The sequence below is a fragment of the Teredinibacter franksiae genome, assembly GCF_014218805.1.
Lineage (GTDB): Bacteria > Pseudomonadota > Gammaproteobacteria > Pseudomonadales > Cellvibrionaceae > Teredinibacter > Teredinibacter franksiae.
The window spans coordinates 1,352,170-1,467,512 of sequence record NZ_JACJUV010000001.1 but is presented as its reverse complement, the minus strand read 5'-3'; the positions used below and the strand labels follow the sequence as shown (position 1 = coordinate 1,467,512).

Here is a 115,343-nt window from a genome sequence, read left to right as displayed (position 1 = left end):
CGCCGAGTACACCGTAGCCAAGCCAGATAACATAGAGGTTTTCCATGCTGGCGCCGAGGCCTGCAATCAGTAATCCGCCGCCAAAGAAGCTGGCCGCGAGCATGCCGGATTTCCGTGGGCCGTGCTTTTCAACAAAGTGCCCCATAATGGCGGCCGACAAGCCCAGGAAGAAGATTGCCAAGCTGAATGTCATGGCAATTTCGTTGTTCGAGGCAGTTTCAATTAGGTTGCCTAGGGGCTTTTTGAATACACTGAAAGCGTAAACAGAGCCAATGGAGGCGTGAACGCCTACTGCGGAGGCGGCAATCAGCCAACGGTTCTTCATTGTCGTGTTCCTATTAGTGTGTGGAATATTTGATTCAAAAATTGACAGGTGTCACTTTACTCGTGTTGGGTATTCATACCGTTGATAGAGGTCAATGCCCTGCTTAATGGTAGCTTATAAAGCCTATATTACAGGTGGATAGCTTTTTTGAGCCGCAAAAAAACCCGGCTGTTCGCCGGACTTTGATGATTTGGATGTTTGGCGCCGATTGGGTTTAATCGGCTTTGTAAATTCGAACCCCCGAGTAGTCAATATAGTTGCCTGAGTCTAGCTTATTGGGGGCAGTGGGGTCCTGCTCGCTGGTACGAGCAAATAGGCCAATCTTTGCGCCTACCCAGCGGCCTCTTCGTGCTTGAAATAGCTCACCTATGCCTTTGTAGCGACCGGTGCTGTCTAAATAGCTGAAAACGACGCCGCCGCCTTCGAACCAGCTGGCACGCAGCGAAAGTGTTTTTTCTGTAAATGTCTTCTCAACCCTAAAGCCTTCTCCACAACCTGTGCGTGCGTTGTGGCAATAGGCGTAACCCAGCTCATAGGCCTGTAGTTGTTCATTGAATTTAATGCCTGCCCAGGCGTAGTCTTCACCAAAAATCATTAATCCGGTACTGCCTTTGCTAAAGCTTTCGGGTATTTCAATGGTGGTTTCGGCAATAAATTTCGGCCCGGAAATTTTTTGAAAGAGAACGGCGGGGGCCATCCATAAATTATTGTTTTCAGGGTCTACGTCGGTTTGTGCGAACAGGCGCAAATAGCCGGGGCGATCAGTGAGTGAGTACCACTCGTTTTTATAATTGGCAGCCCATTGCCATTGCTTGCCCAAATCGGGTGAATCGAAGGTGTCGGAAGTGGGAATAATTTTAATCGGATAGATAGCGCCAACATTGGGTTTTTTATGTTGGGTAACGGGCTGACCAACACCGTCGCGGTTTTTGTCCTCGCCGATTACCGGCCAGTCATTTACCCACTGCATAGGTTGCAGGTGCACAATACGGCCATGCGCGAGTTTGGACTGAAAGTGGAAGAACCAGTCTTCACCGGTTTGCGTGGTCACCCAGGCGCCTTGATGGGGGCCGTTGGTTAGGCTTGTACCCTGCTCCATAACACTTTTGTGTTCATAGGGGCCGTAGATGTTTTTAGCGCGAAATACGGCTTGCCAGCCGACCGGTACGCCTCCAGCGGGTGCGAAAACGTAGTAATAACCGTTGCGCTTGTAAAATTTTGGCCCTTCGAGCGTGCGGTAGCCTTCAAGTTTATGGCCGTCAATAATGGTTTCACCTTCGGCCTCTACCTGTGTGCCGTCGGCGCTCATTTTGTGTAGCGTAAGAATATTATTTATACCCGAGCGACTTTTCGCCCAGCCGTGTAACAGGTAGCTTTGTCCGTCGTCGTCCCACATCGGGGTAGGGTCGATAATACCCTTGCCCGGCAAAATCAGTTTTGGCTCACTCCAGCCCTTAAATGGGTCTTCGGTTTGTAGCATATAAATGCCGTAGTCGGGGTCGGGGTAGAAAATCCAAACTTTGTTATTGTGGTAACGAATGTTAGGTGCCCATACGCCGTTACCGTGTTGCGGAATAGCAAAATTATTTTCTGGCACCAGTTTGTTGAGTGCGTGACCGATAAGCGTCCAGTTCACCATGTCTTTAGAGTGCAGCACGGGCAGCCCTGGCGCGCTATTAAAGCTGGAGGCGGTCATAAAATAATCGTCGCCAACGCGCACCACATCGGGGTCCGAATAATCGGCATAGAGAATCGGGTTTTGGTAGTTACCGTTTTCCAAATCAGCCTGCCAGATTTCAGTGCTGGTTGCTTTGTTTACCAGGGTATTGCTTACCGGGGTATTGTTCGTCGGAGTATTGTTGGCTAGGGGAATTTGATTGCTATGCTGTTCACCGCAACCGGAGAGTATCACCCAGGACAATACCAATAGCGTATAAAAAGTGTTGTTCATTGTGTTCTCTTGTTTATCGATTTAATTCAAGGCTCGCAAAAATAAAAGGGCCCACACGCTTGGGGTCGATATCACGTAATGGTTCGCAAATGTAATAGTCGAAGGAGCCGTCACGATAAGGTTTGCCGCCCAAGCCCGCAACCGCGCAGTTTTGCGTGAGATGTACTTCTTGGTCGTCCGTGTCGACGCGAATCAAGTGATCGAGAATATCCTGATACTCTTTTTCGGCAAAGGTCCTGTAGGGCTTTGCTAAATATCCCTTGTTTACCGCCTTTGCCAGCACATACACGAACATCGTGCTCCCTGTTGCTTCCAAGTAGTTACCTTCGCGTCCAGCGGCATCAATTACTTGGTACCACAACCTTGTTTTTTTATCCTGAAAGGGAATGACCGCATCCATAATCTGCTTTAAATGGGCCTGTAGCTGTTGTCTTCCTGGGTGGTTGGGCGGGAAAAATTAAATTGTATCGACTAGCGCCATGGTGAACCAACCAAGGCCTCACGACCAGAAGTGCGGAGACTGGGCGGCAGTCTTGTTGGCCCAGCGTTGCTTCCTGCTCTCGTCCCAGCCGTGGCAGAGCAAGCCTATGTTGGGGTCGCGGGCGTGTTTCATTATGAGGCTGAATTGCAACAGTACATCGTCGAACAGTGGTGAGGTGGGTTCGCAGGTATCCGGGTATTGGGCGTAAAAGGGGGCGCCCATATACAGCCCGTCCAGCCACATTTGCGAGGTGTAGCGTTTTTTATGCCAAAACCCGCCTTCACGGGTGGGGGGGGGTGATCTTCAAATTGACCTCCAAGGGTTTCTATCACGGTTTTATATTTGTTCTCGGCGGTTTCCTCGTGCAGGAAAAACATCACTTTACCGGGGGTTAATTTTGTCGATATTGAATTGCTCGCGTTGGTACCCGTATATATCACCGCCATCGCTTACCATTTTATCGTCAAAGCCTTTGATGTAGTCCAGGTAATCGTTGTTACCGGTTTGTTGGTACAGGCGCGCCAAGGCGCCGAGCATAAGGCTGTGGGTATAGCCCCATTTGGGTGTTGTACGAAAGTCGATTTGCCAGGTCTGGGGGTTCCGATTCATGTCAGAATGGGCCATACGCTCTGCCCACGAGTCACCTAGGGCCCGCTTGATTTTGGCCGATTCGGCACCGCAGGCTAGGCTGAACAGCGGGGACAGCAGAGTAATGGCGAGTATTAATGGCAAATTTTTCAGGTATTTCATTCGCTTAAACCTACAATTGGTATTACCACATAGAACAGTGAATTATGGCTGTGGCACAAGATATAACAGAACGACAAGGGCTTTATTTTTATAAGCAGAGGCGCATTGACAATATCTGGTCTGACCAATTAGCATCGACAAGACAATATCATAAGTAAAAGAGGTAGCAATGTTACACGCCAATAAAATATGGGTCGTCGCGATTATTCTGAGCTTATTTGCTAGCGCTTCCGCTGTAGCGAAAGATGACTGGGCGATGGCTAAAAAAATTGTGAAAGCCATTGATCTCCCTCAGATCCCTGAACAAAACTTCACTATTACCGACTTTGGTGCTGTTGTTGGAGAAAAAAATGATGCTCTGCCTGCTATTAGAGCGGCAATGGATGCCGCCAGTAAAAAAGGCGGTGGGCGCATTGTTATCCCCGAGGGCGTTTGGCTGGTAAAGGGGCCAATTCATTTGGTCAGTAAAATTGATCTACACCTCTCCGAGGGCGCTCGGTTACTGTTTTCGAGTGAGCCTAGCGATTACCTGCCGGTGGTGAAAACTCGCTGGGAGGGTACAGAGCTTATGCACTATTCTCCGCTTGTGTACGCGGCGAATGTAACCGATGTTGCGATAACCGGCACCGGTACGCTGGACGGTAATGCCGACAGTGTTTTTAAAACATGGCATAAACTACAAAATAATGATGTTGAAAAAATTCGAAAAATGGGCTTCACCGGTGTTCCGCTGGAGAAGCGCGTATTTGCCGAAGGTACATATTTGCGACCGGGCTTTGTACAATTTTTTGGTGCCGAGCGAGTGCTGCTTGAGGACTACACCATTGTTAATGCGCCTTTTTGGGTGAACCATTTGGTTTATACCCAATACGCTACTGTACGAAATATTAAGGTCGATAGCCACTTCCCGAATAATGATGGTATCGATATCGAGTCCAGCCAGTATGTATTAGTTGAAAACAGCTTGTTTCGCACAGGCGATGATTCGGTAGTCGTTAAATCGGGTCGTGATTTAGACGGCAGAACAGTCGGGATACCCAGCGAAAATATTGTGGTCCGCAATAATGATATGGGTGGAGAAGATGGTATTGGTTTGGGTAGTGAAATGTCGGGCGGCATTAAAAATGTGTTCTTCGAAGATAATATTTTACGCAAAGGCGACTCGGCTATTCGTTTCAAGGCAAATTTGGATCGCGGTGGCTTGGTAGAGCACATTCGCGTACGTAATTTTAAGGTGGAGTCGTTTAAGAATTTATTCTGGTTCCAGCTAAATTACCCAAGCAATTTGGGTGGTAATTTTCCCTCAACCTATAGGGATATTGTTTTTGAGAATTTTGAAGTTGAGCAGGTCGGTACTTTTTTGGAAGTGCATGCACCGGACGGAGCGCCACTTCAGGGGGTGACCTTCAAAAACATTCATGTGAAAAAAGTGGAGACACCGCTAGTACTGGAGAATGTAATCGATTTACAGTTTGAGGATGTGCAGATAGGCTCGCAAACTGTTGATGGGACGCTTAATTGGCGCGCTACGCCCTAACAAGGGCCGTGCATGGTTATGGTTAAATCAAAGCATTTTAAAATTGGTATTGTTTGATACCCACAGGGTGTTGGCGGAGTACTTAAAGGCCTGCAATTTAGCGGGTCTTTTACGTTCAGGGGGTATAATTGATGCAAAGTGCGTTGCGGAATGAATGATGAAAATTGAGCATATTGCTATTTGGGTAAAGGATATTGAGCGTGTAAAAGCTTTCTATGAAACTTATTTTCAGGCCAGGGCAAACCAAAAATACCATAACCCCAAAAAAGGATTTCAGTCGTATTTTTTAAGCTTTGATACGGGTGCACGACTGGAAATTATGCAGATGGATTCCATTCCAAAATGTGCACACAACCCGGTAGAGCAGCACACCGGGCTTATTCATTTTGCTGTGTCTGTTGGCTGCGAAGCTGAGGTAGACCGGCTGACGAGCCGGCTCTGTAGTGCTGGGTATGCCGTACTTGACGGCCCCAGAACAACCGGTGATGGGTACTATGAAAGCATTGTGCTTGACCCGGAAGGAAATCGAATAGAGCTAACGGTTTAGCCTGTATTAATGACTGTATTTGTGATGTTAAGTAAAAGGCATTTGAATACCAAGAGGTATTACTCCCGCGTCGGCTAATGGCCATACTGCTGGGCAGCATAGATGGCTGTTATTTGTCGCCGCTGTCGCCATATGCTCCTAGCTGTGCCCCTAACAGCAAACTCTGCAATATTCTTCCCCTCCCTCTGTCGATATCCGCGCGCGGAACCTAAAGGCTTGGCTTTAGGGTTTGTGTGGGCGTACGTGCAAGCGTGAATGAGTGGCGCTTCGCATCAAAATAGAAATACTACTTGCACGCCAATCTAAATGGGAACTATAATCGTTTAGATTGGCGTCAAGGGGTGCCATTGCAGGATTATCGATTTATTTTTGGGGGTTTTTATGTGTCAGCGAAGTTATTTGCTGGTTTCAACTGCGTTGCTCATGGCGTTATCTGCAAGTGGCGCGATTGCGGAGGAGAGCAATGAGGAAGGCAATATTGAAGAAACATTAATTTGGGGTACCAGAATTCAAGCGTCGTCCTTGAATTTGGATATGGAGGCGCTGTCTATTAAGCAGGCAGACCATATCAGTGACCTCTTGCGAAGTATTCCAGGCGTCGATGTGGGCGGTGCTCACTCATTGAACCAGCGAATTACCATTCGCAGTATGGACGATAAAGATTTACGCATAACGATTGATGGTGCCAACCAAAATACTTATATGTACCACCATATGGGTAACCTGCAAATTCATGCCGATATTCTTAGCGCGGTTGATGTAGAAGTAGGGTCGAATTCTGTTGTGAATGGAGGTTTGGGTGGTGCTGTGCGTTTTGAAACCAAAAATGCCCGCGACCTGTTAGTCAATAACGGCAATTTTGGTGGTCGCGCGCAATTGCATGCCGGAACTAATTCATCTCAAAACTATTCTCTTACTGGTTATGGCTTGCTGGGTGAGAGTGTGGATGTGTTGGTGTATTACAACGATGTATCGCGTAAAAATTACGATGTGGGCGGCAGTGAAATATTGGATGCCAATGGCGCCGTAATCGATGGCACGGATGGTACCGTGCGGGGTTTGGAGGGCGATCTCTACGATGCTTTGATTAAAGTTGGCTGGGAGGTTGCGCCTGGGCATACATTTAAATTGGGGTACGAAAGCTACAACGATAAGGGCGATTACAGTTATCGCCCCGACATGGGCCTTGCAACAGACTTGGCTATAACTAACTCGCTGGAAATACCACTGCTTTGGCCAACAGAATTTACGCGCGATACCTTAACGCTGAACTATCTGCTGGAATGGGGCGAGCATACAAACCTGCGGGCTTCATTATTTAGCAACGAAAGTGAGTTAACTCGTGATGAAAGCGGTTGGGCCGATAACGAAGCTTTCGCCGCAAGTGCGGCAACGGTTACCGGAATGGCAAAAAATTCTGGCTTGAATATTCTGGCCGAAACTGAACTGGGCAATCATCTGTTGACTTGGGGTGGTGAACAAATACGCTACGAAACAAGCTACTTGTCAGAAGCTATTGGTGGTGGTGAGCAAGCATCCAGTGAACAGGCAAGCAATTTGGGTTTGTTTCTGCAAGACCGTATTTCTCTGGGCGATAAATTTGCCGTCATTCCAGGGGTACGTTACGACAGTTTCGACATCGATTCTGTTGTGGTGAGCGAAACCTTCAGCCAGGTATCTACAGCTTTGGCCGGCGAATACCAAGTTATTGATAGCCTATTACTAAAGCTAAGTGGTACTCAGCTGTTCAAAGGCCCAGAAATTGGTGAAGTGTTTGTGGGGGCGGGTTTGAGTGATACGGCTAACCCCGATATTGAAGCTGAAACAGGCTTGAATACCGAATTGTCTCTGGCTTATTCCGTCGCTGCGTTGGGCGCCGACAGATTCTCTGCAGGCTTTACACTATTTCAAACCGATATTAACGGTTACATTTATGACTATGCGCCGCCTCCAGCAGAAGTCGGTGGTCGTGCGTGGAAAGACAATATTGGTGATATGGCTATCGAAGGTTTTGAAGCCTATGTGGGTTATGAACTAGGTGGTTTGTCGGCGCTTGTTACCTACTCGTCAGCGGAAAGTGAACTATCGTCAAATGAATTTTATAGCGACTTGGATGGTGCGCGTTTGGATCGCCAGCAAGGCGATACGCTTTCAATTAATCTCGACTACAGTATATCGGCGGCGAATGTTGTGCTGCACTGGGATTTGTTGCAAGTGACGGATGTAGATGCTGGATTAGCCTTGGATAGTGCCACCCTCGATACCGCAAAAGATGGATTTACTGTCCACAATATATCTGCGCGCTGGAGACCTGCTGCGGTCGACGGGATAAACCTGATATTTGGTATTGATAACGTGTTTGACGAATTTTACGCATCTCAATCTTCGCGAACAGGTTTATCCGTTCACCCACGTTTTGGTCAACTGTATTTACAGGATTATGAGCCTGGCCGAAACGTCAAAGCCACAATTACATACGCTTTTTAATGTTGGGGGCCAAGTAATTGGCCCTTTTCTGCTATGACATACAATCGAAAGAAGAATACACGTAAAAGTTTTTATTACTATTGCAGGTTACTGCATATTTATAGTTCAACAGCGCTATTTACGTTGTTGATGTTCTTCTGTTTAAGCGGGTTCTTTTTGAATCACCTAGATATTTTTGGTGGTCAGCATACAGATGAACAGATTGAAATAGCATTGACGGAATTTGGTGTTGGGTTCACTCAAGCCGAACTGGACAGTATTGCCCAGGGTAAAGGCAGCAAACCGTTAGAGCAAATACTTGCGGGCCTCCATGGATATGGGCATATGCCCAAGGCGAAGTCAGTGGAGGCCGATGTGGAAATGGGTGAGTTGATAATCGACTTCGACTTACCTGCTGGTTACGCCACAGCTGTAATTTCTGTTGAATCGCAAATGCTAGTGCTGGATTACCGGCAAGGTGATTGGCTGGCCGTCATCAATGACCTGCATAAAGGGCGGCATACCGGCGCTGTTTGGTCTTGGGTGATCGATTTGTCGGCCTTGCTCATGATTCTATTTGCGTTAACGGGTTTGGTTGTTTTGTTTCAAAATCGACGACAACGAGGGACTGCAACCTGGCTCCTGATCGCGGGTTCAGTGACGCCCCTCATTATTTATATTGCAGGAGTTCCTAGAGTCGGATGAAAAGTCGGATGAAAAATGAATTTTTAATTATTGCCATAGTGTTATTCGCTATTGGGCTAACGGCTGTGTCGGTGGCTCACAGTGCGACCATGGAGATATCCATAGAGGTGCCAGCACTGCAGGCCAATCCCTACCATAAACCCTATGTTGCTGTTTGGCTGGAAACCCCGGAACGTAAGGCAATTACCACACTGGCTATTTGGCACGAGCGAGATACTTGGCTTAAGGACCTGCGCCAGTGGTGGAGAAAAGTGGGCCGCAATGCGGGTGCTGAGCTTGATGGTGTTACCGGGGCTACACGAAAACCCGGGCGATATCGAATTCAATGGGATGGTAAATCCAGTGGGGGGCAGCCTGTTCCTGCAGGCGAATACTTCCTGAATATAGAGGCCTCTCGCGAGGAGGGTGGGCGTAGCTATCATCGCGAAAAAATCACACTTGGGCAAATGGCTACGTTAACAATACCCGCTCAAACGGAGTTAGGGGAGATTTCAATTACTATAGAGGGCAAGCAATGAAATTCAGAATTTTAGACCTATTTTTAGTCGCGGGCCTCTCATTATCGCCGCTATTGGCCTCCGCGCACGGCCGCTGGATTGTGCCGAGCCATACGATTTTGTCCGGTGCGCAAGCGGAAGTTGTTACTTTTGATATGAGTGTATCCAATGATTTTTTTCATCCAGATTTCGCCTATGGTGGAACACCGGTTGAAGAGCTGTTTTTACCCGAGAATAAAAAACCTTCGGTGAACAGCAGTGAACCAAGGGCGGCAATAATTACCGAGCTTATGGGCTCTACTCAGTTGGAAGTCACAACCCCAGCCGGGGTGAAAAACCTTGATTCGCCTTTGGTAAATTTTGGGCGAAAAACTGTGGTGAGTGTGCTACTCGATGAATCGGGCACTTATCGTTTTGGGATAAAGCAGAACCCAGTTTATTTTACGTTTTATAAAGACGAAAACGGCAAGCGGGGAAGAGAATTTGGAACACTGGCAATGGTTAAAACTTTTTTACCAAAAAATGCGAGCGAAATCTCCGGCACGAAACTGATCAATCGAGTAGAAACCTATGTGACGCGTAATGATATTAGCCAATCAGCGATTACTCCAACGGGTAAGGGGTTGGAGTTGAAATTTATTTCTCACCCCAATGAGCTCTTTGTGGGTGAACCTGGGAAATTTGTATTGTTACATAATGGTAAGCCGGTAAAGCACAGTGCAGTGGTACTCACCTTTCATAACACGCGTTTTCGCAATGATAGGAACCCAATTAGGCTGATAACGGCGAGTGACGGTGGTGTTAGCGTTGTTTGGCCGCAACCCGGTTTGTACTTACTAGAAGCGGAGCTTGAAATGCCGTCTAAAGAGCAGGGTATTCGCAAGGAAACCTTTGGTCTTTATGTCACCTTAGAGGTAAACCCCGAATAGCAACTATGGTTTCCTATAGGGTTTCCTAGCTTGTCGGACGGCCTTTAATGCCGAGGTATGCGAAAGGTTAGGCTTATCTCATTTTGGGGTTTTAATCGTACTGTTAAGCGCGAAGGCGAAATTAGATCAGGACGCTAGTAGGGTTTATCGAGCTGCGCACAACGATGGAATTAAGCTAGGTCTATTGAAATTACAGGCTAAATTCCAGTGGTGAAGATTCGGGTGTGGATTTACGCCCATTTTCGTTCCACGAGTTGTCTTGCTTTCCTAACTTATAGGCCAATTCTCCCGCAACAAAGTGCGAAATAGGGGCGCTGCCCCCGCCCACTACATTTACAAGCCCCTCGTCCGTCATGCTGGCAATTTCGTAAATTTTTCGAGGAGCCAACCCAGACTCTTCTGCGCAGGCCGCTAGGTCATGCATGTCCTTATAGGGGGGCATGTATTTTACGTGTTTTCCGATTTTGAACATTATCATCCCAATTTTTTGGATACGGCTCAATTCCATTCGTAAAGTTACTATTTCTCTTGTCTTACCGATGTCTGCGCTGCAAAAAACGCAGTTGTGACAATACTAACCGCTATCGAGTTCCAATCGTGAAGGTATGGCGTTGAGTTTATAGGCTATTTGACCTTGATCAATATTCATACAGGTGCGGTGGTGAGGCGAATATATAGCGGTGTCTTTTCTCCCGTTGCAGAGCTTTACAAAACTTTACGAAGCCTTTGCCCAAATTATCTGTCCATTCTTTCACACTTTCTCATTTTGGTTTGTGGGAATCGACACACTGGCGTTAAAGGATAACTCTATGAAAAAAACTCTGTTCGGCTTTTCCATTCTTATTTTTGTGATGCTTCAAGCCTGTAGTGGGGGCGACTCCAATGCTGACGATGCGGACGACACAACACCCACAGCGTTTTATTTCACCGATGCGTATGGCCTAGGCTTGGGTATATGGGTGGAATCCAATACTTTGAAAATTAGTGGTATTGATGCTGACGCCGAGATAAGCATTGAGAATGGGGAGTATTCAATAAATGGTGGCGCATGGACGAATAATAGTGGGGTCATTTCAGCGGGCCAGAATGTTACCGTACGTGTACTATCTTCAGATGATCTTTATACTTCCACGTCGGCTATTCTTTACGTTGGCGGTGTGGAGGATACTTTTTATGTGCGTACCTCTTCGTTGTCACTAACGGCGCGATATAACTTTAAAGGCTTGAGCTTTTCCTGGCAAAAAGTAAATGGTGCCAGTCATTATCGCTTGTGGCATCAAGCAACTGAAGATGCAGGTTTTGCACAGTTTGGTCGTGACTTCGATTCGAATACAACGGGTACTCGGGTAGAGTTACCCATTCATACTTTTAATTGGTTCGATGCGCAATTTAAAATTGAAGCGTGTTTAGATACTGAGTGTTTTACAACGCAAAGTGTAGGTGTGGTAACTGAACGCAGTAATGCGGTGGGCTATTTCAAGTCGGAAAATACGGAAGCCTTTGATGGTTTTAGTGTTGTGGCCCTTAGTGGTGATGGTAATACCCTGGCCATTGCGGCAAAGGCAGAGGACGGTAATTCCGGTATTGAGGGCGACCGAGGTAACAACGAGGCGTCTGCGGCAGGTGCCGTTTATATTTATACCAAAGATGATAAAGATTGGACTTTTCAAGCTTATTTAAAAGCGGCCAATGTGGATGCTGGCGATGAATTTGGTTCTTCCTTGGCTCTCAGTGGTGATGGTAATACCTTGGCGGTTTCCGCTGTCGGCGAGGCCAGCGGCGCAACAGGTGTTAATTCAGCAGGAACCGACAATAGCGCAGCGGGTGCGGGCGCAGTGTACATATTCCAACGTATTGGTGATATCTGGTTGCAACAAAGTTACCTTAAGGCGAGTGAGGTGGCGGTAGGAGATGCGTTTGGTGCTGCGTTAGCGTTAAGCAGCTTTGGCGGCACGCTCGCTGTGGGGGCGCCGGGTACTGCTGGTGAAGCCGGTGCGGTATACCTTTTTAATGAAGTCGCCGAAAGCTGGGAGCAGCAAGCCAAAATAGTAACGCCCAATACTGAGGCTGGTGATTATTTTGGTGCTGCGGTGTCGATCACCGCAGATGGAAATCAGTTATTGGTGGGGGCGCCGCGCGAAGCCTCAAATAGTGTCGGAATGGACGGGGTTATGAGTGACAATAACAGCCCTTACGCGGGTGCGGCCTACTTGTTTGCACGTAGTGATGGTGTCTGGCAGTTCGACCATTATTTTAAGGCGTCGAATACCGCAGAAAACCAATTACTGGGAACCGCGCTAAGTGTCAGTGCTGACGGTAGTTCTATTGCACTTGGTGCACCGGGTGAAGCCAGTAGTGCTTATGGTGTAGGCGGTGACCAGAGTGATACGTCCTACCCCTCGGCGGGAGCGGTATACTTATTTGATCGAATGGATTCAAATAATTGGATGTCTCGGGCCTACGTAAAAGCGTCCGATGGTGATGCCGGAGATTGTTTTGGATCGGCTGTCGCACTTAATGCCAGTGGACACTTGCTGGTGGTGGGTGCCCCGGGTGAAGCCAGTGCAAATGATGCCGTTAACAGTAATGACGCCGATGACTCTGCCGCAGACGCCGGAGCAGCCTATGTATTTAGGGTGACTGACATGGAGTGGAATCAAATTAGCTATGTTAAAGCACCGAACAGTGAGGCAGGGGATGGGTTTTCGACAAGCCTATCGCTTGATGCGTCTGGCAATAGTCTAGCGATAGGCGCGCCGGGGGAAGATAGTTCCGCAATGGGTGTTGCTTCGAATCAGGCCAATAACTTGGCCCAGGATGCCGGTGCGGTATATTTGTTTTAATGTTGCGTTGATAAGAACTCAAGGGTGGGGGGGTTAACCCGCAACCTTGAGTTTGGCTTTTTGTTTCAGCTCGTACATTTTTTTATCGGCGAGGTCGATGAGTGTGTCAGGTTGCATAAACTCAATTGGGCCCGTTTCAACAACACCTATGCTGAGTGTGACAGTATTACCGCGCTGCGCCAATTCTTCGTGTAAGCGAATTGAATATATCTTTTCGGCCGCCTTTTTGGTGCAGTTGGGTAGAATAATACAAAATTCATCGCCTCCGTAACGAAAACAGCTGTCTTCTTCGCGCGAAACAGTTTTTATGGTATTGCTGAGTGAGCGCAGGGTTTCATCACCTTTCTGATGGCCGTGTTGATCGTTGATCTCTTTAAAATCATTGATGTCCAGATAGACAAAGGCAACAGCTTCAGAGCGTCTTTGCGCAGCCCTTAATGTGGATGTGAGAGCCGATCGTAAATGACGAACATTCAGCAGCCCGGTAAGAGGGTCGGTTCTTGAAAGGTGTTCTAGCTGCAAGGTTCTTTCACGTACTTTTTCTTCCATATCTCTCGCATACTGTTCGGACTTGGCTTTCGATATTTCCAGTTCGGTGACCAAGCTGCGGATATAGGTATCGAATACCAGTGTTACGTCGAAGAGCAGAATTTTTTCCAGAGCAGTCAGTGTTTTCTGGCATTCAGTGTCGTCTGAAATTTCTTTTTTTAGTAGTTTGATCAGTAGATTTTTTAAGGTATAAATCGCCGATAAATACAGCTTTGGTTCTACACCAATACGTTTATGAACCATGCCAATGCGTAGTCGATTATTGACATATTCTAGGTCGTAGATGCCGCTGAACAGATCGATCACATATCGTCGTTGCGCACGGGACAGTCGGGTGAGCGTGTCGGAGTCGCCAATTAAAAGCGATATTTCGGGAATGCTGGTTTGCAACGAGTAGAAATCCGACACCAAAGTGTCAATGTTGGCGTCAATAATAGCCTGTGCGGACTGAAGAGCGTCTATATCATCATTGCTGAGGGAAAATAGTTTTTGCCGCTGCTCGACCTCAAACTCACTAATGCGCATTTGCTCAAGCAGGGTTTGTTCTGTTTGCTTCATGGTGTACCACGTTTCTATTTCTGAGTGTCGATTGGACGCTCCTTTCTTCGAGTTTAGTCAATTTTTGGACCAGGGGGGGAGTTGATTGATTGATTGAATTAATTAATGGCCGTGTAGATGTTAGATTGATTATGGTTGTGAGTAAAAGCGGGCTTTATGCCTTTGGTGTAAAAGCTAATAGTAGCTTTCGTTAAAAAAAACGCAGTAACAATAAACGTTACTTTTTATTCATAGAAGCTTATACCGTGAGCATTGCCCACCTTATGATTTGTGGGGATGTTACGTAAACATTCTCACCGCTCGTATTGTCAGCCAGCTTTATTGGTTAGTCTTACTACGCCAGCCATGAGCTTACCGACTATTTACAGTGGAGTATATTTGGTCTTATGTTGCTATAAACTTTGCAGCAGTTTTTTGGTGGATATTTAATGACACCTTTATTTTGTGCGGGTGTGTTTAAGTTTTTTCGGCATACTAGGCATCGGCTTGTTGGCTTATCATAAAAGCAATTAATAGCGCTGTCCTAAAAGCTGTGCTGTTAGAGCATTGCTTAATCACATGGCTTTATGGAAGCTTTCGAAGCGTGCATTAGTCCCTGCGTTGTTGTAAAAAAACTCTTTTTCCCTTTGCTACGACTTTAATGAATGTATTTTATGTTGGTAGGTTATTCTTGGCGTAAGGTGAAAACATTGCGTAATGTCAGTGTTAAAACGAATAATCCAGCTATAAACGAATTATTGGTTGTTTCGTAAATTGGTTATTAAAAACCAGCAACACTAACGTATAAGCGAGCACCTGTAGCCACAAAAAAATTTGTAACCTCTTTCGGCGCCAGTGTTACGGGTAATTTATAATTACACCAATGGTGAAACTCGAACTGTGTTAGGATGAATTTCATCTAACACTATTTCTTAGTGGGGATACCTCGTAAACCTCCGTCTTAGCAAGGCTGGCACGCTTCCGTTGCCCCTTCTGAGCCCGACCCGAGGTTCCATAATGTCCAAACGTAAACCCATTTCCCCCATGGCTCGTCCTTATGCACAACAGGCGCCGCCAATATCATCAGCCATAAAAGCTACTCCAGTCATACTCCCCGCCGCCCCTCTGCCTGCTTCAGCACCGCTCATCGATACACCTTTTGAACAAAAACTTGCCCCTACCGCTGTAGTCTATTGCGAGGCAAACTTCGGTAGCCTCGACGGTAAAACCGCCAACGGACTCGTGCGTTTCTCGGAAAAATACAAGATCCTTTCGGTGATCGATAGTAAGAAAGCAGGGCTTGATGCCGGCGTGGTACTCGACGGTGTGGCCAACGCTATCCCCGTCTGCTGCGACCTGGCCGATTCACTGGCGCAGGCTGACACAATGCCGGACTACTTTATCTTTGGTATGGCGCCTTCGAGTGGCATGTTATCGCCACATGAGCGCGGCGTGGTACTTGAGGCCATGTCTCTTGGTATGAGCGTAGTAAACGGTCTGCATGAGTTCCTTAATGATGACCCGGTGTTTGCAGCCGCAAGCGTCGCAAACAATGTGACGATCCTTGACGTTCGCAGGCCTCGAGCGAAAAAAGACCTGCGCCTGTTTAGTGGTCAAATCGAAGAGGTTAGTTGCCCTCGTATCGCGGTACTCGGCACCGATGGGGCCATAGGCAAACGCACTACTGCCACCGTCCTTGCCCGTGCGCTTAATGATCGAGGTATCAAAGCTGTTATGGTCGGCACTGGTCAAACAGGTCTCATTCAAGGCGCCAAGTATGGCATCGCACTTGATGCCATTCCCTCGCAGTTTTGCTCGGGTGAAATGGAGGCCACCATCGTCGAGGCATTCGAAGGCGAAAACCCAGACGTGATCATTATCGAAGGCCAGGGCGCACTCAGTCACCCCGCCTACTTAAGTTCCACTTTTATTTTGCGCGGTAGTCGCCCCGATGCCATTGTGTTGCAGCATGCACCGGGCCGAATCCACCGCTGTGACTTCGATAAGATGCCGATGCCAACACCTGCTTCCGAAATCCATCTGCTGCAAACCTTTGCGGACACTAAGGTGATCGGTCTCACCATCAATCACGAGAACATGAGCGACAATGACGTTAGCGAGGCGATCACGTTTTATGAAGACGAATTGGGTATCCCTGCCACGGATGCGTTGACCCGCCCAGATGATCATCTAGTAGAAATGGTCTGTACGGCATTCCCGGAAATTAAGGAGAAGCTGAACGCGCGCGAACAATGAGCGCACCGCGATTGGAGATCGACCGCGACAAAATTTACCACAATACCCGCGCTTTAGTCGAACGGCTGGCTGCCCGAGGCATCTCTGTCACCGGAGTTACTAAGGCGGCAATGGGTTCCCCTGAGGTCGCGTGCACCCTGCTTAGTGCGGGTGTAAGTATGATCGGTGATTCGCGTATCGAGAACATTGAGGCGATGCGTCGTGCTGGCGTGGCGTCGATGATGAACCTCATTCGCTCACCGATGATTAGCCAAGTGGAGCGTATAGCCGCCCACGTCGACATCAGTTTTAACTCCGAACTTGAAGTCATTCGCGCACTTTCGGCCGCCGCGCAGAGGCTGAAAAGAAAACACGGTGTTATTCTGATGGTTGAGCTTGGCGACCTGCGTGAAGGGATTATGCCTGGCGATCTGCAGCAGGTGGTGCGAGAACTGCTGCGCTTGCCTAACCTTGTACTCAAGGGCATTGGTACCAACCTCGCTTGTCGCAGCGGTGTTACGCCCGACAATCGCAACATGGCTGAACTCTCTGCGCTGGCTGACGCTATCGAATCGAAATTCAATCTGACCCTCGATATTATCTCCGGTGGAAACTCTGCCAATCTTAACTGGGCGCTGGGCAATCACGATACCGGGCGGATTAACAATCTGCGTCTAGGTGAATCGATTCTACTTGGGTGCGAGCCCTTGCAGCGTCAAGCAATAGAGGGTTTGCATACCGACGCCATAACCCTCGTTGCCGAGGTGATTGAATCGAAGGCTAAGCCAACGCAACCATGGGGGGAGCTAGGGCAAACTGCGTTCGGACAGAGGCCTTCATCGGCTATCGATAACGGCCCCATTACGCAAGCGATTCTCGCCATAGGCGAACAAGATACCGACCCCGGAGGACTGCAACCACCCACTGGAATTCAGGTTTTGGGGGCCAGCAGCGATCACTTGATCGTCAACTCCGGCCAATGCTATCAGCCCGTTGGCTCCGAAATGCGCTTCCAGCTTAATTACAGCGCGATGGTGAGAGCGATGACTTCACCCTTCGTAGGTAAATTATGGTTACCGACGAAGGCAGTACCATTTGTTACCTCTAGCGAGGCGGCAGAAAAATAAATACTTTTCTCAATCATGCTGACTTTTTGCATTCTACGAGATAAAAACAGGCTTCCTTTTTATAATTTCACGGTTTAGTGCACCTCTTTGAATTGCACGCAAAGGCAAGAAAGGTGCGCAGAGATTACAGCCAATGAGTTGAGGCGTTCTTAATAGAGGTGCCCTCTACGTCCTTCAGTCTCTTGCTGCATACTGCGCCAAAGAACCAAGCCAGTATGTCACTAATAATAACGCCAGCTTGTACAAGCGCAATTCACTCCGTCTTTATTCACGTTAATAGTGAAATAGTATTCGCCATTAAATAGTTTTGGTATTAATGGCACTTCTATTAATTGCCTTTGGCTTTGTGTTCGGTTCGTGCGTAAGGCAACATTTACAGGCATGCTGGTGGCGTAGCAAACCTTATGGCGTCGCTGGTCTAGTTGGGAAGGCAGCCAAGCTTCCGCAGCGAAGCCCGCCTTGCCAGGCCTTGCATAGGCTAAAATCAATTAATAGCGGTGCCCTTAAGAATAGAAGAGATCATAATTAGACTAAATTGGCGCTTATGCATGCGCTGTAGTCTGCTTTCTATAAAACAGTGGGTGCCATGTTAAATGAGACGTATTCGCAGACGCCGGGGGATGATTAAACACTGTCATTTGAGGCAGGCTAAGATTATTATCATTACCACTATGCGGTTTGTTCCGCAGCAGACAATAACAAAACCGGAAGAATTAAATGGGCTTGGAAATACCGGGGTATAAAATACTTCGCACTCTGGGACGGGGGGGGATGGCAACCGTCTACCTTGCGCAACAGGATATTTTTGAGCGCGAAGTAGCCCTAAAAGTAATGTCAAAAGCTCTGGCCGAAAACGAATCCTTTGGCAAGCGTTTCTTCCGTGAAGCTAAAATTGTTAGTCAATTGGTGCATCCCAACATTGTAACTGTCTACGATGTTGGTCTTGAGGATGGTAACTATTACCTTTCCATGGAGTATATCGACGGCAAAGATCTAAAAGCCGTTCGACAAACCCTCAGTCTCAAGCAAAAAATAGAAGCTGTTAAGGATATCGCCAAAGCGTTGGATTATGCCGGTATCAAGGGCTACGTGCATCGGGATATTAAGCCGGAAAATATTTTGCTTAATAGCGCCGACGGTCGCGCCGTGTTAACGGATTTTGGTATTGCGCGGGCGGCGGAAACTGACACAGCTATGACGCAGACCGGCATTGCCATTGGTACGCCTCATTACATGAGCCCGGAGCAAGCTAAAGGTAAAACCGTAGATGCCCGCTCGGACATATACGGTTTGGGTGTCGTGTTTTTTTTGCTGCTGACGGGGCGAGTTCCCTACGATGCTGAATCTGCCGTGGCCATTGGCATTAAACATATTACTGAACCGGTGCCTTTGCTGCCGGATGCCTTGGCGTCGCTACAACCTATGATTGATGATCTGCTGGCGAAAAAACCGGAAGATCGCTATCAGCGCGGGGGAGAGCTTTTAGAAGATTTAAATCGAATTGATATCCGGTTACTGGAGCAGTCGATTGTGTACGACCGTGAAATGCAGCCGGTCGATAACTATTTGGATAGTGAGAGCCCGACTCAGCCAGGTTTGGGCGCAGTAACAGGGGAAGTGCCTCTGGTATACGATCAAAAGGAAACATTGATAAATCAGGGCAGCGGTATTGGACAGTGGTTGGTCGCTTTTTTAATTGTGAGCAGCTTGGTTACTTGGGTATTGTATTATCAGCGCCCGGACCTGATTGCACCTCTGTTCGAGCAAGGTAAGCAGTTTGTCGAAGATAAATATGACGACACCAAAAAATGGGTGGAGCCAAAGGCGGGGCAGACGCAAAGCGATAGCAATGTTCCGCGAGCGGTAGATAAGCGGGTGGTTATTAACGAAAAACGTGTAAAACCAGCTAAGCCGCAACCCACCGCTGAAATTCTGCCGCAAAAAAAAAGTGTTGAACCAGAGCTATTGTTAAAGCCTGTTGTGGCTGACGAAGCCATTCCTGTAGATGTGTTGAGGCAGGCTGAAGCTAAAAATAATACCCCAGTGCCCTCTGCGGTCATAGAGGAGTATCACGAACGATTACGCGCGCTCGAATCCCTGTATCAAGACGACTCAACCTATCTTTCTGAATTGGTGGCTCTTTATCGCGCTACGCTCTCAGATTACCCCAGAGATATCGAAAGTGCCGACGCTTTAGATGCCTTACGCGCTTCGGAACTGATGGAGGCGGAAGCACTGTTGGCCCGAGATAAAGCCACCGCGGGACGAAAAAAAGTGGAGCAGTTGAACGCACTCTTCCCCGAAATAGATGTGCCAACAATCGCTGACCTGAGGGATCAGGTTGAGACATTGGAGAAAATTGAAAGGCTATTGGCCGAGGCCAAGCAGTTACGCAAGAAAAATAAGTGGAGCGAGCCGCGTGGCCGCAGTGCATTGGATCGATATGAGCAGGTATTAAAGCTCGATGCAGACAATACTCGGGCATTGAAAGGCAAGCGGGAGCTGGCTGGGTTACATGCTCAAAAAGCCAGCCGAGAGCTGGAGGCGGGTAGCCTGTCGATGGCGAAGTTCGATATTGATCGGGCTTTGGCAATAGATAGCCGATCTGAGTCAGCAAAGCACTGCGGACAAAAATTTCAGGCGTTATTCAGCACAGAGAGAGCCTAGACAAGTGGATGAAGCTTGCCGAGCAGCGCATGAGTGGTCGTCGCTACTTTGTCCCCAATAATGATAATGCTTTTTATTATTATCAAAAAATTCTTGAGCGCGAGCCGAACAATTCGCGGGCGATAACTGGACAGAAGCAGGTGGTAGACGGTTTTGCTCGCAATATATGGAGCCTTGTCGGTAATGAAGAGTTTACCGAGGCGAGAGCAGAGCTAGCGGCAGCGTTACGCTTATTGCCCCGAAATCAGAGGCTACAGTCGCTGTCGGCGGCGGTGGAAGAGGTTGTGGCAGAAAAAATTAGTGGGGGCTAGTGGGTTACTCTAATGGTTGAGGGGTGGTTTATTGAGGCGGAATAGATTACGTGCTCAGGCCACATTATAAAACAGGCCATCACTACCGCTGGCTTTCCCCGCAGACAGTGTGTCTGAAATGATTTCCCGAGCCAGGCAGGCACATTTGCCACACTGAGTGGCAACACCCAGTTCGTCTTGTATTGCACGCAGGCTTTCGGCGCCGTTATCGACGGCCTCGCGAATTTCAGAATCTTTGATACTTTTACAAAAACAAACGTACATTGCAATTAACCCTATTTCGGTATGCAGCGTGCTCTCTGGTTGGTCGGTAAGTAAACAAACTTAAGGTTAATGTGAATAAGAATGATTGTCAATTATCTTTTTGTGGATTGCTTGCTGTGGATCAAGCTCGGTGATAGGGCGAGGGTGATGGATTTTTGCTCAAGCTGATCATGGATACTTCGTTTTTGAATTACCATAGGTATTTTCAGCTAATACCGATATATAAATTTTATCAATAACAGGCCTGTCTACGTGTATCATCACCCATCGCTATTGGCTTAGCCTTGCTGATTGAGTCGTTTTCAATTGCGCTTTTCAATTAGTTTTTTAATTGAAAGTTCTGCTGTCCTGTTCAGAGACAGTTATACATAACCCGTTTACAACATTTTTTATTTTCCAGGGAGAAAATCATGGGCGTACTAGTAGGTAAATCTGCTCCAGACTTCACTGCACCAGCGGTATTGGGCAGCGGAGAAATTGTCGACAGTTTCAGCTTTGCAGAAGCAACCAAAGGTAAGAAGGCGGTTGTATTCTTTTACCCGCTCGACTTCACTTTTGTTTGTCCGTCCGAGTTGCTTGCTTTCGATCACCGTATGGCTGAGTTTCAAAAGCGTGGCGTTGAAGTGATTGGTGTTTCTATCGATTCTCACTTTTCACACAACGCATGGCGCAATACCCCTATTAACGATGGCGGTATTGGCCCGGTTAAATACACGCTGGTTGCTGATATTACTCATGCAATCTGTCAGGCGTACGACGTAGAATCTGAAGGCGGCGTTGCGTTTCGCGGCTCTTTCCTGATTGACGAAGATGGCCTTGTTCGTCACCAAGTTGTTAACGATCTGCCTTTGGGCCGTAACGTTGACGAAATGCTGCGCATGGTTGACGCTCTTGCGTTCCATCAGGAGCACGGTGAAGTATGTCCTGCTGGCTGGCAAGACGGCGACAAAGGCATGGACGCATCTCCAGAGGGTGTTGCTAAGTACCTGACGGAAAACGCCGAAAGCCTGTAATTGCACCTTTAAGGTCATTTGCTCACAGGAAGTAAAAGCCAGCCCAGCGCTGGCTTTTTTTATGCACAGGATGTGCGGTATACCGCGAAGGCCAAGGATGGCCGAGAGCGGAGATGCACAGGATGTGCGGTATACCGCGAAGGCCAAGGATGGCCGAGAGCGGAGATGCACAGGATGTGCGGTATACCGCGAAGGCCAAGGATGGCCGAGAGCGGAGATGCACAGGATGTGCGGACAGAAAATTGCTGCTCGGCAATTGCGTCCTGCATTGCTCTAATTTGCTGCATCCCTGTAGCGATGTATTTTGTTACTTCCGCTGTGTGTTCGCCCTGCGAACGCAGTGAGTGTTTTTGGGTTATGGCGGTCGTAAGCAGGGGGAATTAAGAACGCCCGAGTAAATAGGCCTGGTAAGTGAAGCGCTTTCCAGTGTGAGCAGTTCCCCGCGCACGCCAATATTTAGGTTTGTTCCGGTTTCCGCCGGCGCCCTCAGCGCCAATTCTTCGACCAAGCATGTATCACTTTTCGAGAATAGGTGTAGCGACCATAGCTGCCGTTATAGCGCGCAAGCGCGTCTGCCCAGTGACCCTCTTCTTTATCAAGGTAATGTTTGAGAATGGTACAGCCATATTTGAGGTTGGTTTGAAGGTCGATTAGATTGTCCTCATCCCTGCCTATTTCGTGCTTCCAAAACGGCATAACCTGCATGATACCTTGGGCGCCCACACGAGAGACGGCATAGCGGTTGAAGTGGCTTTCGATTTGAATGACGGCCAGTACGAACTCTGGTGGTAGCTCGGCCCTTTTGGCTGCGCGGTGAACTTCCTTGAGGATATTTAGGCGGTATTCAGGGTCTTTAACGTATTTGGCCAATACGGCTGACTTCTGCACAAGCCATACTTCCGCGTCAAAACGATCGACAAAGCTGTCGGCTTCGGAAATTGTCTGTACAAGTTTTTGTCGGAGTTCGTCATCGGCTTTTTGCGCAACGTTACTGTAGCTTGGGCTACATGAAAGCAGCCCAGCACAAAATAGCACGGATAAAAGTATGGCTTGGGTGCTGATTTTGTCTGGGGCTGTGGCCATGTTATTGCTGGGCCAATTTACGTTGTAGAAACGAGATAATATTGTCGCTGGCAACTTGCTGGTTGTCTGCGTCGCGTCGGCCTTTGTATTCAATATTGCCTTCACCTAGGCCTCTATCACCGATTACGATACGGTGTGGAATACCGACCAGTTCAATGTCCGCGAGCATACCGCCAAGGCGAGCTTTGGGCTCATCCATTAATAAAACATCGTAGCCAGCCGCGGTGAGTTCGCTGTAAAGCTGTTCGCATTTTTGAGCAACCGTTTCCGATTTGTGTATATTGATAGGCACGATGGCGATTTGAAATGGCGCTATGCTCGCCGGCCAAATGATACCGTTTTCGTCGTAATTCTGTTCAATGGCCGCCGCAACAATACGCGAAACGCCAATGCCATAGCAGCCCATGATCATGGCAACATCTTTGCCATTTTCGTTAAGCACGCTGGCTTTCATTGCCTCAGAATATTTGGTTCCAAGTTGGAAAATATGGCCAACCTCAATCCCGCGTTTAATTTCTAAAGTGCCTTTGCCGTCTGGGCTGGGGTCGCCTACAACAACGTTGCGTAAATCGGCGGTGCGGGCAAATTGTGCTTGGCCTTCCTTCCAATTAACGTCGGTAAAGTGGTAATCGGTTTTATTCGCTCCGCACACGAAGTTAGCGGTTGCCGCTGCGCTGCGGTCGGCGACGACGCAAATATTGAGGCCTACGGGGCCAAGGGAGCCAGCTTCTGCACCCAGCTCTTGTTGTATGCGTTCTTCCGGTGCGAAAGTGAGTGGTTCGGCTACTTCGGGTAACTTACAGGCTTTAATCTCGTTTAGGGTGTGGTCGCCTCGCAGTACTAGTGCCACTAACGGTTGTTTGTCCCCTTCCTCTGCGTTACCCAATACGATTAAGGTTTTTACGGTGTTTTCTGGCGCTACCTTGAGAAATACCGATACGTCTTCGATTGATTTCTGGTTGGGGGTGGCGACTTCCTGCATTTGTGCGTCGGTTGCTTTTGTCGTAGCTGGTGCTACAGCCTCGGCTAGTTCGACGTTAGCTGCATAGTGGCTTTCGGTGCTGAAGGCTATGTCATCTTCACCGCTATCGGCGAGTACGTGAAACTCATGGGATGCTGATCCTCCAATTGAGCCTGTGTCTGCCAATACAGGGCGGTATTCGAGCCCTATGCGGTCAAAAATATTACAGTAGGTTTGATGCATTTGATCGTAGGTTTGCTGCAGGCTTTCCTGGGATGTATGGAATGAGTATGCGTCTTTCATTAAAAATTCGCGGGCGCGCATAACGCCAAAGCGAGGGCGAACCTCGTCGCGAAATTTGGTTTGAATCTGGTAGAAGTTTGCGGGGAGTTGTTTGTAGCTTCTAAGCTCGTTGCGAATGAGGTCCGTTATCACCTCTTCGTGAGTCGGCCCTAGGCAAAAGGATCGGTTATGTCGGTCCTGTATGCGCAGCAGCTCTGGCCCATACTGTTGCCAGCGCCCGGATTCTTCCCACAGCTCGGAGGGTTGAACGACCGGCATAAGTACTTCCTGTGCGCCGGACTTGTCCATCTCATCGCGTACAATGGATTCGACTTTTCGCAGAACGCGCAAGCCCGTAGGCAGCCAGCTATATAGGCCCGATGCCATTTTGCGGATCATGCCCGCGCGTAGCATCAATTTATGGCTGATAACTTCCGCATCAGCGGGAATTTCTTTTTGTGTAGCAATCAGGTACTGGCTGGCGCGCATGTGAATCCTTTGAGTGTGGATAGGGTTATACTTAGTACATGTTGAGTCTCTACCCAAGCCTTTGCCCAATGGAGCAGATTTTGCCCAAGCTTAGAGAGGGGGGTATTTTAAGGTGCTGGGGAGACCATGAACAAGTCATCAAACAAAAGGAGTCGTTATGTTTGAACTTCATCCACAGCTAGCCGAAAACACCGTATTGCTGGGCCAGTTTAAGTTATCGCTGGTGATGCTGCATAAAGATGCCAACTATCCTTGGTGTGTATTGGTTCCGAAGCGTTCTGGTATTCGTGAAATTCACCACTTGGGGGAAAGCGATCAGCAGCAGTTGATTCGTGAATCAAGCCATCTTTCTGAGGTTATGACCTCTATGTTTGCGCCGATCACCATGAATATTGCCGCTTTGGGCAATATTGTCCCGCAGTTGCATGTACATCATGTTGCTCGTTTTGAGGGTGATGCGGCTTGGCCGGCGTCTATCTGGGGGGTAAAGCCTCCAATTGAATACGAACCCGAGGCGCTGACCCGTCGAGTGGAGCGCTTGAGAGCTTCGCTTGTAGGGGAGGGGTTTGAAGCGCAGATTACTGTTGATGACAGCGGCAGTAGTCAGGGGTTTACACCTTAAAGAGAATTCTAGGTTCGCTGTGGGGGTGCTTTCAGAGAGAGGAGGTGTTCCACGTTGGCGTTTCAGTTCATTGATAACCATAAAAAAGCCCGCATTTGCGGGCTTTTTTGGGGGCTGGCGGTACGAGAGTTTACTCGGCCATTTCCTTAAGTTTCTTCAATGGTCGCAATTTAACCTGAATGCTGGCTGGTTTGGCCGCAAATGTGGTTTCTTCGCCGGTGAATGGGTTGATGCCTTTACGGGCCTTACGGGCGGGCTTCTTCACCGTTACGATTTTGAACAGGCCTGGCATTACGAATTCTCCGCAAGCACGTTTTTTGATGTGGCCTTCGATGATGTCGGTCAGCTCGTCGAGTACGGAGCTTACATCCTTTCTGGATAGCTCGGTGCTTTCGACAATCTCGTTCAGGATCTGAGACTTAGAGTAACGCTCTTTAACAGCAGTGATTTTTTTTGCTGGAGCGGCTTTAGGTGCGGCCTTTTTAGCAGGTGCTTTTTTAGCTGCTGCTTTTTTTGCGGGTGCTTTTTTTGCGGTTGCTTTACGTGCTGCCATATTTAGACCTCAGGTGTTATTTTGCTTTTGGATGAATGCTTATCGGTATTTACTCTAGCACCTTCCCACTAATGCGGATTATCTTCTCTTTGCAGGTGCTGTGCTTGGGCTTATATATAGTTTATTCGAACCTTTGCAGCAACAAAAAAATACTATATATAAGCACTTTTTTGCTTATTTGTTCGATTTTAAGTCAGACTTGTGGTGAATGGCGTGGTGAGCATTCCGTAAGAGAATCAAATTCATACTTTTGGTGATTTTGAGTTTTGCGATCATTCTAGGGTGGCGTTGCTCTTCTGCTAACAAGATTTGCTTGTAAAAACCCTCTAGCGTGGGCTCGATAGGGGAGCAAAATGGTAGTTCGAGGCGGTTGCATGTCCCCAAAGGTGTTTTGATGCGAGTATTTCTCCGTAGACTCGCGTATGTTGCGACTGTTGATCACGCCTTCATCAATCGCAGGGGCTGGGGTATAATGCCCCGCTTTTTTCGAGGGTGGTGGCTTTAAGCCTGTTTCTCGGTTGTTTATTTAGGTTTGAGGTTACGTTTATGCCATTTTACGAGTACCGCTGCGAGAACTGCGGCCACGAGTTGGAAGAATTACAGAAGTTGAGTGACGCCCCGCTACGGGACTGCCCGGAGTGCGATTCAGCGTCGTTGAACAAAAAGGTATCCGCTGCCGGGTTCCGCTTGAAGGGCAGTGGCTGGTATGAAACAGATTTTAAGTCCGGCAAAAAAAAGAACCTTGCTGGAAGTGATGGCAAAGAAGCACCTAAAAGCGGTGGTTCCAATAGCACCACGGCAGATTCAGCCACAAAAAAAACCGGCTGATAGACAACAAATTTCACTTACGGGATAGACAATCATGCGCAGCGTGTACTGTGGTGTATTAAACGCTTCAAATATCGATGAAGAAGTAACTTTATGTGGTTGGGTAGATCGCCGCCGCGATCACGGCGGGGTGATTTTTATAGATCTTCGCGACCGTGAGGGCATTGTTCAGGTGGTCTTTGACCCGGACGGCAAGGAAAATTTCGCTCTGGCAGATAAGGTGCGCCCTGAGTACGTTTTACAGGTAACCGGTAAGGTGCGTGCGCGTACCGAGTCAACGGTTAACGCCAATATGGCGACCGGTGAGGTTGAGGTTTATGGTACCGCGCTGGAAATTTTAAATTCCGCCGATACGCCGCCCTTCCAGCTGGACTCCCACATTACTGTTGGTGAAGACGTTCGATTGAAATACCGTTATTTGGATCTTCGCCGTAAAGATATGCAGAAAAACCTGTATTTTCGCTCGAAAGTGACAACTGCCATCCGAAACTATATGGATGAAAACGCGTTTTTGGATATCGAAACCCCTATTCTTACGCGTGCAACACCGGAAGGTGCTCGTGATTACTTGGTGCCATCGCGCACCCACGACGGAAAGTTTTTTGCTCTTCCGCAATCGCCACAGCTGTTTAAGCAGCTGTTGATGGTGTCGGGTTTTGATCGCTACTATCAAATTGCAAAATGTTTCCGTGATGAAGATTTGCGCGCAGACCGTCAGCCAGAATTTACGCAGATCGATATCGAGGCATCCTTTATGGATGAAGAGGGTATTATGTCCATTACCGAGGGCATGATTCGGAAGCTATTCAGCGATTTAATGGGTGTCGACCTAGGTGATTTTCCGACCATGCCTTATTACGAGGCCATGGAAAGGTACGGTTCCGATAAGCCCGACCTGCGTATTCCATTAGAAATGGTCGAAATTAAAGACTTAATGAAGGATGTTGAGTTTAAAGTTTTCTCTGGCCCGGCTAATGATCCAAAGGGTCGTGTTACCGCTATGTTGGTGCCCAAAGGTGGCGAGATTGCGCGTAAGAAAATTGACGCCTATACAAAATTTGTGTCTATTTACGGTGCAAAGGGCCTAGCGTACATCAAGGTTAACGATAAAGATGATCTTGAGAATGGTCTGCAGTCACCCATCGTTAAATTTTTACCCGCGGAAGTATGCCGGGCTATTCTCGATCGCCTAGGGGCCGAAAATGGCGACCTGATTTTCTTTGGTGCAGACTCTTACAAAGTGGTCTCTGAAGCGCTGGGTGCTTTACGTTGTAAGTTGGGTGAAGATCTAAATTTATACACCTGTGATTGGGCTCCGCTCTGGGTGGTTGACTTCCCCATGTTCGAGCAACTCGATGGCGGTGGTTTGACGGCGCTCCATCATCCGTTTACGGCTCCTTCATGTGCGCCTGAGGCATTGTCTGAAGACCCTGCGAGCGCATTATCGCGGGCCTACGATATGGTTTTAAATGGTTGTGAATTGGGTGGCGGTTCCATTCGTATTCATGACCAGCAAATGCAGCAGGTGGTATTCCAAATACTGGGTATTGAGGAAGAGGAGCAGCGTGAGAAATTTGGTTTCTTGTTGGACGCGCTAAAATATGGTGCTCCCCCCCACGGTGGCCTTGCCTTTGGTCTTGACCGATTGATTATGCTAATGACAGGTTCGGATTCTATTCGCGATGTTATTGCCTTCCCTAAAACGCAAAGCGCAGCTTGCGTAATGACCGATGCGCCAGGCGCCGTAAATGCCGATCAGTTGAAAGACTTGCATATTCGTCTGCGTGCAAAACCACAGCCTTCTGCGGAAGCGGCTGACAGCAAAGAGTAAGCTTAAATGGCGGGTCACAGTAAGTGGGCGAATACAAAGCATCGTAAAGCGGCTCAAGACGCTAAGCGTGCAAAGGTTTTCACCAAGATTATTCGGGAGCTAACGGTTGCGGCAAAAGCCGGAGGCAACCCCGAGGATAATCCAAAATTGCGTGCGTCCATAGATAAAGCATTGGGTGCAAATATGAAGCGCGATACCATCGAAAAAGCCATAGCCCGTGGCGCCGGTGGTGGTGATGGTGCGAATTACGACGAGATTACCTACGAAGGTTATGGTGTTGGAGGTATAGCCGTTTTGGTTGAGTGCTTAACGGACAACCGCAACCGTACTGTATCCGAAGTTCGCCATGCCTTTGTTAAGCGCGGCGGTAATTTGGGTACAGATGGTTCCGTTGCCTACCTTTTTACGCGCCAAGGGCAAATGAATTTTGCCCCTGGTACGGACGAGGATCTGGTTATGGAGGTTGCGCTTGAGGCTAGCGCAGAAGATGTTGAAGTTAATGGTGATGGCTCCATCGACGTGAGCACAGCTTTTGAAGAATACCTTACCGTTAAAGATGCTATGGCGGCGGCAGGGTTGGAGCCGGAGAATGCCGAGGTGGCCATGGTTGCTTCTACAATGGTTCCCATTGAAACCCAAGAGGATGCCGACAAGGCTATGGCGCTGGTTGATATGCTTGAAGATTTGGATGATGTTCAGAGTGTGTATACCAATGCCGATATCCCGGATCATTTTTTTGGTGAATAAACCTTTCTCCTAAACGTTTTAAGTGAAATTATTCTGCGTTGCGGTCGGCAGTATCTGCTGCTGACGTTCTTTCATCTTCTTTCTTGTGCTTCCCGCTATTGCTCTATGCGTGCAATTTCATGCAGACTGTTAGTGCAAACCCTCTTAACATCGCGGCACAATTGTAATGTTGGGAAAATACTAATTTAACGGCTTCCTGCTATCTCCAATGACGCTTTCTGCAGACCTGACTATTAATTTAAAATCCATCGCCCACAATTGGTTGTTGCTAAAAGCCAAGTTGTCTAGCGGTGTTGACTGCGGTGCGGTTGTTAAGGCTGATGCCTACGGCGTGGGTATGGAGCCGGTTGTTGGGGCGTTGTTGAAAGCTGGGTGCCGCAGCTTTTATGTGTCGAGGCTATCTGAAGCTTTAGCCGTTCGGTCTGTTTTAGTTGGGCTGGAAGATACCCTAGGGGTTAGGGTTTCGGAGAGTCGCATATACGCCTTGGCAGGTTGTGCGCCAGGGGATGAGATGGATTTTATTAGACATCGCCTGATACCTGTATTGATTAGCGCCGAAATGATTAGCCGTTGGAGTGAGGCGCTTAAGAAGGCGGGTATGCGCCCTGGGTCTGTGCCCTCGGTAATGAAGCTTGATACGGGTATGGGGCGGCTTGGTCTTGAGTCGGTAGAGCTTGAGGCAGTGCTGGCGCAGCCTTTGGCGTTAGAGCAGTCGGGAGTGCTTATGATTATGAGTCATCTTGCCTGTGCCGATGAGCCAGAGCATAGGCATAACCACTCGCAGCTGCGGGAATTTAAGGAGGCGTTACGACGCTTCAGGGAAATACTGCCATCCGTGCGGGCCAGCCTTGCCAATTCAGCAGGAATTTTTTTGGGTGAAGATTACCACTTTGATGCGGTGCGTCCAGGTATAGCTTTATACGGAGGAAATCCGCAGCCAGCTTTTGATAATCAGGTCCTCCAAGTCGTTAATCTGCACCTGCCGATTCTTCAACTGAAGAATCTACCGTCTGGGGCTTTCGTTGGTTATGGTGCAAGCTATCAATTCGACTCGCCTGCGAGGGTAGCTGTTATCGCGGGTGGTTACGCCGATGGGCTTATGCGCTCACTTTCGGGGCGAGGTGAGTGTTGGGTGCCCTCTCCGGTGTCTCCAGGCGATGGTTGGCGGGTGCCGGTTGTTGGTCGAATATCGATGGATTCATTTGTTGTGGATGTTACCTTTGTGCCCGAAGGTGTTGTGCAGGTGGGTGCACGCCTAGAGGTCATTGGCGGGCATATTTTGTTGGATGAGGTCGCTACTTGGGCGGGAACATCTAGTTACGAAATACTTACTTCGCTGGGCGCCCGCTATCAGCGTAACTACCTAACTTAGGTTGTGCTGACATGAATTCTAAGCTTTATTCTCTTCTTCATCGTCTTTCGGATGGTGAGTTTCATTCCGGTGAGGTGCTGGGCGAGGTTGCTGGCGTGAGTCGTGCCGCCGTTTGGAAGCAATTGCAGCAGTTGCAGGAGTTGGGTGTTGGGGTAGTAAGCCAGAGGGGGAAGGGGTACGTTATCCCCGGAGGTCTATCGCTGCTTGAAGCGCGCAAAATAAGTGCTCATTTACAGCCCGATGTGTCATCTCGGTTGGTGGGGTTGGACATATTGCCCGAGGTGGACTCTACCAATAAGTTCGTTTTAGAGCGTACTTCTATGGCGACAGGACATGGATTGGTGTGTGTTGCTGAAAGGCAAAAAGCAGGAAGGGGGCGCCGCGGGCGTACTTGGGTAAGCCCGTTTGGGGCCAATATTTATCTTTCTGTGGGTTGGAGTTTCTCTCAAGGTGTTGCCGCGCTGGAGGGGTTAAGTCTTGCGGTGGGGGTTGCTGTGAGTCGTGCGCTCGAGGGCTTGGGTTTTCTCGGCGTGCAATTAAAGTGGCCCAATGACTTATTGGTAGAGGAAAAAAAGCTGGGTGGTATTTTGCTAGAGCTGACCGGTGATGCTAGTGGCGATTGCTCTGTTGTCACGGGTGTTGGCTTGAATGTAAAAATGCCCAGTGTAATGGCAGCGCATATTGATCAGCCCTGGGCAGATCTGGCGTCGCTGGAAAACGTTCGGGCGCAGTCGGAGCCTGAATATTTGGATCGCAACATTATTATTGCTGCAATATTGAATGAGTTAATCTCGATGTTGTCTGCGTTTGAGGGTAGTGGTTTTGAGCCTTATCGGCTTGAGTGGGAGAGGTTGAACGCCCATGGAGGGCGCAGGGTGAGCCTGCATACGCCCTCTAAATCGATCGAGGGGGTGGTGATGGGTGTAACGCATGCCGGCGGCTTGAGGTTGATGGTGGATGGCGAGGAGAAGGTATTCTTGGGGGGAGAGCTTAGTTTGAGGGCTGTCTCTGCGTGTGATCAGGTAGGTGAGCTGTGAAACTCATATTGGATGCCGGTAATAGCCGGTTGAAGTGGCAGCTTAGGGCGGTAACGCATTCGGTTCTAGAGGCGGGTGCCTGTGAGTATGCGGAACTAGAAAGTCTTTTTCCTGCCTGGGTAGAGCGCGGCGTTACGGAAATTTTGGTGTCTTCGGTAAAGGGGGTGGAGTTTGAGCGCTATCTCGATGAGCGGAGTCGTTTTTATTTTGGTTTGCCTCCGGTATTTGCGCGGGTAATCAAAGAGCGTTGCGGGCTAATCGCGGGGTACCAAGACCTTTCCGCCCTTGGGGTTGATCGTTGGCTTGCCATGCTGGCTGCGTATGTGGATTGCAATAGCGCTTTGGTCGTCATTGACGCTGGCACGGCAATAACCGTCGATTTTGTTGGAGTTGGCGGCTTGCATGAGGGGGGCTTAATTGTACCCGGGCAGCGAACACTTACTCGCAGCTTATTTGTTAATACCAGTGCAGTCCGTGTTGAGTCGTTAACTCTGCCGCAGACATGGCTGCCAGGTTGCGATACTTTGTCCTGTGTTGAGCAGGGCGTGGCGGCCAGCTATAAAGGTTTGATGCGCGAGGTCGTACTTCGTGCCTCGAGGGAGCGGGATGGCGTCGGTGCTACAATCTATTTGGCTGGTGGCGATGCGAACTTGTTCCGACAGTGGTTGCCTGCTGATGTAAAGTGCCGGCCCGATCTTGTTTTTGAGGGGCTGCTACTGTCTTGCTGACCTTCGTTGTGCTGTTGTGTGGTGAGCCTAACGTGTTATCTAATAACTATTACCGGAAGTGCTATCTCAAATGCGTTGGATCTTTCTCAGTTTGTTGTTTCTCAATTTAGTCGCCCTGGCCTGGGGGGTGGTGTTTAAGGGTGGGGCTGAGGCCGTGGTGAGTGGTCGGCCTGCACCTTTTGCCTATAAGCATGTGGAGCAGCTCGAGCTTTTGTCGGAGAGCGGGTTATCTGCCGGGCAAGCAATGGTGCGTGAGCCGGTGAAAGGAGCGAAGGCGCTTCTGGTTCAGGTGCCAACGAAAGATGGGGTGCCCCTTTGTGAGATGGTTGGTCCCTTCGGGGACGCTGAGCTTGCGGCTGATTTTGTTGAGCGGTTGGCGGCTATGGATGTCGATAGCGAAATAAAAGAGCTGGAATTGCCGGCCGGCACGCGATACCAAATTTATCTTCCGCCTGCTGACTCGCGTAAATCGGCTCTTCGGAAATTATCTGAGCTGCAGGCCAAAAAAGTGGATAGTTACATTATTCCCAAGGGTGAGCTTGAGAATGGGATCTCATTAGGCATGTTTAGTCGTGAAGATCTCTCTAAAGAGCATATGCGTGCGATGGAAGCGATTGGCTTACAGCCGGAAACGAATATTATCGAGCGTACTTATTGGGAGATTTGGACAATGCTTGCACAGGGAGAAGGTGGAAAGATGAGCAGTTTTGCTTGGGCGAGAGTCATGGAGGGTATAAATGACCTCGAGAGACGACAAAATTTCTGTTTAGATGTTGCTTCGCAGGACAACATTCACTAGAATCCCGCCTCCACGTTAAGGGAGCCATTGTAAATGGTTTCAGAAACTGGGATAGAGCTGGTGTAGCTCAGTTGGTAGAGCAGCTGACTTGTAATCAGCCGGTCGGGGGTTCAACTCCTCTCGCCAGCTCCATATTTCTCTTACGAGAGTGAAAAATCCGCAGGGGTTCCCGAGTGGCCAAAGGGATCAGACTGTAAATCTGACGCGCAAGCTTCGGTGGTTCGAATCCACCCCCCTGCACCATTGTTGGAAGGTATAGTAAGTCGTTTTAGTGAAGCCGAAATGGGTTGCGCTAAGCAAGGCAAAGGCTAAAGCCTTGTTCGGCTTCTTGCTGGAATAGGATAGCGTTTGGCTATCCGAAGGTGAGCGGTTAATCCGCAATAATCCGGCCTCGCCGGCCAAGGTGGCTGTGCTGGGGTGGTTCTTAAGCTCCAATTAATATTGGAAGTTAAGCGGGCGTAGTTTAGTGGTAGAACCTCAGCCTTCCAAGCTGATGATGCGGGTTCGATTCCCGCCGCCCGCTCCATAAGCATTACCCTCTGAGAGTGGTAGGCTGCGAGTTTAAGCTCATGTAGCTCAGATGGTAGAGCACACCCTTGGTAAGGGTGAGGTCACCGGTTCAATTCCGGTCATGAGCTCCACAATACGATACGCAGTGCTGTTTTGCGCTGTTTAGTTGAAGGTTGGTGTTGCCAGCCTTTTTGCGTATCGGGAGAAGAAATACAGGCCAGTAGTTCAATTGGTAGAGCGTCGGTCTCCAAAACCGAAAGTTGGGGGTTCAAGTCCCTCCTGGCCTGCCATTAATCACGCCGCTCGCACGGGTTGCGCAGTCGGGCTGGGTGTCGAGGTAGATCGGCAGCGAACAGTAAGTTGAGAATTCTATGAGCACAGCTAAAGTTGAAGAGGCTGAATTCAAGCTAGACCCTTTAAAGTGGTTGGTTGTTGTCGTCCTTGTTTTGGGAGGCGCTATTGCTAACTCTTATTACGCTAGCGATTTTGCATTGTTGTATCGAGTGCTTGCGCTGCTGGTCATTGGTGCGCTTGCTGCATTTGTTGCTGTTAATACTGCCCGGGGTAACGCCTTTTGGGCTTTGCTTAGAGCCGCCCAGGTGGAGGTTCGCAAGGTGGTTTGGCCTTCGCGCCAAGAAACAACTCAGACGACTCTGATTGTGTCGGCCGTGGTTGTAGTAACCGCTGTTATTTTATGGGGCCTGGATGCTGGGCTCGGTTATGTTGCTTCATTGATTATTGGATAGGGGTCGTTTTGTATGCCTAAGCGTTGGTATGTCGTTCACGCCTATTCTGGTTACGAGAAAAAGGTTGCGTCTGCGCTAAAAGAGCGTATTGAGTTGCAGGACATGCAGGATAGCTTTGGTGATGTGCTTGTGCCCACTGAAGAGGTTGTCGAAATGCGCGGCGGCCAAAAGAGAAAGTCTGAGCGTAAATTTTTTCCGGGATATGTTCTGGTTCAAATGGAGCTAAACGACGAAGCTTGGCATTTGGTCAAGGAAACACCGCGAGTTATGGGGTTTATTGGTGGTAAGGCGGATAAGCCTGCTCCTATCACGGATAAAGAGGCTGATTTAATTCTTCAGCGTGTCGATGATTCCGCCGATAAGCCCAAGCCCAAGACATTGTTTGAGCCTGGAGAAATGGTTCGCGTTGTTGATGGGCCATTCAATGACTTTAATGGGGTTGTTGAAGAAGTGAATTACGAAAAGAGCCGTTTACAGGTAGCTGTTCTGATATTTGGTCGTTCCACTCCTGTGGAATTAGAGTTTGGCCAAGTAGAGAAAGCATAGTATTTAAAGGCATAGTATTTAGTTTGTTTGCGCTCGGTGAGCCTGTGCGCAGGTAAGGTTTGGATAAAAGCCAAAGTTAATTGGCTGATAGTTTAACTGCTCTCTTCTGCCGCGGTGGGGGAGAGTTTTTCGCGTCTTTCGGAAAGCGTTGTTCGCTTAACGGAAGCAGGGGAGCCAGAGAAGAGCAGTGTGCCACTGTTTGGAGGCGCTATACCCATAACCGGGAGTACTCAGTATGGCAAAGAAAATTGAAGCTTATATTAAGCTACAAGTAAAGGCCGGTCAGGCCAACCCAAGTCCACCCGTTGGTCCAGCTTTGGGTCAGCACGGTGTGAATATTATGGAATTCTGTAAGGCGTTTAATGCTCAGACCCAGAGTCAAGAGCCCGGCGCACCGGTTCCTGTTGTGATTTCTGTATACAGCGACCGCAGCTTCACCTTTACCATGAAAACACCACCCGCGTCTTACATGCTTAAGAAGGCTGCTGGTATTAAGAGTGGTTCAGGTCGCCCGAACACCGAGAAAGTTGGCAAGGTTAACCGCGCTCAACTAGAAGAAATTGCAACCGCTAAGGCCGCTGATTTAACCGCCGCCGATATGGACGCAGCTGTTCGTACTATCGCTGGCTCCGCCCGTGCGATGGGTCTTGATGTGGAGGGTGTGTAACATGGCGAAGCTGAGTAAAAAGCAAAAAGTAATTGCTGAGAAAATTGATTTCACCAAGCTGTACGGTATAGAAGATGCTGTGGCATTGATGAAAGAGTTTGGAACTGCAAAATTCCCTGAAACTATAGATGTCGCGATTAACCTGGGTATCGACCCACGTAAATCCGATCAGTCCGTACGTGGTGCAACCAGTCTTCCTCATGGCACTGGTAAAGATGTACGTGTTGCGGTATTTAGCCAAGGCGCCGCTGCTGAAGCAGCGAAAGAAGCAGGCGCAGAGCTTGTGGGCATGGAAGATCTTGCCGAGCAAATTAAGGGCGGCATGATGGATTTCGATGTTGTGGTAGCTGACCCTGCTGCTATGCGTGTTGTAGGTACCCTTGGTCAAGTGTTAGGCCCTCGCGGTTTGATGCCAAACCCTAAAACCGGAACGGTAACTCCAGACGTAGCTGGCGCTGTTAAGAAAGCCAAAGCGGGTCAGGTGCGCTTCCGTGCAGATAAAGGCGGCATAATTCACGGGGGTATCGGTAAGGTTTCTTTTGATGCTAATGCACTTAAAGAGAACCTCGAAACACTGATTAATGATTTGAAGAAAGCTAAGCCGGCTGCAGCCAAAGGTGTCTACCTTAAAAAGATAACTTTGAGCACGACTATGGGCCCAGGTTTAGCTATTGATCAATCTAGCCTAGAAGTTTAATTCGGCTGATTGATAAACCAGAACTTTGGGGTCTGGCTTGACTTTTTTTGTTAGAAAGTTTGGCCGGGCTGTCAAAGACCGTAGGTGTGGTAATGGTCTTTTTTTTTGCTATTGCTACTTAATTGACATCGTAAGATAACTGCCTACGCAGACGGTGTGTCCCAATTCAGATTTTTTGCATTTGAATGTGATCACCGAAAACCGGAAATTGATCCAGCTCTCAAATTATCGAAAGCTGGGCAGTTTCTTAAACTCAGATCCAGGAGATTTTATTAGTGGCTATTGGACTCGAAGACAAGAAAGCGATTGTCGCTGACGTTAACGAGACGGCAACTAACGCGTTATCTCTGGTGGTCGCCGACGCACGCGGTGTGGCAGTTGGCGATATGGATGCTCTGCGTAAGCTGGCTCGTGAGAACAACGTTGACCTTCGGGTTGTACGTAACACTCTTGCGAAACGTGCTGTGCAGGGAACCGATTTTGAGTGTGTCAGCGATGCACTTGTTGGCCCCAGCCTGTTTGGTTTTTCTATGGAAGACCCAGGTGCAGCTGCCCGACTTTTCAAGGATTTTGCAAAACAGCAAGATGCCTTTGAAGTGAAGGCTCTGTCGGTAGGCGGCAAGTTACTCGAAGCAGGCCAAATTGATACTCTCGCTAAGCTCCCAACTTTGGAGCAGGCGCTGGGTCAATTGGCAAGCGTAATGATCGCACCAGTCACCAAGCTGGTTCGTACTTTCAACGAAGTACCTACCAAAGTAACACGCGTTGTTGCGGCCGTCCGCGACCAAAAGCAGGATGCAGCATAATTCCAGATGTTCTGGGTGTGCTAAATCTGTTAATTAACGACTTAATATTGGAGATAGAGTAATGGCTCTTTCTAAAGAAGATATCTTAAACGCAATTGCTGAAATGTCCGTAATGGACGTAGTTGAACTTGTAGAAGCTATGGAAGAAAAGTTCGGCGTATCGGCTGCTGCTGCTGTTGCAGTTGCTGCTCCCGCTGCTGCTGATGCTGCTGCTGCTGAAGAGCAAACCGAGTTTGACGTAGTTCTGACCGCCGTTGGCGAGAAGAAAGTTAACGTGATTAAAGCTGTTCGTGCAATCACTGGTCTGGGCTTGAAAGAAGCCAAGGCTATGGTTGACGGCGCTCCTAGCACCGTTAAAGAAGCAGCGTCTAAAGGCGATGCCGACGAAGCTAAGACACAGCTGGAAGAAGCCGGCGCGTCTGTTGAGCTTAAGTAAGCGAAGCTTCAAGACCTTCCCTAATGAGAAGGTCTTCGGAAACAAGGTCAGTGGGTTTTACCCTCTGGCCTTTTCCCGTTTGCGATCTGCGTAAGATCGAAGCGTGTGTTTGCCAGCGACGGTGAACCTGCGCGTAAGATGTAAAACACGGTCAAGAAAAGGCTCACCCGGCCTTTTAGTCTTTTGTAACAAGCTCCGTGCTCAAGCTGAGGAACACTAATGGCTTACTCATATACTGAGAAAAAACGTATCCGCAAGGATTTTGGCAAGCTGCCAGACGTGATGGACGTACCGTACCTACTGGCAATCCAGTTAGATTCCTATAGAAAATTTACCCAAGCTGACAAGCTTGATAATGCAAGGCTGGATATCGGCCTGCAAGCCGCCTTTAAATCGGTATTCCCTATCGTTAGCTATTCAGGGAATGCTGCGCTTGAGTATGTTAGTTACTCCTTGGGCAAGCCTGTATTTGACGTTAGCGAGTGCGTATTGCGTGGCGCTACCTATGCTGTGCCTTTGCGCGTGAAAGTCCGCTTGATTATTTATGATCGCGAATCGTCCAGTAAGGCAATCAAGGACATCAAAGAGCAAGAAGTTTATATGGGAGAGATCCCATTGATGACTGATAACGGTACTTTTGTTATTAACGGTACCGAGAGGGTTATCGTTTCCCAGTTACACCGTTCACCGGGCGTATTCTTTGAGCACGACAAAGGTAAGACTCACTCCTCCGGTAAGCTACTCTACTCTGCTCGGATTATTCCATATCGCGGTTCGTGGTTAGATTTCGAATTTGACCCGAAAGACTTGGTTTACGTTCGTATCGATCGTCGCCGTAAATTGCCTGCGACTATTCTGCTGCGTGCTATGGGCTACAGTGCAGAAGAAATGCTGGATATGTTTTTCGAAACGTCCAAGTTTAAGCTCGATACTGAAGGTGGCGTCAAGCTAGAGCTTGTGCCGTCTCGTTTGCGTGGTGACGTTACCACTTTCGAAATTAAAGATGACGATGGCACGGTTCTTATAGAAGACGGGCGTCGGATTACTGCCCGTCATATTCGGGTGCTGGAAAAAGCGGGCGTTACTGAGCTAAATCTTCCCGCCGAGTACTTGCTCGGTCGAACTTTGGCGAAAAACATTATCGACACCGGTACCGGTGAAGTACTGTTTGAATGCAACACCGAAATTACTGAAGAAGTAATTGAAGGTTTGCAGAAAGCCGATGTTGGCGAGTTCGAAACGCTATACACCAATGAGCTGGATTGCGGGTCGTTTGTTTCTGACACGTTGCGTGCAGATCCAACTCGTACAGAGCTAGAGGCGCTGGTAGAAATATACCGAATGATGCGTCCCGGTGAGCCGCCTACCAAAGAGTCGGCTGAAGCGCTTTTCCAGAATTTGTTTTTCAGTTCAGAGCGTTACGACTTGTCTGCAGTTGGCCGCATGAAATTCAATCGCCGCCTTGGGCACGACTCCGAGACCGGTGAGGGAACGTTGTCGCGTGAAGATATCGTTGATGTGCTTAAAACGCTTATCCATATCCGCAACGGCCAAGGATCTGTCGATGATATCGACCACTTGGGTAACCGGCGTGTGCGTTCTGTTGGTGAAATGGCCGAGAATCAGTTCCGTGTGGGGCTTGTTCGTGTTGAACGCGCTGTAAAAGAGCGTTTATCAATGGCTGAAAGTGAAGGTTTGATGCCGCAGGATCTGATTAACGCCAAGCCTGTAGCGGCTGCTGTTAAGGAGTTCTTCGGCTCTTCGCAGTTGTCGCAGTTTATGGATCAGAACAATCCACTTTCTGAAGTTACGCATAAGCGCCGTGTATCTGCGCTTGGCCCAGGGGGTTTAACCCGTGAGCGTGCAGGCTTTGAAGTGCGAGATGTTCATCCAACACACTATGGTCGCGTGTGCCCAATTGAGACACCTGAAGGACCAAACATTGGTTTGATTAACTCGTTGGCTACTTATGCTCGCACCAACAGTTACGGCTTTTTGGAAAGCCCACACCGCAAAGTTGTTGATGGCAAGCTTACCGACGATATTGAATACCTGTCCGCCATTAATGAAGCTCAGTATGTTATTGCGCAGGCATCTGCGGCAACAAATGACGCTGATGAGTTGACTGAAGAGCTTGTGTCCGTTCGATATCAGAATGAATTTACGCTCAAGGCAGCATCCGATGTGCAGTATATGGATGTCTCGCCACGTCAGGTTGTATCGGTGGCGGCATCTTTGATTCCGTTCCTTGAGCACGATGATGCGAACCGTGCATTGATGGGCTCGAACATGCAGCGCCAGGCTGTACCTACTCTGAAGGCCGACAAGCCTGTAGTTGGAACCGGTATGGAGCGCAACGTAGCGCGTGACTCTGGTGTGTGTGTTGTTGCTAAGCGTGGCGGAAAAATTGAGAGTGTTGATGCTGGCCGGATTGTTGTACGTGCTTCTCACGAAGAGACTGAAGCGGGTGATGCCGGTGTTGATATTTACAATTTGACTAAATACACCCGTTCTAACCAGAACACCTGTATTAATCAGCGTCCAATCGTGTCTACGGGGGATGCGATTGCGCGTGGCGACATTCTTGCTGATGGTCCTTCCGTGGATCTGGGTGAGTTGGCGCTTGGGCAGAATATGCGTATCGCCTTTATGACCTGGAACGGTTACAACTTCGAGGATTCCATTCTGGTTTCCGAGCGTGTTGTACAGGAAGATCGTTTCACCACTATCCACATTCAGGAGCTGACGTGTATTGCTCGTGACACGAAGTTGGGTAGCGAAGAAATTACTGCCGATATTCCCAATGTAGGTGAAGGCGCGCTCGCCAAGCTGGATGAGTCGGGCATTGTTTATGTTGGCGCTGAAGTTGTTGCGGGCGATATTCTGGTGGGCAAGGTTACCCCTAAGGGTGAAACCCAGCTGACTCCAGAAGAAAAGCTGCTGCGTGCGATCTTCGGTGAAAAAGCGTCCGATGTTAAGGATACCTCTCAGCGCGTACCTTCCTCCGTGAAGGGTACCGTTATTGATGTTCAGGTATTTACGCGTGATGGTTTGGAAAAAGACCAGCGCTCTCTTGAAATCGAAAAGTCTCAGCTCGATCAGGTTCGCAAGGATTTGAACGAAGAGTACCGCATCGTTGAGGGCGCCACATACGCGCGTTTGCGTACTGCGCTGGTTGGACAAAAGGCTTCAGGCGGCATGGTCGTTAAGAGAGGTGCTGATGTTACCGACGAAATGCTGGACGAGCTGGAAAAAGATGACTGGTTCAAGGTTCGTATGGCTGACGATGTGCTTAACGAACAGTTGGACGCAGCTGAGCAGCAATTAGCTGAGCGCCGGAAAGATCTGGACGAGCGCTTTGAAGATAAGAAGCGCAAGCTGGAAACCGGTGATGATCTGGCGCCTGGTGTACTGAAGATTGTTAAGGTTTATCTTGCTATCAAGCGTCGTATTCAGCCTGGTGACAAGATGGCTGGTCGTCACGGAAACAAAGGTGTTATCTCGGTGATCATGCCGGTAGAAGATATGCCTTATGATGAAAACGGCGATCCCATCGATATCGTTCTTAACCCGCTCGGCGTGCCTTCGCGAATGAATGTTGGTCAGATCTTGGAGACTCACCTAGGGTTGGCTTCCAAAGGTTTGGGTCGCAAGATCGGCAATATGCTGGAGCAGCAAAATGCTGTTGTTAAGTTGCGTGATTTGCTTGGCAAAGTTTATAACGATATTGGTGAGTCCTATAAAAAAGAAGCTCTGGATACTTTCACCGACGCTGAGCTACTTGAGTTGGCTGAGAACCTGAAGGGCGGTGTGCCTATGGCTACCCGTGCTTTTGATGGTGCAGCGGAAAGTGAAATCAAAGAGCTACTGCGATTAGCGGATATGCCTGACTCTGGCCAGATGACGTTGTTTGATGGTCGAACAGGTGATGCATTCTTGCGTCCGGTTACTGTGGGCTATATGTATATGCTCAAACTCAACCACTTGGTTGATGACAAGATGCATGCTCGTTCCACTGGTTCTTACAGTCTTGTTACTCAGCAGCCGCTGGGTGGTAAAGCACAGTTTGGTGGCCAGCGATTCGGTGAGATGGAAGTGTGGGCGCTGGAAGCATATGGTGCTGCCTATACCCTACAAGAAATGCTCACAGTGAAGTCGGATGATGTGAATGGCCGAACCAAGATGTATAAAAACATCGTTGATGGCGACCACCGCATGGAGCCTGGAATGCCGGAATCCTTTAACGTATTAGTTAAAGAAATTCGGTCTTTGGGCATCAACATCGAGCTTGAGCAAGATTCGTAAATTTTACAAATCAAACGGTGGTGGGCGAAATCACCGAAGGTATTTCGCCCACTGTGCGTAGGCACCCACTGGAGGAGCAGCTTTGAAAGACTTATTAAATTTGTTGAAGAATCAAGGGCCAAATGACGAGTTCGATGGTATTCGCATCGGGCTTGCGTCTCCTGAAATGATTCGTTCCTGGTCGTTTGGCGAAGTGAGAAAACCAGAGACCATTAATTACCGAACCTTTAAGCCGGAGCGCGAGGGTTTGTTCTGTGCCAAAATTTTTGGCCCAGTAAAAGATTACGAGTGTTTGTGCGGTAAATATAAGCGCATGAAGCATCGCGGCATTATCTGTGAAAAATGTGGTGTAGAAGTAACACTGGCGAAAGTGCGTCGTGAGCGTATGGGCCACATAGAGCTGGCGTGTCCTACAGCCCATATTTGGTTCTTGAAATCGCTGCCAAGCCGTATTGGTTTGCTGCTAGACATGACTTTGCGCAGTATTGAACGCGTACTCTACTTTGAATCATTCGTCGTGACCGATCCGGGTATGACTACCTTGGAGCGTGGCCAATTACTGACAGACGAGCAGTACTTTGAAGCCATGGAAGAGTTTGGTGATGAGTTTGACGCGAAGATGGGTGCTGAAGCAATTCAGCAGTTGGTTCGCGATATTGACCTGGAAAAAGACGCGCAAACATTGCGTGATGAAATCCCGAACACCAATTCTGAAACCAAGATTAAAAAGCTTTCTAAGCGCTTGAAGTTGCTGGAAGCCTTCTTGCAGTCGGGTAACAAGCCTGAGTGGATGATTCTGGAAGCATTGCCAATACTGCCGCCTGATTTGCGACCATTGGTGCCGCTAGATGGTGGACGTTTTGCAACGTCTGACCTGAATGACCTGTACCGCCGTGTTATTAACCGTAATAACCGGTTGAAGCGCTTACTCGATCTGAATGCTCCCGATATTATCGTGCGCAACGAAAAGCGTATGCTTCAAGAAGCGGTGGATGCACTGCTGGATAACGGCCGCCGCGGGCGCGCCATTACCGGTTCCAATAAGCGTCCATTGAAATCTCTTGCCGATATGATTAAAGGTAAGCAGGGGCGTTTCCGTCAGAACCTACTTGGAAAGCGTGTCGACTACTCCGGTCGATCGGTGATTGTGACGGGCCCCACTTTGCGTCTGCATCAGTGTGGTCTGCCTAAAAAAATGGCGCTCGAATTATTCAAGCCGTTTATTTTCAGCAAGCTAGAATTACGAGGCCTTGCCACCACGATTAAAGCAGCCAAGAAAATGGTTGAGCGTGAAGAGCCCGTTGTTTGGGATATTCTTGACGAAGTTATTCGTGAGCACCCGGTATTACTAAACCGTGCACCAACACTTCACCGTTTGGGTATTCAGGCGTTTGAACCTGTATTGATTGAAGGTAAAGCGATTCAGTTGCACCCACTTGTGTGTGCGGCCTATAACGCCGACTTTGACGGTGACCAGATGGCTGTTCACGTACCCTTAACGCTGGAAGCCCAGCTGGAAGCGCGTGCGTTGATGATGTCGACAAACAATATTTTGTCGCCTGCGTCAGGTGAGCCGATCATCGTGCCTTCGCAGGATGTTGTACTTGGCCTTTACTGGATGACACGTGAGCGCATCAATGACCTTGGTGAAGGCATGGTGTTCTCCGACACTAAGGAAGTGTCTCGTGCTTTCTATGCTAAGCAGCTTGGTTTGCAGGCCAGAGTTAAAGTTCGAATAGATGAAGTTACTCTGCGTGAAGACGGTGAAAGAGTAGAAAAGACCTACATCGTAGATACCACCGTTGGCCGTATACTGCTTTGGGAGATTGTGCCTGACGGTATTCCGTTCGAAATGGTTAACAAGGCGATGGTTAAAAAGGCAATTTCGGGGGTTATTAACTTCTGCTACCGAATTGTTGGGTTGAAAGCCACGGTGATCTTTGCTGATCAGCTGATGTACATGGGCTATGACTTCAGTACTAAATCAGGTGCATCCATTGGTGTTAACGACTTCGAAATTCCTACCGCAAAAGCGGGCATTGTTGATAGTGCTGATGCCGAAGTAAAAGAAATCGAATCGCAATTTGCATCGGGTCTTGTAACTCAGGGCGAGAAGTACAACAAAGTTATTGATATTTGGTCGCGTGCGAACGACTTGGTGGCTAAATCAATGATGGAGGGCATTTCGAAAGAAGCCGTTATCAATCGCGATGGCAAAGAGGAAATGCAAGACTCCTACAACTCGGTGTTTATGTATGCTGACTCTGGTGCCCGTGGTTCACCCGCACAGATTCGCCAGTTGGCCGGTATGCGTGGCTTGATGGCTCGTCCGGATGGCTCCATTATTGAAACGCCAATTGTTGCAAACTTCCGCGAAGGTTTGAACGTACTTCAGTACTTCATCTCTACTCACGGTGCTCGTAAAGGTTTGGCCGATACAGCATTGAAAACCGCGAACTCGGGTTACCTGACTCGTCGCTTGGTAGACGTTGCTCAGGACGTTGTTATTAAGGTTAATGATTGCGGTACTGATCAAGGCCTGATTATGACACCAGTGATCGAAGGTGGTGACATCATCGAGACGCTGGGTGAGCGAATCCTTGGTCGTGTTGTTGCGCAAGATGTTATTCGCCCGGGCAGCGACGAAATACTGATTCCGGCCGGAACCATTATCGATGAGAAGTGGGTCGAGCGCGTAGAAGGTATGGGCATCGACGAAGTTATTGTTCGCTCTGCGATTAGGTGTGAGTCTCGTTATGGTATTTGTGCTCAGTGCTACGGTCGTGATCTAGCTCGCGGCCATCGTGCAAATATCGGTGAAGCTGTTGGTGTTATCGCTGCTCAGTCTATTGGTGAGCCAGGAACACAGCTGACCATGCGTACTTTCCACATTGGTGGTGCGGCGTCTCGAGCGTCTGCTGCAGATAGCATTCAGGTTAAGCAGGAAGGTACAGTCCGTTTACATAACCTCAAAGTGGTAACGCGTGCAGCCGGTGATCTGGTGGCGGTAAGCCGTTCCGGTGAGCTTGCTGTAGCCGACGGCTCCGGCCGCGAGCGAGAGCGTTATAAGGTGCCATACGGTGCCGTTATTTCTGTTAAAGACGGTGAGGCCGTTGAAGGCGGTTCCGTTGTTGCGAAATGGGATCCGCACACCCACCCCATCATTACCGAAGTGGCGGGTACAGTTGCCATGACCGGTATGGAAGAAGGGTTGTCGGTTCGCAAACAAACAGATGACCTGACAGGACTGTCCAGTATCGAAGTTATCGATCCTGCAGAGCGACCTGCCGCAGGTAAAGATCTAAAACCTGGTATTACGCTAGTTGATGCAAACGGTAATGAGTTGACTTTGGCTAACTCAAACCAGCCCGCACATTACCTGCTTCCAGGTAAGGCGATACTCAACCTTAGTGATGGTGACCAGATTGGTGTTGGTACCGTTATTGCGCGTATTCCGCAGGAAGGCTCTAAGACTCGTGATATCACCGGTGGTTTGCCGCGTGTTGCCGACCTATTTGAAGCGCGTAAGCCGAAAGAGCCTTCAATTTTGGCCGAAATCTCCGGTACGGTGTCCTTTGGTAAGGAAACAAAAGGCAAGCGTCGCCTGGTTATTACTCCCGCGAATGGTGTTTTATTGGCCGATGGATCAACGCACTATGAAGTATTGATCCCTAAGCATCGTCAATTGACCGTGTTTGAAGGGGAGACGGTAGCAAAAGGTGAAGTCGTATCCGACGGCCCCAGTAATCCGCACGATATTTTACGGTTACAGGGTGTTGAGGCTTTGGCTCGATACATCGTTAATGAAATCCAGGAGGTTTATCGCCTCCAGGGTGTGAAAATTAACGACAAGCATATTGAGGTTATCGTTCGCCAGATGTTACGCAAAGCTGAAATTACCGTTATGGGTGATTCTGATTTTGTTAAAGGTGAGCAAGCTGAGTACCAGCGTGTATTGGAGCACAATGAAAAATTACGTGCCGATAGCCGTCAGCCCGCTCAGTATGAGCGCCAGTTGTTGGGTATCACTAAGGCATCGTTGGCAACGGAATCGTTTATATCCGCTGCTTCATTCCAGGAAACAACGCGCGTTCTTACAGAAGCAGCGGTTACCGGTAAGCTTGATAAGTTGCGTGGTTTGAAAGAAAACGTTGTAGTTGGGCGATTGATTCCAGCCGGTACGGGCTTGACTTATCACAGTGAGCGTCGTCGCAGACGCGAAGAAAAAGCCGCTCCAAGTGATGGCGTAAGTGCAGCTGAGGTAGAAGCAGCTTTAACCCAGGCTTTAAAGTCCGGGGTGTAAGGCTGTTGACAAACCCTCGCAATGCGAGGGTTTAAATGTTGACGATGGAGGGTGGTGTCATTACAATGCGCCACCCGCTATATATGGTGGGGGGCAGATAATGCCCGTTTTTAGTGAAATGGTTTCCAGATTTCGTTATTTCGGAACGGAAACATGATTAATTTTTGGAGTTAAGTTTCATGGCAACGATCAATCAGTTGGTTCGTAAGCCGAGAAAACGCAAGGTTCAGACGAGTGACGTTCGTGCTTTGGAAGCATGTCCTCAACGCCGTGGTGTTTGTACTCGTGTTTATACGACTACACCGAAAAAGCCAAACTCTGCACTACGTAAAGTATGTCGTGTACGTTTGACTAACGGTTTTGAAGTATCTTCCTACATTGGTGGTGAAGGTCATAATCTTCAGGAACACAGTGTTGTATTGATCCGCGGTGGTCGTGTAAAAGACCTGCCGGGTGTTCGCTATCACACCGTTCGTGGTTCCCTGGATACGTCTGGCGTTAGCGATCGTAAGCAAGGTCGTTCTAAGTATGGTACTAAGCGTCCTAAGTAAGGTCGCTTACCATCAGCGTTTTTAAGCCGAACCAGTAAGGCCGGGCGGTTCTGATTTTATAGATTTATCTACAAAACAGCAGAGCATACTCAGCGTCCCGGGTTAACCTGAATTCATGAGTAATTGGTGAGTTAATAACATGCCTAGAAGAAGAGTTGTCGCCAAGCGCGAAGTATTACCAGATCCGAAATTTGGTAACGTGACTTTGGCCAAGTTTATGAACCACGTGATGGTTAGTGGTAAAAAATCTGTAGCTGAGCGTATCGTTTACGGTGCGTTAGAACTGGTACGGGAAAAAATGAACAAAGATCCGCTGGAAATTTTCGGCGAAGCTTTGGAGAATATTGCACCGTTGGTGGAAGTTAAGTCCCGCCGTGTAGGTGGTGCTACTTATCAGGTACCTGTTGAAGTTCGTCCTTCTCGTCGTGAAGCCTTGGCTATGCGTTGGTTGGTAGAATACTCGCGTAGTCGTGGTGAAAAATCCATGCCTCAGCGTTTGGCTGGTGAGCTGATTGATGCTTCCCAAAGCAAAGGTGGTGCGGTTAAAAAACGTGAAGATGTTCACCGCATGGCTGAAGCGAACAAGGCGTTCTCGCACTTCCGCTTCTAAAACCTCTACTGCGTTTCGCAATTTAATTCGCGATAGTTTAAGTACTTGCAGCAGAAGGCAGCCACAAGCTGCCTTTTAGCGTTTTGATTGCGAAAAAATGCGGTAAAGTCTAGAGAGTTTTGTTAGTTTGTGAATTCCACCGGTATTTGGAGAAACAGTCGTGGCACGTAAAACCCCAATAGCACGTTACCGAAATATCGGTATATGTGCGCACGTTGATGCGGGTAAAACGACGACCACTGAACGCGTTCTTTTTTATACTGGATTGTCCCATAAAATTGGCGAGGTTCATGATGGTGCTGCCACCATGGACTGGATGGAACAAGAGCAGGAACGTGGAATTACTATTACTTCTGCAGCTACGACTTGCTTTTGGTCCGGTATGCAGAAGCAGTTTGATCAGCATCGTATCAATATTATTGATACGCCGGGACACGTGGATTTCACGATTGAGGTTGAACGTTCTCTGCGTGTGTTAGATGGTGCTGTAGTGGTACTTTGTGGTTCGTCTGGTGTACAACCGCAAACAGAGACAGTATGGCGTCAGGCCAACAAATACGAAGTGCCGCGCATGGTGTTCGTAAATAAAATGGATCGTGCCGGCGCAGATTATCAAATGGTAATCGATCAATTAGGCGAACGTTTGGGCGCCAAAGCCGTGCCGTTACAAATGACAATTGGTGCGGAAGAGAATTTCAAGGGTGTTGTCGACCTAGTGAAAATGAAAGCTATTCTCTGGAATGAAGGCGACCAGGGAATGACTTTTGACTACGCTGAAATTCCAGAAGAGCTGAAGGCGCAGTGTGGTGATATGCGAGAAAACTTGGTAGAAGCTGCTGCTGAAGCCAATGATGAGCTGATGACTAAATACCTAGAAGGTGGTGAGCTCAGCGAAGAGGAAATTAAGGCAGGTATACGTATCCGCACCCTGGCTAACGAGATTGTACCGGTGCTGGGTGGTTCGGCCTTTAAAAATAAAGGTGTGCAGGCTGTATTGGATGCGGTGGTTGAATATTTGCCCGCGCCAACGGAAGTAAAAGCTATTGAGGGTACGCTGGAGGATGGAGAGACTCGTGCCACGAGAAGCGCGGACGATGACCAGCCTTTTGCGGCTTTGGCATTTAAAATTGCAACAGACCCATTCGTTGGTACGTTAACTTTTTTCCGTGTGTATTCGGGGACGTTAGCAAGTGGTACAGCGGTTTACAATTCTGTAAAGCAAAAGAAAGAACGCGTAGGTCGGATGGTGCAGATGCACTCCAACAGCCGCGAAGAAATTAAAGAAGTGTTGGCGGGTGACATCGCGGCGGCTATCGGACTGAAAGATGTCACTACCGGCGACACGCTCTGTTCAGAGCAGAAGAGAATTGTGCTTGAACGTATGGAGTTCCCGGAGCCGGTTATTTCGGTTGCGGTAGAGCCCAGATCCCAAGCAGACCAAGAAAAGATGGGGGTTGCGCTTGGTAAGCTGGCGCAAGAAGACCCTTCGTTTCGCGTTAAAACTGACGAGGAGACCGGGCAAACGATTATTTCGGGCATGGGCGAGCTGCACCTCGATATAATTGTTGACCGTATGCGCCGTGAGTTCAGCGTTGAGGCTAATATCGGTAAGCCGCAGGTGGCTTATCGTGAGCGCATTACGCGTAGCAGTAAAATTGAAGGGAAGTTTATTCGTCAGTCGGGTGGGCGAGGCCAGTTTGGGCATGTATGGCTCAAATTCGAACCGGCTGAAGATTCAAACGCGGAAGGCCTAGAATTTGTCAACGAAATTGTCGGTGGAGCTGTTCCTAAGGAATATATTCCGGCCGTTGAAAAGGGTATATCCGAGCAAATGCAAAATGGTGTAGTTGCCGGATACCCGCTATTGGGGCTAAAGGCGACGCTGTATGATGGGTCATACCACGATGTTGACTCCAGCGAAATGGCCTTTAAAATTGCTGGCTCAATGGCGGCTAAGAAATTGGCGCAGGAAGGCGGAGCTGTACTGCTTGAGCCAATGATGAAGGTAGAAATCGTAACACCTGAAGAAAACATGGGCGATGTTGTGGGCGACCTTAACAGACGTCGAGGTATGATTCAGGGAATGGATGAAAACCCTTCAGGTAAAGTTGTTAACGCGGAAGTGCCTCTGGCTGAAATGTTTGGCTATGCCACTGATCTGCGTTCAGCAACTCAAGGTCGTGCGACCTTCACCATGGAGTTTGAGCGTTACGCTGAAGCACCAAATAATGTTGCGGAAGACATCATCGCTAAAAACAGAACCGGCGGTTAATCTCCCCAATTCGTATTTTAAAGTTCAAAATATTTAGAGGAACAAAACAGTGGCTAAAGAGAAATTTGAACGTAATAAACCACACGTAAACGTTGGTACCATTGGTCACGTTGACCACGGTAAAACAACTTTAACAGCGGCTCTTACTCGCGTATGTGCAGAAGTATGGGGCGGTGAAGCTGTAGCTTTTGACGGTATCGATAATGCTCCAGAAGAGCGTGAGCGCGGTATTACTATTGCAACTTCACACGTTGAGTACGACTCTCCAGAGCGTCACTACGCGCACGTTGACTGCCCAGGGCACGCCGACTACGTGAAAAACATGATTACGGGTGCTGCTCAGATGGATGGCGCTATTCTGGTTTGTGGTGCAACTGACGGCCCTATGCCTCAGACGCGTGAGCACATCCTCCTGTCTCGTCAGGTAGGTGTACCGTTTATTCTGGTATTCCTGAACAAAGCTGACCTGCTGGCTGATGACTGTGGCGGTGTTGGTTCTGATGAATACAACGAAATGTTAGAGCTGGTTGAAATGGAATTGCGTGAGCTGTTAGATGCCTACGAATTCCCTGGCGACGATACTCCAATCATTGCTGGTTCTGCATTGATGGCCCTTAATGGCGAAGATGACCACGAGTTGGGTACTACCGCTGTGAAGAAGCTGGTTGAAGCTCTGGATTCCTACATTCCGCAGCCTGAGCGCGCTATTGATCAGCCGTTCTTGATGCCTATCGAAGATGTATTCTCTATCTCTGGTCGCGGTACTGTTGTAACCGGCCGTGTTGAGCGAGGCATCATCAACGTTGGTGAAGAAATGGAAATCATTGGTATTAAGGATACTACCAAGACGACCTGTACTGGTGTTGAAATGTTCCGCAAGCTGCTTGACGAAGGTCGTGCAGGTGAGAACGTTGGTGTATTGCTACGTGGTACCAAGCGTGAAGATGTTGAACGTGGTCAGGTACTGGCTAAGCCAGGTACTATCACTCCACACACCAAGTTCGAAGCAGAAGTTTATGTTCTGTCTAAAGATGAAGGTGGTCGTCACACGCCATTCTTTAAAGGCTATCGTCCACAGTTCTACTTCCGTACGACTGACGTAACCGGTGCTTGTGAGTTGCCAGAAGGCGTTGAAATGGTAATGCCAGGGGACAACATTCAAATGGTTGTTACTCTGATCGCTCCAATCGCCATGGAAGATGGCCTGCGCTTCGCGATTCGTGAAGGCGGCCGTACCGTTGGTGCTGGTGTTGTAGCTAAGGTTGTAGAGTAATCTACAGTCTGCGCTAAGAAAAAGGCCGCTTTAAGCGGCCTTTTTTGTGCCTGTTAATAAATAGACATCTAGGTTGAAAAGTATCAGGCAGATGCTCTCTAACCTGGGTAGTGATTTTATTACGGGCGGTATGGGTCGCAGAATTTATACTGGTGCACACAGTGTCAATTTAGTCGGGTGAAAATATAAGGGCCGTTAAAGCCTATATGGGTAGCTAGTTTCCTTGATCCCATCTGATGGGGCCCAACAATTGTAGCTTTCAGGGAGTGCGATTATGCACACTGCGTTTGTCGGTAATTTTGTAGGGGCGGCTGTTGGTGCATTGAAAGCGTGGTGCTAGAAGGGGTTAGGTAGATTGGCGGACAGTAATTAATCGAGCGGTACAATAATGCGGCTAGAAACAAAACACCCCATCAAATCGTGAGATTTGATGGGGTGTTATTTACTAACCTATTAGCAAAAATACTTAGCTTTCTTTTATGTGCTTAAGGTTGTTATCCAGTGGGGTCATCTTAGGCATCATTAAGTGAACAATGCCGAGAATAACCAGGTAGCAAGAGCCCGCTATTAGGAAAGCCCAGAAATAACCATCGTTACCGGCTGCGTCGAGTGTCTTACCCAGGATTTTATCGCCGATCATACCGGCCACTGCACCTACCATACCGCCAATACCTACCACAGATGCTGTGGCTTTCTTTGGCATTACATCGGATACCAAGGTGAATATGTTTGCTGACCAAGCTTGGTGGCCTGCTGCCCCGAGGCCAATAAGGAGGATGGCAACCCACTTACTCTCGGTGATGGCGACATAACAAACGGGTAAAATGGCTAAGGCGCAGAAAAGCAGCGTCATTTTACGTGCCTTGTTTACTGTCCAGCCGCGGCGCATAAAGAAGCCTGACAAATAGCCACCAAAGATACTACCGCCATCTGCAAGTGCGTAGATAACGAAGAAAGGCAGGGCGATACTCTTGATGTCTACTCCGTGTGCGTCGGCAAGGAACTTTGCACCCCAGAACAGGTAGAACCACCATACGGCGTCTGTCATTTTGGCAACACCGAATGCCCAAGCTTCACGAGTTTGAGCAACTTTTAGCCATGGCAGGCTTTCTTCTGAGTCGTCGCCTTCCGCTTCGGAGTCACTATTAATGTAGGCCAGTTCTTCAGGTGAAACTTTAGGGTGCTCGTGTGGCTTTTTGTAGGTGCGCAACCAGAGGAATACCCATAAGCTACTTAGAGCACCGGTAATCAGGAAGGGAATCTGCCAGTTAGTACCATCTTCAGCAACAATCCAGGTGATAACAAACGGGGCCGCGATGGCGCCGATACTGGTGGCTGCGTTAAACAGGCCGGTGGCGAAAGCACGGTCTTTTTTCGGGTACCATTCACCAACGGTTTTAACGGCAGCAGGGAAGTTACCTGCTTCACCAAAGCCGAGGCCGAATCGGGCAACCGCAAAACCAATAACACTAAAGCCTGGTTGAACCAGGGCGTGCGCCATGCCGAAAACACTCCAGATACCGATTGAAAGGGTGTAGCCTTTCTTGGTGCCCAGCTTGTCAATAAGGCTACCCATGCTCAACATACCAATTGCGTATGCAACCTTAAAAGAGATCATGATGTTGGCGTAATCGTTATTACTCCAGTCGAACATTTTCTCAAGGGTTGGAGCCAAGACGCCGATGATGCTTCGGTCAAAATAGTTGATCGTGGTCGCAAACATCAGCAATGCTAATATTCTGAATCGGTAGTTCCCGACCTTTGGTTTTTCTTTAGTCATTGTAATAGTCTGTCTTGTTAAAGGGTTATTGTTAGCTGGTCCATTACTGTGGCAAGAGAGTGAGTTATGAGAGGTGTTAGCCTCTTAGAAGCTCAGCCAATAGACGTTACAGTAAGTGCCATTTTCTTCAAAAAGGATATACCATGAATTGGCATATCCAAATTTGTGATTGGTAATACCAATTGTCAACGCATAATTACATTTTGGGGTTGGTTTTTCAATAGCCAGCTAGCCATAGGCGTTCGTTTGGTAGCCAGCGTAATAGGACTCCTTTCTTGTCGGTTTGGGGTATCTAAATTGGCGCTGAACGGCTGCTACAGCAGTATATCCACGTTTTCCAGCTAGGGGGCGGCCCGGTAGCGATTACCAACCTGCTTGACGCAGGTCAAGCCGCTTCATGCGTGGGGTAAGCTGCGGGGTTTCTCTGGCTGCTTTCGAGTATATTGCGCTTTACTTGAATCTGCGCAGGATACGTCGGTATCAAATCATCAGCCAATTACTATACTGAATAGAGGTTAACAATGAAGATTGAACATTTTGCTTTTAATGTGACTGAGCCTGTCGAAATAGCAGCTTGGTACTGCAAGAACCTTGGTTTTACGGTTAAGCACAAGTTTGACCAAGCGCCTAATACGCACTTTCTGGCCGATGAGACTGGGCAGGTAATGATTGAGATTTACTGCAATCCACCTGAAGAGGTACCAGAATACGCTAATATGAATCCGTTACAGTTGCATTTGGCCTTTGTTAGCCATGACCCAGTTGTCGATGCTGAGCGTTTGATTGGCGCGGGTTGCCAGGAAGTGGATGATTTACAGCTTGCCGATGGCACTCACCTTAAAATGCTTAAAGACCCGTGGGGCTTTTCTATTCAGTTATGTAAACGCGGCAAACCAATGTTGTAGGCGCTCCGTAAAACGCACAGGAGCTTTTTGTGTCGGGTATTAGAGTGGTGTTTTTTTGCGATACGTCTCTTTTTTCTTTCTTATTAGCTTCAGCCTTTCGCTTTATGGGCAGAAGGCCGGCCCTGTATCTGCGTTGAGTCTAGAGCAAGCTAAGGGTTTTGGCTTGGATACCGTTGGTGGTTTGGGAGGCCGGGTTCTCAAGGTAACCAACTTAGCGCCTAAGGGGGCGGGCTCGCTTGCTTGGGCGTTGCAGCAATCGGGGCCTAGAGTTGTCGTGTTTGAGGTCGGCGGTGTTATCGATTTGAAGGGGGAAAAGCTTAAAATTTCTCAGCCTCATTTAACCCTCGCAGGTCAAACCGCACCCTCGCCCGGTATTACCATTATTCGTGGCGGATTATTGGTTCGCGCTCACGATATACGTATTGAGCATATTCGTGTGCGCCCAGGTGATAATTTTGAGTCGCCCCTCTCCGGTTGGGATACCGATGGAATTGCAGTTTCGCGCGGGAATGCAAAGCGCGTCCATATAGACCACGTGTCGGTCAGCTGGGCGGTAGACGAAAATTTTTCGGCGACTGGGCAGCGAACCAAAGGCTGGGGGTATTCAGCATCTGACGTAACTTTTTCTAATTGCATTGTTGCCGAAGCATTGGACTATGCCTCCCATGAAAAGGGTCGGCATTCCAAAGGGCTTTTGGTGCATGACTACGTAAAAAACGTTGCTGTGCTCGGAAATTTGTTCATTAGCAATGACCGCAGAAACCCCTACTTTAAATCCCATGCTACTGGCGTAGTGGTGAATAATTTAATGTACAACGTTGGCAATCACGCGGTGTATGTTGACTATATAATTGATGAGTGGGAGCGCTCGAGCCTGCAGCCTGGAAACCCCAAAATAGCCGTAGTTGGCAATGTGCTGCGTTATGGTCGCGACACCTACTCTGATTTGGCTTTGGTCTACGGTAGTGGTGATGTGTATTTGCGCGATAATAAAGTATTTAATTTGCAACAGAAGCCCATGCCTCACAGGGGTAGTGCAGTGAAGTTACTTGAAGCACCGCCCGTTTGGCCGGAAGGTTTGAAGGCGATGAATGTTAACCGCGTTGAAAAAAGTGTGCTCGCCAATGCCGGTGCAAGGCCCTGGGACAGGGATGAGGTTGATCAACGAATTATCGATAGCTATAAGTCACGTAGCAGTCGTATTATCGATAGTCAGAGTGATGTGGGGGGATATCCCAAATACCCGGAGGTTCGTCGTCCGTTGACGGTGCCAGACGAGAATATCTCAGCATGGCTGCAAAGCTTTAAACGTTAATGTTCCAGTGTGTGCACGCCGCCCTTGTTAAGGTCGAACGCTGTACACACCTTTCCGTGCTATTATGCGTCTTTTTTATTCGCCGCAATATCCTATGAAAATTTCCCGTCCCCAGGTTAAAACCCTCGATCGCATTCTTCCTGAAGAGCCATTGTTAATGATGGGCGCAGGTCCTGTTCCTATCCCTGAAGCTGTCGCTCAGGCGAATGGCATAGTGATTAACCATTTAGGGGAAACCATGACTGAAATTATTGGCCAGGTGAAGAGCATGGCCGGTTATATATTTCAAACAGAGTCCCCCTGGATAGTCGGTGTCGCCGGGCCTGGCTCAGCGGCAATGGAAATGGCCGTGGCCAATTTGGTGTGGAAGGGCACTCGTGTGCTGAGTATTTGTAACGGGTTTTTCTCCAGCCGCCTTGCTGAAATGGCGGTGCGTTCAGGGGGCGTGGTTGAAAAGCTAACGGTGCCTGAAAGCGAAAGTGTAGATCCGTCACAGGTGCGTAACCTGCTCGAACAAATGCAGCCGGAAGTGATTACCGTTGTGCAGGGGGAAACTTCAAACACCACCCTTAATCATCAGCTAAAGGAAATTGGTGAGCTTGCGAAAGAGTTTGGTGCATGCCTTGTGGTCGATGCGGTTTGTACGTTATCGACATTACCGTTAAATATGGACGATTGGTATATTGATGCCGTTATAACCGGTGGCCAAAAAGGTTTGAGTTCTATCCCCGGTGTTTCGTTGGTTGCCTTCTCGGAGAAGGCGTGGACGAGAGTTGATCAGCGTGAAGGCCTATTACCGCAATGGACCTTAGATGCCCGTTTGGCTACAAAATTTTGGCATGGAGGGTCTTACCATTACACCGCACCTGTATCGGGCTTGCTTGCACTCCACGAAGCGATGCGCTTGGTGTGCAATGAAACATTAGAAAAGCGTTTTGAGCGGCACGAAAAATGTTCGGAAGGTTTGCAGAGGTCAATCGAAACGTTGGGCTTGGAATTGTACGTGCCAAAGCGAGCGCGGCTAAATTCGGTAGTGGGTATACGTGTGCCCAGCGGGTTAGACGGGAAAGCCATTTGCAGCCACATATCAAAAAATTATCTGGTTGAAATTGCGGGCTCTTTTGGGCCGCCAATTGTTCGAATAGGGCAGATGGGAGAGCAATGCCGAGTACATAACTTGTTTCGTACCATTCACGCATTTGGTTCCACTTTTAATGATTTGGGTTACCACGTGGATGTGCCGGCGGGAATGGCGAGTTTAGAGACGGTACTGCAGTATCAAAAAGTGTAGAGGTGTTGGTGAGCCAGTAATTGGTGACCTTCGTTTGTTTTAGGTTCTTTGAGTCCGTGTGATCGTTACTTTTTTTAAATGCTCCTTTTTAGGTGCGCTTGATCGCTACAAAAACGTTGGCGCTAATTCACAGTGGTTTCTGCTCAGCTATGGTTAGTCGATAATCGCATTGGCAGGATGATTCCAAGGGGATGTGATTTAAGGTTACCGGCTTCAAAAAAGCCTCGGCTTTAACGCCGAGGCTTTTTGTATGCTGGGGTAGGGTGACTAATTCAGCCCATTATACATACCGTTAAAGCTCGCTTTCTTGACAATAGCGCCACGGTTACGAATAACAATCGATGCCACATGAATTCCATGGCGTGCGGCATCTTCATAGGAAAACCCTTGCGCCCGCGCCGATAAATAGCCAGCGTTAAACGAGTCCCCTGCGCCGGTTGTGTCAACAACGCCATCAACCTTGGAGACGGGCACGCGCAGTTTTTCACCGTTCACATACGCAACCACCTCTTCCGCACCGCGTTTTAATACCAGCTCTTTAATTCCGTTGTTTTTATAGCGCTCAATTGTTGCATCAATGGAGCCATCACCCCACAGCATTGCTTCGTCATCCAGAGTGAGGAGTGCTATATCTGTATGCTCCATAAACTCAGCCATCACATATTGCGCCATGGTTTGGTCGTTATCCCAGAGTCGAGGGCGGTAATTTATATCGAAACAGAATGTTCCGCCCTGAGCCCGGTATTCTTTAATAAAGCGTAAAAGTACTAAGCGTGAATGGTCGCTGATAATGGCTAGGGTAATACCGCTGAGGTACACGTAGTCACATTCTTTGAGCTGGTTGATCAGGTTTTCGGTGTGCGCTTTTGCAGCAAATAGTTCACGTGCTCGCGCCTCCTTTCGCCAGTAATAAAACTCTCGCTCGCCATCCGGTGAGTTACGAATCACGTACATTCCTGGCAGGCGGCCTGCCATGGTTTCCATCATGCTTGTACCGACATTTTCAGCCTTGGCTAAGTCGAAAATCTTTTCGCTGTAGGGGTCGTCACCCAGAAGGGTGACATACTCCGTTTGAATGCCGGTTCGAGCCATGTAAATGGCCGTGTTAAAAGTATCGCCAGCGAAGCCTAGCGCCATGATGTCTTTGTCGCTGGCGTCTGTACTGGGGTGGGGTGCGAGTTCCACCATTACTTCGCCAATTGCTGCTATGCGTGCCATTCAATCACCTTTGTCTTGAATCAGTTCATCGGCTGAAGGTCAGTCGAATCTAAATTATTGAAAAGTATAGTGTTTTGGGGGAGCTTTGCCCCGTATTAAGTGTAGTGTAGGCTCTCTGTCAGCCGCCAAATTGGCTTGACAGTGTACAGCTTTGGTCGTATATTGGTCAGGCTATCAGATAGGTTGATAGCGAGCATTATAATAACCTGCCGACCAGTAATTCAATCGGTTGGGGCAATATTCAAAATCTAACCTACGAAAGTAAGTACCATGCTGACTCGATTGAAGTCGCTCACCCTGGTTGACCAGGCAAACGAGCAGCTAATGAAATATATAGACGAAAATGACTTGGTTGACGGCGATAGCTTGCCATCAATTGCCGAATTGTCGGAAAGATTCGGCGCTAGCCGAGCCGTTATTCGCGAGTCTCTAAAAAGTTTGGAGGCTCAGGGCATTATCGAGGTGGCTAATGGCAAACGGGCAAAAATAAAGCCTGTAACGTCTGAGCCTCTACTAAACTACTTTCAACGTGTCATGCAGGTAGACAACCGGGCAGCGTGGGAGTTTGCTGAAATTCGCGTTGCGTTGGAGCTTCAGGGCGTGAGTCTCGCCATTCAGCGCGGTACCAATGAGGAGTTGCAGAGTCTCAGCGGTGTTGTTCGCGAGATGCGCGAAAACCTGCACGATGCTGAGGCCTTTGCCGATCTTGATGTGAAGTTTCATCTACTCATTGCCCATGCTACCCATAACACGATGATGGTTCACTTGCTGGAATCGCTGCGTGGAGCCATTCGAGAGTCTATTCGGAAGGGCTTACACAAGCGCCTGACACCCGCTCAAATGGAGGGGGTTCAGGGGTTCCATGAACGCCTGGTTGAAACGTTGATCGAGCGTGATGTTGAGGGTGCAACGGCAGCAATGCACGCGCACTTTGACGAAGTAGCCATGTTCCTTGAGTAAAACTGTAAGTAAAAAAAATAAGCCATTCATTATTAATGAAATGTGAAACATGTTTGTACGGAGAAAAAACAATGCATGCTGAACTAGAAAAAATTGGACAACTCAAAGTTATCCCAGTTGTTGCCATTAACGATGCTGCCGATGCAGTTCCCTTGGCGGAAGCGCTGATCGAAGGCGGCTTGCCTTGCGCTGAAGTTACTTTCCGTACTGCTGCTGGCTTGGATTCAATGAAAGCCATGGCCAAGCTGGGCAATATCCAGGTTATCGCGGGCACGGTTTGTAGTATCGACCAAGTTAAAGCTGCTGTTGATGCAGGCTGTAGCTCTTTGGTGTCTCCTGGCATTAACGAAAAAGTGGTTGATTACTGTACAAAGAACGGCATTCTGATTACCCCCGGAATCGCTACGCCTTCTGACATAGAAATCGCTTTGAACTACGGCTTGGAAGTTGTGAAGTTCTTCCCAGCAGAAGCTTACGGTGGCTTAAACACCATTAAAGCGCTGGCAGGCCCGTACCACACCATGAAATTTATGCCTACCGGTGGCATCAGCGCCAAGAATCTTCTTGAGTACTTGGCCTTCCCTAAAGTTCTCGCCTGTGGCGGAAGCTGGATGGTTAAATCTGATCTTATTAACGATAAAAAGTTTGGCGAGATCAGCACCCTAACAAAAGAAGCTGTTGCGCTGGCAAACAGTCTTTAAACCTTTTTTGACTAACAAATATACGAGGAACAGTTATGTCTGTTTTAGATATTAAATCGGCAGAAAGCTGCCAATACGACCTAGTATCACTGGGTGAAGTAATGTTGCGTTTGGATCCAGGTGAAGGCCGTATCCACACCACTCGTCAATTCCGTGCATGGGAAGGAGGCGGTGAGTACAACGTTGCTCGCGGTCTGCGTCGTTGCTTTGGCAAGCGCACTGCGATTGTAACGGCACTGGCAGATAACCCCGTAGGTCGTTTAGTAGAAGACTTGATTCTTCAGGGTGGCTTGGAGCCAATGATCAAGTGGGCTGAGTACGATGGCTTGGGTCAGGCTTGTCGTAACGGCATGAACTTCACCGAGCGCGGCTTCGGTATTCGTGGTGCGGTAGGTTGTTCTGACCGTGGTCACACGGCTGTTTCGCAGTTGAAGAAAGGCGACATCGATTGGGAAGACCTGTTCGGTAACAAGGGCGTTCGTTGGTTGCATACCGGCGGTATCTTCGCTGCACTGTCTGCCACCACTGCAGACGTTGTTGAAGAAGCTATGATCGCGGCTAAAAAGCACGGCACCATTATTTCTTACGACCTGAACTATCGTCCATCGCTGTGGAAGTCTATCGGTGGTGAGAAGAAAGCACAGGAAGTTAACCGTCGTTTGGCTCAATACGTTGATGTCATGATTGGTAACGAAGAAGACTTTACGGCTTGCTTAGGTTTCCACGTTGAAGGTGTTGATGACAATCTGACTAACTTGGAAATCGACAAGTTCAAGTCCATGATCGACAAAGCCACCTCTGAATTCCCGAACTTTAAAGTGACTGCAACCACTCTACGTGGCGTTAAGACGGCTACCGTTAATGACTGGGGTGCTATCTCTTGGGCTGGCGGTGAGTTTTTCGAAGCTCAGCATCGCCCAAATCTGGAAATCATGGACCGCGTTGGCGGTGGAGACAGCTTCGCTTCTGGCTTGATTTACGGTTGGATGGAATTCGGCGACGCTGATAAAGCGGTTAACTACGGCGCGGCTCATGGTGCGTTGGCGATGACCACTGCTGGTGATACCACCACAGCTAGCCTGAAAGAAGTTGAAAAAATCGTTGGCGGTGGCGGTGCTCGCGTAGACCGTTAATAGTCCCTAAGCGGACGTAAAATGATTTGTAAAAAGCCCGGGAGAAATCTCGGGCTTTTTTATGTCCAAGGATGGACAGTATGCCGCGAAGGTCTGGATGCTTCACTCGCCTAGTGCCAATTGAAGGGTTGGTTTTTTCATTAGGAGAAAAATCGAAGGCAAAAAAAATGCCCGCCGAAGCGAGCATTTTAAAAGTTAAACAACCCTTGCGAGCCGTTTTAAATTTGGCCGTTATTTAGGCACTTCAAACGGGAAGTATTCATTGGCGTTATTAAAGCTAATGTCCTTCACCATTGCGCCAACCATAGCGGTATCGTCTGGCACAAAACCGTTAACCATATCGCGGCCTAAAATACGGCACAGCAAGCGACGGAAGTACTCGTGGCGTGAGTAACTTAAGAAGCTGCGGCTATCGGTTAACATACCTACAAAACGGCTTAACAAACCGAGTTGGCTCAAAGCTTCAATTTGACGGGTCATGCCTTCCATTTGATCCAAGAACCACCAGCCAGAACCAAATTGGATCTTGCCAGCGGCAGAGCCGTCCTGGAAGTTACCAATCATAGTGCCGATAACTTCGTTATCACGTGGGTTTAGGTTATACAAAATGGTTTTAGCCAGTTTGTTTTCATCATCTAAACGGCCAAGGAATTTTGACAAAGATTTGGCGTAACAATGGTCACCTATGGAGTCAAAACCGGTGTCTGGGCCGAGCGAGCGGAACAGGCGAGGGTTGTTGTTGCGAATAGCGCCAATGTGGAACTGCTGTACCCAGCCTTTTTCGTGATCTAACAATGCAAATTCAACCAACATACACGACTGAAATTGTTTTATTTCGTCTTGGCTCAGTTCGTTGCCACCGCGCACTTTAGTAAAAATCGCTTTGATTTCGGCTTCGGTATAGTCTTCCGCGAAAACGGTCTCTAAACCATGGTCAGATAAACGACAACCGGCTTCTTGGAAGTAGTCGTGGCGAACACGTAAAGCGGTGATTAAGTCATCAAAACTACTAATAGTGACGTCGGCCACTTCACCTAAACGGTCGATATAATTGTTGTACTCTGCGGCGTCTTCAACGGCCATAGCGCGGTCTGGCCGCCAGGTGGGTAACATGGCAGTGTTAAAACTAGCATCGGCGGCGACAGACTTATGGTGGGCCAAGTCGTCAATGGGGTCGTCGGTAGTACACACCAATTTTACATTGGCTTTTTGCATGATGCCGCGGGCGCTAAATTCAGGTTGGGCCAGCATTTCGTTACACTCATCCCAGGTTTGCTTGGCGTTCGAGCCGTTAAGCAAGCGGTCGGTAATACCAAAAGGTTTACGTAACTCTAAGTGAGTCCAGTGGTATAGGGGGTTGCGTAAGGTGTGGGGAACCGTTTCACTCCATTTTTGGAATTTTTCCCAGTCACTGGCGCCACCGGTGCAGTAATGTTCGCTCACACCGTTAGAACGCATGGCACGCCACTTGTAGTGATCGCCTGCCAGCCAAATCGCATAGAGGTTGGAAAACTGCGTGTTTTCACCCACTTGGGCGGGGGGTAAGTGACAGTGGTAATCGATAATGGGCATGTCAGCCGCGTAATCGTGATACAAAGTTTTCGCCTGAGGTGTATCAAGCAAAAAATCGTCGTGAATAAAGCTCATTTATTCGTCCTCTGTGTGAATGGCTGGAGGGTTGCTACCGAGGTAAAAAATACTGGCTGGAAATTATAGACAGTTTTATCTTCAGATAATACAGGTCAAACTTACCCTCAGATAATGCAGATCAAACGCCGGCATGGGTTTTAATATAGTTGCTGTAATCGGGAATGCGGTGTTCGTAGTTGTTGTTAACCAGCGGTGAGCTGATAATAAAATAGTCGATAGCGGGTGGTTTCACGACCGCCCTGAAGGTATTCGTCGTTTCCGTGAGCAAGTGACAGAAACTGGCGGATCCTACAACGCCCCTGGTTTCAATGATGACACTCGTACTTTCCTAGGTCAGTTAGTAGCGGAGTACCGTTTGCCAAAAGGCGAAGCACTGGAAGTCGCCAAATGCCTAACGTACAATCTGCCGACGAAAGCCCGCAAGCTGTAAACTACTGTAGTTAGATGTAACCTATGACACGACTGAATCAATATACCCTCGATAGCGTCCCGGCTGATGTACAAAAGCCGGGGTACGATTTTCTGCAAGTTAAGCCTGGCATTATTCATATTGGAATAGGTGCCTTTCATCGCGCTCACCAAGCGGTATTCACCGATCGGGTGTTGGAACAGTTTGGTGGTGACTGGGGCATAATTGGCGGCGATTTACGTTCCGGTAGAGTGCGAGATCAGCTCGACCCGCAAAACGGTTTGTATTCCGTTGTGGTTCGCGATAATGATGAAAAACACATTCAAATTGTCGGTTCAGTTGTTAGTGAGTGCGTTGGGCCGGAATATCCGGCTCATGTGGTGGAGATGCTGGCAGACGATAAAATCAAAATCATCTCCATGACGGTAACTGAGAAGGGGTATTGTCACGACCCGGCTACAGGTTGCCTTAATGTCCGTCACCCGCATATTCAGCACGACCTTAAAAATATCGATAGCCCCAAATCCACGCCTGGCTATATTGTGGCCGCTCTCAAAAAGCGCATGGAGAATGGGGTTAAAAGCCCAACGTTACTCAGCTGCGACAACTTGCCCAATAACGGTAAGGTATTAGAAAAAGTCATTCTGCATTTTGCCGGGCTGCACGACAAAAACTTGGAGGCTTGGATTAAGGCGAACACTACCTTTCCATGCACGATGGTCGATCGCATTGTGCCTGCTACAACCGAAGAAGATCTCAACGCGCTTGAAGAGCATTTAGGTATGCGCGACGAAGGCATGGTAACAACTGAGCCTTTTATTCAATGGGTGATTGAAGACAACTTTTGTAACGGTCGTCCGCTTTGGGAAAAGGTGGGTGCGTTAATGGTTGAAGACGTAGAAGTCTTTGAACACATGAAGCTCCGCTTACTAAATGGTAGTCACTCGCTTCTCGCGTACCTAGGGTATTTGGCCGGCTGTGAAACGGTTAGCGATGTTATGGCAGAGCCGGCTTTTGTGAAGCTGTGTGAAATTTTTATGGACCGTGAAGCGGGGCAAACCATTGCGCCACCAGCCGATTTTGATATTGCTGAATACAAGCGGCAGTTGCGAGACCGTTTCGCTAATCGGGGTTTGAAGCACCGCACTTGGCAGATCGCAATGGATGGATCACAAAAAGTGCCTCAACGCTGGTTGGATACTCTGCGTGATCAACTTAGGGGTGATGGAAATATTGATGTGATCTGTCTCGGTGTTGCCGCTTGGATACGTTACGTCAGTGGCGTAGACGAACAGGGCGCAGCCATTGATGTGCGTGACCCCCTTGCATCGAAGTTGCGCAAGTTGTGTGAGGCAAACATTGGTAACCCTGCCGCTTTGGTGAAATCAATTGTTGGTATACCGCAGGTGTTTGGTCAAGACTTGCCAGGTAATACGATCTTTATAAAGGGCGTAACCCACTGGCTTGAGCGTTTGTGCGAGTTGGGTGCACTGGCAACTGTGCGCAAGTATTTTAGATAGCGTATTTTTTCTAATACTATTTACGTTCTAAGCTGTTTTCTCTAGCTGTTTTTCCCTTTAGCCCCGTCTTAAGGGGCGTTTCCTCATGCTAATGATTACCTAATTCGTTTTTGGGCTTACCAATTAGTCAGTCTTTCGGCCTATCGAATGGCTGTATTGGTATGACCATGATATTTTGTTGGAATTACGAGCCAGCGTATTAATAATTCTTGGGTTTAAAAATAAGTCAAAAGTCCGGTTTTTTATCGCTAAAGTTCTCGTTTAGACGCATTCTTATAAGTGATTATCGGTGGTTTGGCTCTATATTGCTCAAATTGGCTTTACAACTTACTTTTATTGGATAAACTGGCCTAACCAAAGGGAATACCAATTGTGGTATCCGGACGAATCTGTCAGCTTAATCTAGTCAAAAATAATAGCCGCTGGCATTTCTACATTGGTTCGGAATAGGAAGGTTGCCTCTTTAAAAAGTAGGTAAAACCACAGGTTTTACTCTGCTGACCTCAATCAGTCTGTGCTTACAGCACTTGTTGTGACTGATTAAACAAATAATTAATAATTTTAAGGTCGTCACAATGAAAAAAACTCTAGGCGCGCTTGCTGGCGCGATCGGACTCGTTTTTGCTTGTGGTTCCGCTTCTGCGGCTACGGGTTTTGCCACTCAAAATGGTGGTACAACTGGTGGGCAAGGCGGTTCGGTAGTGCGGGCTACCACAGGTACTCAAATTCACGAAGCTTTGTGTAATCGAGCTTCAGAAAGTACGCCCATCATTATTGAGGTTGAGGGTACTATCACTCCAAGCAACACCGCTAAAGTAAGCGGTAGCTGTAATACGGCTGACGGTGTAATTGAACTGAAAGAAATCAGCAATATTACCCTCGTTGGTGTAGGCAGCGGTGCGCTTTTCGATGAAATTGGCATTCACATTCGCGCGTCTTCAAACATCATCCTGCAAAACCTGCACATTCGTGATGTTAAAAAATCCAACGGCACAACGTCGAACGGTGGTGATGCTATTGGTATGGAAGCCGACGTTTCTAACGTATGGGCTGACCATTTAACGCTTGAAGCGTTTGGTGGAGAAAGCGAAGGTTACGATGGCTTGTTCGATATGAAGAACAACACCAAATACGTAACGCTTTCCTACAGCATTCTGAAAAACTCTGGCCGAGGTGGTTTGGTCGGTTCCGGCGATGGCGATGACGCTAACGGCCCGGTAACCTATCACCATAACTATTACTACAACATTGATTCCCGTACGCCACTGCTGCGTTTTGCTACTGCGCACTCGTACAACAACTACTTTAATGGAATCAATTCTTCTGGCATGAACCCGCGTATTGGCGGCAAGATGAAGGCCCAGAATAACTACTTCGAAAATGCTAAAGACCCTATTGGTACTTTCTATACCAATGATATGGGTTATTGGGATGTGAGCGGTAACGTCTTTACAGACAGTGTGACTTGGACAGCCGACGGTGATAAGAACCACCCCGCTGGACCTAACCCTTCATCTACTACGTCTATTAGTATTCCTTACGGCTATCAGCTGGATGACGGCGGTTGTGTTCCTCAGATCGTGTTGACAACGGCTGGTGCCAATAATGGCATGCTGACTTCCGATGGTTCTTGTACTGTGACTTCGTCCAGTTCATCTTCAAGCGTGAGCAGCTCCAGCTCGGTTTCGTCCAGTTCTTCTGTTAGCTCTAGCAGCTCCAGCATTGCGCCGGATGGCGATGAAGTGTTGAATATCACAGAGTCAGGTATGTCCAGTAGCTTCTTCAATATCTCTGGCAGCCTATCGTCCTCAAAAGGTACCGTAAATTACAACGGTTTAACCTTAACGGAAGCACTGAAAATAGAATCGAGCACATCCATCACCTTTGCTTCTGCAGCGGCTGGTGTTTTAACGCTGGTATTTAATGAAGGTGAAAGCGGAAGTATCAACATTGATGGTGCAAGCCGTGCTGTATCCAACGGTGTACTTTCGGTAGATCTGGCAGCAGGTAGCCATTCCATTACAAAAGGCAATGTAATGAACCTGTATTACATTAGCCTTGCCTACGAGGGGGGGGCTTCATCCTCCAGCTCAAGCAGTTCATCCTCTAGCAGCAGCTCCAGCTCTTCTGTTTCTTCCAGCTCTTCGGTAAGCAGCTCCAGCAGTTCTTCTGTCAGTAGCTGTTCTGCTGGCGCGTCTCAGTGTAACTGGTACGGTAACCTGTACCCTGTGTGCGATGTTGCTCAAGACGGTTGGGGTTGGGAAAACAGCCAAAGCTGTATTGGTGTTAATACGTGTAACAGCCAGCCAAGCCCATACGGAGTTGTTGGCGGCTGCACTAGCTCTAGCTCTAGCTCCTCTAGCAGTGTTGTAAGCAGCTTAAGTTCTTCTAGCAGCTCTAGCTCTTCAAGTTCATCTAGCAGCTCAAGTTCTTCCAGCAGTTCTAGCTCTTCCAGTTCTTCTAGCAGCAGCGTTGCAAGTGGCACAATTACTATTCAGGAGGGTGCTACCGGTTTCTGTGGTGTTGACGGTTCTATCGACAGCAATAACAGTGGTTACACGGGTAACGGTTTTGCAAATACTGACAACGCTGATGGCGCAGGCATTAACTGGGCTATAACGGGTGATGCAGGTACTTACACTTTCCGCTGGCGCTATGCCAATGGTTCAACGACTAATCGTTCTGGTGTGTTGAGTTCCAACGGTGGCAATATTTCTACGGAAGATTATGTAGGCACCGGTGGTTGGACTACCTGGGCGACTACCTCTGTTAATCTGAGCCTCTCTGGTGGTTACCAGCAGTTGCGTTTGCAGGCTAACCAGGGTTCTGGCTTGGGTAATGTGGATTATCTTGAGGTGACAGGTCCTAACGTTTCGGTTGCATCATGTGACGGTTCGGTTTCTTCGTCCTCTTCTTCAGTGAGCAGCAGCTCTAGCTCTGTTTCCAGCAGTTCTAGTTCTGTATCTAGCAGTTCCAGCTCAGTTTCTGGTGATCAGTGTGATGCTTTGATTAACGATCCTAACGTTAACTGGCGCGATACTTCTCTGCAGTCTGACCAAGAAATTATTCAGTGTCTGTCTCAGTCGCTGGGTAAGCCGGTTGGATTCGGTGAGAACACTACCGGTGGTTACAATGCTAACGGTGGCAGCAATTTGGTGATCATCACTAGCAGCAATCCTGAAGATCAAATTCTTGCGGCTATCTCCTCGTCGGAATATAACTGGATTGTGTTCGACAAAAACGACTTCCGTAACGAAGTTCAGTTGATGATGTACCGCCCTTACTGTGATTCTTCCGACTTGGCTTCTGATTTGGGCGTGAGTGCGTCGCAATGTCGCGATCCATACGCTTGGTGTTCTGCGAATGGTGTTTCCAGTGCTAGCTGTTTGGATACATTCTTCAATGATGAGATGAATAATAGTTCACTGGCTGTGCGCAACTACCTGATCGACAGCAATACCACTATCGATGGTCGTGGCACTAACGCTACCTTCGTATTCAATGGTTTCAAAATTGGTGCGGATAGCAGCGGTGCTTCTACTCACCAGTCTCAGAACGTGATTATTACCAACAACAAGTTTGTTGGTGTTGGCCATGTTGAAGACCACAATCTAGACCCAGATATGATTCGCTCTACCGGTGAGTCTCACGATATCTGGATCCACCAAAACACCTTCGACACCACGGGCGATTCGGCTTTTGATGTGAAGGTAGGTGCATATGACATTAGTATTTCTTTCAACAAGCTAGTTAACGTTAAGCGTGCAGCTCTGCATGGTTCAAGCGACAGCCGAACGATTAATGAGCAGATCACCACAACGATCCACAACAACTTGTTTGTTACTGAAGACCAGTACTACAGCGACAGCGCGTTTGAAACTCTGCGCCGTGTACCGCTGATGCGTCGTGGTCAGAGTCATATATTCAATAACGTGTTCTACAACTACCGTAAGGATATCTTGAGTGTACGTGTAGGTGGTCGAATTGCATTCGAGAATAACGTTGTAATGAACAACGCAACTGAAGCGGCGAACAACGATAACAGTGATGATATTGATTACTTTATTACAAACTTGCTGCGCGACTTCCGTGAAGGCGGCTTGGATGTATGGGGCAGCTACGTATGGATGGCCAACTCTAATTGCCAGATTCAGGGTTCTTCCGGTGATTTGACTAAGAGTGATGGCAGTACGCCAAACATGATGTCTCAGTACAGTTCTACCTCGCAGAGCAACATCGGTTCTTACCGTATGTCTGCAGGGCAAGACCTAGCGGATTACCTGTTCGCAACCGCCGGTAAGGGTGGTGTGGAGCCTTGGCTAGTGTCGGGCGCTGCCAGTATTTCGCAAGTAGTGGCTAGCGCACCGTCTGGATGTCAGTAGTGTTCTCTCGTTCCTTCGAGTAGGTTCTTAGGGCTCCCTCGGGAGCCCTTTTCTTTTGTACAGGATGTACTTATGCCGTGGAGCACATGGATGTGCGTGAACGGCGTTGACAGGATGTACTTATGACGTGGAGCACATGGACAGCTCATTTGCATCCATGCAACCGCTGCATTAGAGCATCCATGCACGTCATGTGCGTGAGCGGAGTTGTCAGGATGTACTGCAGAAAATTGCTCCTGCATTTTCTGACCTTCTGCCATCCGTGGTGGTCGGGTCGTATGCCGCGGATCAAGTAAAAGTACTAACCATGGCTAGTTTAGTAGTCATATATGAAAATTCCCCCAAAAAATCCCCTAGAAACCTCCAATCATTGCGTCTTAATACTTCCTTAATACTCTTAGAATTTTCCTGTACCCCTGTTAATTTTGTCGTCACACCTCCCTGTTCTGGTGCGTGCCAGTATTTTGGCGTGTAAGTCGCTATTTTTGCTCACAAAAACCATAATTGGACAGACCTATTCCTGAAATTGGTCTGCCGAATATTTTTACAGCCACTAGTTAAAAACTCTCAGCTTTAGGCTGTTTTATCTAGGAAGAATGATTTAGGTGTCATACATGTATGCAGCTGTTAATGGGGGCCTCATATTTTATATTTAAACAATAAATGCCTAAATTGGCTTTACAATGACGGTAAATTGGATAGACTGGTAATACCAATAAGGACAACCAGAATAATAATTGGTCGACGAGTCAATTTTCTGCCGCTGATGTATCGCGTGTCAGATCGTCATTGAAAGGTATTTCACCCGGCTAAAAAGAGGCAGCGCCTCAGGTAAGCCACCTTCGCATTAGTCGATGCAACTGGCATCAAGATGTGACTAATAAGAGCAATAAAATAAAAGCACTATTGAAGGGTAACTACATGAGAAAATTAAACCTATTCGCGGGCGCCTTTGCACTAGCGCTGGGCGGCGTATTTTCTGCGTCAGCATCGGCTGAAGCAGCAAATGGTTTCGCATCACTTAACGGTGGCACCACCGGTGGGAACGGCGGTAAAGTTGTTTCCGCAAACACCGGCTCGGATATTCACCAAGCTATTTGTAATCGTGCGGCAGACGATACTCCGCTGATTATTGAGGTAGAGGGTACTATTACCCCGGGTAACACCTCCAAGTTCAGTGGTAGTTGCAATACCGCTGACGGTGTTATTGAGCTGAAAGAAATCCAAAACATCACCATTATCGGTGTTGGTAGCGGCGCACTGTTCGACGAGATCGGTGTACACATTCGCAACTCCTCCAACATTATTTTGCGTAACCTGCATATCCGCGACGTGAAAAAATCTGGCGGCACTACCTCTAACGGTGGTGATGCTATCGGTATGGAATCCAACGTGTCTAACGTATGGGTTGACCACGTAACGCTTGAAGCCTTTGGTGGCGAGAACGAAGGTTACGACGGCTTGTTCGATATGAAAGCCGATACCAACTATGTAACCCTGTCTTACAGTGTATTGATGAACTCTGGCCGAGGCGGCTTGGTAGGTTCTAGCAGTGGCGACCTGGGTAACGGTCCTGTGACTTATCATCATAACCACTACATTAATATTGATTCCCGTGTTCCTTTGTTGCGTGGCGCTACGGCCCACATCTACAACAACCACTACGACGGAATTAACAAGTCGGGTATTAACTCACGTAAAGGCGGCAAAGCTAAAGTAGACAACAACTACTTTGAAGATGCCAAGAACCCCATCGGCACATTCTATGTGAACGATATGGGTTACTGGGACGTGAGCGGTAATATCTTTGACAACGTTACTTGGACTGAAGAAGGTGATGACAATCACCCTGCAGGTCCAAACGTACAGTCTACGACCTCTATCAGCATTCCATACTCGTACACGTTGGACGATGCTTCGTGTGTACCGAATATGGTTGCTAATACCGCGGGCGCTTACACCAACATGGCCGTATCAGATGGTTCATGTGACGTAACCATTCCAGAGCCTACTTCAACGCCTACTACAGAGCCTTCAGTTGACCCAACCTCTGAGCCTACTTCAGAACCTGGTGTGCCTGGTGGTGATGAAGTGTTAAACATCACAGCGTCGGGAACGTCTAGCGACTTTTTTGATATTTCTGGCAACCTTTCATCTTCAAAAGGTACTGTAAATTACGCCGGTTTAACCTTAACTGAAGCGCTAAAAATTGAATCGAGCACATCTATCACGTTTACTTCTGGTGCAGATGCCGAACTGGTATTAGTGTTTAATGAAGGTGAAGATGGCGATATCAAAATTAATGGTACAAGCCGTGCTGTATCTGATGGTGTTCTTACTGTAGAACTATCCGCAGGCAGTCATTCAATTTCGAAAGATAATTCAATGAACTTGTATTACATCAGTCTTTCATACGATGGTGATGCACAACCAACAGCTGAGCCTACTGCTCAACCAACCGCACAACCAACGCCTGTGCCCACAGCGGTACCCACTGCCGTACCAACATCATCTCCTGAAGCGAGCTTAACGCTGCAAGAAAATGACTCTGGTTTCTGTAGTGTTGATGGCAACGTTGAAAACGACCACAGCGGCTACACCGGTAGCGGTTATGCCAACACCACTAACGCATCAGATACTGCTGTTAAGTACAGCGTTGTTGTAGACGCCGATGGTGACTACAGCGCTGTTGTTACTTATGCAAACGGCGGTTCCAGTGCGCGTGACGGTGTTTTCAATATCAATGGAAACAACACTGAGAGTGTTAGCTTGAATGCCACGGGTGGTTGGGGTAATTACACTGACAGCTCTGTTGTAACGCTTCAGTTAACTGCCGGCTATAACGAAGTAAACTTGGTTGCTACGGGCAGCAGCGGTTTAGCGAATATCGACAAGCTTGAGTTGACCGGTTACGGTATTGCGCAAGGTGATTGTAGTGGTGCTGTAACGCCTACCGCCGAGCCAACACCAGTACCAACCGCAGAGCCAACTCCGGTGCCGACTGCAGTGCCAACAGCAGTGCCAACAGTTGAACCAACTTCGGCTCCAGTAGGAACATTCACCATTCAAGAAGGTGATAACGGATTCTGTGGTGTTGACGGTGGTATTGACAGCAATAACTCTGGGTATACAGGTAGTGGTTTTGCCAATACTGATAATGCAAGTGGCAAGAGCGTTAACTGGGCGATTACTGGTGATGCAGGTACTTATACCATTCGCTGGCGTTTTGCTAACGGTGCTTCCGACAACCGTTCTGGTGTATTGAGTTCAAATGGTTCAAGTGTTTCAACTGAAGATTTCACTGGAACCGGTTCTTGGAGTTCTTGGAATACCACTTCTGTTAATTTGAATTTGGCTGGTGGATACAAAAACTTGAGCTTGGTGGCTAACCAAGATTCTGGTTTGGGTAACATCGACTACATCGAAGTAACGGGCCCGAATGCAGCCGCTGCATCCTGTGGTGGCATCGTGCCAACCGCTGAACCAACGGTAGAGCCAACATCAACACCTACTGCCGAACCGACTGCACAGCCTACGTCTCCACCTATTTCCGGTGATGATTGTGAAGTATTGGTTAACGATCCAAACGTAAACTGGCGTGAAACTGGTTTGCAGAGCGATCAGCAAATCATCCAGTGTCTGTCTGAATCTCTGGGTACTCCCGTAGGTTACGGTGAGAACGCAACCGGTGGCTACAACTCCAACGGCGGCAGCAAGCTGGTCATCATTACCGATGATTTCCCAGAGCAGCAAATTTTGGATGCGATTTCTTCAACAGACCACACTTGGGTTGTGTTCGATAAAGACGACTTCCGTAATGAGAAGGCGATCTCTATGCATGCTACCTACTGTGACGACTCTTCCGTGCAGAGCGCTCTCGGCATGAGTGCAGCCCAGTGTCGCGATCCTATCGGTACCTGTGGTGGTTCTGAAAGCTGTCTAGAAGACTTCTTTAACGGTGACCTGAACGATGGTGATCTGCCAATACGCAACCACTTGATCGATTCCAATACGACGATTGATGGTCGTGGCTCGAACGCTTACTTCTTATTTAACGGCTTCAAGCTTGGTTCAGACAGCAGTGGTAAGGCTACCTATACGACTGATAACGTGATTTTGACTAACCTTGACTTCCGTGGCGTTGGTCACACCGAAGATCACGGTCTTGATCCAGACATGATTCGAGTAACCGGCGAATCTCACGATGTATGGATTCACCAGAATACTTTCGATAATACTGGTGATGCTGCGTTTGATATTAAAGTGGGTGGTTACGACGTAACGATCTCCTTCAACAAACTGCTCAATGTGAAGCGTGCTTCTTTGCACGGTTCTAGCGATAGCCGCACTATCAATTCTCAGATTACCAGCACCATGTTGGGTAACCTGTTTGTGACTGAAGATCAGTACTTCGGCGATAGCAAGTTCAACGCAATGCGTCGTGTACCGTTACTGCGTCGTGGTACCACTCACCTGATCAACAACGTTTTTTACGGTTACCGTAAAGACTTGATGAGTGTTCGTGTTGGTGGTGCTGCGGTTGTTGAGAACAACATGTTCTTGAACAACGTGGATAACAGCAAAGGCGATGACCTGGGTGATTGGGTAGAAAATATTCTTGCTGATGTTGTGAGCGACGGTGGTATTAAGGTCACAGGAACTTCCGTTTACGAGTCCAACTCTAATTGTGAAATTGCGGGAAGCTCAGCGTCTTTGAATTATTCAGAAGGTAGTACACCTGACGTAAACGGCGCCTATAACTCTGCATCTAGAAGCACTATTAGTGGCAACCGTTTCTCTGTTGGTAGTGATCTGCGTGATTACGTATTAGCGACTGCTGGTAAAGGTGGAGCGACGCCTTACTTGTCCAGCTACAGCGATGGTGATCACTCTGTTATTTCCGGTGCTCCTTCAAGCTGTCAGTAAGTCGAGCTTGAGTTAGTACTTGAGATAACTATGAAAAACAAAAGGCTCCCTCGGGAGCCTTTTTTAGTTCGAAATTAGTACTGGTTGGGTTCGATTTTTCTAGCGACTCCTTGATATTTGGCTTTTTAATTGTACATAGGGCGTGTTAGTTCTGGTTCAACAACTGAAATAAAATTTCTTGAAGTGTTATTTCAGTTATTCGATTTGGCTTTCTGTTCTTGTATTTGAAGTTAAGTACCATCTAAAAACCGTGTAATTGCGTTGTTTAATCGTATCCAACCTTAGCGTGGTTGTTGGTATGGACTTTTTGTATTTTTGCGCAAAGATGTCCTCAATGGTTTGCGTTAGACTCTTCCGCCAGAATTAAGAATAATTGTGTAAATTTGCTTCCATCAATAACTAATATAATGAGGATTATTGTAATGAAAAAATATCTAGGCGCACTTACGGGTGCTGTCGGGCTTTCATTTGTTTTCAGTGTCGGTTTAGCTGCGGCTGCGGATAACCTGAGTTTAAATGCCGGTTCAGACGGTTCTAGTAAAGCCAGTGGCTCCAGTTATGGTAACGTTCGCGATGGTAATCTCAGTAGTTACTGGGCACCAAGCGGTTCTACTGGTAGTGTCTCTATCAAGTGGGGTTCTGCAACCTCTGTTAGTTCGGTGATTATTCGTGAAGCCGCCGGGTATGAAGGCAATATCACCAGTTGGAAACTGGTGAATCACGATAATGGCGATGAAGTCATGTCTGGCAGCGGTGCCGGTGTTGTTAATTTCAGCAGCATAAACGTTAAAAAATTAAATTTTGAAGTTACCAGTTCAAGCGGTATGCCCACAGTGGCGGAGTTTGAAACCTATGCAGAAAACTCGGGTGCTAGCAGTTCTTCGTCTATGCCGAGTAGTTCGTCAAGTGTGAGTAGCTCATTAAGTTCTGTGAGTTCTTCAAGTTCTAGTAGTACACCGAGTTCCAGCAGTTCGGTTTCGAGTAGCTCTTCTAGTGTAAGCAGTTCTTCTAGTTCAGTTAGCTCTAGCTCGTCGTCAACAGGCGCGAACGCAACGGTTACCATTCAAGAAAATGCCAGCGGTTACTGTGGTGTAGACGGTTCTGTCGATACCAATAACGGAGGCTTCACGGGCAGCGGCTTTGCGAACACGTCCAACTCTAATGGTAATGGAATTGACTGGGCAGTGAATGGCGGTGCAGGGGAGTACACTATTCGGTGGCGTTTTGCCAACGGCTCATCAACCGATCGTTCGGGTGTTCTCAGTTTGAATGGTTCTAATATTTCTACCGAATCGTTTAACGGCACCGGCTCTTGGTCAAGTTGGGATACAACATCGGTGGTGCTGAATTTGGCTGGTGGCTATAAAGCATTACGTTTGGAAGCGAATCAAAGTTCCGGCTTGGGTAATATAGATTACATTGAAATTACTGGCCCTAGTGTGTCAGTAGCGTCTTGTGATGGCCCCGTTTCTTCTTCCAGTAGTTCCGTATCATCTTCCAGCTCTTCTGTTAGTTCAAGTAGCTCTTCCGTATCGAGTAGTAGTTCTTCTGTTTCAAGCAGTAGTTCGTCAGTTTCGAGTAGCAGCTCCTCTGTGTCTAGCTCGAGTTCATCGGTTAGCAGCTCAAGCTCTTCTGTATCCAGTTCATCGAGCAGTGTAGTCTCGGTATTAACGGTTCAAGAAGAAGAGGCCGGTTTCTGTTCTGTCGATGGCGACTCTTCGGAAAGTTCAAATCGCGGTTATACCGGTTCTGGTTACGCCAATACCGATAACTCAAACGGTACGAGTATTGTTTGGAGTATCGATGCCGCTAACAGTGATACGTACAAGCTTGAATTCCGTTTTGCCAATGGTGGCGGCGCATCGCGTCCTGGAGATTTGAGCATCAACAATGGCAGTGGTGGTATTTATACGGTTGATCTGACTGCTACCGGTGGTTGGAGCAATTGGGATACTGTGGTTGTTTATGTGGATCTGGTTCAGGGCGCGAACAGTCTTGAGCTGACGGCAACTACCAGCAGTGGCTTGGCGAATATTGATTACTTAAGTGTTGAAGGGGTTAACCTTTCTGCTGGTGATTGTGGCAGCAACTCGTCTAGTTCGTCTAGTTCGTCTAGTTCGTCTAGTTCGTCTAGTTCCTCAGCGCCGTCAAGCTCGTCCAGTTCCAGCTCTTCAGATTCATCCGACCCTTATGTGACGGGTTGTGGTACCGAAAGCAGTAATCTAACGGCATCACGTACTTACTATGTAACCCCCACGGGCAATGGTAACGGCAGTAGTTTTAATAACGCCATGAGTTTTAGCGACGCGTTGGATGATGTTGGCGCTGGCGAAATGATTTTGTTGCAACCGGGCACTTATAAAGTTACTTATAGTTCGGGTAATAAAAATACGATCAGCTTAAGTAAATCCGGTAAAAATGGATCGGAAATCAAAATGGTTGCCGCAAACTGTGGCCGTGCCGTTATCGACTTCCAATTCCCAGAAGAAGCGTGGGTACAAAACTCTTTCGGGTTCCACCTTACCGGCGACTATTGGTACTTTAAAGGTATCGAAATTACACGTGCTGGCTATCAGGGCGTTTATGTAGAAGGCGCGCACAATACTTTTGAAAACTGTGCTTTCCATAACAACCGTAATACAGGTTTGGAAATCAACAAAGGTGGGTCCTACACCACGGTGATTAACTCCGATGCCTACCGTAATTACGACCCTAAGAAAAATGGCAGCATGGCCGATGGATTTGGTCCGAAACAAACGCAAGGGGCTGGCAACACTTTTTACGGTTGTCGCGCTTGGGAAAACTCCGATGATGGCTTCGATATGTACGATAGCCCACAAGTGGTTACCGTTGATAAAAGCTGGGCCTTCCGCAACGGTGTCGATGTCTGGAACTACGGTGGTTTCGATGGTAATGCTAACGGCTTCAAGCTGGGAGGCAATGGGGTAATCGCTAAAAACAAAATCACCAATTCCGTGGCCTTTGGCAACCCGATGAAAGGATTTGATCAAAACAATAATGCCGGTGGCATAACGGTTATGAACAACGTCTCTTACCAAAATGGCACTAACTATGGTTTTGGCGGTAGTGTAAGTTCCGGTGAACATTACTTCCGCAACAATATATCCCTCAGTGGAGGCGTGGATATAAATAATGATGATTCGCGCAATAACTCCTGGGATTCAAGTGTGTCGGTTAGTAGTGGTGACTTTGTGAGCCTGGATTTAAGCAAAGCAACCGTAGCGCGTAATCCCGACGGAACCCTGCCTGATACCGGTCTGTTCCGATTGAAATCTGGCAGCGACTTAATCGATGCCGGTGTTGATGTTGGCTTGCCTTATAAAGGTAATACACCTGATTTGGGAGCGTTTGAGAAGGAATAGTGATAGCTCTTCTAAACCGACCTGGGTGAAATCAGGCTGATACGCTCGGGTGGCTTCGCTTACCGCTAATAGGGCTCTTCAATGAGCCCTATTTCATGCTGCACAGGTTGTTTTCTATACAAAAACTATAGCTTTGTGTGTTTACCGTTGCCATGGTGCATCCAAGTGTTACATCGAAATTGCGATAGTTTCGAAAAATATGCCTATTTTTCACTGCAGTTGGCGCCGGTTATTGAAAAAACGACCGTGAAGCTCGCTCAAACCGGCCTGTTTTTACTTAAAACCCCAACAAGTATTAATCTGGAACGTCATACATTCGCCGTATGTCATGATGCGTTGAGCGTGTTTATCCTCGTCCATGTCACCTAACTCATTCTTTTTATTAGGAAAATTCCAACCTATTGGACAGGCCGAAAGCGATTAATTGGTCTGCCGATATCTTTGGCATTACTATATAGATACGTCCGACCTTATTCTTTTATAGCGAAAAGAAATGTTTGTCATGGATGAAAGTAGTGTGAAGTTATTTTGTTGACGATTTTTTAAGCTTTGATGATGCTTTTGGTGACATATGCTTTGTAAGTGTGGGATTCGTGATGTAAACTGGTTAGACCAATATGGACAGTCAAAATAATAATTGGTACGACGAGTCAATTTTTCTGCCGTAGATTTATTGTGTGTCAGAGCGTCATTGAAAGGTATTTCATCTGGCCAGAGATAACACATCAAACGGCCACCTTCGCGTTAGTCGATGCGTACAAGCATCAAGTTGTGACTAAATAAGAGCAATAAAATAAAAGCACTATTTGAAGGGTAACTACATGAGAAAATTAAACCTATTCGCGGGCGCCTTTGCACTAGCGCTGGGCGGCGTATTTTCTGCGTCAGCATCGGCTGAAGCAGCAAATGGTTTCGCATCACTTAACGGTGGCACCACCGGTGGGAACGGCGGTAAAGTTGTTTCCGCAAACACCGGCTCGGATATTCACCAAGCTATTTGTAATCGTGCGGCAGACGATACTCCGCTGATTATTGAGGTAGAGGGTACTATTACCCCGGGTAACACCTCCAAGTTCAGTGGTAGTTGCAATACCGCTGACGGTGTTATTGAGCTGAAAGAAATCCAAAACATCACCATTATCGGTGTTGGTAGCGGCGCACTGTTCGACGAGATCGGTGTACACATTCGCAACTCCTCCAACATTATTTTGCGTAACCTGCATATCCGCGACGTGAAAAAATCTGGCGGCACTACCTCTAACGGTGGTGATGCTATCGGTATGGAATCCAACGTGTCTAACGTATGGGTTGACCACGTAACGCTTGAAGCCTTTGGTGGCGAGAACGAAGGTTACGACGGCTTGTTCGATATGAAAGCCGATACCAACTATGTAACCCTGTCTTACAGTGTATTGATGAACTCTGGCCGAGGCGGCTTGGTAGGTTCTAGCAGTGGCGACCTGGGTAACGGTCCTGTGACTTATCATCATAACCACTACATTAATATTGATTCCCGTGTTCCTTTGTTGCGTGGCGCTACGGCCCACATCTACAACAACCACTACGACGGAATTAACAAGTCGGGTATTAACTCACGTAAAGGCGGCAAAGCTAAAGTAGACAACAACTACTTTGAAGATGCCAAGAACCCCATCGGCACATTCTATGTGAACGATATGGGTTACTGGGACGTGAGCGGTAATATCTTTGACAACGTTACTTGGACTGAAGAAGGTGATGACAATCACCCTGCAGGTCCAAACGTACAGTCTACGACCTCTATCAGCATTCCATACTCGTACACGTTGGACGATGCTTCGTGTGTACCGAATATGGTTGCTAATACCGCGGGCGCTTACACCAACATGGCCGTATCAGATGGTTCATGTGACGTAACCATTCCAGAGCCTACTTCAACGCCTACTACAGAGCCTTCAGTTGACCCAACCTCTGAGCCTACTTCAGAACCTGGTGTGCCTAGTGGTGATGAAGTGTTAAACATCACAGCGTCGGGAACGTCTAGCGACTTTTTTGATATTTCTGGCAACCTTTCATCTTCAAAAGGTACTGTTAATTACAGCGGTTTGACCTTGACTGAAGCGCTGAAAATTGAATCGAGCACCTCGATTACGTTTACCTCATCTGCTGATGCTGAACTAGTATTGGTGTTTAACGAAGGTGAAGATGGCGATATTAAAATTAATGGTACTAGCCGTTCTGTATCGAATGGTGTTCTTTCGGTAGAGCTGTCAGCAGGCAGCCATTCTATTTCGAAAGATAATACGATGAATTTGTATTACATCAGCCTTGCATATGAAGGTGGCACTGAGCCAACGGCTGAGCCGACTTCGGCACCAACGGCTGAGCCAACTGCGGCACCAACGGCTGAGCCAACTGCGGCACCAACGGCTGAGCCAACTGCGGCACCAACGGCCCAGCCAACCTCAGAACCAGAAGTGCCTAGTGGTGAAGTGTTAAACATCACAGAGTCGGGTAAGTCTAGCGACTTCTTTAATATCTCTGGCAACCTTTCTTCTTCAAAAGGTACCGTTAATTACAACGGTTTAACCTTAACTGAAGCGCTGAAAATTGAATCCAGCACATCTATCACGTTTACGTCTAGCGCAGCTGCTGAACTGGTGTTGGTGTTCAATGAAGGTGAAGATGGCGATATTAAAATTAATGGTACAAGTCATACGGTATCTGATGGTGTTCTTTCAATAGAGCTATCAGCAGGCAGTCATTCAATTTCCAAAGATAATACAATGAACTTGTATTACATCAGCCTTTCATCTGGCGGTGGCGTTACGCCACCGGTTGAGCCTACGGCTGCACCGACCGGCGAGCCTACTGCTCCACCAACTTCTGAACCAACGCCAGTTCCAACTCTGCCTCCTGTATCGGGTAACTTGAGTGCTGACTGTATTGCACTGGCTACTGATGACAGCGTCAACTGGTACGACACTTCACTGCAGACCGACCAAGAAATTATTGAGTGTTTGTCTCAATCTCTGGGTCGTGCGGTAGGTTACGGTCAGAACACTTTGGGGGGATACAATCCAGCCGGTGACAGTAACTTGGTTGTTATTACTAAGAACAATGCTGAAGACCAGATCCTAGCGGCAATATCCTCTGCTGATCACAACTGGATCGTATTTGATAAGGACGACTTCGCGAGTGAAACGCACGTGATGATGTATCGTCCTTACTGTTCGAGCTCTAGTCTGGCTGATGACCTAGGTGTAAGCGAAGCAGTATGTCGTGACCCATACGCTTGGTGTGATGCTAAAGGGGAGTCTGGTTCAAGCTGTCTTGAGACATTTTTTAACGATGAATTGAACAGCAGCAGCTTACCTGTACGTAACTATATGATCGATAGCAACACGACTATCGATGGTCGTGGTGCCAAGGCTACTTTTGTATTCAACGGCTTTAAGATTGGCGCAGACTCAAGTGGTGCTTCCACTTATGTTGCCGAGAACGTGATTATTACTAACAACAAGTTCATTGGTGTTGGCCATACTGAAGATCACAGCCTCGACCCCGATATGATTCGTTCTACCGGTGAGTCTCACGATATCTGGATTCACAAGAATACCTTCGACACTACTGGTGACTCTGCATTCGACGTTAAAGTTGGTGCTTATGACATCACCATGTCGTTTAACAAGTTGGTTGATGTGAAGCGTGCTGCTCTGCATGGCTCTTCCGATAGCCGTACTATCAACGAGCAAATTCGCACTACCATGCACAACAACAACTTTGTCACTACCGACGATTTTTACGATACAGCCGGTAATACTGCCCGTCGTGTTCCCCTGATCCGTCGTGGTACTTCTCACCAGTTCAACAACCTATTCATGAACTACCGCAAAGACATCCTCAGTATCCGTAAAGGTGCGAGTGTGGTTCACGAAGATAACATTTTCCTGATTAATTCAATTCATCAGGAAAAAGATGATGTTAACGATGCCGTTGATGAGCGTGCTGAAGAATTAATGCGCGATTATGACGGTGGTAACTTCCTAGCGAGCGGTACACCTTTGTACTTCTCTGACAGTGAGTGTCAGTTGGATGCATCAACTTATCGTGATCTGAGTGTAGTCGCCGGTACTGTAACGGACGTTTACGCCGACTATAACGGTGACACTAAAGCCGCTATGGATGCTTACGTCTTGCCTGCTGGCCAAGACCTGGCTGACTATGTAGCGGCCACAGCGGGTGTTGATGGAAACCTTCCATACAACTCTCCATTAGCTGCAAGCATTGACGCAGTTGTAGCCGCCCATAATGGTGGTTGCCAATAACACATTTACGCAATAGCACTTGATGGTAAATTAGGGCTCCCTCGGGAGCCCGTTTTTTATGTACAGGATGTACGGTATCCGGCGGGTGCATGGATGCACAGGAGCCGGGGTTAGGATGTACGGACAGAAAATTGCTCCTGCATGTTCTGCACTTCCATCATCCATGGCGGTCTTATCCGGCGGGCACATAGATGTGCTGAAGCCACGGGCAGCATATACAAGCTGTACATAAAAAACGGTTTTAATGGATTAGTGAATATGGACTTGGCGCAACGACGGGCATCCTTTATTTAGTAAGATAACGTTTTCCCCTAGCCTGAAGAGGTATAGAAATGGGCAGTAACTATTCAATCATTATCGGCTGTACACTTTCATTATTGTTAACGGCTTGTGGGGGAAGCTCGGGTGGTTCAGCTGAATCTAATTCAGATGGCGGAGCTTTGTCTTCCTCAAGCACTTCCAGCAGTGAGTCCTCTTCCAATAGTTCGCAAACAGATTCGTCTTCTTCCAGCTCCTCGTTAAGTCAATCGTCTTCCTCCAACGCTTCTGATTCCTCCAGCAGTGAATCTTTGGCTGAAAATTTAAGTCTTGATGCCGGTTCTGATGGCTCCAGTAAAGCCACCGGCACCAGCTATGGCAACGTGCGTGATGGTGATGTGAATACCTATTGGGCGCCTAATGGCGGCAGTGGTCGCATTTCTATTAAGTGGGATACGGCTACCTCCGTGGATAAAGTCATTATTTCTGAAGCCACTGAGCTTAAAGGTAATATTGGTGATTGGCAGTTAGTGAATAACGACACGGGAGATGTGATTGCGTCGGGTAATGGAGCCGGTGAAATAAATTTCACGGCTGTAGTTTTGAGTAAAATTAATTTCGAAATTGTTAATGCGACGGGTGTTGCTAGCGTTGCCGAGTTTGAAACCTATGGGACGCAAACGGATCAAGGATCGTCAAGCAGTGACTCATCCAGTTCTACTAGTAGCTCCAGCAGCACCCCGCAAAGCAGCGCTTCCTCAAGCTCGAGCGAAAATAACAGCTCTTCTTCCCGTTCAAGTCAGTCCAGTAGCTTACCGCCTATAGTCGGCGACTTGAGTGATGCGTGCATTGCATTGGTAACGGATGACAGCGTTAACTGGGATGAAAGTACGCTGCAAACAGATCAGGATATTATCGCGTGCCTGAAGGAATCTTTAGGCACGCCCGTCGGGTTTGGAGAAAATACCACTGGCGGCTACGATTCTGATGGCGCTAGTCATTTGGTTGTGATTACCAACAATAATCCAGAAGAACAAATACTTGCGGCCATTTCGTCTGCAGACCATAACTGGATTGTTTTTGACAAAGACCACTTCAGTTCTGAAGTGCAGTTAATGATGTATCGCCCGTATTGCGGCACTAGTTCGCTGCCAACGTCGTTGGGCCTGAGTGCAGCCGATTGTCGCGACCCCTACGCTTGGTGTTCTGCTAATAGTGTTGCACAAAGTAGCTGTCTTGATACATTCTTTAATAGCGAGCTTAATAACAGTAGCTTGCCGGTGCGTAATTACATGATCGACAGTAATACCACCATCGATGGTCGTGGTGCTAAGGCAGCGTTTGTTTTTAATGGCTTTAAAATTGGCGCTGATAGCAGTGGAGCTTCTACTCACCAATCCGATAATGTCATTATTACCCATAATCGCTTTGTTGGTGTAGGACACGTTGAAGACCATAATTTGGACCCCGATATGATTCGCTCCACCGGGGAGTCTCACGATATTTGGATTCATCAGAATACTTTCGATACTACTGGGGATTCCGCGTTCGATGTAAAGGTGGGTGCCTACGATATTACGGTTTCGTTTAATCGCCTAGTCAATGTAAAACGTGCGGCCCTTCATGGTTCAAGTGATAGTAGGACCATAAACGCACAGATTACCACCACACTGCACAACAATTTATTTGTTACGCACGATCAGTATTACAGTGATAGCGACTATGAAACATTGCGCAGAGTTCCGCTGATGCGTCGTGGTCAGAGCCATATGTTTAACAACGTGTTTTACAATTACCGTAAAGACATTTTGAGTGTTCGAGTAGGTGGCCGAATCGATTTCGATAGCAACATGGTATTGAATAATGCCGTCGAGGCCACCAATAACAGTAATAGCGATGACATGGACTATTTCATCGAAAAATTGCTACGTGACTTCCAAGAGGGAGGCCTTGAGGTTCACGACAGTTATGTGTGGTTTGCCAATGCTGACTGCCAGTTACAAGGTGATGCCGGTGACCTCACGGCCAGTCACGGCTCCACACCGGATATGATGGCCCAATACAGCGCGTATTCGCAGTCTATTATTGCGGGCTACCGCATGGCTGCAGGGCAGGATTTAGCCGAGTACCTTTATGCCACTGCGGGCAAGGGCGCTTTTGCGCCCTGGTTGTCGCCCATGGGGGCGAGTGTTAGCGACGTACTGGCCGCTTACAATGGCGGATGTCAGTAAGTCCATCAGAAGGGCTGGAGGGGCTCTACTGAGGGCCCCAGCCAGCTTATTCTATACCCTCATGTTATGTCTTCTCCCTTTAGAAGTTGTCTGGCATAAACCTGTGTGACAGCCATTTTTATCTATACTTTATCTATTAAGCCTGCGTGTCACAGGCTAGACGTCGCTGCGCACAATTTTTGATTTATGAGCGTATATCCAAGTCTTTATCCGGGGTATATTGCGTGGCGGTTTCCACCCAAAACAAGAATTTAGGTTGATATTTAGGAGTGCGTGAAATGGTTGTAAGTCGAATACTGGCGGTGCTGGGTATCGCTATAGGCTTTTCATTACTGGGGTGCAATAGCGTGGGGCCCAAACAGGAGATTACTGAGTACGATGCTATCGTTGATAGCGCATTAGCCGCGCATGAGGCGAATGTCTTCCCAAGCTTGCAGGCGGCTATCGATAGTGTTCCGGAAAATCGTGAAATAACAGAACCCTATCGCATACTCCTCAAAGCCGGTGTGTATCACGAGCGCGTCGTTATCCAAAAAGCCAATTTACTCATTGAAGGGGAGGGCGCCGACGCAAGTCGGATCGAATACGACCTTTACGCCGGAATTGCGCGAAAATATCACCGCAAAAACTGGGGTACTGCTGGCTCAGCCACGGTCACCATTAACGCCGAAAATGTTACGTTGAAAAACCTTACTATCGAAAACACCTTTGATTACCTTGCCAATGATGCGCTCCCTAAAGGTGACGCCAAGCGCGTTCGGCATTCGCAGGGCGTCGCGCTTCACCTAGATGAAGGTACGGATAAAATTTTACTGGAAGGTGTAACGCTTGCCGGTTATCAGGACACATTGTTTGCCAACGGCAAGCGTGCTTGGATACGTAACGCCACCATTAGTGGCAATGTTGATTTTATCTTTGGCCCTGGTCAGGTATTGATCGAAGATTCCACCATTATTAGCCGTAAGCGTGGCAAGTCTTTTAAGCCCGGCCAAATTCAGGGGCATATCACCGCTCCATCAACTAATATCGATACACCGTTTGGCCTGATCTTTAAAAACTGCAAGTTACAGCGTGAGGACGGTGTTGCAGATCAAAGCCACTCTCTTGGCCGCCCATGGCACCCAACCACAACCTTCCCAGACGGTCGTTATGCCGACCCGGATGCAATCGGGTATGCACTCTATGTAAACTGTTACATGGATGCCCATATTATCGAATACGGCTGGGAATCTATGGGTGGTACTGCCCGTGACGGCACCAAGAGCATGGTGTTTACGCCGGCAGATTCGCGCTTTTACGAGTTAAGTAGTCGGGGGCCAGGAGCCAAGAAACATGATGTACGTAAGGCGCTCGAAGATCCTGGCATGCTTACTGAATTAGAGAACGCATTCTTCTCTGGCTGGATAAACTGACACTCTCTTGCCGCCGTTGCTGCGATAATCCCCGCTCTAGATTAGAATTGGGGTCTGCTAGAAAGTAGGCCCGAATTCAAACAATAAAGACAACGCGGGACATGCAATGAAATATCACCCTATCGCAGCCCTTCTCTCTGTATTCGTCCTCTTTTTTCCTGCACTTGCTTTGGCTGGCGACCACACGCTAACCTCACCTGATGGTGATATTCGAATGAGCATAAATGTCGAAAACGGCGTTCGCTGGGCTATTAGCTACAAAAATCAGGCGGTATTCTTACCCAGCCGAGTAGATTTAAAACTAAAGGGCGCAAAATCGGTATTTAGGGCAGGTAAGCTGGATACGACGCTCGCCTCCAGTGTAAATCGAACTATTGAACCCGTAGTTAAGCATAAATCGGCAGAGGTTCATGAGCACTACAATCAATTGAGTTTACGTTTTGATAACCGCTGGGGGCTTGAATTCAGGGCTTTTAACGATGGTATCGGCTATCGAATAGTAGGGGAAAAGGCTGTTGATATAGTCGTCGAAAAAGAAATAGCTGAGTTTAATTTCCCGCAAAATAGTGAAACGCTTTTCCCTGAAGAAGATACCTTTATTTCGCATTTCGAGCGGCACTACCTGCCGTTGAAGGTGGGCGACATTGCTAAAAAACGCTTCGCCTCACTACCTGCCTACGCTAAAACCCCAGCGGGTATTAATATTGTTATTACCGAAGCCGATTTATTCGATTACCCGGGCCTATTTTTGTTTGGTACGGCTGGAGATGGCTTTCGTGCGGGTTTTCCTGGTGTTGTTAAAAGCGCAATGCCCAAGGAAGGTAGTGAAGATCGAAACGAGGTGGTGAAGTACCACAAACATATTGCCGAAACAAACGGCAACCGCAGCTTTCCCTGGCGTATAGCGGTCATCAGTGATCAGGCCACTGACCTGGTTGAAAGCCAACTGGTCTATCTACTCTCTAGAGAGAATAAAATTGAAGATACAAGTTGGATCAAGCCCGGCCGTATTGCATGGGATTGGTACAATGCTAGTAACCTCTACGGTGTTGATTTCAAAAACGGATTGAATACCGCTACGTATAAATACTATATAGATTTTGCTGCCAAGTACGGTCTTGAATATGTCATTCTGGATGAAGGCTGGACAGTTTCAACTACAAACCTTCTCGCAGCTAACCCTGAATTGGATGTGCATGAATTAATTCGCTATGGCAAAGAAAAAAAAGTCGGCATTATTTTGTGGGCGCTGTGGAAACCGTTGGACAAGGATTACAGCAATATTCTTAGAGCCTGGGGCGAATGGGGTGTTGCCGGGATTAAAGTAGATTTTATGCAGCGCGCTGATCAACAAATGGTGAACTATTACACTAAAATAGCGAAAGAAGCGGCTAAACATAAATTACTGGTGGATTACCATGGTGGTTTTAAGCCCGCCGGATTGCGTCGAGCCTACCCCAATGTGATGACCTACGAAGGTGTTAAGGGTAACGAAAACAATAAATGGAGCACAGATGTTACTCCTCGTCATAACGTAACTTTACCGTTTATTCGAATGGTTGCAGGGCCGATGGATTTCACTCCAGGTGCTATGCGCAATGCCAACCCTTGGAACCACCAGGTTAATCACTTCCGGCCGATGAGTTTAGGCACGCGTGCGCATCAAGTAGCGATGTATGCGGTGTATGAAAGCGCGTTGCAAATGCTGTGCGATTCGCCCTCCAGCTATTTGCGTGAACCCGAAGTGGCTGAGTTTATCGCGCAGTTTCCCAGTGTTTGGGATGAGACCCAAGTGCTTGCCGGGGAGGTGGGTGAATTTATTGTGGTTGCGCGTAGAAGCGGCGATACCTGGTATTTGGGGGCAATGACCAATGAGCATGGACGAAAGTTGACGGTGGATTTATCATTCCTGATCAGTGGCGATTACCGGATGCAAAGCTTTGTCGATGGCGTTAATACGGTTCAATTTGCTGAAGATTACAGACTTAATAACGTCAGTGTTAAAGCGGGTCAAAAAATAGAACTCAATATGGCCAGTGGCGGTGGTTGGGCTGCGGTTCTTTCGAGAAAACTGTCGTTATAACTTAATCAGAAGGGGGGGGGATGAAAAAGTACTATTTTCTGTTGCTGATACTTGGGCTTTTCGCGTGTTCAGGAAAAAGCCCTGAACCAACTGTTCAAGAGCCGGTATTGGTTACTGAAAGCGATAAATTGAACAAATGGCTAGAGAAGCGCTATGACGAAAAACTGCATTTTAGTCCAGTCGAGCTGACAGCGCAGGGAAGTAAACACCGTTACGATGAAATTGATGATTTCTCCTTGTCAGCTAAGCATCAACAGCTGAAATGGCTGGCGGCGACTGTCCGTATTCTGCAGAGCGATTTCGAGTATGCCAAACTCAACGACGAAGCCAAAACATCCTACGATACATGGGTATACAATTACGGAATAGAAAAAGAAGGGGCACGCTTTTGGGAGCACGACTATTTGTTTGAACAAATGGCCGGTGTCCACGCGTTTTTGCCTACCTTTTTAATGAACTATCACAAAGTTGAAAGCGAAGCGGATATGCAAGCCTATATTGCGCGCATTTCCGCTATCGCCAAGGCGTATAGGCAATTTTTAACCCGAACCGAAGTTGCCGCTGAGAAAAACATACGGCCCCCTCGATTCACCTATGACATAGTGATAGAGCAAACACAGAAATTACTAACCGGTACGCCATTTGATACAACGGGTAATCCTGCGCCCCTTTGGGCCGACGCCGAAACAAAAGTCGCCGCACTGGTAGACAGTAAACAGTTGTCTCGAGGTGCGGCAGACTTGTTATTGGCGGACGCAAAAGTAGCATTACTAAATGAATTCCAACCAGCTGCGCAATCCATTATTGTGTTTCTGCTGGGGGATAAGAAGAATGCCAGCGAATCACCCCAAGGGGTGCGTGCGCTTGTAGACGGAGAAGCTTTTTACGCGCATCAACTTAAAAAGATTACGTCTACAGAGTTAACGGCTGAAGCCATTCATGAACTGGGTTTGAGTGAGGTTGAAAGACTGCGCAGCGAAATGGTTGCACTTAAAGAAACCGCGGGGTTTAAAGGTAGCTTAAGTGAGTTTTTTGTACTGCTGCGCGATAGTAAAGACGACGAACGCTTTTATTACCCCAATACCGATGAAGGGCGTCAGGCGTACCTGGATAAAGCAACGGCGGTCGTGAATAACATTAAGCGCGAGTTGCCTAATTATTTCGGGTTATTGCCGAAAGCCGATGTTGTGGTAAAACGTGTAGAAGCCTTTCGTGAGCAGGACGGCGCCCCTCAGCATTATTATCCAAGCTCGCCGGATGGCAAACGTTCTGGCGCTTTTTATACCCACCTTTCCGATATGAGTGCGATGGCGAAAAATATGCTGGAAGTAGTGGCCTATCACGAAGCGCTGCCCGGTCATCATATGCAGATCGCCATTGCTCAGGAGTTGGAGGGAATACCCAAATTTCGCCGACAGGCAGATTACGAAAAAACCACAGCCTATGTGGAAGGCTGGGCACTCTATACGGAGTACCTCGCCAAAGAAATGCCTAATACTTATCAGGATGTATATTCGGATTTTGGCCGTTTAACGACTGAGATGTGGCGATCGATTCGCTTGGTATTAGATACGGGTATTCATGCAAAAGGCTGGAGTGAACAGCAGGCAATAGATTATTTTGCGGCGAACTCTCCTCAGCCGCTTGCAAAAATCAGAGCCGAGGTAAACCGCTATTTTGTTCTGCCGGGGCAAGCGACGGCCTACAAAATTGGCATGATCGAAATTTTGCGTTTGCGTAAACAGGCTAAATTAAGGCTGGGTGATAAATTTGAGATTAAAGGGTTTCATGACACGGTTTTGGGAGGGGGTGCATTGCCCTTGAGTCTTCTTGAGCGGCGGGTTGATAAATGGGTGGAAGCGCAGCTTTAGCTCAACAACAGCTTTAATGTCACACTTACCATTAAGTGAGCTTAAGGGTACTGTATTGATTACTTTTGGCCCCGAAGGGCGTGGTCTGGCAAACTTTATTGCAGAGTTGGCCTGCTTGGAAAGGCAACCAGCCTTCCGTTGCGCAGTCCGCCTTACACCTGCTAGGTTACGCAGAGGTTAAAATCAAGTAATAGAGGTGTACTTAAATAAGGCTCAAATCTCGGTCATATCTGCGAATGTGGGAGTCTACGCAATCTATTCCTCTGGAGGCGGACGGAGCCTACCAATTTTTCGCTTCTTCAGGCACTTTATTCAATTCACATTTAACGGCATTTAGAAGGGCCTGCTGCTCGTTGTTTGGCTTGCCTTCGCTCGTGGATGCTTTTTCTAGCATAGATAAAAGCGTTTCTTTGTGTCGCGTTTCGTATTGTTCAACGCTGGGGGCCAGCACATTTTTAACTTCTTCTATAATGTTAAACACGTCGCTGAGCATATGCGACGCTACTGCGAACATTTCGGTGGCGGCGCTTTCGCTGATGCCAAACTCTTCAGTGAACTGTTGAATCACCTCCTGTTTGTGCTCTCGAGTAACCTCACCTTCGAGGCGTGCCATGGCTACGACTAGCAGAGCGGCTGCCTCCATTGAGTTTTCTAAGCGATGTATGGGTTTAGTACCAAGTTTCTTTTCCCATTCGCGGCGCCTAGCCCAATAGAACGGGTTAAAAGCGTTAAGGTCAAAGCCTGAGTTTTGCAGCCGATAGAGGGCCCAGATTAAACCCCCAATGGCGGTGATGGCGGCAATAAGAATGTGCATAACGTCTCCCTTTATGCTTACCTGCGAATTGGTATTATCTCAGCGATAATCATAACGTGCTTTAGGGGCGAAGCGGAACACCACGGCCACTTAGAGGGCTTCTAAGCCAAGCTTAGTGACCTCTGCGTAAACTGGGCTCCGCTGCTACGAGGTGAACTTCGTTGCGTATGCTTCAGCAGACATTTAATGATGTGGTTATGAGCTGCAGGGCGTGTACGAAGCGGCTTTTAGACTTGTGTTGCTTACACGTGTTTTCTGTTGGTTCGCTGCTTCGGGGGGTAAAAGTTCAAACGTGCTCGCGTTACTTACATCCATCCATCTAGGTAGCCAGCCTGCCCTGCGTGTTGAGGGTGAAAATACATAACAACCCGAGGCGCTTAGACTTGATCAGCGGTTCCCTAAGGTATTGAATATGAATAAAGTGTTTAGTTTAATGATTAGTATGCTGCTAGTGGTTTCCTGTTCCGACCGTAATCGTCGCGTTGATTCGGCAAAACCACACGGTTCTCGTAGTAGCGAGCAGTTGATTAGAGCCGAAGTCGCTAGGCTATTGAGTGAGCTAACGCTCGAAGAAAAAATTTCATTATTGCATGCCAACAGTAAATTCTCGGTTGCCGGTGTAGAGCGCCTGGGTATCGCTGAAATGCGTATGAGCGATGGCCCTCACGGTGTGCGCGAGGAAATATCGCGCGATAGCTGGGAGTCCGCCAACTGGACAACTGATTTTGCGACTTATCTGCCACCACTGACGGCGACAGCGGCCAGCTGGGATCCAGAAGTTGCACGTCTGCATGGCGGCGTATTGGGTGCAGAAGCGCGTCATCGAGAAAAAGATATTATCCTTGGCCCCGGTGTTAATTTAGCGCGTTTACCTACCTACGGGCGAAATTTTGAGTACCTAGGTGAAGACCCCTTTCTGGCTGCAGCCCTAGTGTCGCCCATTGTCCAAGCCATACAGGATAACGATGTTGCTGCCTGTGTAAAACATTACGCCTTAAATACTCAGGAGCTAGAACGTTGGACAGTTGATGCCAAGCCGGATGAGAGAACGTTGAGGGAGGTGTATTTACCGGCGTTTGAAGCCGCCGTGAAAGAGGGAGGTGCGCTTTCGATAATGGGCGGTTACAACCGGGTTGACGGTATTAATGCTAACCAAAACAAAATGTTGGTCAACGATATTCTTAAGGGCGAGTGGGGCTTTGATGGCGTACTGCTCACCGATTGGCATGTGGATATCAATACCTTTGATGCCGCCATGAATGGGCTTGATGTGGAAATGGGTACCCGTGTGCCGACATACGGCGAATACTATTTTGCGGATGCACTTCTAGAGGAAGTAAAGCAGGGCAATATTGCTGAGTCTGTTGTCGATGAAAAAGTGCGCCGTATTCTGGGTTTGCAACTGCGAATAGGCATGATGGATCCTGCGCGAAAAACCGGTGAGCGCAATACGGAAAAACACCATCAAATTGCCCGCAAGATTATCGAGCAAGGGATTGTACTACTACAGAACAAAAACCAAGTTTTACCTCTGGAAAAACCGCGGTTAAAGCGAGTTTTAGTGCTGGGCCCCAATGCAAACTTGGCTCATGGTCGCGGTGGCGGATCGTCTCAGGTTAAGTCGAGCTACGAAGTCACGCCCCTGCAAGGTTTACGTAACGCATTGGGTGAAGATGTAGAAATTGATTATATGCGGGCTACAGGTGATACAGAATTAAAGGCCATTGCCAGCGATTATATTTCCACTCGTCACGGTGGGTCTGGCACACCCGCGTGGCAGATCCATTTTTTTCATGACCTTGAGCATAGCCAATACAAAAGCCACAACCAGTGGCCCTCTTCTCATTACCGTGTCGAAGGTGAAGAAAAACAACATATTAATTTTGCGGCTACCATTGTCCCACTCGAAACCGGTGAGCATTTACTGCAGTTAAAAGCGGCAGGTAAAGTGGACTTTCTGGTGGATGGTCAATCGGTTATTCGTTTTGAGTCGGAATCCGATGTGCAGAGAGCCATACCGCTGCAACTGGAAGCGGGTAAGGCTTACAAGTTCCTGCTGCGGTACGACGGATCGCAGCAATTCACTTTGGGTTGGGAAGCTCCGGGTCTGAAAGTAGCGAGCAAAGAAGAATATCTTGCCGCTGCAAAAACCGCCGACGCGGTGATTTATTTTGCTGGTTTAAATCACGATTATGATCGTGAGGGGCAGGATCGTTCTGATATGACGCTTCCCGGTAACCAGGATGAGGTTATTGCCAACCTGTTGGGGGTTAATGCTAAGACTATTGTCTTTATTGTTGCTGGTTCCGCCGTTGAAATGCCTTGGGCCGAGGCAGCGCCAGCGATTGTTTGGGGCTGGTACGGTGGCATGGAAGCCGGTAATGCCTATGCGCGCATGCTGCTGGGTGAATTAAACCCGAGTGGAAAAATGCCCATTACACTGCCCGTAAAATATGAGCATACGGCGCCCATCGCTTTAAACGATTACAATGAGGTTGAATCGCGGTATAAAGAAGGCGTTTTTATTGGCTATCGCTGGTTTGAAAAACAATACATTCAGCCCATATTCCCTTTTGGTCATGGCCTTTCCTATACAAGCTTTGAGATCAGCGGGTTGCATGTACGGCAAAATGTTTCGCCTGAAAAAGATGTTGTTTCGGTAACCGTCATGGTTAAAAATACGGGCGATTACCGCGGTGCGGAAGTGGTGCAGTTATACCTTGGTGATGCTGAAGCCAGTGTTGAACGCCCGGCAAAAGAATTGAAAGGTTTTAAAAAAATCTGGCTTGATCCCGGTGAAGAAAAGCCGGTTATCCTCAACCTAAGTAAGCGTGATTTGGCTTTCTGGGATATTAAAACAAAAGGCTGGCTAGTTGAGCCAGGGGTTTTCAATGTGTTTGTGGGTGCCTCTGTCCAAGATATTCGTCAGCAGGCAAGCTTTAGTTATCAACCATGAAGCGTTAGCGCTAAGTTTTACCGGCGGACAGCTTAGCCTTGAGTACCGTTGATGCTCCGGGCGAAATGAATGCCTGTGCTTGCTTTGTTTTCCTATAAAACAAAGCAAGCATTGCTTGATCAATTCCTGTACACTTCGCGCCCTTTGTACGGCCTCAAACTAGAAGCCGTTTTCCTATCAGGTTTATCTATCTATGCATTTTTCTGAACTGGGCTTGTCCGAGCCCATTGCCAAAGCTGTAGCCGAACAGGGCTATGAAACACCAACGCCTGTTCAGGCCCAAGCCATTCCTGCTGTGTTAGAAGGCCGTGATGTCATGGCCGCTGCGCAAACCGGCACCGGTAAAACCGCGGGCTTTACTTTGCCGATATTGCAGCTCCTGAGCAAGGGTGAATCGACTCGTGGAAATCATGTTCGCGCACTTATTCTAACGCCTACCCGTGAGTTGGCGGCTCAAGTAAATGAAAGCGTGCAAACCTACAGTAAGCACCTTCCACATATTCGCGGCGAAGTGGTGTTTGGTGGGGTAAAAATAAACCCACAAATGATACGCCTGCGCCGTGGCGTTGATATATTGGTGGCTACACCTGGGCGACTGTTAGATTTGTATCAGCAAAATGCGGTGAAGTTTAATCACTTGGAAGTGCTGGTGTTGGATGAAGCCGACCGCATGTTGGATATGGGTTTTATTCACGACATTAAAAAAATATTGGCTGTTTTGCCCGCCAAGCGGCAAAACTTACTGTTTTCGGCTACGTTTTCTGATGAAATTCGTACATTGGCCAAAGGCATTATTCATAACCCAGTGGAGTTTTCGGTAACGCCTCGTAACGCCACCGCAACTACGGTAGCGCAGTTGCTACACCCGGTAGATAAGAAGCGTAAGCCGGCACTGCTAAGCTACCTTATTGGCCACCATAATTGGCGACAAGTGTTGGTATTCACTCGTACTAAACACGGCGCCAATAAGCTTACGCGCTATCTTGAAGACGCGGGTATACAAGCGGCCGCTATTCACGGTAATAAAAGCCAAAATGCACGCACCAAGGCACTTGCGGACTTTAAGCAAGGCAAAGTTCGCGCATTGATCGCAACCGATATTGCTGCTCGGGGCCTGGATATAGACCAGTTACCGCAGGTGGTAAATTTCGATTTACCCAATGTGTCAGAGGATTATGTACACCGAATTGGTCGAACAGGGCGGGCTGGGGCTAGTGGCCAAGCGGTATCGCTCGTGAGCGCAGATGAATTTGATTGTTTAGCCGGCATTGAACGCTTGATTAAAAAATTAATTCCCCGTGAATATGTAGATGGCTTCGACCCCGTACATGAATTGCCAGAGTCTCGTTTGGATACCCGGCCAATAAGACCGAAAAAACCAAAACACGCAAAAACTGGGCACAATGATGGCCAGCGTTCCGGTGACATGGCTAGGGGGCGAAACACTGGAGGAGGTCGCCAGGGTGCCTCAGAAGGGAATAAGCCGTCTCGTAGTAATTCCGGTAATCGAGGTGGCGGCGCTAAGGCAGGAGGCACGCGTTCTTCGTCAAGTAATAATACCCGCTCACGCAGTGGTGGCAGTAGCGGTAACTCAGGGGCCCACAGCGGAAACCGCTAGGGCGTTAAGATGTGAAAGCGATCGTCCTGAGCCCTACGATTGCCTATTCTCGTACCCGTACGAGTGCGGGTGTAGCTGCTAGACTGAAGCAGATACCTACGAATCAGGGTTGTCATGGGCTCGAAATCACTGATATTTCAATTGCTGGCGGTACTGCTGCTCTCGACGGTGGGCATAGTTGCTTACGAGGTGTTTCCGAGAAAAACGCTCGATTTACTTGTTGTGCGTAACATGTACATTGAGCTAATGCCAAGCTACTCTGCCGAGCAAAATGCCGTTGGCCGCTGGGTGGATAAAGCCTCCTTCCATTTTCGCTGTCAATTTAAGACTATTGCGAATCAAGCTTGCGGCTTGAATATGTTCTTCAGTGACGCGAATGGTCGTGGGCTGGATTTATCGGCTTATAATTCTCTGAATATCGCAGCCAATATCAGCGGTGAAACCGAAACGGTTCGTATCTACCTGCGTAATTTTAATGGGGCTTACGCCACACTGGAGGACGCTAACAGCTCTACCTATTTGTCGTTGCCCTTGTCTCTTGAAGAGTTTCTACCCGTTGATCTTGTTGAAATTGGTATGAATGAGTTTGCCATCGCCGAATGGTGGCTAAGCCAACGTAATATCCCACGAAAATACCGTACGCCCGAGTTCGATAATGTTATGGCCTTGGGCTTTGACTTTTCTCCCTATGCTTCACCCGGTCATACGCTGGAAATGGATATACAGCGGTTATACATGAGTGGACCACTGATCTATCGAGATAGCTGGTACCTTGGGATTCTATTAATACTGCTTGCCTGTATCTCGGCTATTATTGTGAGCCGAGTGGTGGTGGTCATTCGCGAGCGCGAATTACTCGTTTCGGAATATCAACGCGTTGAGCGGCAATCACTCAGTGACCACTTGACCTCAGCCCTGAATCGGCACGGGTTGGAAAGTGAAATACAGCGTTTAAAAAATACTTCTGACTTGAATGATGTGTTGTTGGTTGTGTTGGATATTGACCACTTTAAATCGGTGAATGATACTTTTGGCCACGATGCTGGGGACGAGGTTCTTCAGCAGTTTGCGCGTAGGGTAAAGTCCTGTATTCGTGAAAATGATGTATTTGCACGCTGGGGAGGTGAAGAGTTCGTAGTGTTGGCACCCTTGGTATCGGAATCGCTTGCCTTTAATTTCGTTGAGAAACTACGTTTATTTATTGCGAAAGAAAACTTTTTGGGTAATAAAAAAATCCAAATCACCAGTAGTTTTGGTTATACCTACTGGGGTTCTGTCGAGGCGTTTGACACTGCATTTAAGCGCGCCGATGAAGCGCTGTATCGAGCGAAAAAGGGTGGGCGCAATATTTGTGTGGCTGGCTAAGGGGCTGAAATAAACTGTGAAGGCGGGAGCACAACGCTCCCGCTCTATGGCCGGTTAGGCTTCGTTTGTAGGTTTGCCGATAGTGGCCAGAATGCCACCATCCACATATACAATTTGTCCGGTTATAAAATTACTGGCTGGTGATGAAAGGAATATAGTCGCTCCGGCGAGGTCGTCTGGGTCGCCCCACTTGCCAGCCGGTGTGCGGTTAATAATAAAATCGTTAAAGGGGTTGCCTTCTACGCGAATGGGGGCTGTTTGGCTAGTCGCGAAATATCCGGGGCCAATGCCATTGACTTGAACATTATCTTTTGCCCACTCGGTTGCCATATTACGCGTTAGCATTTTTAAACCACCTTTAGCGGCTGCATAGGCGCCCACGGAATTACGGCCAAGTTCGCTCATCATTGAGCAGATATTAATAACTTTACCGCCACCACGGGCAATCATTCTTCTAACGACTGGACGGCTCATTGTGAACACCCCTGTGAGGTCGGTTTTAATCACCAGCTCCCATTCTTCAAGAGGCATTTCCAATAGTGGCACACGGCGAATAATGCCGGCATTGTTCACGAGAATATCAATAGGACCGACTTCATCTTCTATTCTTTTAACGGCTGCTTCGGCTTGAGCTTCGTCGGTCACATCGAACTTGTAACCGTGGGCGTTAAAGCCCGCAGCTTTATATTCTTTCAGAGCCTTGTCGATTTTTTCCTGCGAGGAAACGCCGTTAATAACGAGAGTGGCGCCGGCACTGGCTAGGCCTTTTGCCATGGCCATTCCCAGGCCATGGGTTGCGCCCGTTACCAGTGCAACTTTCCCAGTTAGGTCGAAAAGCGGGTGATTCATAATTTGTTTTGCCTCAATAGAATACAGAGTAGTGAAATTTTTTCTCTGCTGGTTTGCTATTATTGATCCAAGTATAAATTGCCGGTGGTGTTCGCCAAATTTGCAGGTGTAAAAGATTCCAGCGGTGGGGGAAATCAACAATTTTATTGGGAAAAATGAGCCGCGAATTAACTAAAATTCGCGGCTTTTTTTGTCTTCAAAATGTAGCGTTTAAGCGCTACTTCAGGGTGGACGGTTGGTGGAAATCCATATCGTTGTAGTCGAGATTTTCACCGGCCATTCCCCAAATAAAGGTGTAGCTTGCCGTACCAACACCGGAGTGCATCGACCAAGGCGGTGAAACGACTGCCTGCTCGTTATTCATCCAAATATGGCGGGTTTCATCGGCGGGTCCCATAAAGTGGCAGACGGCACCATTCTCGGGAATATTAAAATAAAAGTAAGCTTCCATTCGGCGACTGTGGGTGTGCATGGGCATGGTATTCCAGACGCTACCCTGTTTGAACTCAGTCATCCCCATTTGTAGTTGGCAGGTTTCAACAATACCGCCGATAAGTAATTGATTAATACGTCTTTCGTTGCAGGTTTCTGGCGAGCCCAGTTCCAGAACATTGGCATCTTCCATGCCCACTTTTTTGTGTGGGTTGGAGGCGTGTGCCGGTGCTGAATTCATATAGAGTTTGGCTGGGTTCGCGGAGTCGGCACTGGCAAAGGTAACGTCTTTGGCTCCGCGACCAATGTAAATGGCTTCGCGGGTATCGACATCAAAAATTTCTCCATCGATCGTTACAATGGCCTTTCCGCCAATATTGATTGCGCCTAATTCTCGGCGGTCGAGAAAGTGCTCGGCCTTTTGTTGATCAACTGAGTCCAGCGTTAAGGTTTTGTTGATGGGCATAGCGCCGCCCACCATTACGCGCTCATAGTGGGTGTAAACAAAATTGACTTCGTCTGGGGTGAATATTTTTTCAATCAAAAAGTGTTTACGCAGTGTATCTGTGTCGTAATGCTTGTAATCGTCAAGGTGAACAGCAAAGCGTTCTTCAATGATTTTGGCCATAATTAATTCCTGCTGAATTCTGGAGCGCAGCCCCCTTTAGGGGGGGGCTGCGAGGGAGGTTAGGGTTAAGGTTTACTCAGTAAGCGGGAGATTTCAACTCCTGAAAGAATGAAAGGGGCATTGCCTTTCGGGTCGTTATTAGACACTATTTCGCTCATGTAGTAGTCGTAGCTACCACTGCGGCCGAAGCCTAGCCCTGCTACATAACACTGGTTGGTCATGCTCATAGTGCCATCAGGGTGTACACGTGCGAACTCATTGATGAGGCCTTGATAGCTGTCGAGTGCGACCTGCGTGTAGCTTTCATCGAGATAGCCATTACGTACAGCTTTGGCGAAGAAGTAGGTGTACATGGCAGACGCCGATGATTCGCGGTAATTTCCCGGTGCACTGGGTTTGTCCATTATCTGCCACCAGGTTTTCGTTTCCTGATCCTGATATTTCACCAGTGTGTCGGCAATTTCAACGACCAATGCTACAAGTGGTGCACTCAGTTCGTGGTTGTCGGCGGGGATGTAGTCCAACGTATCGACAACGGCCATGGCTAGCCAGCCCATGCCGCGCCCCCAAAATTCTGCAGACAGCCCGGTTTCAGGGTTTGCCCAGTCTTGTTGCTTGGCTTCATCCCAGCCGTGGTAATACAAGCCAGTTTTTGGGTCGCGCAGGTATTTACGCGTTAGATTAAATTCATTCACCACTTCTTCGAGGGCGGAGCCGTCATCAAACATTGAGGAGTGCTGAGCCAAGAAAGGCATGCCCATGTAAACACCGTCGAGCCATAGTTGATGTGGGTAGCGTTTTTTATGCCAATAGGCACCCTCAGATGTTTTGGGGTGATGGTGCAGCTGCTCACGAAGGGTATCGGCGGCTATTTTCAGCCTGCCTTCATTTGTTTGTTTGAAAAGTTCCAAAACTGCACGGCCGGGGGCTACAGAGTCGATATTGTAGTTGCTCTGCTTGTAGGCGGCGATTTCGCCTTTTTCGTTGATGAAGCTGCCAGTAACCTTATACAGCACCGATGCATACGCGGGGTTACCGGTCTCTTTCGCCAGCTCAGAATAGGCAACGGGATTTAACCCGACGATGTCGTATTCAAATCTGGGAGTGCGCTTGCGGTGAGTATCCCAGCCGCCGGCGTGGTATTTCAAGGTTTTACGGGCTAGCTCTGCATCGGCTAGTTTGGAACTCCAGGCGATTGCCTGTGCAGCGGTTAACGGCTTTTGAGCGGCTTGTTGGGATAGTGCTGTTTTTAAGCGTACGCGAGCTGGAATGGTTAGTTTTTCGATTTCTTGCTCTAGGTAGGCTACAAACGCTTCTTTGCTGGTTATGCCCGTTCCGTGTTCACCTTCCCAGGCGGCCACAAAGTAATACTCCATTTCTTCGCCTCGTGGGCGAAGAGTCACAGCGTATGATTTTGGGTCGTTAACTATTTCATTCATGTTACGCGGGCGATATATAACCGCCATGCCCAAGTGGTCGTCGTTAAGGCTCTGTTTACCCCAGCTGCCAATATAGGTGAAGGTATCGCCAGGGATGTTGGTTGGCCCCTGAAGAAACTCGGTATTTTTGTGTTTGACTATACCTATGGCGAGGTTTGGCAGTGAATCGGAAAGCTTGATTTGATTGTGTACCAAGCGACTGCCTGCCACCATGGATAAATTGCTGGTGATATCCAGCATTTTGCCGCCCACTTCCGTTTGCAGGTAATTGATTTTTACCGAGGAATAGATGGAGCCGTTATTAGTGATAGTTGCGGTACGGCTTTTACTCTTGCCGATGTTGTGAATTTTTTTGCCGTCCCAGAAGCCAAAGCCACCGGCTCCCAGAGAGCTGCCGACCTTTAGAATATCCATGCCCCAAGCTTGCTTGTGGTGGTATGACTCATAGCCATCCTGACCGACTTCTTGCAATACGGGCTTGGCAACGCTTTTGCCGAAAATATCATAGCCATTGCGCCAGTCGAGGTAGATACGATAGCCAACTTTGTCGGATTCAATGCCTGGGCCTTCGTAGCGAATCCAATTCGAGTGATCGGTGTAATGATCTGGGGGGGTAAGCTTGGAGACGTTTTTAAAGCTACCGCCCACGTACTCCTGAAAACCCTCAGTTTTGGTGTGTGGTTTCCATTCGCCGCCTTCTTTGTGAGAAATTTCGGCTTGCGTCTGTTTGGTGAATACCATTTTACTTAAGGCGGCATCTTCGACAAATTCAATTGATGTCTTACCTTCTGCTTTCAAGTCGATGGCTACAACGATACCGTTGTTTTGACCGTCTGAATCTGTGTCTATTGCCTGGAAGGGGACTACCGAAGAGCCAAGGGTAACGGCGAGCTTGTCGGCTGCATTCGCTTCAACGCCTAAGTCGGCGTAGCTGAAGTAAACCGATTCCTGTGGGCGCGCAAAAGCTGAGTAGTTCGAAAGCTCTGCGCTGGCAATAGCGCTGACCGCAGTGCTTTGCTGCGCGGGTGCAGCAGCTTCGGTTGTCGAGTCACGGGTATCGTTACCGCAGCCAGCGGCTAACAAAGTTAAGCCGGTGAGAACCCCCCGACTAATGAAATACGAATGAGGAAAAATTTGAACGAATTGTTTGGTCTTATTCATACGCCTGCCTGGTAACAAGAAGTGGAACAAGTAGATGAGTCTAAAAGGCACATTATGCCTTAAAGCGTTGTGGGAAACTGTAAATATAGATGACTCTGCAGGGGATTAACCAGCAGACATGTCATCTTTTATACTTATTGCTACGCGAAAGTTGACGCGTGAACTGTTATTTGAATTAAAAAAAAAGCGCCGGGGTTACCGGCGCTGTCAATTAGCTAAGGTAAGCTAAGGCTAGAACTTGTATTGAGCACCCCGTGCCAGCGGGGAGTCAGTGAGGTAATAGATGGAGCTGAGGCTAATGGTGTCAACGTAAACTAAACAGTCAGATGAATGTTTGGTTTGTGCCCCGGTTTTCAAAGCGAGATGGTATTTTTTTACAGCTAGCTCGTCGAGCATATTGTCATTCTCTTTGAGTTAAGTTGCGCTAACTGAAATACTTAGTGAGGCTGCTGAACTAAGTGTTTCAGTTCTGATACGATCTGCCTTATTGTTTTCCTTCTAAACCTTATTTTTTGCTGGGAATCGGTTTAATTGTTTGATGTATTACCAATGCCCTTCATCGGTAAACCAATATTGGCACAATTTGGCAGACCAATCAACTGCGGATTGGAATACCAAACTTTTTAGTGGAATGGGGTTGCCATACAGGATCTTTGTATCCTGTATGGCAAGTGGGCGCGGCGCGATGTGGGCTTGTGGGAGGGAGGGCTATGTTTGGCGTTAGGGGCAGTTTTATATGTGGTATGTAGGGCTGCACTATGGTGCACCCCTACATCGTCGGATTAGAGCGCTATAGCGTGAAAGGCGCCCCATTAATTTTCACGTCACTCAGGTGAAGGCCGTCTACATTTTCGATTATACCTGGATCATCGGCACGTTCGAAAACGACATTGGTTATATAGAGGTCTGAGATGGGAGCGCGTTTAAAACCGCGAACCTGGAACACCCTTTTGGCATGACCGCATTTTAAGTTTTCGATGTGAACATTGCGCACTGTTGGGTCGAACTGACCGGCGTCACCCTCTTCGTAGTTGAAGTTGATAACAATGGCGTCTCGCACTTCACCAATGGTGCAGTTGCGCATATAAAGGTTCTCTAGCACCCCTCCTCGAACGGAGTTGGTTTTAATGCGGAAGCCTCGGTCGAGGTCTGGGCTGCTCATTTCGTTGTTCTCAGCAAAGACGTTACGTACGCCACCGGAGATCTCGCTACCAATGACAACGCCACCGTGCCCGGCACTCATTTTACAGTTACGGATTATGATGTTTTCGCAGGGCGCGGCAAGTCGTCGGCCGTCATTGTTGCGTCCGGATTTGATGGCTATGCAGTCGTCCCCGGTATCGAAATAACAGTTCTCGATCAGAACGTTTTTACAGCTTTCAGGGTCGCAGCCGTCGGAATTGGGGCCGAGGCTTTGGAGGTGCACGCCGCGCACGGTTACGTCCTCGCAAAGGGTTGGGTGCAGCAGCCAGAAAGGTGCATTTATAATGGTTATATCTTCGATCAGCACATTCTTGCAGCGATACGGCTGGACGAACGATGGGCGCAGGTAGTGTCCGTCGGCATAGTTGCGCTCTTCTACGGGTTCTCCTGCTTCGGCTTGCGCGAACAGTTGGTCTCGGCTTTCTTTTTGTGAGGGGTGCCCTTCGAGCCCCCACGTTTTGTTGCCTTTCCATGCCCACCAAATAGTGGGCGCTGCTTGACCGTCCAGAGTGCCCTTACCTGTAAGAGCAACATTGGTTTTCTCAAAAGCATATATCAATGGAGAGTAACCCATCATCTCCATGCCTTCCCAGCGAGTGAAAACAGCGGGTAAGTAGGCGTCTGGATTGGTCTTAAACTTAATTGTCGCGCCTTCGTCGATATGTAAGTTGATATTGGAAAGCAGGTGGATGGGGCCGCTCAGGTAGCTTCCGCCACTGACGAGCACTTTTCCGCCGCCTGTTTTGGCGCAAGCGGCAATTGCATCATTAATAGCTTGGCTGCTATCAGAATCATTGTTGGCTGTTGCGCCGAAGTCACGAATATCGAAGGTTCTAGTTGGGAAAGTGGGGATATTTATATTTGCGGCGATCTCATTCGCAGCAGCCCAAGCTTCATCGGTCGATTTTTTTGTTGTTGAGGCTGTAACGGCATTTTTTTCACTTTTTCCTTGGCTGCAACCTGTAACAGCGAATGTTGCAACCCCTTGGAGGAGGTGGCGACGTGATAGTTTGCGCATATCGATTTCCCGTTATTATCGTGGTGCCAAAATAAGAGTATAAGATTAGTTTATTTTGAGAAATTTGGTAAGACCAAATCGATATGAATCCGCGGGTATGGATAGCAGGTTAAGGAATAATTGATCCGGATGAAATTCTGCCAGCGATAGAAACAGCTGGCAGATGGGGGTTGTTGCTTGCGAAAGGGGCTAGTTTATAAGTGAGAAGCGTGAGCGATTGCGCTCTACACTTCTGCGTGCTTCTTCAACAGCGGTGGCTTCGGTTGCGTCTAGTAGCTGTTGAATTACTCGAGTTAAGTGCTCTCGCATGGCTGCGCGAGCTTCGATGGGGTCACGCTTTTCCAGTGCTTCCAATACCATTCTGTGTTCATCAATACGCGGCTTGGAGCCTGCTTGTCTTACCTTTTCTAGAATGCGTGCGGATATAGGGGAGTTGTTGCGTAGTTTCCACAAATGCTCGCACACAGATACCATGGCTTCGTTCTTGGTTGCTCTGGCGATGATCATATGAAAACGTTCGTCCGCTTTTTCGCAGATGGGTTCACCTTCGTTCTCTGTGACCATGTCGTCTAAGGCCTGTCTTAGCTCGGTAAGCTCCTCTGCTGAGATGAGTCTGGCTGCAAGCTCTGCGGCTTCACCCTCAACTAGAATGCGGGCTTCAAGGATATCGAAGGGGCCAATATCGAGGTCGGTACTATTGAGTGAGCTGGTGGTTTCACTACATACATACACGCCGGAACCGCCCCTAACTTCTACGTACCCGGCAATTTCAAGGGCTATAATTGCTTCACGAATGGTGGGCCGGCTAACATCGAAGCGCTCAGCCAGCTTGCGCTCTGCAGGGAGGCGGGTGCCTGGCGGGTATTCGCCGGTGGTGATCGTTTCGGCCAGAAGTTCAGCAACTCTCTGGTAGAGCCGTCCCTTGGTGATTGGGGTTGAGTCTTTAGTGCTCATTCTTATTGCCTGTTATGTGTATTTAAAGTAGATCGCTGCTGCTGCCTGTCTTGTTGGCTGTTGCTGGGTGCGGGCTGACGGGTAACACCCTCTTTTTTTGGGGGCTTTTGCAAGCTTTCTTCGCCGCCGGTCAGACAGGTTGGTTTTTTGTGTTTATGGTCTTTCGCAGCCGCCACCGCTGGAGTTTAGCAAGAAGGCCATATAGCCACAAGGTAGATCTGAGCGCTTTAGTCTTACCAAAATTGTATTGCGGTCAGGCCAATAAGCTGCTAGATTTCGCCTTCATAAATGCTAATAAAGCTTTATCAAGGTGAGTAAGGTTTGAACAAGGCTTTGCTGAAAGAGCAGCTAGACGAGTTGCAGAGGGCTTCAGTGACAAAAATTATTAGGTTAGACGAAAAAGATAATGTAGCGGTTGCTATAAAAGGTTTGGTTAAGAACGAACTTGTGCCTTTCGAAGGCGATATGCTCGAGATCCTCGATGCTATCGACGAAATGCACAAAGTTGCGGTTGAATCTATTAGCGACGGCTCGCCCATTATTAAATACGGTCAGGTGATTGGCTTTGCCGAAGGTGATGTCAAATCGGGCGAACATATTCATGTACACAACTGTCAAGTTGGTGATGTCGACAAAGACTATGCCTTTTGCAGTAAAGCTGTTGCTACAGGTTATGTCCCAGAGGGCGATCGAGCCACGTTCGAAGGTTACCGTCGTTCAAACGGCAAGGTTGGAACGAGGAACTATGTTGGCGTGCTTACAACCGTTAACTGCTCCGCCACCGTTGCACGTTTTATTGCCGCAGAGCTAAACGCTCCCGGTGTGTTAGATGCTTACCCCAATATTGATGGCGTGATTGCTCTTACCCACGAAACCGGTTGCGGAATGCGCACCGAGGGAGAGGGGTACGATGCTTTGCGCCGCACCTTTGAGGGCTATATTCGTCACCCCAATTTTGGGGGGTTGATGATGGTCGGCCTCGGTTGCGAGTCAATGCAGGTCGAGAATTTGCTGGAAGAGTGTGGTCTGCATCAAAATGATACTTTCCTGGCCTACACGATTCAGGAAGTTGGTGGTACCAAAGCCGCTATTCAAAAGGGGGCTGCTGCGCTTAAAGCAATGCTTCCCACTATAAATACTGCGAAACGAGAGCCTTGTCCTGTTAGTGAGCTAACAATGGCGGTTCAGTGTGGCGGTTCCGATGCCTTTTCCGGTATTACCGCCAATCCAGCGTTGGGTGTTGCTGCGGATATACTGGTTCGCAACGGCGGCTCGGTGATCTACTCTGAAACGCCGGAAATTTTTGGTGCAGAGCATCTGCTGACCCAGCGAGCCGAGACCGAAGATATTGCTGAAAAGCTTCTCGAGAGAATTGTTTGGTGGAACGAGTATACTCGCGCCAGCGGATTTGAATTGAATAACAACCCATCGCCCGGTAACAAGAAGGGTGGTTTGAGCACAATTTTAGAGAAATCATTGGGCGCGCAAGCCAAGGGCGGCACAACAATTTTGACCGATGTTCTGCATTATGCTGAGCCTCTGAAGACTCAAGGTTTAGTCTTTATGGACAGCCCGGGCTACGACCCGGTATCGGTTACCGGGCAGGTGGCTTCGGGAGCAAATGTTGTTTGTTTCACGACAGGCCGCGGTTCGGCATTTGGTTTTAAGCCTGTGCCTAGCATTAAGTTGTCTACCAATACCGCCATTTACAACCATATGCGTGATGATATCGATATCAATTGTGGAACCATTATCGATGGCGAAGAGAGTATGGCGGAGGCCGGGCAGCGAATTTTTGAATATGTTGTTGATATCGCCTCTGGTAAGGAAAGCGCGAGTGAAGTGCTTGGTTATGGCGATGCAGAGTTCAACCCATGGAAGATAGGGGCGGTGGTTTAATCCACCGCAACTTTTTTAAGGTTTCGTGATTAGCTTTTCAACTTTAGTGAAGTTGTACTAATAACAATAAAGAGCGAAAAACGCTCAACGATTATTTGAAAATTATTCAGTTGGCAAGATTTCCACACGCCTAAAGTGGTATTTCCTGGCCGTCACCCAGTGATCTATGTAATTGGTCTCATATTGTGCTGCGTTTTACGCGGCATAATATTATTACTTGTTTTTCCTTCTCCCTCAGTTGAGTGTGTTTTATATGGTGGGGTGTGCCGCAGTGTTGTGTGCGTGTCGTTCGTCAAGTAGTCGATTTCTTTTCCGATAATTTTATTCAATAGTTCCTTTCAAATAATCTGAGTAGATCCGGAGGTTGGTATGACTTTACCAATAAGTGTAAAACGGCAGTTGCGAGATTTCACGAAATTACTCGTGGCTATTGTTGTGTCTTTGCAGTTCGCAGTGCTAGGCGCCCAAGCTGCCTACGATGTAGAGAATCTCGATCGAGGTGTTGTTGCCGTTTCCCTGGGTAATAGTGTGTTTGTGTCATGGCGATGGCTGGGGTACGAAGATGATGGCGTAGGGTTTAATCTTTATAGGAACGGCACCCTCGTTAACGCTGCCCCGATAACGGATCGTACTAATTATCTCGATTCTTCAGGCAGTGCTTCCAGTTTGTACGCTGTAGCGGCGGTGGTTAACGGTCAGGAGCAGTCAGCCTCTTCTGCTGTTGAGGTTTGGTCTGATATTTACAAGCGCATCCCTCTGCAGAGGCCGTCGGGTGGCACTACACCGGATGGGGTGGCTTACACCTACTCGCCTAACGACGCCAGTGTTGCCGATCTCGATGGCGACGGTCAGTACGAAATTGTGTTGAAGTGGGACCCCTCAAATGCTAAAGATAATGCCCATTCAGGGTATACGGGCAATGTGTTTTTAGATGCCTACGAGCTAGACGGCACCCATATGTGGCGTATCGACCTTGGCCGCAATATTCGCGCGGGCGCCCACTACACGCAGTTTATTGTTTACGATCTTGATAGTGATGGCTTAGCCGAGGTTGCTTGCCGTACATCTGATGGCAGTGTCGACGGTCAGGGTAGCGTCATTGGAAACAGTTCGGCCGATTATCGAACGTCTGCCGGTTACATTCTGAGCGGGCCTGAGTACCTCACTGTTTTTGAAGGTAGTACTGGCCGCGAGCTGGCCTCAACTGATTATGTTCCTGCTCGGGGTGCTGTGTCTTCGTGGGGAGATAACTACGGCAATCGAGTGGATCGCTTTCTCGCTGGTCTTGCATGGCTAGACGGTGAAAAGCCTAGCTTGATAATGAGTCGTGGTTATTATACTCGAGCGGTTGTAGCCGCCTGGGACTGGCGTAATGGCCAGCTTTCTTCACGCTGGGTATTTGATTCAGATAATGGTTACAGCGCTTATCGTGGTCAGGGTGCACACAGCCTGAGTATTGCCGATGTAGACAGCGATGGCAGGCAAGAGGTGATCTTTGGTGCAGCGGCTATTGATGATGACGGCTCTGGTATGTACTCCATGGGGATCGGTCACGGCGACGCCTTACACGCCTCTGACATGGACCCTAATCGGCCCGGTATTGAAGTGTATATGGTGCATGAAACACCTTCCTCTTATGGTGACTACGGCAGTGAAATGCATGATGGCGCAACAGGACAGGTTATTTGGGGTGCCTCTGGAGAGGGTGCCGATGTTGGTCGCGGTGTGGCCATGGATATCGACCCGCGCTACTCGGGTTATGAGGCTTGGTCGTCGCGAGGTGGTTTATATACTGCGCAAGGCGCGCAAATATCGTCGTCAGCCCCCTCACCCAAAAACTTTGCCGCCTATTGGGATGGCGATCTAGGTCGTGAAATACTCGATAACACTACAGTAAGTAAGTGGAATTACTCCTCGTCTTCACTGCAAACCTTGTTGAGTGCGTCCAATTACGGCGCTGCATCGAATAACGGTACCAAAGCGACGCCTTCGCTCTCGGCCGATATTCTGGGAGACTGGCGCGAAGAGATACTTTGGCGTGATAGTAGTAATACTTCATTATTACTGTTCACTTCGACGGTTGAATCTAGTCATCGTATTCGAACGCTGATGCATGACCTGCAATATCGCGCGGCAATTGCGTGGCAAAATGCGGCTTATAACCAGCCTCCTCATCCGTCTTTCTTTCTCGGTTATGATATGAATATGCCGGCTATGGCATCTCTCAACCCTGTGGGTGGGAACGTACAGGTGCCGGGTAGTGCTGCGCTCAACACACTTGTTGTCGGCTCTTCGGTACAGCTTTCCTGGAGTGTGTCGAACATTGATGACATTGCCGTTCAGGAGGTCTACCGAGATACCGACGCTGACCCTGCGGGTCGTATTCGGATTGCCAGTTTGGGTGCATACGATCGAAGCTATACGGATGTCACTGCGGAAGCCGGCTCTACCTACCATTATTGGGTAAAGATTACCGCCGCAGATTCTACTGTTTACAATACTGGCGGTGCCGAAGCGGCTCTGCCGTTGCCTGGCCAGGCGACTCTATTACTGCAGGAATATGATGACGGCTATTGCTACGTCGATGGTGCGATTGAAGCTGACCATGCTGGCTTCACCGGCTCTGGTTACGCCAATACTACGAATGCGGTAGACCAGACCATTGGGTACGCTATTAACATACCTACGGCGGGCACTTACCTTATTCGTACGCGGTTTGCGAATGGCTCTTCCGGTGAGCGTCTGGCCAACTTACTGGTTAATTCTGAAATCATGGGAAGCTACGATATGACGGCTAGCGGCGGCTGGACGAGCTACGTTGATTCTCCTGACTTGTCCTTGCAGTTGTCGGCAGGTAATCATCTTGTGGCATTGCGAGCGGTATCTTCTGCAGGTTTGGCTAACATTGACTATTTATCAATTTCGGGTGAGAGCCCAGTAGGCGGTAATTGCGATGGTACGGTTATTCCCGTGCCAACGGCAGAGCCCACCGCAACGCCAACGGCAGAGCCCACCGCAACGCCAACGGCAGAGCCCACCGCAACGCCAACGGCAGAGCCCACCGCAACGCCAACGGCAGAGCCTACCGCCACGCCAACGGCAGAGCCCACCGCAACGCCAACGGCAGAGCCCACCGCCACACCAACGGTAGAGCCAACACCTGATACTGGTGGTGGGGCCGTAGCCTGCATTTACTCCGTTTCCAATAACTGGGGCAGTGGATTTACGGGCGCAATCACTTTAACCAATAATGGTTCTTCACCGATTAATGGTTGGCAGGTGAGCTGGAATTATTCCGGTGGGGCTTCATTGGCGGGTAGTTGGAATGCAAGTGTTGGTGGGAGTAACCCATACACGGCTGCGGATATGGGTTGGAATGCGTCTATTGCGCCAGGCCAGTCGGTTGAGTTTGGCTTTCAGGGCGAAGGTGGCGACACTTCAGAGGTGCCGACAGTTTCTGGTGCGGTCTGTGAGTAAGGTGGCGTATTAGTTTTTCAGCGAATAATGGGTGCGACAATTTGTCTCTTTTGAAGGTTGGCTGCACCCGTTATAGTTGTTTTCCGACTAAATGCTTTTGGGTCGTCGATTGCGCACCTACGCAGTGCCTATTGAGTGACAAGGACGTTGTTTATACCCAGTAATAGCATACCCCTGCCAAGCCGATGCTCTATTTGTTGGGTTTCTCGCCTAGAGGCCTTTGGTCGGATCCTTCTTAACTTCTTCATGCGCCCCATTCTTGGGGCGTTTTTGTATATTGCTTCCATTTATTCACATAATTGATTCCCAGTATGCTATAGGTCAATACGATTTATAGGCGATACTCGTATTCTTTGGTCGCGTTATCTGCAAACGGGGGAGCACATGAAAATTGCAGTACTGAAAGAGCGCCGCGCTCATGAAAAGCGTGTTGCGGCAACACCGGAAACGGTGAAGAAATTTATTAAGCTGGGGCAAACTATCGCTATTGAGCGAGGGGCTGGAATTGCCAGCCGTATAAGTGATGAGGATTATGTGGCCGCGGGTGCAGTCATTGTTGATGATCCTGCGGTGCTGCTGAAAGATGCGGATATCGTATTGAAAGTTCAGCGCCCACTTCTTGCTGGTGAGGGGGAAATTGATGAGCTAGGCCTGATGAAACCGGGTGCTGCGCTTATTTCTGTACTCTCTCCTTTTTCCTGTCCTGAATCTGTTAAGCAATACGCCACAGCAGGTGTAACGGCTATGGCAATGGAGATGGTGCCGCGTATCACGCGAGCGCAAACCATGGACGTACTAAGTTCTCAGAGTAACCTAGCAGGTTATCGTGCAGTGTTAGAGGCTGCGTTTGAGTATGAGCGCGCCATGCCTATGATGATGACGGCTGCGGGAACAGTGGCACCCGCAAAAGTACTGGTGCTAGGTGCTGGTGTGGCTGGCTTGCAGGCAATCGCTACGGCTAAGCGACTGGGTGCTATTGTTAGCGCTACGGACGTTCGACCTGTTGCAAAAGAGCAGGTAGAAAGCCTTGGGGCAAAATTTGTTATGGTTGAATCGGAGGAAACAGCTAATGCTGAAACCGCCGGTGGTTACGCCAAAGAAATGAGCGAAGACTTTAAAAAGCAGCAGTCGGAGTTGGTAGCCGCTACCTTGGCGAAAAACGACATCGCTATTTGCACCGCACTTATTCCGGGGGTTAAGGCGCCGACCCTTATTGATGACGATATGGTCAAGTCCATGCGTGCGGGCTCGGTAATTGTCGATTTGGCCGTTGAGCAAGGCGGTAATTGCACACTCTCTGAGCCCGGTGAGGTGGTAGAGGTTAATGGTGTAAAAATAGTGGGTGTTATTAATATGCCTGCGCGCCTAGCGGCGGATACGAGTTCGCTCTATTCACGCAATCTCTACAGTTTTATTGCGCCGCATGTTGATGGCGAAAGTGGAGCGCTTAGCTTCGATTGGAGCGATGAAATCATAGCGGCAACCCTGTTGGCTCACGACGGTGTTGTTGTGCACCCGCAGTTTAGCGATCAGAAAGCAGAGGAGGCATAAATATGCAGGGTGATTTTGTATCTCAATTATCGATTTTTGTTTTGGCTGTATTTGTTGGGTATTACGTTGTCTGGAGCGTGACGCCGGCACTGCATACACCATTGATGGCGGTAACCAACGCGATATCGAGTGTGATTATAGTCGGCGCTTTGGTGGCGACCGGGCCTGCTGAATTTAGTTTAGCCAAGGCGCTGGGGTTTGTTGCTGTGATTCTTGCAGCGGTGAATATTTTTGGTGGCTTTGCGGTGACTCAGCGCATGCTTGCAATGTATAAAAAGAAGAAGTCATAGGGGAAATCAATGGAATCCAATTTAACTGCATTGGCCTACTTGGTCGCTTCCGTGCTTTTTGTGCTGGCACTGCGTGGGCTTTCCTCACCAGAAACATCTCGCAAGGGAAATATGCTTGGCATGGTGGGTATGGCTTTGGCTATTGTGACTACAATTCTCAGCCCGGAAATCACCTCCTACGCTTGGATCGTGGTAGCACTTGCGATTGGTGCGGCAATCGGTTTGACCATTGCCTCCCGTATAGCCATGACCGCTATGCCACAACTGGTAGCGGCCTTTCATAGTTTGGTGGGTATGGCTGCGGTACTCGTGGCTGGAGCAGCTTATTCAAACCCGGAAGCGTTTAAGTTACTGGATGTAACCGGGCAAATATTTGTCGTTAGTCGTATCGAAATGTCTTTAGGGGTGGTGATTGGCGCAATTACGTTTTCTGGGTCGATTATTGCGTTTACTAAGCTGCAAGGGCTCGTGTCTGGGGCTCCGGTAGTATTCAAAGGACAGCACCCTCTAAATGCTGTTATCGGGCTTCTTATTATTGGCCTTATGGTGGCGTTTTATACTGATCAGTCTCCTTGGATATTTTGGGGTATGACCCTGCTGGCATTCATTATCGGAGTGCTAATCATCATTCCGATTGGTGGTGCTGATATGCCTGTGGTTGTGTCCATGCTCAACTCCTACTCTGGTTGGGCAGCAGCCGGTATTGGTTTTACATTGCATAACAACGCGCTCATTGTGACGGGTGCCTTGGTGGGGTCGTCGGGTGCAATCCTTTCTTACATTATGTGTAAAGCGATGAACCGCTCTTTTATCAGCGTGATACTGGGCGGCTTCGGTGGTGAAAGTGAGGTCGTCGCGAGCGGGGGTGTTGAGGATCGAGCGGTTAAGCAGGGCAGTGCCGAAGATGCTGCATTCATTATGAAAAATGCCGGTTCAATCATTATTGTGCCCGGTTACGGAATGGCGGTGGCTCAAGCGCAGCATGCTCTGCGGGAGATGACGGATGGCCTAAAAGCGGCTGGCGTAAGTGTTAAGTATGCCATTCACCCGGTTGCAGGGCGTATGCCCGGACACATGAACGTATTGTTAGCGGAGGCGAATGTGCCTTACGACGAGGTGTTTGAGCTGGAAGACATTAACAGTGAATTCCAGGGGGCCGATGTTGCCTTTGTTATCGGCGCTAACGACGTGACAAACCCCGCGGCTAAAACTGACCCTCAAAGCGCCATTTACGGAATGCCAATTCTTGATGTCGAAAAGGCGCGAACCGTACTGTTTGTTAAGCGAGGGATGTCGGCCGGTTATGCAGGAGTGCAGAATGAGCTGTTCTTTCGGGATAACACCATGATGCTGTTTGGCGATGCGAAGAAAATGGTCGAAGGCATTATCCGCAATTTTGATTAGTGGTTAGCAGGGGTTCTGGGTCCCGCATATGCGGGATCTGGATTTATGCAACCGAAGTGCATCTCCATAGCAGAGGATTTGGGTCCCGAAGCCAGCTCGGTGTTTACGCCCTTTTTCCAATGTTCGTTAAAGTGGGTGCCCGGGACATAGATAAGCAGGCTCTTGTCTTTAGTATCCCATTCGGGTTTGGCTTTTGCCTCATCGGAAGTGTGGCCCTCAATGCCAGATAATTCCAGCTTTACGGGCACTCGGCCCTTGGTTAAAGCGCGTGATAACGTTTTTTTTTGCAAAAGCTAATGGGTTTATTCTCATGCTTGGGCTTATTCTCATGCTGTAGTGCAAGTGGGTGCTGGGTTGTCCATCGATTTCAAAAAAACAGGGTCGAAGCAAATAAATCCACTGAATATCGTGTATCCGGGGTGGGGGTGTCTTCATGCTGGCGAGGCTAATGTAGTTGGTGGGTTTCGTAATGTTACTCTTATTGATGTAAAGTACACCGACAATACTAAAAAGCATTAGGAGTTCCTTGATGTTCAAAACGAACGCTCTTCTATTTACTCTTCTGTCATTTCTTGCTGTTGGTCATGTGGGGGCTGACGAACTGCGTGACTCCCTTTTTGCCTCGGCGAATGCAGCTCTCAAAGACGCCAACAATGAATTGTCTAAAGTGTTGGCGCCGGTTAGTTATGCTGAGGGTGCGCGACTTTATGCCAGTGCTGACCGCCGATATAAAAAAGGGCATAAGGTTGCACGGGTGGAGGTCGACCTTAGCGGGGCAGTAAAGAATTTTCGCATTGCGATAAAGGCTTCGAAAGTCGCGCAGGTATCGTTTAAAACCACGATACAGGCACGAACGGACGCCAAGGGCGTGGATGCCGAAAAACTCGCGGCTAAAACATGGGAGAAAGCCGAGGCCAAATTTATGTTGGCGACAAAAACCCTAGAAACGGGCAGTCGTTCGCGGGCAGAGGCGCGGGTGGGCGAAGCTGAAAAGCTATACCGCGACGCCGAGCTGATAGCGATTAAGGGTAACTACCTAAATCAAACGCGCGCTAAAATTGAAGAAGCTGACCGATTGAAAGTGAAAAAGTTCGCACCTAAAACGTTAGACAAAGCTACCCGATTATTGGCTGCAGCAGAAAAGGAGCTAAGCGAGAACCGCTATGATACGGACTATCCTCGGGCGCTGGTAAAAGAGGCCTACTACGAAGCTCGACATGCTTTGTATTTGGCCAAACAGCTGGAGGCGCTCAAAAAGAAAGAATTGACGCCGGAGGATCTCATTCTTAAGCATGAAGAGCCGGTTGCTGCGGTCGCTGGGGAGCTTGACGTGGTTGCTGAGTTTGACAAGGGTTTCGAAGCCCCGGTGCAGGTGATTACCACTCAGATTCAAAAACTGCAAAAAGATTCTTATGATTTGGGTGAGCTGCAAACTAAAACAGCAGCGCTAGAGCAGGACTTTGCAGCTCTCGAGCAAAAGTTTGGGGTGCACTCTCAGAGATTAAAGCAGCAGGAAGAAGCGCAGGAGCGATTGCAGCGTATAACGGAGTATTTTCGACGAAATGAAGCGTCAGTGCTTACTCAGGGTGAAAACGTACTGGTCAGAATGGTGGGGTTAAACTTTGAGCCTGGGAGTGCGCAAATCGTTGCGGCGAATTACGGCTTGCTACAGAAAGTTGAAAACGCTATTCGAATGTACCCCGGGTATACGGTTGTAATAGAGGGGCATACGGACTCCTTTGGCAGTACTGAGTCAAATCAGTCCCTTTCTGAGGATCGTGCCAAGGCTGTACGCCAATACCTACTTGTGAACATGAATGATCTCCCAGCGAGTCGCTGCGAAGCCTATGGCTATGGCGAGTCACGGCCGGTCGCTAACAATGAAACGCGGGAGGGGCGCAAGCGAAATAGGCGTATAGATGTGCTCCTTAAGCCTCTAGCCGAAGGCTAATCCCGCCGTATAAATAGCGCTTAAATGAGCCCGCTTCCGCGGGCTTTTTCGTCTTAGTAAATTAATCATATTCTTTGTTGACAGAGTAAGACCCAGTCATTAGAATTGCGCCCTCATTTCAGCCAGCCCTAAACTTGTGCGCGGTTGATTGTTCTTTAAAAATGTTTGGAGTTTGGTTCAGATGCAGAATCAACGTATTCGAATTCGCCTGAAAGCGTTTGATCACAAATTGATTGATGCTTCCACGCAAGAGATTGTTGAAACAGCGAAACGTACTGGCGCGCAGGTTCGTGGTCCTATTCCCTTACCTACCCGAAAAGAACGTTTTACTATTCTGGTTTCGCCGCACGTTAATAAAGATGCGCGAGATCAATATGAAATTCGTACGTATAAGCGGTTGCTCGATATTGTTGAGCCTACCGAGAAAACTGTTGATGCCTTGATGAAGCTGGATTTAGCAGCGGGTGTTGAGGTTCAAATTAGTCTGGGCTAAAGCTTCAGATAAATTCTGTCGGCGAGTTGCCGGCAGAGTGTAACGCTCTGAAATGGGCGGCCATAGCGGGTCCGCCGATCCTAAGTTAGGACGGGAGGGAAAGCCCCGTACACTGAGAGGTTTACAGAAATGACGATTGGAATTGTCGGCCGCAAAAGCGGTATGACACGCATTTTTACTGACGACGGTTTATCCGTTCCTGTCACTGTGGTTGAGGTCGAACCCAACCGCATCACTCAGGTTAAGAGTGTAGAAACCGACGGTTATGCAGCAGTGCAAGTAACCGTAGGGTCTCGTCGAGCCTCCCGTGTTACCAAGGCGGAAGCAGGTCACTTTGCTAAAGCGCAAACCGAAGCCGGTCGCGGTGTTTGGGAGTTGCGTAATGAAGTTGGTTCTGAATTCGAGGTTGGTGGTCAAATTACTGTTGAGGCTTTCGAAGCTGGACAGAAAGTTGATGTAACGGGCACATCTAAAGGTAAGGGTTTTGCTGGTGGTGTAAAGCGTTGGAATTTTTCAATGCAAGATGCTACGCACGGCAACTCTCTCTCGCACCGAGCCCCTGGTTCTATTGGTATGTGTCAGACTCCTGGCCGCGTCTTTAAAGGCAAAAAAATGGCTGGTCACATGGGTGCTGAACGCTCAACTACTCAGAATTTGGAAGTGGTTAGGGTCGATGTTGAGCGCAACTTGCTGCTTATTAAGGGTGCCGTACCAGGTGCTCCCGGTGGAGACGTTATTGTTCGTCCTGCCATCAAGCTGCGTAACAGTTAAGTATCCCGGGGGAATCGACCATGGAATTAAGTATTGCTACACCTCAGGGCGCCAAGGGTACTGTTGCAGTTTCCGAAGCGGCTTTTGGTAGAGAGTTTAATCAAGACCTTGTTCATCAGGCAGTTGTGGCCTATATGGCTGGTGCTCGTCAGGGAACCAAGGCACAGAAAAATCGTGCGGCAGTATCCGGTGGTGGCAAGAAGCCATGGCGCCAAAAAGGTACCGGTCGCGCTCGTGCAGGTACTATTCGAAGCCCGATTTGGCGCTCAGGTGGTGTAACGTTTGCCGCTCAGCCACGGGACTTCGATCAGAAGCTAAACAAGAAAATGTATCGCGCCGCAATGCGCTGTATCCTTTCTGAGTTAGCTCGTCAGGATCGTTTGGTTGTTGTTGAGGAGTTCGATTTGGATGCTCCGAAAACCAAAAGTCTGTTGCAAAAGTTAGCGCAGTACGATTTGTCTGATGTGCTTATTGTGTCTGAGGAGATAAGTGAGAATCTTTACTTGGCTTCGCGCAATTTGCATAAAGTAGATGTTCGTGATGTCCA

The 115,343-nt window shown here is 48.3% G+C and carries 77 protein-coding genes, 5 tRNA genes and 1 pseudogene (2 of these 83 only partly in view); 65 read left to right on the top strand and 18 right to left on the bottom strand.

From position 1 onward, the window contains the following. The 3 genes and pseudogenes from H5336_RS05905 to H5336_RS22905 form a co-directional block, all read right to left on the bottom strand. On the bottom strand, positions 1-325 hold the start of the coding sequence (locus tag H5336_RS05905; RefSeq protein ID WP_185232315.1) for an L-lactate MFS transporter. The gene continues 962 nt to the left of window position 1, outside the view; the window shows 325 of its 1,287 coding nt (coding positions 1-325); it begins with the start codon at positions 323-325; its stop codon lies off the left edge, out of view. Positions 326-539: 214 nt separating this feature from the next. Continuing rightward, positions 540-2,276 carry a glycoside hydrolase family 43 protein gene (locus H5336_RS05900; protein WP_185232313.1) on the bottom strand — a complete coding sequence of 579 codons (1,737 nt, stop codon included), beginning with the start codon at positions 2,274-2,276 and terminating at the stop codon, positions 540-542. Positions 2,277-2,289: 13 nt separating this feature from the next. Beyond that, positions 2,290-3,381 (bottom strand): annotated as a pseudogene (locus H5336_RS22905) (glycoside hydrolase family 88/105 protein). A gap of 295 nt (positions 3,382-3,676) precedes the next feature. On the opposite strand from H5336_RS22905, the gene H5336_RS05890 reads away from it, so the two are divergent. From H5336_RS05890 to H5336_RS05865, 6 genes are all read left to right on the top strand, one after another. Beyond that, positions 3,677-5,044, top strand: a complete 1,368-nt coding sequence (locus tag H5336_RS05890) for a glycoside hydrolase family 28 protein (RefSeq protein ID WP_185232311.1) — start codon at positions 3,677-3,679, stop codon at positions 5,042-5,044. Positions 5,045-5,198: 154 nt separating this feature from the next. After that, positions 5,199-5,591, top strand: a complete 393-nt coding sequence (locus tag H5336_RS05885; RefSeq protein WP_221627991.1) for a VOC family protein — start codon at positions 5,199-5,201, stop codon at positions 5,589-5,591. 381 nt (positions 5,592-5,972) lie between these two features. Then, complete coding sequence (locus tag H5336_RS05880) at positions 5,973-8,078, top strand: TonB-dependent receptor domain-containing protein (protein WP_221627990.1); 2,106 nt, start codon at positions 5,973-5,975, stop codon at positions 8,076-8,078. Positions 8,079-8,111: 33 nt separating this feature from the next. Further along, the gene (locus H5336_RS05875) at positions 8,112-8,762 is read left to right on the top strand and encodes a PepSY-associated TM helix domain-containing protein (protein ID WP_185232309.1); all 651 of its coding nucleotides are present in this window, start codon (positions 8,112-8,114) and stop codon (positions 8,760-8,762) included. A gap of 8 nt (positions 8,763-8,770) precedes the next feature. Beyond that, the gene (locus H5336_RS05870; RefSeq protein WP_185232306.1) at positions 8,771-9,280 is read left to right on the top strand and encodes a DUF2271 domain-containing protein; all 510 of its coding nucleotides are present in this window, start codon (positions 8,771-8,773) and stop codon (positions 9,278-9,280) included. Continuing rightward, positions 9,277-10,188: a DUF4198 domain-containing protein gene (locus H5336_RS05865; RefSeq protein WP_185232304.1), complete on the top strand. Its 912-nt coding sequence runs from the start codon at positions 9,277-9,279 to the stop codon at positions 10,186-10,188. The genes H5336_RS05870 and H5336_RS05865 overlap by 4 nt, the downstream gene beginning before the upstream one ends. 190 nt (positions 10,189-10,378) lie before the next feature. Here H5336_RS05865 and H5336_RS05860 read toward each other — a convergent pair whose 3' ends face one another. Beyond that, positions 10,379-10,660 carry a hypothetical protein gene (locus tag H5336_RS05860; protein ID WP_185232302.1) on the bottom strand — a complete coding sequence of 94 codons (282 nt, stop codon included), beginning with the start codon at positions 10,658-10,660 and terminating at the stop codon, positions 10,379-10,381. Between the two features lie 337 nt (positions 10,661-10,997). Between H5336_RS05860 and H5336_RS05855 the strand changes: the two genes are divergently transcribed. After that, complete coding sequence (locus H5336_RS05855; protein ID WP_185232300.1) at positions 10,998-13,031, top strand: FG-GAP repeat protein; 2,034 nt, start codon at positions 10,998-11,000, stop codon at positions 13,029-13,031. Positions 13,032-13,064: 33 nt separating this feature from the next. Here the strand turns inward: H5336_RS05855 and H5336_RS05850 are convergent, their stop codons facing one another. After that, the gene (locus tag H5336_RS05850) at positions 13,065-14,138 is read right to left on the bottom strand and encodes a GGDEF domain-containing protein (RefSeq protein ID WP_185232298.1); all 1,074 of its coding nucleotides are present in this window, start codon (positions 14,136-14,138) and stop codon (positions 13,065-13,067) included. A gap of 996 nt (positions 14,139-15,134) precedes the next feature. On the opposite strand from H5336_RS05850, the gene H5336_RS05845 reads away from it, so the two are divergent. From H5336_RS05845 to H5336_RS05830, 4 genes are all read left to right on the top strand, one after another. After that, entirely contained in the window at positions 15,135-16,373 is a 1,239-nt protein-coding gene (locus tag H5336_RS05845) for an N-acetyltransferase DgcN family protein (protein WP_185232296.1), read from the top strand. Next, entirely contained in the window at positions 16,370-17,479 is a 1,110-nt protein-coding gene (locus H5336_RS05840) for an alanine/ornithine racemase family PLP-dependent enzyme (protein ID WP_185232294.1), read from the top strand. The genes H5336_RS05845 and H5336_RS05840 overlap by 4 nt, the downstream gene beginning before the upstream one ends. 717 nt (positions 17,480-18,196) lie before the next feature. After that, complete coding sequence (locus H5336_RS05835) at positions 18,197-20,146, top strand: protein kinase domain-containing protein (protein WP_281385365.1); 1,950 nt, start codon at positions 18,197-18,199, stop codon at positions 20,144-20,146. Between the two features lie 8 nt (positions 20,147-20,154). Continuing rightward, positions 20,155-20,457, top strand: a complete 303-nt coding sequence (locus H5336_RS05830) for a hypothetical protein (RefSeq protein ID WP_185232290.1) — start codon at positions 20,155-20,157, stop codon at positions 20,455-20,457. 54 nt (positions 20,458-20,511) lie between these two features. Here H5336_RS05830 and H5336_RS05825 read toward each other — a convergent pair whose 3' ends face one another. Next, positions 20,512-20,721: a bacterioferritin-associated ferredoxin gene (locus tag H5336_RS05825; protein WP_185232288.1), complete on the bottom strand. Its 210-nt coding sequence runs from the start codon at positions 20,719-20,721 to the stop codon at positions 20,512-20,514. A gap of 410 nt (positions 20,722-21,131) precedes the next feature. Between H5336_RS05825 and H5336_RS05820 the strand changes: the two genes are divergently transcribed. Further along, the gene (locus tag H5336_RS05820; protein ID WP_185232285.1) at positions 21,132-21,734 is read left to right on the top strand and encodes a peroxiredoxin; all 603 of its coding nucleotides are present in this window, start codon (positions 21,132-21,134) and stop codon (positions 21,732-21,734) included. Between the two features lie 486 nt (positions 21,735-22,220). On the opposite strand, the gene H5336_RS05815 is transcribed toward H5336_RS05820, so the two are convergent. Together H5336_RS05815 and H5336_RS05810 are read right to left on the bottom strand one after the other, a co-directional pair. After that, the gene (locus H5336_RS05815; protein WP_185232283.1) at positions 22,221-22,817 is read right to left on the bottom strand and encodes a lytic transglycosylase domain-containing protein; all 597 of its coding nucleotides are present in this window, start codon (positions 22,815-22,817) and stop codon (positions 22,221-22,223) included. 1 nt (position 22,818) lies between these two features. After that, complete coding sequence (locus H5336_RS05810) at positions 22,819-24,549, bottom strand: proline--tRNA ligase (RefSeq protein WP_185232281.1); 1,731 nt, start codon at positions 24,547-24,549, stop codon at positions 22,819-22,821. Positions 24,550-24,706: 157 nt separating this feature from the next. Between H5336_RS05810 and H5336_RS05805 the strand changes: the two genes are divergently transcribed. Continuing rightward, positions 24,707-25,171, top strand: a complete 465-nt coding sequence (locus H5336_RS05805) for an HIT domain-containing protein (protein WP_185232279.1) — start codon at positions 24,707-24,709, stop codon at positions 25,169-25,171. A 130-nt stretch (positions 25,172-25,301) separates the two neighbouring features. Here the strand turns inward: H5336_RS05805 and H5336_RS05800 are convergent, their stop codons facing one another. Next, positions 25,302-25,724, bottom strand: coding sequence for an HU family DNA-binding protein (locus H5336_RS05800; RefSeq protein ID WP_185232277.1), 423 nt, complete (start codon positions 25,722-25,724; stop codon positions 25,302-25,304). A 546-nt stretch (positions 25,725-26,270) separates the two neighbouring features. On the opposite strand from H5336_RS05800, the gene H5336_RS05795 reads away from it, so the two are divergent. The 24 genes from H5336_RS05795 (at position 26,271) to tuf (ending at position 50,788) form a co-directional block, all read left to right on the top strand. Beyond that, the gene (locus H5336_RS05795; protein ID WP_185232275.1) at positions 26,271-26,552 is read left to right on the top strand and encodes an FmdB family zinc ribbon protein; all 282 of its coding nucleotides are present in this window, start codon (positions 26,271-26,273) and stop codon (positions 26,550-26,552) included. 34 nt (positions 26,553-26,586) lie between these two features. Next, complete coding sequence (gene aspS, locus H5336_RS05790; RefSeq protein WP_185232273.1) at positions 26,587-28,383, top strand: aspartate--tRNA ligase; 1,797 nt, start codon at positions 26,587-26,589, stop codon at positions 28,381-28,383. Between the two features lie 6 nt (positions 28,384-28,389). Beyond that, on the top strand, positions 28,390-29,130 hold the full coding sequence (locus H5336_RS05785) for a YebC/PmpR family DNA-binding transcriptional regulator (protein ID WP_185232271.1): 741 nt from the start codon (positions 28,390-28,392) through the stop codon (positions 29,128-29,130). 208 nt (positions 29,131-29,338) lie between these two features. Then, positions 29,339-30,502: an alanine racemase gene (gene alr, locus H5336_RS05780; RefSeq protein ID WP_185232269.1), complete on the top strand. Its 1,164-nt coding sequence runs from the start codon at positions 29,339-29,341 to the stop codon at positions 30,500-30,502. Positions 30,503-30,513: 11 nt separating this feature from the next. Continuing rightward, positions 30,514-31,539, top strand: a complete 1,026-nt coding sequence (birA, locus tag H5336_RS05775; RefSeq protein WP_185232266.1) for a bifunctional biotin--[acetyl-CoA-carboxylase] ligase/biotin operon repressor BirA — start codon at positions 30,514-30,516, stop codon at positions 31,537-31,539. After that, positions 31,536-32,267 carry a type III pantothenate kinase gene (locus tag H5336_RS05770; protein ID WP_185232264.1) on the top strand — a complete coding sequence of 244 codons (732 nt, stop codon included), beginning with the start codon at positions 31,536-31,538 and terminating at the stop codon, positions 32,265-32,267. The genes birA and H5336_RS05770 overlap by 4 nt, the downstream gene beginning before the upstream one ends. 70 nt (positions 32,268-32,337) lie before the next feature. Then, positions 32,338-33,066 carry an SPOR domain-containing protein gene (locus tag H5336_RS05765; protein ID WP_185232262.1) on the top strand — a complete coding sequence of 243 codons (729 nt, stop codon included), beginning with the start codon at positions 32,338-32,340 and terminating at the stop codon, positions 33,064-33,066. Between the two features lie 56 nt (positions 33,067-33,122). Further along, positions 33,123-33,198: transfer RNA gene (locus tag H5336_RS05760), tRNA-Thr, on the top strand. A gap of 27 nt (positions 33,199-33,225) precedes the next feature. Beyond that, positions 33,226-33,309, top strand: a tRNA-Tyr gene (locus tag H5336_RS05755). 209 nt (positions 33,310-33,518) lie between these two features. Then, positions 33,519-33,592: transfer RNA gene (locus H5336_RS05750), tRNA-Gly, on the top strand. Positions 33,593-33,631: 39 nt separating this feature from the next. After that, positions 33,632-33,707 (top strand) — tRNA-Thr (locus H5336_RS05745). Positions 33,708-33,790: 83 nt separating this feature from the next. Further along, positions 33,791-33,866: transfer RNA gene (locus H5336_RS05740), tRNA-Trp, on the top strand. Between the two features lie 81 nt (positions 33,867-33,947). Continuing rightward, a complete protein-coding gene (gene secE, locus H5336_RS05735; RefSeq protein ID WP_185232260.1) occupies positions 33,948-34,322 on the top strand; it encodes a preprotein translocase subunit SecE in 375 nt (124 codons plus the stop codon). A gap of 12 nt (positions 34,323-34,334) precedes the next feature. Further along, entirely contained in the window at positions 34,335-34,868 is a 534-nt protein-coding gene (gene nusG, locus H5336_RS05730; protein WP_185232258.1) for a transcription termination/antitermination protein NusG, read from the top strand. A gap of 235 nt (positions 34,869-35,103) precedes the next feature. Continuing rightward, a complete protein-coding gene (gene rplK, locus H5336_RS05725) occupies positions 35,104-35,535 on the top strand; it encodes a 50S ribosomal protein L11 (RefSeq protein ID WP_185232255.1) in 432 nt (143 codons plus the stop codon). Between the two features lies 1 nt (position 35,536). Further along, positions 35,537-36,232: a 50S ribosomal protein L1 gene (rplA, locus tag H5336_RS05720; RefSeq protein WP_185232253.1), complete on the top strand. Its 696-nt coding sequence runs from the start codon at positions 35,537-35,539 to the stop codon at positions 36,230-36,232. A gap of 275 nt (positions 36,233-36,507) precedes the next feature. Further along, entirely contained in the window at positions 36,508-37,038 is a 531-nt protein-coding gene (gene rplJ, locus H5336_RS05715) for a 50S ribosomal protein L10 (RefSeq protein WP_185232251.1), read from the top strand. 61 nt (positions 37,039-37,099) lie between these two features. Further along, a complete protein-coding gene (gene rplL / locus H5336_RS05710) occupies positions 37,100-37,474 on the top strand; it encodes a 50S ribosomal protein L7/L12 (protein ID WP_185232249.1) in 375 nt (124 codons plus the stop codon). A gap of 219 nt (positions 37,475-37,693) precedes the next feature. Continuing rightward, positions 37,694-41,779, top strand: a complete 4,086-nt coding sequence (rpoB, locus tag H5336_RS05705; RefSeq protein ID WP_185232247.1) for a DNA-directed RNA polymerase subunit beta — start codon at positions 37,694-37,696, stop codon at positions 41,777-41,779. Between the two features lie 82 nt (positions 41,780-41,861). Continuing rightward, positions 41,862-46,082, top strand: coding sequence for a DNA-directed RNA polymerase subunit beta' (gene rpoC / locus H5336_RS05700; protein ID WP_185232245.1), 4,221 nt, complete (start codon positions 41,862-41,864; stop codon positions 46,080-46,082). Positions 46,083-46,261: 179 nt separating this feature from the next. Then, a complete protein-coding gene (gene rpsL, locus H5336_RS05695) occupies positions 46,262-46,633 on the top strand; it encodes a 30S ribosomal protein S12 (RefSeq protein ID WP_185232243.1) in 372 nt (123 codons plus the stop codon). A gap of 139 nt (positions 46,634-46,772) precedes the next feature. Continuing rightward, positions 46,773-47,243, top strand: coding sequence for a 30S ribosomal protein S7 (gene rpsG, locus H5336_RS05690; protein ID WP_185232241.1), 471 nt, complete (start codon positions 46,773-46,775; stop codon positions 47,241-47,243). Between the two features lie 160 nt (positions 47,244-47,403). Beyond that, positions 47,404-49,515, top strand: a complete 2,112-nt coding sequence (gene fusA / locus H5336_RS05685; RefSeq protein ID WP_185232239.1) for an elongation factor G — start codon at positions 47,404-47,406, stop codon at positions 49,513-49,515. A 49-nt stretch (positions 49,516-49,564) separates the two neighbouring features. After that, a complete protein-coding gene (gene tuf, locus H5336_RS05680) occupies positions 49,565-50,788 on the top strand; it encodes an elongation factor Tu (RefSeq protein ID WP_185232237.1) in 1,224 nt (407 codons plus the stop codon). 466 nt (positions 50,789-51,254) lie between these two features. Here the strand turns inward: tuf and H5336_RS05675 are convergent, their stop codons facing one another. Then, the gene (locus H5336_RS05675; RefSeq protein ID WP_185232235.1) at positions 51,255-52,568 is read right to left on the bottom strand and encodes an MFS transporter; all 1,314 of its coding nucleotides are present in this window, start codon (positions 52,566-52,568) and stop codon (positions 51,255-51,257) included. 521 nt (positions 52,569-53,089) lie between these two features. Between H5336_RS05675 and H5336_RS05670 the strand changes: the two genes are divergently transcribed. From H5336_RS05670 to H5336_RS05660, 3 genes are all read left to right on the top strand, one after another. Then, positions 53,090-53,473: a VOC family protein gene (locus tag H5336_RS05670; protein WP_185232233.1), complete on the top strand. Its 384-nt coding sequence runs from the start codon at positions 53,090-53,092 to the stop codon at positions 53,471-53,473. 55 nt (positions 53,474-53,528) lie between these two features. Continuing rightward, positions 53,529-54,788 carry a pectate lyase family protein gene (locus tag H5336_RS05665; protein ID WP_185232231.1) on the top strand — a complete coding sequence of 420 codons (1,260 nt, stop codon included), beginning with the start codon at positions 53,529-53,531 and terminating at the stop codon, positions 54,786-54,788. 94 nt (positions 54,789-54,882) lie between these two features. Continuing rightward, positions 54,883-56,079: a pyridoxal-phosphate-dependent aminotransferase family protein gene (locus H5336_RS05660; protein ID WP_185232230.1), complete on the top strand. Its 1,197-nt coding sequence runs from the start codon at positions 54,883-54,885 to the stop codon at positions 56,077-56,079. 267 nt (positions 56,080-56,346) lie between these two features. Here H5336_RS05660 and H5336_RS05655 read toward each other — a convergent pair whose 3' ends face one another. Then, positions 56,347-57,297, bottom strand: a complete 951-nt coding sequence (locus H5336_RS05655) for a sugar kinase (RefSeq protein WP_185232228.1) — start codon at positions 57,295-57,297, stop codon at positions 56,347-56,349. 270 nt (positions 57,298-57,567) lie between these two features. Here H5336_RS05655 and H5336_RS05650 point away from each other — a divergent pair, with 270 nt between their 5' ends. The 3 genes from H5336_RS05650 (at position 57,568) to H5336_RS05640 (ending at position 60,091) form a co-directional block, all read left to right on the top strand. After that, positions 57,568-58,257, top strand: a complete 690-nt coding sequence (locus H5336_RS05650) for a FadR/GntR family transcriptional regulator (protein WP_185232226.1) — start codon at positions 57,568-57,570, stop codon at positions 58,255-58,257. A gap of 71 nt (positions 58,258-58,328) precedes the next feature. Then, positions 58,329-58,958 carry a bifunctional 4-hydroxy-2-oxoglutarate aldolase/2-dehydro-3-deoxy-phosphogluconate aldolase gene (eda, locus tag H5336_RS05645; RefSeq protein ID WP_185232224.1) on the top strand — a complete coding sequence of 210 codons (630 nt, stop codon included), beginning with the start codon at positions 58,329-58,331 and terminating at the stop codon, positions 58,956-58,958. Between the two features lie 35 nt (positions 58,959-58,993). Further along, positions 58,994-60,091: a sugar kinase gene (locus H5336_RS05640; protein ID WP_185232222.1), complete on the top strand. Its 1,098-nt coding sequence runs from the start codon at positions 58,994-58,996 to the stop codon at positions 60,089-60,091. A gap of 231 nt (positions 60,092-60,322) precedes the next feature. Here the strand turns inward: H5336_RS05640 and uxaC are convergent, their stop codons facing one another. After that, a complete protein-coding gene (gene uxaC, locus H5336_RS05635) occupies positions 60,323-61,738 on the bottom strand; it encodes a glucuronate isomerase (protein ID WP_185232220.1) in 1,416 nt (471 codons plus the stop codon). 456 nt (positions 61,739-62,194) lie between these two features. Between uxaC and H5336_RS05630 the strand changes: the two genes are divergently transcribed. The 10 genes from H5336_RS05630 (at position 62,195) to H5336_RS05585 (ending at position 88,523) form a co-directional block, all read left to right on the top strand. Continuing rightward, complete coding sequence (locus H5336_RS05630) at positions 62,195-63,670, top strand: mannitol dehydrogenase family protein (RefSeq protein WP_185232218.1); 1,476 nt, start codon at positions 62,195-62,197, stop codon at positions 63,668-63,670. Between the two features lie 575 nt (positions 63,671-64,245). Further along, positions 64,246-68,052 (top strand): pectate lyase family protein, encoded by a 3,807-nt coding sequence (locus tag H5336_RS24005; RefSeq protein WP_185232216.1) that lies wholly within the window; start codon positions 64,246-64,248, stop codon positions 68,050-68,052. A gap of 921 nt (positions 68,053-68,973) precedes the next feature. Beyond that, the gene (locus H5336_RS05620; protein WP_185232214.1) at positions 68,974-72,978 is read left to right on the top strand and encodes a pectate lyase family protein; all 4,005 of its coding nucleotides are present in this window, start codon (positions 68,974-68,976) and stop codon (positions 72,976-72,978) included. 422 nt (positions 72,979-73,400) lie between these two features. Further along, the gene (locus H5336_RS05615) at positions 73,401-76,361 is read left to right on the top strand and encodes a right-handed parallel beta-helix repeat-containing protein (RefSeq protein WP_246439038.1); all 2,961 of its coding nucleotides are present in this window, start codon (positions 73,401-73,403) and stop codon (positions 76,359-76,361) included. 165 nt (positions 76,362-76,526) lie between these two features. Next, the gene (locus tag H5336_RS05610) at positions 76,527-76,730 is read left to right on the top strand and encodes a hypothetical protein (RefSeq protein WP_185232210.1); all 204 of its coding nucleotides are present in this window, start codon (positions 76,527-76,529) and stop codon (positions 76,728-76,730) included. A gap of 452 nt (positions 76,731-77,182) precedes the next feature. After that, positions 77,183-80,668 carry a pectate lyase family protein gene (locus tag H5336_RS05605; RefSeq protein WP_185232208.1) on the top strand — a complete coding sequence of 1,162 codons (3,486 nt, stop codon included), beginning with the start codon at positions 77,183-77,185 and terminating at the stop codon, positions 80,666-80,668. A gap of 332 nt (positions 80,669-81,000) precedes the next feature. After that, complete coding sequence (locus H5336_RS05600) at positions 81,001-83,157, top strand: pectate lyase family protein (protein ID WP_185232206.1); 2,157 nt, start codon at positions 81,001-81,003, stop codon at positions 83,155-83,157. A gap of 278 nt (positions 83,158-83,435) precedes the next feature. After that, positions 83,436-84,569 (top strand): pectinesterase family protein, encoded by a 1,134-nt coding sequence (locus tag H5336_RS05595; RefSeq protein ID WP_185232204.1) that lies wholly within the window; start codon positions 83,436-83,438, stop codon positions 84,567-84,569. 106 nt (positions 84,570-84,675) lie between these two features. Further along, positions 84,676-86,652, top strand: a complete 1,977-nt coding sequence (locus H5336_RS05590) for a glycoside hydrolase family 97 protein (protein ID WP_185232202.1) — start codon at positions 84,676-84,678, stop codon at positions 86,650-86,652. Positions 86,653-86,672: 20 nt separating this feature from the next. Next, positions 86,673-88,523, top strand: coding sequence for a DUF885 domain-containing protein (locus tag H5336_RS05585; RefSeq protein ID WP_185232200.1), 1,851 nt, complete (start codon positions 86,673-86,675; stop codon positions 88,521-88,523). A 280-nt stretch (positions 88,524-88,803) separates the two neighbouring features. Here the strand turns inward: H5336_RS05585 and H5336_RS05580 are convergent, their stop codons facing one another. Further along, positions 88,804-89,337, bottom strand: coding sequence for a phenylacetic acid degradation protein (locus H5336_RS05580; protein WP_185232198.1), 534 nt, complete (start codon positions 89,335-89,337; stop codon positions 88,804-88,806). Positions 89,338-89,749: 412 nt separating this feature from the next. Here H5336_RS05580 and H5336_RS05575 point away from each other — a divergent pair, with 412 nt between their 5' ends. The 3 genes from H5336_RS05575 to H5336_RS05565 all read left to right on the top strand — a co-directional run bounded on the left by H5336_RS05575 (position 89,750) and on the right by H5336_RS05565 (position 95,276). Continuing rightward, positions 89,750-92,293: a beta-glucosidase H gene (locus H5336_RS05575; protein WP_185232196.1), complete on the top strand. Its 2,544-nt coding sequence runs from the start codon at positions 89,750-89,752 to the stop codon at positions 92,291-92,293. A gap of 193 nt (positions 92,294-92,486) precedes the next feature. Further along, positions 92,487-93,911, top strand: a complete 1,425-nt coding sequence (locus tag H5336_RS05570; RefSeq protein ID WP_185232194.1) for a DEAD/DEAH box helicase — start codon at positions 92,487-92,489, stop codon at positions 93,909-93,911. A gap of 114 nt (positions 93,912-94,025) precedes the next feature. Continuing rightward, complete coding sequence (locus H5336_RS05565; protein WP_185232192.1) at positions 94,026-95,276, top strand: GGDEF domain-containing protein; 1,251 nt, start codon at positions 94,026-94,028, stop codon at positions 95,274-95,276. Positions 95,277-95,330: 54 nt separating this feature from the next. Here H5336_RS05565 and H5336_RS05560 read toward each other — a convergent pair whose 3' ends face one another. The 5 genes from H5336_RS05560 to H5336_RS05540 all read right to left on the bottom strand — a co-directional run bounded on the left by H5336_RS05560 (position 95,331) and on the right by H5336_RS05540 (position 102,960). Beyond that, the gene (locus tag H5336_RS05560; RefSeq protein ID WP_185232190.1) at positions 95,331-96,125 is read right to left on the bottom strand and encodes a gluconate 5-dehydrogenase; all 795 of its coding nucleotides are present in this window, start codon (positions 96,123-96,125) and stop codon (positions 95,331-95,333) included. Between the two features lie 217 nt (positions 96,126-96,342). Next, entirely contained in the window at positions 96,343-97,185 is an 843-nt protein-coding gene (gene kduI, locus H5336_RS05555) for a 5-dehydro-4-deoxy-D-glucuronate isomerase (RefSeq protein WP_185232188.1), read from the bottom strand. A 65-nt stretch (positions 97,186-97,250) separates the two neighbouring features. Beyond that, a complete protein-coding gene (locus tag H5336_RS05550; RefSeq protein WP_185232186.1) occupies positions 97,251-99,785 on the bottom strand; it encodes a glycoside hydrolase family 88 protein in 2,535 nt (844 codons plus the stop codon). A 790-nt stretch (positions 99,786-100,575) separates the two neighbouring features. Further along, positions 100,576-102,006, bottom strand: coding sequence for a glycoside hydrolase family 28 protein (locus H5336_RS05545; RefSeq protein ID WP_185232184.1), 1,431 nt, complete (start codon positions 102,004-102,006; stop codon positions 100,576-100,578). A gap of 189 nt (positions 102,007-102,195) precedes the next feature. Then, positions 102,196-102,960, bottom strand: coding sequence for a FadR/GntR family transcriptional regulator (locus H5336_RS05540; protein ID WP_185232182.1), 765 nt, complete (start codon positions 102,958-102,960; stop codon positions 102,196-102,198). A gap of 372 nt (positions 102,961-103,332) precedes the next feature. Here H5336_RS05540 and H5336_RS05535 point away from each other — a divergent pair, with 372 nt between their 5' ends. The 9 genes from H5336_RS05535 to rplD form a co-directional block, all read left to right on the top strand. Next, a complete protein-coding gene (locus tag H5336_RS05535) occupies positions 103,333-104,859 on the top strand; it encodes a D-arabinonate dehydratase (protein WP_185235650.1) in 1,527 nt (508 codons plus the stop codon). Positions 104,860-105,228: 369 nt separating this feature from the next. After that, positions 105,229-108,336 (top strand): rhamnogalacturonan lyase family protein, encoded by a 3,108-nt coding sequence (locus tag H5336_RS05530; RefSeq protein ID WP_185232180.1) that lies wholly within the window; start codon positions 105,229-105,231, stop codon positions 108,334-108,336. A 384-nt stretch (positions 108,337-108,720) separates the two neighbouring features. Beyond that, complete coding sequence (locus H5336_RS05525; RefSeq protein WP_185232178.1) at positions 108,721-109,887, top strand: Re/Si-specific NAD(P)(+) transhydrogenase subunit alpha; 1,167 nt, start codon at positions 108,721-108,723, stop codon at positions 109,885-109,887. A 2-nt stretch (positions 109,888-109,889) separates the two neighbouring features. Then, entirely contained in the window at positions 109,890-110,177 is a 288-nt protein-coding gene (locus tag H5336_RS05520) for an NAD(P) transhydrogenase subunit alpha part 2 (protein ID WP_185232176.1), read from the top strand. Positions 110,178-110,186: 9 nt separating this feature from the next. Next, the gene (locus tag H5336_RS05515) at positions 110,187-111,581 is read left to right on the top strand and encodes an NAD(P)(+) transhydrogenase (Re/Si-specific) subunit beta (RefSeq protein WP_185232174.1); all 1,395 of its coding nucleotides are present in this window, start codon (positions 110,187-110,189) and stop codon (positions 111,579-111,581) included. Between the two features lie 529 nt (positions 111,582-112,110). After that, positions 112,111-113,532, top strand: coding sequence for an OmpA family protein (locus tag H5336_RS05510; protein WP_185232172.1), 1,422 nt, complete (start codon positions 112,111-112,113; stop codon positions 113,530-113,532). Positions 113,533-113,713: 181 nt separating this feature from the next. Next, entirely contained in the window at positions 113,714-114,025 is a 312-nt protein-coding gene (gene rpsJ, locus H5336_RS05505) for a 30S ribosomal protein S10 (protein WP_185232170.1), read from the top strand. A gap of 129 nt (positions 114,026-114,154) precedes the next feature. Then, entirely contained in the window at positions 114,155-114,796 is a 642-nt protein-coding gene (gene rplC, locus H5336_RS05500; RefSeq protein WP_185232168.1) for a 50S ribosomal protein L3, read from the top strand. 20 nt (positions 114,797-114,816) lie between these two features. Continuing rightward, positions 114,817-115,343, top strand: partial view of a 50S ribosomal protein L4 gene (rplD, locus tag H5336_RS05495; RefSeq protein ID WP_185232166.1) — the 5' portion only. 88 nt of this gene lie beyond the right edge of the window; 527 of the gene's 615 nt are visible here — the first part of the coding sequence; the start codon lies at positions 114,817-114,819; its stop codon lies off the right edge, out of view.

Coding starts and splice junctions, on each gene's coding strand:
- H5336_RS05840 (WP_185232294.1), top strand. CDS start 16,370: ATGAGCGCACCGCGATTGGAGATCGACCGCGACAAAATTTACCACAAT.
- H5336_RS05805 (WP_185232279.1), top strand. CDS start 24,707: ATGTTTGAACTTCATCCACAGCTAGCCGAAAACACCGTATTGCTGGGC.
- H5336_RS05510 (WP_185232172.1), top strand. CDS start 112,111: ATGTTCAAAACGAACGCTCTTCTATTTACTCTTCTGTCATTTCTTGCT.
- rpoB (WP_185232247.1), top strand. CDS start 37,694: ATGGCTTACTCATATACTGAGAAAAAACGTATCCGCAAGGATTTTGGC.
- H5336_RS05820 (WP_185232285.1), top strand. CDS start 21,132: ATGGGCGTACTAGTAGGTAAATCTGCTCCAGACTTCACTGCACCAGCG.
- H5336_RS05810 (WP_185232281.1), bottom strand. CDS start 24,549: ATGCGCGCCAGCCAGTACCTGATTGCTACACAAAAAGAAATTCCCGCT.
- kduI (WP_185232188.1), bottom strand. CDS start 97,185: ATGGCCAAAATCATTGAAGAACGCTTTGCTGTTCACCTTGACGATTAC.
- H5336_RS05640 (WP_185232222.1), top strand. CDS start 58,994: ATGTCTGTTTTAGATATTAAATCGGCAGAAAGCTGCCAATACGACCTA.
- H5336_RS05565 (WP_185232192.1), top strand. CDS start 94,026: ATGGGCTCGAAATCACTGATATTTCAATTGCTGGCGGTACTGCTGCTC.
- H5336_RS05545 (WP_185232184.1), bottom strand. CDS start 102,006: ATGCGCAAACTATCACGTCGCCACCTCCTCCAAGGGGTTGCAACATTC.
- aspS (WP_185232273.1), top strand. CDS start 26,587: ATGCGCAGCGTGTACTGTGGTGTATTAAACGCTTCAAATATCGATGAA.
- H5336_RS05670 (WP_185232233.1), top strand. CDS start 53,090: ATGAAGATTGAACATTTTGCTTTTAATGTGACTGAGCCTGTCGAAATA.
- H5336_RS05650 (WP_185232226.1), top strand. CDS start 57,568: ATGCTGACTCGATTGAAGTCGCTCACCCTGGTTGACCAGGCAAACGAG.
- H5336_RS05860 (WP_185232302.1), bottom strand. CDS start 10,660: ATGTTCAAAATCGGAAAACACGTAAAATACATGCCCCCCTATAAGGAC.
- H5336_RS05850 (WP_185232298.1), bottom strand. CDS start 14,138: ATGAAGCAAACAGAACAAACCCTGCTTGAGCAAATGCGCATTAGTGAG.
- H5336_RS05855 (WP_185232300.1), top strand. CDS start 10,998: ATGAAAAAAACTCTGTTCGGCTTTTCCATTCTTATTTTTGTGATGCTT.
- H5336_RS05675 (WP_185232235.1), bottom strand. CDS start 52,568: ATGACTAAAGAAAAACCAAAGGTCGGGAACTACCGATTCAGAATATTA.
- H5336_RS05655 (WP_185232228.1), bottom strand. CDS start 57,297: ATGGCACGCATAGCAGCAATTGGCGAAGTAATGGTGGAACTCGCACCC.
- H5336_RS05900 (WP_185232313.1), bottom strand. CDS start 2,276: ATGAACAACACTTTTTATACGCTATTGGTATTGTCCTGGGTGATACTC.
- eda (WP_185232224.1), top strand. CDS start 58,329: ATGCATGCTGAACTAGAAAAAATTGGACAACTCAAAGTTATCCCAGTT.
- rplK (WP_185232255.1), top strand. CDS start 35,104: ATGGCAAAGAAAATTGAAGCTTATATTAAGCTACAAGTAAAGGCCGGT.
- H5336_RS05765 (WP_185232262.1), top strand. CDS start 32,338: ATGCGTTGGATCTTTCTCAGTTTGTTGTTTCTCAATTTAGTCGCCCTG.
- H5336_RS05630 (WP_185232218.1), top strand. CDS start 62,195: ATGACACGACTGAATCAATATACCCTCGATAGCGTCCCGGCTGATGTA.
- H5336_RS05615 (WP_246439038.1), top strand. CDS start 73,401: ATGAAAAAATATCTAGGCGCACTTACGGGTGCTGTCGGGCTTTCATTT.
- rplA (WP_185232253.1), top strand. CDS start 35,537: ATGGCGAAGCTGAGTAAAAAGCAAAAAGTAATTGCTGAGAAAATTGAT.
- H5336_RS05575 (WP_185232196.1), top strand. CDS start 89,750: ATGAATAAAGTGTTTAGTTTAATGATTAGTATGCTGCTAGTGGTTTCC.
- H5336_RS05515 (WP_185232174.1), top strand. CDS start 110,187: ATGGAATCCAATTTAACTGCATTGGCCTACTTGGTCGCTTCCGTGCTT.
- H5336_RS05570 (WP_185232194.1), top strand. CDS start 92,487: ATGCATTTTTCTGAACTGGGCTTGTCCGAGCCCATTGCCAAAGCTGTA.
- H5336_RS05870 (WP_185232306.1), top strand. CDS start 8,771: ATGAAAAATGAATTTTTAATTATTGCCATAGTGTTATTCGCTATTGGG.
- rplL (WP_185232249.1), top strand. CDS start 37,100: ATGGCTCTTTCTAAAGAAGATATCTTAAACGCAATTGCTGAAATGTCC.
- alr (WP_185232269.1), top strand. CDS start 29,339: ATGACGCTTTCTGCAGACCTGACTATTAATTTAAAATCCATCGCCCAC.
- H5336_RS05525 (WP_185232178.1), top strand. CDS start 108,721: ATGAAAATTGCAGTACTGAAAGAGCGCCGCGCTCATGAAAAGCGTGTT.
- H5336_RS05890 (WP_185232311.1), top strand. CDS start 3,677: ATGTTACACGCCAATAAAATATGGGTCGTCGCGATTATTCTGAGCTTA.
- H5336_RS05605 (WP_185232208.1), top strand. CDS start 77,183: ATGAGAAAATTAAACCTATTCGCGGGCGCCTTTGCACTAGCGCTGGGC.
- H5336_RS05885 (WP_221627991.1), top strand. CDS start 5,199: ATGATGAAAATTGAGCATATTGCTATTTGGGTAAAGGATATTGAGCGT.
- H5336_RS05830 (WP_185232290.1), top strand. CDS start 20,155: ATGAAGCTTGCCGAGCAGCGCATGAGTGGTCGTCGCTACTTTGTCCCC.
- birA (WP_185232266.1), top strand. CDS start 30,514: ATGAATTCTAAGCTTTATTCTCTTCTTCATCGTCTTTCGGATGGTGAG.
- H5336_RS05800 (WP_185232277.1), bottom strand. CDS start 25,724: ATGGCAGCACGTAAAGCAACCGCAAAAAAAGCACCCGCAAAAAAAGCA.
- H5336_RS05520 (WP_185232176.1), top strand. CDS start 109,890: ATGCAGGGTGATTTTGTATCTCAATTATCGATTTTTGTTTTGGCTGTA.
- H5336_RS05880 (WP_221627990.1), top strand. CDS start 5,973: ATGTGTCAGCGAAGTTATTTGCTGGTTTCAACTGCGTTGCTCATGGCG.
- H5336_RS05550 (WP_185232186.1), bottom strand. CDS start 99,785: ATGAATAAGACCAAACAATTCGTTCAAATTTTTCCTCATTCGTATTTC.
- secE (WP_185232260.1), top strand. CDS start 33,948: ATGAGCACAGCTAAAGTTGAAGAGGCTGAATTCAAGCTAGACCCTTTA.
- H5336_RS05875 (WP_185232309.1), top strand. CDS start 8,112: ATGACATACAATCGAAAGAAGAATACACGTAAAAGTTTTTATTACTAT.
- rpsL (WP_185232243.1), top strand. CDS start 46,262: ATGGCAACGATCAATCAGTTGGTTCGTAAGCCGAGAAAACGCAAGGTT.
- uxaC (WP_185232220.1), bottom strand. CDS start 61,738: ATGAGCTTTATTCACGACGATTTTTTGCTTGATACACCTCAGGCGAAA.
- H5336_RS05835 (WP_281385365.1), top strand. CDS start 18,197: ATGGGCTTGGAAATACCGGGGTATAAAATACTTCGCACTCTGGGACGG.
- H5336_RS05530 (WP_185232180.1), top strand. CDS start 105,229: ATGACTTTACCAATAAGTGTAAAACGGCAGTTGCGAGATTTCACGAAA.
- H5336_RS05795 (WP_185232275.1), top strand. CDS start 26,271: ATGCCATTTTACGAGTACCGCTGCGAGAACTGCGGCCACGAGTTGGAA.
- H5336_RS24005 (WP_185232216.1), top strand. CDS start 64,246: ATGAAAAAAACTCTAGGCGCGCTTGCTGGCGCGATCGGACTCGTTTTT.
- rplC (WP_185232168.1), top strand. CDS start 114,155: ATGACGATTGGAATTGTCGGCCGCAAAAGCGGTATGACACGCATTTTT.
- H5336_RS05620 (WP_185232214.1), top strand. CDS start 68,974: ATGAGAAAATTAAACCTATTCGCGGGCGCCTTTGCACTAGCGCTGGGC.
- H5336_RS05590 (WP_185232202.1), top strand. CDS start 84,676: ATGAAATATCACCCTATCGCAGCCCTTCTCTCTGTATTCGTCCTCTTT.
- H5336_RS05825 (WP_185232288.1), bottom strand. CDS start 20,721: ATGTACGTTTGTTTTTGTAAAAGTATCAAAGATTCTGAAATTCGCGAG.
- H5336_RS05815 (WP_185232283.1), bottom strand. CDS start 22,817: ATGGCCACAGCCCCAGACAAAATCAGCACCCAAGCCATACTTTTATCC.
- H5336_RS05560 (WP_185232190.1), bottom strand. CDS start 96,125: ATGAATCACCCGCTTTTCGACCTAACTGGGAAAGTTGCACTGGTAACG.
- H5336_RS05600 (WP_185232206.1), top strand. CDS start 81,001: ATGGGCAGTAACTATTCAATCATTATCGGCTGTACACTTTCATTATTG.
- H5336_RS05595 (WP_185232204.1), top strand. CDS start 83,436: ATGGTTGTAAGTCGAATACTGGCGGTGCTGGGTATCGCTATAGGCTTT.
- H5336_RS05540 (WP_185232182.1), bottom strand. CDS start 102,960: ATGAGCACTAAAGACTCAACCCCAATCACCAAGGGACGGCTCTACCAG.
- H5336_RS05585 (WP_185232200.1), top strand. CDS start 86,673: ATGAAAAAGTACTATTTTCTGTTGCTGATACTTGGGCTTTTCGCGTGT.
- H5336_RS05580 (WP_185232198.1), bottom strand. CDS start 89,337: ATGCACATTCTTATTGCCGCCATCACCGCCATTGGGGGTTTAATCTGG.
- H5336_RS05785 (WP_185232271.1), top strand. CDS start 28,390: ATGGCGGGTCACAGTAAGTGGGCGAATACAAAGCATCGTAAAGCGGCT.
- H5336_RS05845 (WP_185232296.1), top strand. CDS start 15,135: ATGTCCAAACGTAAACCCATTTCCCCCATGGCTCGTCCTTATGCACAA.
- nusG (WP_185232258.1), top strand. CDS start 34,335: ATGCCTAAGCGTTGGTATGTCGTTCACGCCTATTCTGGTTACGAGAAA.
- H5336_RS05660 (WP_185232230.1), top strand. CDS start 54,883: ATGAAAATTTCCCGTCCCCAGGTTAAAACCCTCGATCGCATTCTTCCT.
- rpsJ (WP_185232170.1), top strand. CDS start 113,714: ATGCAGAATCAACGTATTCGAATTCGCCTGAAAGCGTTTGATCACAAA.
- H5336_RS05865 (WP_185232304.1), top strand. CDS start 9,277: ATGAAATTCAGAATTTTAGACCTATTTTTAGTCGCGGGCCTCTCATTA.
- rpsG (WP_185232241.1), top strand. CDS start 46,773: ATGCCTAGAAGAAGAGTTGTCGCCAAGCGCGAAGTATTACCAGATCCG.